The following is a 115,343-nucleotide window of genomic DNA, read 5'->3' as shown; positions in this document are numbered from 1 at the left end:
CCTGAAACATAGAATAGATACCTTTTTGCATATATACCGGATATGGAAGCGTTGTAAGCTAGAAGTTCATAGTCTGTGATTTCTTTACCGTATTCTATATCACACATATAGACGCAGCTTATACCGTTATCATCAAGGGCCTGGATCATTAGCTTGCCTCTTTGCAGAGCTTCCTGTATCTCTATAACTTCTCCAAAAGGAGATTTGTATATTTCTGAGGATCCAGTGTTATAATACTGAGTCTTGTCTTCTTCCTCATCATCAGGTTCATAGTAGTCAAAAAAAGTTACATATTCGGAATAAATATCTACATTTTCTGTCTCTCCGATGTCTGTTACAACACCGTTATCATAGGAGTACAGATGAAAGGTATAATCGTCAGTATGTTCACCTTTGGTTGCATAAGCGATATGTGTTATGTCATCTGTGATCGTTGTTGATACCAGATCAGTGACGTCTTCTGCAAGCTTTTCTGTCTTGATGCCTTCAGGTGTTATATCGCACATATACATATCTGCGCCTTCAGTCAGATAATTTTCGCCTTTTAGATATACCAATTTGTCATCTTTTCCTGTAGGGATCATAGCAACATCATCATCTATAAGTCGGAGTTTTTTGGTAGCAGTATCGTAATGGTATATCTCGTAGGTTGCGCCCATATATAAACCTGTTGATAATGTCACATTTTTAAGATTTCCTCGCTGTACTGTGATAAGATGAGAGCTTTCTGTGTTATAGAAGGTGTTGATGACGAGTATATCCTTACCATCCATAAGATATTCGTTACCATTATCTGAATAGATGTATATTTCATCACTTAAGGTGTCGTACAAAATAGAGTTGTCATCACCTGATGTTGTAAAGTATCCTTTTACTTCTTTGGATATAAGTGTAGATCTTTTTTTATTTTCATCAGGATCATTAGTTATATCTTTGGTGGCTATAGAGTACAAAGATCCGCAGATTGTAGTCTTCTTCTGTTCAAGGTCTGTTATGTAATATATCCTTGTAGTATCCGGGTTAAAAATAGACAGATAATAGAATTCGCAGTCTTTAACCAGCGCTTCATCCACTGTTGCCAGTTTAAGAGAAGGAGCATCATCCGTTACATCGGTATCTACATAGATAACACCTTTCTCGCAATAGGTTATACCATTTATATATTCTGGTATCGATTCATCTACTGTTTTATCCTTGGATATATAGTATCTGTAACCTATGATCCCTGCTACTAATGCTATTACTAATATCACTGATATAGCAAAGATTACTTTTGTTTTTTTATTACCGGATTCTGTATTACCGGTATCATTGATACCGGAATCTTTGATCTTGGTGACGTTAACCGGCGCCTCTTTTTCATCTACTGCTTCTGATCTACCATAGCTAAAAGGTACATTTTCAAATGTATTGTAATAAGTTGTGTTGTCTTCCTTATGTCTTATGAGTACCGGCTGACCACAGTAAGGGCAGAATTTAATGTTATCCGGTATATCTTTCTGGCAGTTAGTACATTGCATTTTAAACTTAACCTCATGTTGCGAGCAAAGAAAGAGGCTAATGGTTTTTAAGTTTGAAAATGGAACACTTTCAAACTTTATGCCTCACATTCCTTGTAAAATAAATTGTAAGCTTCTTTTATTTGCCTGTATTTGGCGTTTGAAGCATGCATAGTATAATATTTATTTTCAGTTTCCAGTATAATATCAAGAGTTTGTTCGTTGAAACCTCTTATCATACTCTTATTAACAAGTGCATCTCGTCTGCACCTGAATAGTATTGTACTATAAATCTTTTCCAATTCAGATAGGCTTATTTTACAGGGGTAGATTCCTCTTATGGTCTTTATCCATTGTATCTTTTTACCTGCAATGTTTTCAGATTCTATACTAATTATATCTTGTCCATTAATGAATGAGATTGTATCAGCATCAGATTTGATCCTAATGCATTTCTTCTGTTCCTGTAGTTCATCCGGTTGATTACGGTCAAGATAATCTTTAATATTATAAAGAGCCTCTCCTATCTGGGTGATGGTTCTTGTTTTTTCTTCATCTACATCGCCTGTTGTGATAAGCTCTTCCGGAAAAAGGCCGGGTCTGAAAAATAAGTTCTGATCAATTTTGGAATATGCACATAATAGGATCGGAAGATTTATATATTGTCTTTTTATAGCTGAATAAATATCTATATCACTTTCGTCCTGCATATGGAAGCAACAAAAATCAACCCTGTAATCTATTGATTCAAGGTTATCTTTTACGCTTCTTAGACTATCACATACTTCAAGCTTATATGTAGAATTATATCTGAATCTTATATATGGTAAAGCTATCTTTTCTAAAAAATTTATTAGCCTTTTATCACGATCGTACAGAAGAAATTTTTTACCCCTCATAACTTTCCCCCTAAAGTTACATATTCCTGTTTTACTGTTTTAATCATGATTTTGAATAATAATATGATGAATAAGGTAGGCCCAAGATGTATATATCTTTTGTCATATTGGTGTATTCAAAAACACTTAAAGAGCACAATATACGTTTTAAATACTTACTATTAGCCTTATGCTACCTGATAATTTGCGAATAAATTTAGAAAAACCAGATGATAGAAATGAAAATTATGACAGATAGAACTTTATGAATGTGTATATAAAAGTATTGCTAAATGTTCGGGAGGGGATTCGAACCCCCGACCTTCCGCTTAGGAGGCGGACGCTCTATCCAGCTGAGCTACCCAAACGTAGGAGTGCCTTCATTTGTAAAAGGCACTTTATCAATTTAACACAATAATAGAATTTTTTCAATCTATTATTTTTTTCTGGGAAAATAATATGCCCCTGTAACCATATGTTGCCTTTAAATCTTCGACCTACAGCAGGTTCTCCCAAAAGATCTTTCCTGTTTATAGCTATGTCTATGTCGATGTCAGAACATTTTACAGACAGTATGTATACAGGTTCTTTGGTATAGGTGTTTATAGTAAGCCTGTAATCAGTTATCTCACCCATCATTGAATACTGATCACATTCTACGCCGTAAGGCATAAAATAGTTGTCAACAAGAGTGTATACATCCTCTTTGAGGATTTTATCGGAGATAGTTGTATAGATGTTCATATCATCCAGAGTCAGCGATTCAATCGCATTCTCATCTCCATTTCTTGCTGAGCTTACAAGTTTTGTTCTTGCTTGTCTTTTCTTTTTAAGCAGTCTTTTCTGATTAGGAGTCTTGGCAATAGGGAGCATTATAGTTCCCTGTGTAGACAGTGCAGAAAGTGCTACGGATGTTCCGGTTGTTTTCTTCTGTCCGTTTTCAGATATCTTAAGATAATCCATCATATTCTGAAGATAGAATATCATAGTGATACCAACTCTTGGATCATCGCATACTCCTGCATAAGAATCTGTAGCAGCATGCTGTTCGACTGTTATGTCTTCTGACGATGAGATGCTTTCACTTTTTATATAAGGATAATAGTATTCATATATAAAGTGATTTCCACTCTTAAATTGGCCATAAACGACCACTCCCAGTCCCGGCGCGAATTCTTTGGTGAACTGTGCAAACACTTCGTCATCTTCATTTTTTATATATTCTCGCTCGTCTGCATGCTGGACGCAGTATTCCAGTAGCTTTTCGAGCGCGCCCCGGCCCTGCAAACCTGCAAGGCCGACAGCTCTCATAAATTTATGCATTATTTCTCCGGAATAAGTACTTCTTTTCCGCCCATGTATGGTCTTAAAGCTACAGGAATCTTAACTGATCCGTCAGCCTGAAGGTTGTTCTCAAGGAATGCGATAAGCATTCTAGGCGGAGCTACTACTGTGTTGTTTAGTGTATGTGCAAAATAGTTTCCATCTTTGCCCTTGATTCTGATCTTAAGACGTCTAGCCTGTGCATCTCCAAGGTTAGAGCAGCTACCAACTTCGAAGTATTTCTTCTGACGTGGTGACCATGCTTCTACATCGCAGCTCTTAACTTTAAGATCTGCAAGATCTCCTGAACAGCATTCAAGTGTTCTTACAGGAATATCAAGTGAACGGAAGAGATCTACTGTGTTCTTCCAGAGCTTGTTATACCAGGTCCATGCATCTTCAGGTTTGCAGACTACGATCATCTCCTGCTTCTCGAACTGATGGATTCTGTATACGCCTCTTTCCTCGATACCATGAGCACCTTTTTCCTTACGGAAACAAGGTGAATAAGAAGTAAGTGTATATGGCATCTCATCTTCAGGAAGAAGCTGATCGATGAACTTACCGATCATTGAGTGCTCAGATGTTCCGATGAGGTATAAGTCTTCACCTTCGATCTTGTACATCATGGCATCCATTTCAGGGAAGCTCATAACGCCTGATACAACATTGCCGTGGATCATGTACGGAGGTATTACATATGTGAATCCTCTGTCGATCATGAAGTCTCTTGCATATGCAAGAACAGCTGAGTGAAGTCTTGCGATATCACCCATGAGATAATAGAAACCATTACCTGCTACTCTTCTGGCAGCATCAAGATCGATTCCGTTGAATCTCTCCATTATATCTGTGTGATATGGAACTTCGAAATCCGGAACAACAGGCTCACCAAATTTCTCTATCTCTACGTTACATGAATCATCTTTACCGATCGGAACAGAAGGATCGATGATGTTAGGGATCTGGTACATGATATTAAGGATTTCTTCATCTACCTGCTTCTGCTTTTCTTCAAGCTGGGAAAGTCTCTCGGCATTCTTGGTAACCTGCTCCTTGACCTTTTCAGCTTCCTCTTTTTTACCTTCCTTCATAAGAGCACCAATCTGCTTGGAGATTGTATTTCTGCTGGCTCTAAGGTCATCAGATTCCTGCTTGATAGCGCGGCTTTCCTTATCAAGTTCAATAACTTTATCAACAAGTTCTATTTTCTGGTCCTGGAATTTCTTTTTGATGTTTTCCTTTACTACATCTGGGTTTTCTCTTAAAAATTTGATATCGATCATGACTGTCTCCGTTTCATTATAAAAAATAAAATTACAAATCCGTTTAAAAATATGTTATCTGCTCATAACAGCGTTTTCAAGGGCTTTTCTTTCTTCTATACCAAGTTCTATGTCACTTCTTCCATTCTTTATGACCTTGGTATATGAATAACAGCCTTCGTTGCCATGCACTGAGTTTATTATATATCCATTATCTTCTTCGTCAAGAAGTGCAAGCGCATAAGACAGCTGCCCGCCCATCTGATTGAGGGCGTCGTATTTGACGATTCCTACTTTCTGGAAGCAGTGTCTCATTCTCTTGTTAAGATCGATTATGTCATTTTTGTTCTTGTCAGATGCTGCTTTCATATACTGATTGTCTTCAAAAAGCTCTACAATCTGATCTTCTAAGCTTTCTGCATCTCTTCCTGACATGAACTTTGAGATCCTTCTCTTTAAGACTGATACTTCACGGCCTTGTCTAATAGTGCATATAAGTAAGATCACTACTAATAAAAGAAGAACTGCTATAGCTATTACATATATTCCGGGATCTATATTTGAAAGTCCCATATAATTTAATATATTACTGTTCATTTGCTTTTCCTTCTTTTGGTATTATTGGTCATACAATGTTTTATATAAGAAGCATACGTGTTATCTTTTCAAGATCGTCGTTGTTATAAAACTCAATCTCTATCTTGCCACCGCCATTGTTTCCCTTTGGTGTTATTGCAACCTTGGTTCCGGTCTTTTCTTTACACCTTTTTTCAAGATCTCTGTAGATATTCTCAAGGTTCTTGTCTATAACTACAGGTTGTTTTGGTGCCGGTTTTTCTTTGCCAAGATCTTTGACAAGTTTTTCAGCCTGACGTACACTGAGCTTTTCGTCAAATATCTTCTCTGCAAGCTCGAGCTGGAGCTTTTTGTCTTCTACTGATATAAGAGCTCTTGCATGTCCGCTTGTGAGTTTACCATCTATTATCATCTGCTGGACTTCATCTGAAAGTTTTAGAAGTCTCATAGAGTTTGTGATCGCAACTCTGGATTTGGAGACTCTTTCTGCTACTTCATCCTGCTTGAGATTGAATTCTGTGATGAGTCTGTGGAATGCCTTAGCTTCTTCAATTGGATTAAGGTTTTCTCTCTGGATGTTCTCAATCAGCTGTATCTCTACAATCTGCTGATCTGTAAGGTCATTCCTGATTACTACAGGAACTTCCTTGATACCTGCTGCTCTGGCTGCACGCCAACGTCTTTCACCTGCAATTATCTCAAAATGGTCATCCCTGTTTCTTACAAGCAATGGTTCAAGGATTCCGACCTGTTTTATTGATTCTGCAAGTTCCTGAAGAGCATCCTCATCGAACTGTTTTCTTGGCTGGTCGTGATTGGGCTCAACTTTTGTGATCTTGATCAGTTTTTTTGATTCATCGCTTTCTAATGCTTTTTCTTCTTTGACAAGTACAGTAGCTTTCTTTACTTCTTTTTTGGATTCTCCTGCCGGTATCAGACTGTCCAGACCTCTTCCAAGTCCTCGCTTTGTTTTAACTGCCATGTTTTCCTCCGTTCCTATCCTTTACCCTTGTTTAGCCTTCATTAGCAATTACTTCTTCTGCTAGTAATTTATAAGCTTCTGCTCCTGCAGATTTTGGTTCATATAAATTAATTGGAAGTCCGTAGCTTGGAGCCTCTGCAAGTCTTATATTTCTTGGAATTATTGTCTTGAATACATTTTCATCAATGTGATCTTTGACATTTTCTACTACCTGTAATGAAAGGTTTGTTCTGGCATCGAACATAGTGAATACAACGCCTTCCATTTCAAGCCTTGGATTAAGTCTTTCTTTTACAAGGTTGACTGTATGTACTAGCTGGCTCAGTCCTTCGAGTGCATAATATTCACACTGTATAGGCACCAGAACTTTATCAGCTGTTGTCATCGCATTAACAGTCAGCATGCTAAGTGATGGAGGACAGTCGATGATTATGAAGTCATAATTATCTTTGACCTTGTCTATCTCGTTTTTGAGGATATATTCCTTCTTATCTATGTCTATAAGCTCAATCTCTGCTGCTGACAGATTGATGTTAGAAGGTATTATGTCGATTCCCGGAAGATCCTCTACTATATCGTGTCTGATACATTCTGTTACAGAACATTCTCCTATCATAAGATGATAGATAGTTCTGTCTATTTCATTTTTGTCTAAACCGAATCCGCTTGTTGTATTGCCCTGGGGGTCTGCATCGATTACGAGAATTTTCTTGTTTTCTTCAGCAAGAGCTGCTGATAGATTGATAGAAGTTGTTGTTTTACCAACTCCTCCCTTTTGGTTCGCTACCGCTATGATTCTTCCCATATATCTCCCATTTCTGCGCCGATATTATGATTATGATTCCAAAATTCACGTATTATTTTGAGAATATTCCAATTTAAAACATGTTCCTGAATGAATCGAGAGTATTACTTACAATATTAGATTCCTGTTTTATTTTGGATTCCACTCTCACACTTGAATCAGCGGCGGATACGTCACTGATTCATTGAAAAACGTCATTTAACGTTAAAAAACAATCGCAAACGGCGCCTGCGATCATTTTGTTTGGATATGGTTTATGTCCTCTTTAAAACAAACATTACCAGTATCTTTGGTATTTACACTTTGTCTGAGTATAAAAGGTTGATCATTTAATGAATCAGTGGCCTTTTCATATACTCAGATTTTTTATGGGTGTTATTTGGAATTATTAGATTCCAATTTTTTCTTAATGACTTTATTGTCATTTTTTGAGCTTTTTCACCCATTTTTTACTGCTTTTACCTTGTTTCACGTTGTAATTAAACGTTATTTAACTATGTTTCACGGAAGATTATACTAAATATTGATTATTTTGTTTCACGTGAAACAAAGTTTTGTGCTTTTTTGGAATAACACAACTGTATTTTGGAATGTTTCACGTGAAACAAAGGTATAAATTTTTGCTTCACGTGTTTAACACTTATTTATTATAGTGGTTGTTTTGAAGGTAGTCCAGCTTTTCGGGGGTATAATTTTGGAGTTGTTTTTGATTTGTTAATTATTACAATAGATCTTTCTATATCAGAACCAGGTAAGAATGTATTATTGACAGAGCTTATAGTACCGCCAAGAGTTTTTATGGCTTTTTTAGACAACTCTATTTCTTCATTAATTTTGTTACTTTTATATGCAACAAAATGACCACCTACTTTTACATAAGGAAGTATATATTCAGAAAGAGTTGACATATTAGCAACTGCTCTTGCTGTTCCAATATCAAATTTTTCACGTAGAACACCGTTCTTGGAATTAGAATAATCTTCTGCTCTTCCATGAACAGTTTCTATAGATCCGCCATCTTCATTAAGGCCAAGTTCATTAATAACTTCATTGAGGAAGTTAAGTCTCTTATTGAGTGAGTCAAGAAGGGTAACTTTAAGATGAGGGAATGCTATCTTAAGAGGTATACCTGGGAATCCGGCACCTGTTCCAACATCTATTAAAGACAGTTCCTTCTTATTAAAATCAAAATATGGTACTGCCATAAGTGAATCAACAAAATGAAGCTGACATACATCATTGAACTCAGTAATAGCAGTCAGGTTCATTACTTCATTCCACTTAACAAGCAGATTATAATACTTGTCAAATTGTTCTATCTGATGATCAGTTAATTCAATATTTATAGATTTAAGATCACTGATCATCTTACTATAATTGTTCATAGTTAACCTCATGTCGCGAGCAAAGGAAGTGACACGAGGCTTAAATTGATGGAGCTCGCGACATCAATTTAGGGTTGAAAATGGAACATTTTCAACCTTACCTCATATTTTAAAAATGCCTTGCATTTACTTCTTATATACAGAATCAATATATACAAGTAGTACTGATACATCGGCTGGATTAACTCCGCTTATCCTACTGGCCTGTCCTATATTGATTGGCTTGAACTTCTTGAGTTTCTGTCTTGCTTCTATTCTAAGACTTGATACCTTATCATAATCAATATCAGCAGGAATGAGTTTGTTCTCAAGTTTCTTAAAGGCAGCAATCTGCGATTCCTGTCTTGTGATATATCCTTCGTATCTTATATTGATCTCAACCTGCTCTGTAACATCTTTGGTAAGCTGAGGTCTTTCAGGATCAATTTCACATAAAACATCATATGAAAGTTCAGGTCTGCAGATAAGTTCTGCAAGAGTGCATGCTGTCTTTAGAGTTGATGAATCATGCTCTGTCATAAACTTCTGTATATTGGCAGAGGCTCCTACTCTCGTATTTTTTAACCTTTGTATTTCACTTTCTATCTGCTGTTCTTTTAGAAGCAGATGATCATACTGCTCTTTGGTTATAAGACCTGCTTCGTAACCCTTTTTTCTAAGGCGAAGATCTGCATTGTCCTGTCTTAGGAACAGTCTGTACTCGGCACGTGATGTCATCATCCTGTAGGGTTCAAGATTGTCCTTGGTAACAAGATCATCCACAAGTACTCCTATATATCCTTCGCTTCTATCGATAGTTATATATGGCTTACCTGTTAGCTGTCTAGCTACATTGATACCTGCATAAAGGCCCTGGGCAGCGGCTTCTTCATAACCAGAGCTTCCATTGAACTGACCGGCGCTAAAACATCCTCTAATAGTTCTGATCTCAAGTACAGGAGAAAGCTGACCGGATGCAAGGCAGTCATATTCTATTGCATATGCATTCTTTACAATCTTACAATTCTCAAGACCAGGAACAGATCTGTACATCTGAAGCTGTACATCTTCAGGCATAGAAGAAGACATACCATCAACATATACTTCATTAGTGAAGGTTCCTTCCGGCTCTATAAATACCTGATGTCTGTCATGATCAGGGAACTTGACGACTTTATCTTCGATAGAAGGACAATATCTGGGTCCTATTCCTTCTATAACACCTGAATACATAGGAGATCTTCCAATATTCTCACGGATGATCCTATGTGTTTCTTCATTAGTATATGTAAGCCAGCATGAAACCTGAGGCTTCTGCACATCTTTAGGATCTGTTGAGAAGGAAAAAGGAACTACAGGATCATCACCAAACTGCTCTGTCATTTTGGAATAGTCAATGGTATTACCGTCCATTCTGGCAGGTGTTCCGGTTTTAAATCTTCTAAGTTCAATTCCGGCATTTATTAATGAAGCAGACAGATTGTTGGATGGCTGCATTCCATTTGGTCCTGTATAAGTAATGCTTTCACCACACAAGCATCTTGCTTTTAGATATGTTCCGGTACAAAGAATAACAGCTTTACAGTTATATATACCACCTGTAGCGATCTTAACACCTGTGATCCTATATTTATATCCTTCATGAGAAAGATTGGTTCCAAATTCATCCGTAGTATCTGAAGTGACTTCTTCAGTAATAAGTTCTACTACTTCAGTCTGTTTGATAGTAAGATGCTCCTGAGCCTCAAGCTTTTTCTTCATAAGAAGAGAATACTGAAGTTTGTCAGCCTGAGCACGAAGAGAATGTACGGCTGGTCCTTTGGATACATTGAGCATCTTGGACTGAAGGAAGGTTTTATCTATATTCTTGCCCATCTCACCGCCGAGTGCATCTATCTCTCTAACAAGATGTCCCTTGGATGATCCACCTATGTGTGGATTACAGGGCATAAAAGCAATATTGTCGGCACTAACAGTAAATACAACTGTTTCAAGCCCAAGACGTGCACAGGCAAGAGCTGCCTCACATCCGGCATGTCCGGCACCTATTACACATACATCAACATTATCAAAGTTAGAATTAATCATGTTCATACCTATAATATATTAAAATTCAAACTTCCCAACTTTTTGAAAAGTTTATATAATATTAGTTAAAATATTTTAATTATATTGATTATATATAAATAATCATATGAGGCAGGTTCTCAAAATCCCTATGCCTCTTACGTCATTATATGAAGTAGATGTCAAAAGTCCCTTTGTTCTTACAACATTATATGTAGTAAGTGATAAAAGATTATTTACCCTTAAGTTATCATATGAAATGAGTGCCAAAAGTTCATTTGCCACTTATGTCTTCACTTTATTTACCCATACAGAATTTGGAGAATATCTCTTCTACAAGGTCATCTCCTACTTCTTCACCTATTATGAGTCCAAGGCTTTCATATGCATCATGAAGATCTATGGTGTAGAAATCTTCACTAAGTCCCTGCTCTACAGAGTTTTTTACAAGGCATAGAGATCTGTAGGCTTTTTCAAGGAGATTCTTGTGACGAAGGTTCGTAACATAGATCTCATCTTCAGGGACAAGCTTACCATTGAAGAAAAGGTCACTTATCGCATTTTTAAGTTCATCAATTCCATTTCCAAGTATCATTGATGTGGTGATGACAGGGACATCAGATGATACACCTACAGTTTCTAAAAGCTTAGAGATATTATCTTTGGTTATTATGATCTCATCCTCTTTATCAGTCTTATTAAGAAGGACTATTATCTTTTTATCTTTGACAGAGTTAAGGATCTCTATATCTTCATCATTGATCTGTGAAGTAGAATCGATCATATATAAGATAAGCTCAGCTTCTCTTGCATATTTTCTTGCTTTCTCAACACCGATTGCTTCGATCTTATCAGCAGAATCTCTGATGCCGGCTGTATCAATTACATGTAGGAGTATATTGCCAAGCTTAACATCATGCTCTATTACATCTCTTGTGGTACCGGCGATATCAGTAACTATTGCAGTCTCCTCTCCTGTCAGGACATTAAGAAGAGATGATTTGCCGCTATTGGGCTTACCGATTATAACTGTGCTAAGACCGGTAGCTCTAACTCGGCCTTCATCGGCGCTTTTTATAAGCTTATCGCAATTTCGTATAATTTTGTCGCATATTGGCATGATCCGATCTTTATATCCTGTAAGATCATAATTCTCCGGATCATCCAGAGCAGATTCTATATAAGCCATCTCGTATATTATCTTGGAACGCATATCTTCGATAATATTACGCATGTCTCCTCTAAGCTGCTTCTCAGAATTGTTAAGAGCAAATTCTGACTTGGCTTCTATTATATCCATTACAGCTTCTGCTCTTGTAAGGTCTATACGTCCATTTAGAAAAGCTCTTTTTGTAAACTCTCCGGGTTCTGCAAGTCTGCATATGTTCTCATCAGATATAAGTTCATGGAGGATCTTCTGCATTACCATAGTTCCGCCATGAGTATTTACTTCAACCACATCTTCTTTGGTATAAGAATGTGGTGCTCTCATAACTGATACCATAACTTCATCTATAAGATCACCCTTAGTATCACAAAAATATCCAAAACGTATAGTACCGCTTTGGTGCGACTGTAAGTCAAATTCATGTTTTGCATTTTGATAAAAATGTGATACAGCTTCTATTGCTCTGGTACCACTAACTCTTATTATGCCAATTCCGGCATCACTGGCAGCGGTGGCTATAGCAGCAATGGTATCGTCATTTGAATGAATCATATGTACCTCTAAATCAATATCTACTGACTCTTGAATAAAAAACAAAAATGTATAAAATAGGCCAATTAAAAACCACAAAATACACCCCACTTATAAAAGCGGGGTGTATCAAAAAGTCTGAGTTATCTTCTATTTCATATCTATAGAAGAAACGCAACAATCCGGTCGTCATAAGGTATTAAAAGAAACCTTAATCCTGCCTTTATTATTTCTTAAATGTAACAACAACCCTGCGATATGGCTCCTCGCCTTCTGAATGTGTTGTAACATAACGGTCATTCTGAAGAGCGGAGTGTATGATTCTTCTTTCGTAAGGGTTCATAGGCTCAAGAGATACGTTTCTTCTGGTCTTTCTAACCTTATAAGCGATATTCTTGGCAAGGTTTTCAAGTGTAGCCTTGCGACGCTGACGATAATTCTCAGTGTCAACCTTTACATGAATGTACTCTTCCTGATCACGATTTATAACAAGTGATACAAGGTACTGAAGAGAATCAAGTGTCTGACCTCTCTTGCCGATAAGTACGCCCATGTCAGCACCCTTAAGGTCAATATTAAGAACTGTATTTACTTTGTCAAAAGAAATACCAAGTTCAACAGGCATATCCATTGCCTTGAATACGTCTTCAAGAAATACTTTTGCAGAATTTACAATAGCATCCTCGTCAAAAAAGACTACTTTTTTGGCTGTATCTTTAGCTTCATCTGCAACATCAACAGAATCTGAAGTATTGGCTACTGGAGCTTCAGAGCTTTTTTCTTCCTTGACATCAATATCATCAAAAGAGATTTCGGCTTTAATCTCCTGTTCCTTAATACGAGCTTTGATAATAGCAGGCTTTATTCCCATTCCGAGGAAACCTGTAGATCCTTCGCTGACAACCTGATAATCGAGTCTGTCAGATGTAACTGATAACTGCGCACAAGCTTCTGTTATAGCTTCGGAAACTGTCTTGGCAGCATATTCTTTATATTCACTCATCTTTAGTCTCCTAGTTTACAATTTTCAATTAGTGAGTTCTGTCGTATTCTTTGACCATATTGGCAGCATGTAAGAGCGAATCTTTACGTGCTTTACCAGAATCGTATAAAGCGCTAACCTGATCAAGTCTTTCAGAACGCTCAGTTTCAGAAACGGAACTTGTAGTAACCTCCTGGGCAAGTGTAGAAAGGTTTCTGTTAGAGAAATTAGCATAGTTTGAAAGATTAGGTGTAAGATCTTTTCTCTTCTCAAGTTTCTTCTGATACTTGGCCTGATTCTCTTCGATCATAGCATCGATATCGATCTTGTCGATACGGTGGTTGACGATGATAGCAAGGATCGTACGGATAACAGCAGCTGCAATCCAGTAGATACCCATACCTGCAGGAAGTGTAAAACAGATCCATGCAGAGAATATAGGCATTACTACGTTCATAGTCTTCATGGAATTCTGCATCTGGGCTGCAGGATCGTTAGGATCAAGCTTCTGTCCTGTCTGAGTCATAGATGTTGTAAGCTTAACTGACAGATACTGTGTAAGGAAAGCAAGTACAGGAACTATGACAGCAAGAATGATCGCTACAATAACACCTGCAGAAAATCCTGCAGAATTGAACTTCTCAATAGCCTCAGAGAACATGTACTGTGGTGAATTGGAAATTGTAAGTCCAAGGAAGCTGTTCATTGTCTCTACATTAGAAGAAGTTGTGTTTATTGTATTAACAAGATCTGTGTTGCCTGTAGAAGAAGCCCAATTTGAAAGATCTTGCCAGTTTGCTGTTGAGAACTTGTTAAGGAGCTGAGCATAATAATCGCTGGATGCTCCATTTTCAGCCATCTCTTTTACAATGGCTGCAGCACTTGTTGAACCTGATACAAGGCTTGTAACCTGCTCAGAAGCAGAATCGCCAAGCTCTACAAGAGCACTTCCAAGTTTTGAAAATACGTCATTAACAGCAGGAACGTATTTCGGAATATTGTAAATAACACGATACAGAGGAAGAAGGATAATCATCTGAAGAATCATCTGTACACAGCTACCTGACATTGATACGCCGTACTTGCCGTATACAGCCTGAATCTCCTGATTCATAGCCATCTGTGAATCTGTATCTTTCTTATTTTTGTACTTGTCCTGAATAGCTTTGATCTCAGGCTGCATCTTGGCCTGAAGCTTACTGAACTTCTGCTGTCTGTAAGTAAGAGGCAGCATAGCTACATAAATAATAAGTGTAAAAAGAATAATGGCAATACCGATATTGCCGACAGCAACGCTACCGTCGCTATTAGTAAATAACCCTGCAATTCCGGCCAGAACGATATAAATAACGTTCATGATATAACCGAGAATTACCGCAATCCATTCGAACATTTAAGCAGTCCTCCGCTTACCTTCCCCCTCAGGGAACCGGGTCATATCCGCCGCTTGAAAAAGGATTGCACCTTAATATCCTCCAAAGTGCAAGTAATCCACCTTTAAAAGCGCCGTATTTGGTAACCGCTTCAAGAGCATATTCTGAACATGTCGGTATATAAGGACATTTAGTGCTCTTAAAAGGCGATATGTATTTCCGGTAAAACCTGATAAGAAAAATAAATAGTTTTTTCATGTGCACCTCCCATAAGTCAAGGAATGTCACATATTTTCATAGTTACATGCAGTAAATACTACAATAAGTAGCATAATCCGAAAAGTAATATCTTCATATAAGAAGTAAACATAATATAATAACCACAATGTTCGCTTCTTTATATAAAAACACCTGCAACTACTTTCAGATCTGCTCATTATTTTGCATTAAATGAGCTTTTGCCATGAGCTTAAGGAATGAATCCTCCAGCGTGTGATAATCAGCATCTTTACTTGCTGATCTGGCAACGACTACGATGTTTAAACCACTATTAAACATCTGTTCATGTAGCCTCACGATCTCACGGATAAGTCTTGCAAAATGATGTCTTACAACACTATTTCCGATCTTTTTAGAGCAGGAGATACCAAGATAGCTATCTTCTGTCTGATTCTTCCACACATATACGACCAGATACCTATCTGCAATGGATCTTCCATTGTTATATACATTTTTGAATTCGTATGATTTTCTAAGTGATTTCATGTAATTAAAAAATAAGGCTACATTTATATTAAATGCAGCCTTTAAGTCAAGTATCCTTAAGCGGATAATCTCTTTCTACCTTTAAGTCTTCTGGCAGCCAGCACTTTTCTTCCACCTGGAGTACTCATTCTAGCTCTGAAACCATGTACTCTCTTGCGCTGAAGCTTATGCGGCTGAAATGTCATCTTTGCCATGTCTTATAACACCTCCTTTACCAAAATAATGCACGTCCAAGATCCGGTAATGATAAGGTCTTGGATCTGGAAATAAAATCTGTTTCCCTGACAGGAAAACAGATTCGATAGGTCTGTAATAATTCCTGTGTGGAAAAAATCGTTCTAATTATATATAAAATCATCTTTTTAGTCAAGTATGATTATACGCAAAAATGTCCGTATATTACGGATTTAAAAAATTTGAAAAAAGTTATCCACAAAATAATTATCAATATCTTGTATATAAATTAATTATCCACAGCTAAATATGGATTATGTGGATAACTTGTGTTTTATTTGTTTTTTATCATAAAAATCCACAAATTGTGGAAAAAATGTGGATAAAGTACTTTTTTCAGATGGTAAAAAGTGGTGATGAGTGATTTTATCCACCTTTTTATAGTTGATTTTGTTCTTAACACGGTCAGTGTATAACTTTATAATAAATTTTTTTATCAAAATTTAAAAAGTTATCCACAATCGTGCAAAATTGATGTTTAGGTTTTTTTACGATAAAATTAATTTATTCTACTATTATTAATGGGGGAATCTATGTTATCCGACGAAATCACATCTATCTTAAATGACAGCTGGGATCATATCAAAGATGCCGTTAGAGAAGAATCAGGTATAACAGACATATCTTATCATACCTGGATCGAGCCTTTATCTTTCTATGAATATAACGGCGGCGTTGTTTTTATTCTGATACCTTCTGATAATTCAATCGCCCACAATTACATAACTACGCATTATCAGAACTTCTTTAAGGTGGCTATCTCTGAGCTTATAGGAGAAGCTGTTGATGTTTCCTTCGTCCTTCAAAAGGATGTAAATATTAATAATGAAAAGACATCAACTCCTTCTGCGGAAAAAGAGTCTGTATCCGAGAGCCAGAGCTATGAGAATTCAAATCTTAATCCCAAATACAGATTTGATACTTTTGTAGTCGGATCTAATAACAAGTTCGCTCATTCAGCATCTCTTGCAGTTGCTGAATCTCCGGGAGAAAGCTACAATCCTCTTTTCCTATATGGAGGTCCCGGACTTGGTAAGACTCACCTTATGCATTCCATAGGTCATTTTATCATGGAGCATAATTCATCTGCCAAGGTTCTATATGTAACATCAGAGGCTTTTACCAACGAGGTTATCGAATCAATCCGTTCTGGTAAGCAGGAATCAATGTCCAAGCTTCGTGAGAAATACCGCACGGTTGATGTACTTATGGTAGATGATGTTCAGTTTATCATAGGTAAAGAATCTACGCAGGAGGAGTTCTTCCATACTTTTAATGAGCTCCATCAGGCCGGCAAACAGATAATCCTGTCATCTGACCGTCCCCCTAAGGAGATGGAGACTCTGGAAGAAAGGTTCAGATCCCGTTTTGAGATGGGCCTTATCGCTGATATCCAGGCACCTGACTACGAGACCAGAATGGCTATCCTTCGCAAGAATGCTGAGAATTTTGGCAATCATATAGATGATGAGATCCTTGAATATATAGCAACTAATATTAAGAGCAATATCAGAGAGCTTGAAGGTGCTTTTAATAAGATAATCGCATATTCGCGTCTTAATAATGTGGAGATCAATATTGATAATGTCAAAGAAGCTCTCAGAGATATCATATCTCCTGAAGAAAACAAGATCATAACTCCGCAGCTTATCGTCAATACTGTATGCGAGCAGTACGGCATAAGGATAGATGATGTGGTATCAAGAAAGCGTAACTCTGAGATAGTCCTTCCAAGACAGATCATCATGTATCTGTGCAGGGAGATGACTGATATCTCTTTGGAAGAGATCGGAAGGATCCTTGGCAAAAAAGACCATACTACAGTCATGTCAGGTATAAGCCGTATAAAAGGAAAGCTATCCACAGATGGGGATCTTGTTAAAAATGTGGATATAATCAAAAAGAAACTCGGACCCACATCATAAGATTAAAAAAATTATAGATTAATTGTGAAAAATATACGCTAAATTCACATTGATAAGTCTTATTATCAACAGTCTTTTCGTTGTAAAAAAGCAAGTAAAATTGTATAATAATAAAGGTTTTGCACTTATCAACATTCTATAATAATTAGAATATTATTTTATTCTTTTTCTTTTTATCTGCACCGGAATTCATTCCAAAAGATTTTTTAGGTGGATAAAATTAATACCTACACATATAAACTTTTTATAGACAGAAAGGAAGTATCGGAGCTATGAAATTTGTATGCTCGAAATCAAATCTTGTTAGTGGACTTCAGATTGTTTCCAAGGCAGTGCCTGCAAAGACAACAATGTCTATTCTACAGTGTATATTAATTGACACTACAGAAGGAGTTATAAAGTTCATAGCTAATGATATGGAGCTTGGAATAGAGACTATAGTAGATGGCAATATCCTCGACAGAGGTTATATCGCTATTGATGCCAAGATCTTTTTTGACATCATAAGAAAGCTCCCTGACAATGATGTAACTATCGAATCACAGAATACAGAAGGCAATATTAAAGTTACTATAAGCTGTGAGAAGGCAAAGTTCACTATCCTTGGAAGAAGTGGTGATGACTTCTCATATCTTCCTGCAATTGAGAGGATAGACGGAATCCAGATCTCACAGTATACACTTCGTAATATCATCCTTCAGACTATCTTTTCAATATCTGACAATGATACTAACAAGGTAATGGGTGGTGAGCTCTTCGAAGTAGACGGCAATATGCTCAAGATGGTATCTCTTGACGGACACAGAATCTCTATCAGAAGAGTTGAACTTGCAAGCAGCTATGGTTTTAAGAAAGTTATCGTACCTGGAAAAGCTCTTTCTGAAGTATCAAAGATCCTTACAGATTCTACAGAATCCATCGTAAGTATCTTCTTCACAGATAAGCATGTTCTGTTCGAGTTTGATAAGACTGTAGTTGTATCAAGACTTCTTGAGGGTGAATATTTCAATATCGATCAGATGCTCTCCTCTGATTATGAGACTAAGCTGACGATCAACAGAAGGGAATTCCTTGATTGTATAGATCGTGCTACTCTCCTTGTTAAGGAAGGTGATAAGAGACCTGTTATCATCTCAATTGAGGACGGATTCCTTGAGATGAAGATTAACTCTGCAGTAGGATCCATGGATGAAAAGGTTGATATCGAGAAGCAGGGTAAAGATCTTAAGATCGGTTTCAATCCAAAGTTCCTTATCGATGCTCTTCGTGCAATCGATGATGATAATGTGGATATATATCTGGTTAATCCTAAGGCTCCATGCTTTATCAAGGATGCAGATGCAAGCTACACATATCTGATCCTTCCGGTTAACTTTACAACGGTGGACTGACGTATATAGAAATACATCCATGTATTTCTATACATATACTGACTACATCCTGTAGTCGGTACATAGAAATGCATCCATGCATTTCTATACATGTACTGACTACATCCTGTAGTCGGTACATAGAAATACATCCATGTATTTCTGGACATATACTGACTACATCCTGAAGTCGGTATATAGAAATAAAAATAGAGGTTAGTAATGGATATAGTTAAGTTAAGAGAAACAGATGATTATATAAAGCTCGGACAGGCCCTTAAGAAGGCCGGTTATGAAGAATCAGGAGCTGATGCCAAGGAGGATATCCAGGCAGGTCTTGTAAAGGTCAACGGAGAAGTTGATACAAGACGCGGCAAGAAACTGGTTCCGGGAGATGTTGTTGAATACAGAGGCAGGAGTTTTAAGGTCGAAAGATGATTATTAAAAGGCTGGAGCTTTCAAACTTCAGAAACTACGAAGAACTTCATCTAGACTTTGATAAGGGTACCAATATCCTGTACGGCGACAACGCTCAGGGCAAGACCAATATACTCGAAGCAATATTCATGTCGGCAACGACCAAATCTCACAAGGGATCTAAAGACAGGGAAGTAATCAATTTCCAAAAAGATGAAGCTCATATCAGATCCATAATTGAAAGAGATCATGCAGAATACAGGCTTGATATGCATCTTAGAAAGAGTAAGTCCAAAGGCCTTGCAATAGATGGTCAGAAGCTTAAAAAGGCAGCTGATTATGTTGGAAAGCTGAATGCAGTTTTTTTCTCACCGGAGGATCTTGCAATAGTCAAGAACGGCCCTTCGGAGAGGCGCAGGTTTATAGATCTGGAGCTGTGTCAGCTTGATGAGACATATCTGTACAATCTTACGAGATTCAATAAGCTTCTGGTTCAGCGTAACAAGATGCTCAAAGATATGTATGATCATCCGGAATACAGACCACTTCTGGATGTGCAGGATGATCAGATGATCATGTACGGAACTCAGATAATAAAGGCAAGGCAGCAGTTCATAGAAGATCTGTGCAGCATAATAGAGCCCATACATGACAAGCTTACGGGAGGCCGTGAAAATCTTAAGATCTTCTATGAGCCCAATGTAGCTGCAGACGATTATGAAAGCAAGCTAAAGAAAGTCAAAGACAGAGATCTGTTCCTGAAGCAGACCAGTGTAGGACCGCAGAAGGACGATTTCTCTTTTATTGTTAAGGGAGCATCACAAAACGAAGCTATAGATATCAGGAAATTCGGGTCTCAAGGCCAGCAAAGGACCGCTTCTCTCTCACTAAAATTGTCAGAGATTGAGATCGTCAAAAAGGCTAAAAAGGAAAATCCTGTACTGCTCCTTGATGATGTGCTATCCGAACTCGATTCTAACAGGCAGAACTATCTGCTGGATACAATAGGTGATATACAGACCATAATCACCTGCACAGGTTATGACGAGTTCGTTAATCATAGATTTGAAATAAATAAGCTGTTTAAAGTAGTAAACGGAACTGTTACATCAGAGAACTGATTCCAAAATACAGCAGATAAAAAAAGAGGTTCATAAATGTCTAATAACGAAGAAGTACAGTACGGTGCGGATCAAATCCAGATTCTTGAAGGACTAGAAGCAGTTCGTAAAAGACCTGGTATGTACATTGGAACAACAGCCGCAAGAGGTCTTCATCATCTTGTATATGAGATTGTTGATAACTCAGTTGATGAGGCTCTGGCAGGTGCCTGCGACCATATTGAAGTTACAATAACACCCGGAAATACTATTATCGTAAAAGATAATGGACGTGGTATCCCTACAGGTATCAACCACAAGTCAGGACTTACAGGTGTTGAGGTAGTATTCACTATCCTGCATGCAGGTGGAAAGTTCGGTGGTGGAGGATACAAGGTATCAGGTGGTCTCCACGGCGTAGGCGCGTCAGTAGTAAATGCCCTTTCTGAATGGCTTGAAGTTAAAGTTAAACAGGGCGGCAAGATCTATATGCAGCGTTATGAAAGAGGTCATGTATGCTATCCACTTAAGGAGATAGGAACATGCGAACTTGAAGATACAGGAACATGTGTAGAGTTCAAGCCTGATGCAGAGATATTCAGAGAGACAACAGTATTTGATTACAATGTCCTAAGGCAGAGACTTCGTGAGATGGCTTTCCTTACAAGAGGACTTAAGATATCTCTTACAGATGAGAGAATCCCTGAAGATGCTGAGATCAAGGAGCCAAGAGTTGAGCACTTCCACTACGAAGGTGGTATAAGCGAGTTCGTAGCTTATCTTAATAAGTCCAAGACTCCACTGTATGATCAGATCATGTATTTTGAAGGCGACAAGAACGAAGTACATGTAGAAGTATCTGTTCAGCACAATGATGCCTATAACGAAAGTATCTATACTTTTGTAAACAATATCAATACACCTGAAGGCGGTACACATCTTGAAGGCTTCAAGATAGCTACTACCAAGATCTTCAATGATTATGCCAAGGCACAGAAGCTTGTAAAAGAGACAGACGAGAACCTTACAGGTGAGGATATTCGTGAAGGTATGACAGCTATCATCTCTGTTAAGATAGGTGATCCTCAGTTCGAAGGTCAGACCAAGCAAAAGCTCGGTAACTCCGAAGCAAGAGGAGCTGTAGCTAGTATCGTATCAGAGCAGCTTACATACTTCCTGGAGCAGAATCCTCAGATAGCTAAGACTATCATAGAAAAGGCTGTTCTGGCACAGCGTGCAAGAGATGCTGCCAGAAAGGCAAGAGATCTTACAAGACGTAAGACAGCACTTGACGGACTTGGACTTCCCGGCAAACTTGCAGACTGTTCTGACAAGAATCCTGAGAACTGCGAGATCTTCATCGTTGAGGGTAACTCCGCCGGCGGATCTGCCAAGAATGCAAGAAGCCGTGCAACACAGGCTATCCTTCCTCTTAGAGGAAAGATCCTTAACGTAGAAAAAGCAAGTGTTGACCGTATCTATGGTAATGCCGAGATCAAGACCATGATCACAGCTTTCGGAACAGGTATCCATGAAGATTTTGATATATCCAAGCTTCGCTATGGCAAGATCATCATCATGACTGATGCCGATGTAGACGGTGCTCATATCGCTACACTGATGCTGACATTCCTTTACAGATTCATGCCTGAACTTATCAAGCAGGGCCATGTATATCTGGCTCAGCCGCCGCTTTATAAGCTTGAGAGGAACAAGAAGACCTGGTATGCCTACTCTGATGAAGAGCTTAACAATATCATAGCTCAGGTAGGACGTGACCAGAACAATAAGATCCAGCGTTATAAGGGACTTGGTGAGATGGATGCCGAGCAGCTCTGGGAGACAACTATGAATCCCGAGACCAGAACTCTCCTTCGTGTCAATATGGACGATGATGCAGAGTCAGAACTTGATGTAACATTTACTACTCTTATGGGTGATAAGGTTGAGCCTAGAAGAGAGTTCATAGAAGCAAACGCTAAGTTCGTACAGAACCTGGATATATAAGATATCTGTGAAAATGCATTTGAACCTATGAATCAGAAATCTTGAAGATAATATATAAATTCATGGAATAGATTTATTTTTTCATGAAAAAAGAAAAGGAAAAAAAGAATGGCTGACAATGAAAATCAGAACGGAATAAACGCCGGAAATGATCTTCCAGATGATGTCTTTGATCAGACAGAAGCGACCAATACGACAGATATAACGGAAGTAGATTTAAAGAAGACAATGGAGACATCCTATATAGACTATGCGATGTCTGTTATAGCATCAAGAGCACTTCCTGACGTAAGAGACGGACTTAAGCCTGTTCAAAGGCGTGTGCTCTACTCCATGGTCGAACTCAATAACGGACCTGACAAGCCGCACCGTAAGTGTGCCCGTATCGTCGGTGATACAATGGGTAAATTCCACCCTCATGGCGATACATCCATATACGGAGCGCTGGTATATCTGGCCCAGCCCTGGAACATGAGATACTGTCTCGTAGACGGACACGGTAACTTTGGTTCAGTCGATGGCGACGGACCGGCTGCCATGCGATACACAGAGGCAAGACTTACCAAGATCTCCATGGAGATGGTAGCTGATATTAACAAGGATACAGTAGACTTCGTTCCTAACTTTGATGAAACAGAGAAAGAGCCTGCTGTACTTCCCAGCAGAATACCTAATCTTCTTGTAAACGGAACAACAGGTATTGCTGTAGGTATGGCTACTAATATCCCGCCCCATAACCTTAGAGAAGTTGTAAGAGCTATAAATCTTATGATCGATAATAAGGTCAATGAAGGCAGAGAGACAGAGATAGATGAGCTGCTTCCTATCATCAAGGCACCTGACTATCCTACAGGCGGTATAATCCTTGGAACAAGAGGTGCTGAGGAAGCTTACAGAACAGGACGAGGCAAGGTAATCTGCAGAGCCGTAACAGACATAGAGCCTATGAACGGCGGCAAGAACAGGATCGTCGTAACAGAGCTTCCATACCTTGTAAATAAGGCTAAACTTATCGAGAGAATCGCAGAACTTGTCAAGAACAAGAAGATTGACGGTATCACTGCTCTTCGCGATGAGTCTGATAAGGACGGTATGCGCATAGTTATAGAGCTGCGTCATGATGTTAATGCACAGGTTATGCTCAACAAGCTCTATAAGCATACAGATCTCCAGGCATCTTTTGGTGTTATCATGCTGGCTCTTGTTAATAATGAGCCCAAAATCTTATCACTTGATAAGATGCTCAGATATTATATCCTCCATCAGGAAGATGTAGTAACAAGAAGAACCAAATATGATCTTGGTAAGGCAGAAGAAAGAGATCATATCTTACAGGGTCTGCTTATAGCACTTGATAATATCGATGAAGTAATAAGGATCATCAGAGGAAGTGAAACAGTTCAGATCGCCAAAGAGCAGTTAATGGCTCGTTTCGGACTCTCTGAAGCACAGTCTCAGGCTATCGTAGATATGAGACTTCGTACTCTCACAGGTTTGGAAAGAGACAAGCTTCAGGCTGAGCACGAAGAACTCCTTAAGAAGATCGCTGAACTTAAGGCTATTCTTGCTGATCACAATCTCCTTCTTGGTGTTATCAAAAAAGAGATCACAGAGATTGCTGATAAATACGGCGATGACAGAAAGACACAGATCGGACATGATGAGGCTGAATTCGAAGATGAAGACCTCATCCCGAATGTAAATACAGTAATCGCTCTTACATCTCTTGGTTATATCAAGAGAATGGCTATTGATAACTTCAAAGCTCAGAACAGAGGCGGTCACGGAATCAAGGGTATCAGTACTATTGACGGAGACTATGTAACAGATCTTCTCATGACTACAACACACAACAATGTGATGTTCTTCACATCAACAGGTCGTGTGTATACTATGAAGACCTATAAGATTCCGGAAGCATCCAGAACATCCAGAGGAACAGCTATTGTCAATCTCCTGCAGCTGGGACCTGATGAGAAGATAACAGCTATCATCCCTGTTGGAAGCTTCGAAGAAGAAGACAAGCACCTGTTCATGGTTACTAAGAAAGGAACAGTCAAGAAGACTCCTATCAAGGATTTTGCCAATATCCGTAAGAACGGACTTAGATGCATAAACCTTGAAGAGGATGATGAGCTTATCGAAGTTAAGACTACCAGAAACAGCTCAGATATCTTCCTTGTAACAAAGAACGGAATGTGTATACGCTTTAAAGAGACAGATGTTCGTGCCATGGGCCGTGATGCAATGGGTGTACGTGGTATGATGCTGGACGATGATGATGAGATCATCGGAATGCAGATAGATACTCAGGGTTCTTCTCTTCTTGTAGTATCAGAGAAAGGATACGGTAAGCGTACTAAGCTTGAAGAGTTCAAGACTCAGTACAGAGGCGGTAAAGGACTTAAGTGCTACAGGATCATAGAAAAGACAGGTCGTCTTGTAGGTGTCAAGGCTGTTAACGATGAGCATGAAGTCATGATGATCACTGATCAGGGTACTATCATCCAGCTTAGAATGAGCGATGTATCTATATATAGCCGTATCACATCTGGTGTAAGGCTTATAAAGCTTGATGATGGTGCAAGTGTTGTAAGTATCGCCAAGGTTCGTGAGAAGGTATCAGACGGAAACGTTGAGTATGAAAATATGGACGATGCCATGGAAGATACAGGCGAAGAAGATGTAGTATCATCTGAGGATGATTTTGATGAAGAAGATATGATCGAAGATGAGGATAATATCGAAGAGAAATCAGATGAGGAGTACGGCGACGAATCTGAAGATGATTCAGACGATAACTTCTAAATAGATCATAATACTAAAACAGAGAGATAACTGATAAGTTTATCTCTCTGTTTTTTAGATTCGGAAAGTTTATATGTGATTACATCATGTTCTTCATATTCTTAAGGTTTATATCAGTCTCTTTGAGCATGTCTTCAAATCGTATAGAGCTGCTATACTCGAACTGATTGATAACGAACATAAGATGGATACTGTAAGGCTTATCTTGCTCTGCCATGAGCCTTGCATTTTGCTGTTGCATAGAAGCTCTTAAGTACTCGAGCTTATCTTTTCTATTAGTTATAAGAAGTACAGCAAATTCATTGCCCCTAAGTCTTCCAACAAGGGCTTGTTCACCAAATACGTTATGAAGGACAACAGCTGTTCTTTTTATTGCAAGATTGCCTTCCTGCCTGCCGTAGAGTTCATTGATACTTCTTAGAGTATCAAGATCAACATAAGAGATGATTGCATAGGTTCCCTCTACATAATCCCTTCTCATATAATCGTAGGCGTGAGTGAAGAATCCGCGCCTATTGTACTCACCGGTCATATAGTCTTTTTCACCGAGGCGGTCGAGAATAGAATCGCCCCTTTCGACTTCTACCTGAAGGGATACTATCTCTTCTGCCATATTCTGGAAGATGATATCTTTAAAGGCGCTGTTAATGGCAGAGTGAATGATCTCGAACATAATGTTTTCGAAATTAGGAACCATGAAATTACTATTGATCTTAATAGCCATAACACCATTTTGATTCTCATGGAAATACAGTGTTCTGGCAATCCATCCGCCCGGGTTCAAGGCTTCTTCTGTGGACTCGTCAAGAAGGTTCATGGTATCGACAATAGTTCCACTTGGCAGATCGATATTCTTACCATCATGAAGAAGTCCTTTGACTAGGATCTTCTCTGGCATGATCCAAGGCTCTTTAATAGTATTGGGTATACCATCTCCATACACAAGAATAAATGCATCCTTGATACCTCCAAGCGAAAGAAGTTCCATAATATTAGAATAAACAGGAGTACTGTCCGGAAGTCTGCGAAGAAGCTTTTCAGCTATGATAGACAGCTGTTTCATAGACTCTGCTTCCGAGATCTCTATAGCAGGAACATTGTGATCATTTGAAGGAACAGGAAGTTCACCTGCCGTGACATAATTCTCTATATCAAGGATGGCCTGGTATCCTTGATTTCTATCGTGTTTCATCCAGGGATTGTTGATGGTCTTATTGCCATTAAACTCTGATAAAAGAAGAAATGGAATTTTTTGATCAATAAAGTTTCCAAGAAATACATCCTTGGCATAGTCAGTAATATTAGTTCCAATGCTATCTAAATCTATGAGTAGTCCGTCAAAGTTATCTTCGCTGACATAGTCAAAGATAACAGTCTGCTGATAATCATAATTGTTGTTTTTTTCTTTCTGCTCATCTGAAAGAAAACTTCCGCCGGGCATAATGGTAAGAAGGATTTCTTCTTTTTCTGCGGCGCGGATGGCACCTACGCAGAAGTCACAGATATCTTCTTTTTAAAATCAGATATTAATAGACCTATTCTAAGCATGGCTATACTCCCTTTCTAAGAGCAATGTAACCTGACTGCTGATTAAGAAAAAAGGAACGTGTGGGATGCGACAACGTCCAAGCGCTAAGTATAAGTTTCATATATTTATCGGTTTAATTGGAGTAATACATTATAAGAAACGGTATATTAGAACTATCGAGAAATCATATAAAAGTATAATACGGAATATATAAATCCGTAGTAAACCAGTGTAACAAAAGCATTATAAAATTAATGTACGGTGTAGCGAATTTAATGTTTTTGAATATTATTATATTTTTGATTGACTTTTATTATCGCTGCACTTATACTTTAATTCATTAAAGCAAAACAAATTCAAAACATGACGTAAGAGTCGAAAGGCGCTTTTTGACATCTTACTCATAATATGAGTCAAACCGTTGAACAGGACGAGTACGTATGGCTGTTATTATCAGAGAGCTGCCGGTTGGTGTGAGGCAGTAGTAACGAAATACCGAATGGACCTGTGAGGGCAGCCTGAAAGGGATACCGAGTAGGAGCTGACGGGAACCTGAACCGTTATCAGCCAGGCAGATATGTTGGTCTAGTTGCGATCATAGTGCGATTTAGTGATGTGCAACGAGGATACAAAGTATTTGAAAGAGTGGGTGCGCGGCCGGAAGGTCACGGATCAAAATGGGTGGTACCGCAGAAGCTGTGAATGTAAATTCAAAGCCTTTGTCCCAGTTAAAGTAACTGAGGCAGAGGCTTTTTTTAATAGATAAAAAGAGACGTTTGGGCATGATATAAGGATATTTATATAGATATCATGAAAAGATACATCTCATGCAGCTACTAAAGAAAACCGATGCTTCAAGGATTTTAGTCTAAAATGGAGGATCTAATATGATCAAAGAAGCAATCGCACAGGTAGTAGCAGGTAAGGATCTTGACGCACAGACAGCTAAAGAGGCAATGAGCGAGATGTTTGATGGAACAGCAACTCAGGCTCAGATTGCAGCTTTCATCACAGGGCTTCGTATGAAGGGTGAGACTGTAACTGAGATAACAGCATGTGCCAATGTTATGAGAGAAAAGGGTATCAGAGTTCAGCCAAGTACTGATGTAATGGAGATCGTAGGTACAGGCGGAGATCTTGTTGGAACTTTTAATATATCTACAACTTCTGCATTCGTTATCGCGGCAGCAGGCGTACCTGTAGCTAAGCACGGTAACAGATCTGTGTCTTCCAAGTCAGGTGCTGCCGATGTTCTTGAGCAACTTGGAGCTACAATTACTCTTGAGCCTGATCAGATGATGAAGGTTTTGGATGAAACAGGAATTTGTTTCCTCTTCGCTCAGAAGTACCACTCTTCTATGAAATATGCAGCGCCTGTTCGTAAGGAGCTTGGAATAAGGACTATCTTCAATATCCTCGGACCTCTTACCAATCCGGCAGCAGCCAAGATGCAGGTAATGGGCGTATATGACCAGAAACTCGTAGAACCCCTTGCCCAGGTTCTGTCCAATCTTGGAGTTACAAGAGGCGTCGTAGTGTGTGGAAGCGATGGCATCGATGAAGTTACTCTTACAGGTCCTACAACAGTATGTGAGATAAGAGAAGGTAACCTTCACACCTATGAGCTCTCACCTGAAGTCTTCGGCTTAAAGCTCTGCAAGCTTGAAGACCTGATCGGAGGAACTCCGCAGGAGAACGCCCAGATCACAAGAGATATCCTCTCAGGCAAGGAACAGGGACCAAAGAGAGATGATGTAATCTTAAATGCAGCTCTTGCTATCTACCTCGGAATAGACGGAATATCAATGGCAGAAGCAGTTGTTAAGGCAAAAGAAACTATCGATTCAGGCAAAGCGATAGAAACTCTTGACAGATTCGTAGCTGCAACCAACAAATATGCAGAACTTAGCGCCTGATACAGATTGAAAAATACTCGTAACCTTCCTACTTGGATGGTGCAGTATCACCAAAGGTATTGCACTGTTTAAGTAGGAAGGTCGAGTAATAATAAACTCAGGAAGAAATATGTAATTACAGAAGTAAATCTGTGATTAATAAATCAGGGAAAAGAGATATATATGATACTTGATGATCTCGTGGCAGCTACTAAAAAGCGCCTAATTACAGAAAAAAACGATATACCTTTCGATAAGATGAAAGAGATGGCTCTTAATATAAGGAGCATGGAACTAAATGAATCAAGAGCTGATAAAACAAGAGCGGATAAAACAAGAGCTGATAAAACAAACGAAACGGAATTAAAAGAATCAGAAGCACCAGAAGTAAAAGCATCAAAATCTGTAGCATCAGATTATAGATTCACTAAAGCTCTTGAAGGTCCTGGAATCCACTTTATCTGCGAAGTTAAGAAAGCATCTCCTTCAAAAGGGATAATCGCAGACAACTTCCCTTATATAGATATTGCAAGGGAGTATGAGAATATAGGTGCAGACTGCATCTCAGTACTAACAGAACCTGACTATTTCAAAGGTAATATAAATTATCTAAAAGATATACAGAATGCAGGGGTTACTACTCCCCTACTTAGAAAAGACTTCACCATAGATGAGTACATGATATATCAGGCCAAGGTATACGGGGCATCAGCGATACTCCTTATATGCGCAATCCTTGATGATAAGAAGCTAAAGGAGTATCACGAGCTTGCAACATCACTTGGACTGTCAGTACTAGTTGAAGCGCACGACAAAGAGGAAGTTAGAAGGGCTCTTAACATAGATGCAAGGATCATCGGTGTCAATAACAGGAACCTGAAAGACTTCACAGTAGATCTTGGTAACAGCATAAGGCTTAGAGAGCTGGTCCCTGCTGACAAGATATTCGTAGCAGAAAGCGGCATCAAGACAGAGGCTGATATGATCAAGCTAAGAGATGCAGAAGTAAATGCTGTACTTATAGGCGAGACTATGATGAGAGCTGATGATAAAAGAGGCATGATAAAAAGGCTTAAGGGTATCTAATATCCAGATAAGAAATTACTTAAACAACAAAGATTGTAGAACCAATAATACCTACATCATATTTTTGATACAAATAAAATGGTTTTATTGGATAAGAACAGCAAATAATTATAAAGAGGAAATGGAAATGGTAAAGTTAAAGATCTGCGGTCTTATGACTAAGGAAGACTGCGTAATAATGAACGGATTCAAACCGGATTACTGCGGACTTGTTTTTGCAAACACAAGGCATCATCTTACGGATCAGATGGCAGGGGATATAAGGAATACTCTTGATATCTCAATTCCAACAGTTGGAGTATTTGTAGATGATGATATAGATCATATCGTAGAACTTTATAACAGCGCCATAATCCAGATAATCCAGCTCCACGGGCATGAAGATGCTGCATATATCCAAGAACTAAGAGACAGGATTGACAAGTCCAAGCCTGATAAGAAAAGGCATTATGATGAGTTTGGACCTGGAGCTCCTATCATGAAAGCGATAAGAGTTAAGGACGGATCTGAATTCAAGGATGCTGACAGTCTTCCTGTAGATATGCTGCTACTTGATAATTTTCAGGAGAACCTCCCGGGAGGAACAGGTAAGAGCTTCGAACTCTCCATGATCCCCAAACTTAATAAGCCTTACTTCCTTGCAGGTGGACTATCAGCTGATAACATAACATCAGCTCTTGCACAGTCAAGGCCATATGCCGTTGATGTCTCCTCTTCCATCGAAACAGACGGCCATAAAGACTGGAAAAAGGTTGAGAAACTCATGAGAGTTATAGAGCCTTACAGGCCACAATCACAACTCGTGTGAGTAAAAGGATAAGAAAAGATAATAAGAATATTAATACTAATTCAAACTTTCCACTTGTAGATACTGCATCGTCCGAGTGGGAAGTTTGAATCACCAATTAAAATGATGAAAGGAACAAACATACATGGAAACTAAAGGCAGGTTCGGACAATTTGGCGGCCAGTACATTCCGGAGACTCTCATGAATGCAGTCAAGGAACTGGAAGATGCCTATAACAAATATAAAGACGACCCGGATTTTAACAAGGAGCTGAATGATCTTCTTAATAACTACGCAGGTCGTCCATCACTACTGTATGAAGCCAAGAAGATGACACAGGACCTTGGAGGAGCCAAGATATACCTTAAGCGAGAAGACCTAAACCACACAGGCGCCCACAAGATCAATAACGTACTGGGACAGTGCCTTCTTGCAAAGCGCATGGGCAAGACCAGAGTCATAGCAGAGACAGGCGCAGGTCAGCACGGCGTAGCAACCGCCACTGTTGCTGCTCTCATGGGTCTTGAATGTGAGATCTTCATGGGCAAGCTGGATACAGAGAGGCAGGCCCTTAACGTATACAGGATGAAGCTACTTGGAGCTAAGGTCAATGCTGTAGAGTCAGGAACAGGCACACTCAAGGACGCTGTCAATGCAGCCATGAAAGAATGGAGTACCAGAGTATCAGATACTCACTACGTACTTGGATCAGTAATGGGACCGTATCCGTTCCCTACCATCGTTCGTGATTTTCAGGCAGTTATCTCCAAAGAGATCAAAGCTCAGATGCTGGAAAAAGAGGGAAGACTCCCCGATGCAGTTCTTGCCTGCGTAGGAGGAGGATCCAATGCTATAGGAGCATTCTATGACTTTATAGATGATACAGAAGTTGAGCTTATAGGATGCGAGGCAGCAGGTGAGGGAGCTGATACGCCAAGGACTGCTGCGACAATGGCTACCGGCAAGCTTGGAATCTTCCATGGTATGAAGTCACTCTTTTGCCAGAATGAGGATGGACAGATCGCACCGGTATATTCTATATCAGCGGGTCTCGACTATCCTGGCGTAGGACCTGAGCATGCATATCTTGCAGATATTGGAAGAGCTAAGTACGTACCTGTAACAGATGAGGAGGCTGTTAATGCCTTCGAATATCTCTCAAAGACAGAGGGTATAATTCCTGCAATAGAGAGTTCACACGCAGTTGCATATGCGATGAAGCTGGCTCCCAAGATGCGCAAGGATCAGATCATGGTCATTAACTTATCAGGGCGCGGAGACAAAGACGTTGCAGCAATAGCCCGCTACCGCGGCGAGAATCTTCAGGATTAAGGGAGGATTTAATAGATATGTCAGATATTAAGATTGCAGATGCCTTCAAAAACGGCAAGGCATTTATACCATTTATAACAGGCGGTGATCCCGACCTTGATACTACCAAAAAACTCATAATAGCTATGCAGGAAGCAGGCAGTGACCTCATCGAGATAGGTATACCTTTTTCAGACCCCATAGCAGAAGGCCCTGTGATTCAGGAAGCTGACGAGAGGGCTCTTAGCGCAGGAGTAACAACAGACAAGCTTTTTGATATGTTAAAAGAGTTGTATGAAGAAGGCGGGATTAAGGTTCCTATGGTATTCCTGACATACGCCAATGCTATTTTTGCCTATGGTAAAGAGAAGTTCATGAAAAGGTGTAAGGAAAGCGGAATGCTGGGCGTGATCGTACCGGATATCCCTTATGAGGAAAAAGAAGAATTCGAAGATGTCGCTGATGAGTATGGAATATCTATGATCTCAATGATCGCACCTACTTCCAAAGAGCGCATCAAGATGATTGCAGAAGACGCCAAGGGATTCCTCTATGTAGTATCATCTATGGGAGTTACAGGTATCAGAGAAGAGTTTTCATCCGACATAGAAGATATGATAAGCGCTGTAAGGGAAGTATCTGATATCCCGGCAGCAGTAGGCTTTGGAATATCCAATCCTGAGAAGGCCAGAGAGATGGCAGCAAAGTCAGACGGCGCTATAGTAGGATCAGCTATCGTCAAGATAGTAGGTCAGTACGGCAAGGACTGCGTACCTTATGTAAGCAAATTTGTCAAAGAACTTAAAGACGGAGTAAGGAAAGCAAACTGATTTTTTAATCTGGCAGATAGCAAATTTAAGAAAAATATTCTTTTTTTATAATTCGATGTCGTTCACGAATTAAAAATGTTAATTCGTCAAAAAAACCATACATTGACTTTTTCTATATGCTATAATTTCTGTAGCTAAGTCGTAAAGCTTTAACAAAAACATTGAAAGTATTATTTCAGGAGGAAGAACAACAATGGCAAATTTCTTTGAAAAACTTGGGGACAGCATTTCTAAGGGAGCAGCAACAGTTAACCAGAAGGCCAATGACCTTATGGAGACCAATAAACTCAATCAGGATATCAAGGCTGCACAGGCTCAGAAGGACGCTGATATCGTGAAGCTCGGTCAGCTGTTATACAACTTCAAGAAGAACCCTGACTCTGCAGAACCTGATTATGATGCAGTAATCGCTGATATGGACAGCATCGATGAGAAGATTGCTTCTCTTAAGAAGCAGCTTCAGGATCTTCGTAACGAGCAGATCTGCCCTAACTGTGGCAACGCAGTAGCTAAGGGAACAGCATTCTGCCCTCACTGCGGCAACAAAATGCCTGTACCTGAAGTTAAGCCTGTAAATCCATGCCCAAGCTGTGGCAAGGAGAATACACCTGGAGATAAGTTCTGCCAGTTCTGCGGAACACCTCTTAATCAGGAAGCACCTGCAGCACCTGCAGCAGAAGCACCAGCAGCAGAGGCACCTGTTCACATGTGCCCTCAGTGCGGAACACCTTATAACGAAGGCGACAAGTTCTGCCAGAACTGTGGACAGACACTGTAATCATTTTGAATATAAAGTGATAGCACAGGACGTACAGATATAGTATGACGTAAGGCATACCTGCCTTATGATATATTTGTAGATGAATATAGCCATGATGATCAGATTCATCATGGCTATTATTATTGGGTCTTTGTTTAGATTGATATATCTAAAAATCTCTTTTTCTTTAGAATGCTACGTCATATACGAACATATCGTTGTCTTCGTAGTACTTGACGTACTCATTTTCTATTTTATCAACATAATCATGCATGGACTTGAATATCTCATCCACGTTATCTTTAGTAACTCTGTCCTCTCCTGCCGCCATCTGCTGCTCCATATAGTGGTTGATATCAGATGTGAAGTGGAGGGTATCCATATAATTATCAAGATTGGTAGTTATCTCTTCATTGTTCTTGAAGTAATAAACTTCGACATTGTCATATTCTAAGAGAGCTTCTATGGCAGTTTTCTCATTATAGAGGTATGCATCAGAGTCGCCTCCTCTATAAGCGCTATCCCAAAACAACATAGAGTATGCAGGGAAAAAGAACTTAAAGTTTGTATCAGGGTGGTTTTCTACCTGATCAGTCAGAAGCTTTATATTGGCTGCAAGATTATCTGCGTACTCATCTTCTCTTTTCATAGGAGTGATGGTTGATGGTCTTGCATAGTGGCTTAGCATGGCAGCTTCTGAGAAGATCTTGCCCTCTTCCCAGTTATAGGAGAGGTTGTCGTCATAGTCTGCAAAAACGGACTGAACTATCATATAAGGAACCTTTTTGAAAAGGACATCCTTGTTCCAAAGGTATGTATAGTCATTGAATGGATTCTTGTCATAAAGGTATAGGGGCGAACCTGTAGTTGCGTAGGTAGGCTCTGGGGATGCCGAGAGAGATGTCGTATCTATTGAATAAAAGACATACTCAGGACTATGCTCTTCAAAGGCAACGTCCAGAAGATAGCACAGATCTGCTGTTGCGCCATAAGATCTTATAGCCTTAAGTACAGTATCGCAGCCAAAATCCTGTTCGTACCAGCTGTTGTTATTGTTCTCAGCAACAGAGGAACCCACTATAAGACCCTGATATTCGAAGTTTCTAAGAGTTCCTACGCACTGGTACTCCTTCTCAGTAAGAACGGGAGTCATGCCGGGCAAGGGTCCGTGGTAGTGATAGAAAGGGTCGAATATGACTACGACAAGGGCGCATATAACAAGGAGCGCCAGTATGCTTGTGAGTATTTTGATAATAAATTGTTTAGGTGTATTCATAAAAGGTTTTCTTATTTCATTCTTTATTCTGTAACAGGTTAGAATGTAAAGTATACAAAGGTCTGTACGTTGGACAGTGATAGTATTGACAGGCAGGCAAGTACCGAAAGCGCTACTATCTGCCATGTCTTAAAGGTAGTCTTTGCTGCTATCTCTCTGGCGTTTGGCCTTGTCATGAGAAATAGGGAAAATGCGATGACTATCATCATCAGTATGAAGTAGTAAATATTAAGCATATTCGGGGCAAAAAGCTGCACAGCTTCTTCAAGCACGTAGGTCTCAGAGAGAGTCAAGTTGGCAGCAGTCCTGTACAAAAATCCCGGATAAGTAAAAAATGAAAGCTTCCCTATCATAACTCCAGCTGTAGTAAGGTCACTTGCCTGGAAGATGATAACGCTGAATGAGAAGAAAAGGAAAGTCAGCACTTGTCTTATCTTAACCGGCAGCAGCTTACGTTTATGGAAGTGGTCGAATATTACAAGGATGCCGTTGACAAGCCCCCATACAACGTAGGTCCAGCCTGCTCCGTGCCATAATCCTGATATGAAGAAGATGATCAGGATATTGATAATAGTACGGGCCGCGCCCTTCCTGCTACCACCAAGAGGGAAGTATATGTATTTGGTCAGGAATCTGCTGAGAGTCATGTGCCAGCGCTGCCACAGCTCCTGAACAGTAGATGCCTTAAACGGTGAGTTGAAGTTCTGAGGAAGGGTTATTCCTAGCATCTGAGATATACCATCAGCCATGTCGCAGTAGCCCGAGAAGTCGAAATAGATATTGAGCGCAGTAGCAATGCCTGCCACGATGACGCACAGAGTATCAAGATAATAAGCCTGACTATAAGTATAAGTTACGATAAGAGCGATGGTATCAGCCAGCAGCACCTTCTTGGCAAGACCTATGATAAAAAGGATGATGCCACGTCCGAACCTGTCAGCATCAAAGCGAAGAGATTCTATATCCCTTGTCTGATCGATGATCTCTTTAGGGAATGCGATAGGACCCTGCATGATCTTGGGAAAATAGAGGATATAGAAAGCATAGCTTAAAAAGTCATAATGCGGTATCTCGCCTCTGTATCTGTCTATAACAAAAGCAATCTGGGAGAAGGTATAGAAGCTTATACCAACAGGCAAAAGGAATGCCGTAAAGGTGTAATCTGTTTTGAATATCGAATTGATATTATCTACCAAAAAGCCTGTGTACTTGAAGTATCCAAGGACTGCCACGTGGAACATAACGGCGGCAGCAGGGATAAGTGGTGATACTTTTTTTTCTATGATATAGGAAAAAAGGTATGTGACTGCCATGGAGATACCGATTATCACGAGGTACTTGTAGTTGAACATACCGTATAAAACGGCGCTCATTGCGGTAATAAAGAGTATAGCAAGTCGCCTGTAGCCAAAATGCAGCAACAGGTTATATCCTGCAAGTAGCAGGGGCATAAATATGAAAATAAACCCAAATGAATTAAAAACCATGAATATATACTATCACAAACATAAACGGTTTAAAAATGATTATTTTTGAGATAAATAAGGCAAAAAATGACTATATTTATAAGCTAAAGTATTTTAGAATAATCTCAACGTCACAATAATGCAGAAATGATCATGTTAAAACTGCGTATGATAAAAACTGATATTGTGTTTTCCCATAATAAGGGATACTTACAATACGTATGCAGACGTAATACCAGCAAACAAAATGACATTGAACTTAATAATATTAAACGGGAGGTTTAAATGAGCAAAGAAGTTAAAAAGGCGATACTCTATGTGGATAGAAACATAGAAGTTGGCGAAGTTGACAAGAGAATCTATGGTTCTTTTATCGAGCACCTGGGACGTGCAGTATATGAGGGAATCTATCAGCCGGGCAACAAGTTCGCAGACAAGGACGGACTTCGCGAAGATACTATAAAGCTTATCAAAGAGATCGGCGTTCCGATCGTAAGATATCCGGGCGGTAACTTCGTATCAGATTTCCACTGGGAAGACAGCGTAGGACCTGTAGATAAGCGTCCTCACCGTATCGAGCCTGCATGGGGAGTTATCGAGACCAACGAGTTCGGCCTTCACGAATTCATGGACTGGACCAAGAAGGCACAGACAGAGTGTATGTATGCCATAAACCTTGGTACACGCGGAATCGAAGATGCCAAGAACGTAATCGAGTACTGCAATATCGAGAAGAATACTCTCTATTCTGATATGCGTCGTGCAAATGGTGCTAAGGATCCATTCAACATCAAGTTATGGTGCCTTGGTAACGAGATGGATGGTCCATGGCAGATGGGTCACAAGACAGCTTATGAGTATGGACGTATTGCTAATGAAGCAGGTAAGCTCATGAAGTGGATCGATCCTTCTATCGAACTGGTTGCTTGCGGAAGCTCTAACATGGGCATGCCTACATTTGGTAAGTGGGAAGCTACAGTTCTTGAAGAGAGCTATGATACAATCGACTATCTCTCACTTCATACATATTATGGCAACCATGAGAACAACACACCTGACTTTTTAGCATCATCAGTTGATATGGACAAGTTCATCAGCGCTGTTGTATCTGTATGTGATTATGTGAAGGCTGTTAAGAAGTCCAATAAGAAGATCAATCTCTCTTTTGACGAATGGAATGTATGGTATCACTCCAACGAGCAGGACAAGAAACTTGAGAAGTGGATCGAGCATCCTCATCAGCTTGAAGATATCTACAACTTCGAAGATGCTCTCCTTGTAGGCAGCATGCTCATCACTCTCCTGCGCCACGCTGACAGAGTTAAGATCGCATGTCTGGCTCAGCTGGTTAATGTTATCGCACCTATCATGACATCTGACACAGGCGCTTGGAAGCAGACAATCTTCTATCCATATATGCATGCAAGCCAGTTCGGTAGAGGTACAGTTCTTACATCAGTTGTTAAGACTCCTACATATGAGTCCAAGCACGGCGATGCACCATATATCGACAGCGTAGTTGTTAAGGATGAAGAGAACGAGACTGTTACTATATTCGCAGTTAATAAAGACCTTGAGAATGACTTCGAGCTGTCTGCGGACCTGCGTCAGTTCGCTGATTATAAGGTTGTAGAGCACATCATGCTCACTCATGATGATCTTAAGGCAGTTAATACAGAAGAGAATCCTGACAACGTAGCACCTGTTAATTACAACGGTACTAAGTTCGACAACGGAGCTCTTACAAGCCTCCTTCCTGCAAGAAGCTGGAATGTAATAAGACTTGCTAAGTAAAGATATGAAGAGGTCATAAGAGTCGCATGACTATAACATGTCATGGATTCTTAGAACCATAGAAATCTCCTTTTTAGTATTTGGTTATTAGATATAGACAAGTATGGATGAAAATCCCCTGTAGCGCATATAAAGAAGCTACAGGGGATTTTGATAATATGTCTATCTGCCGTTTATCTTAAAGGGGCAACCGGGATAATAATAATCAATAGGAGCTTTTTTCTTTACACGGTTTTTCTGATTGGTATAGACGATACCACTATTAGACAGAGTATTGATATTACCTGAAAAGTCTCCCAGATTATTGGATCTGTCCAGCAGATAAGAAGTGATATATATTGACAGGCAGAGTCCCGTAACAATACTGAGTATGATACTTATAATAAGCATTTGAATTTCAACCTCCATTTTGTCTTTTACTAACGTAGCGTGTAAGACTTTTTTCTGACGTAAGTCTAATGGAACTAAGCACTTTTTTGAGCTTCTTAATTCCGGTTACTGATATTGCAATGATCGTAAATACCATTGAAATGATCATCTTACCTATACTACTACTTGATCTTCTCACAGATTCATAATCCAGAAATGATCCTATTATAGGCAGTGTTATAAGGCTTAGGATCACAGCCAGTATTGCAAAAACAACCCAGAAGCGCTTTTGATCCCATGGAATACCACCGATAACCTTGCCTGTCTGGCCGTTAACAAGTATTGTATAGGGCTTGTCATTGTATCTAAAGGTCAGAAACCAGGCAGGAAGCATGACCTTCATAGGTTCATCCTTGACAAGGTACTCAGGATTATGATTGATGATCTTCTTGTCAGATCCTCTAACGGATCCCAATAATGCATCAGTAAACAGATGTTCTGAGCGGTCAATAGCAGTTCGGCACGCTTCCTTGGGCGCAACATCAGATATATCAGAATAAAAACCAGTAAGATAATTGATATTAAAATCTCTAAGAACAGTCAGGTTGTAGGGTTCAAGCTTGACACTTAAACTATCACTTAGTCTTGTAGAAGCGTCTGTAGTCATATGATCGAATATGCAGTAACCACTTCTTAGAGAATAGGTTTTATGTCTGGTTTTGCCGGATCCAACTTCGGATTCTACAACAGCAGAGTCTCTGTAAGCTACGTTGGTAACATAGTAAGGAATATATATACCTCTGATCATCTCTGTATGGAAATTCTTGATCTCATTAGGAATAAAAAATCCGGAATTTATCTTATTACGGATAAGATGCTCTGCATGCTGCTTGGTAAGATAAAATGGGAGGATCTTCTGCGGCTTTTTGAGTCTTGCAACTCTTGAGAATATGACATTAGGGCTTCCGCAATATACGCAGAAGGTAGACGCCTCTACCCCGTTAACAGAAATCTCCGCACCACAGGCACTGCATCTGTATATCATGCATTCCATATTGTCGGAATTGATATCTCCGCCGTAGATCTTACTTTCATGTATGGGAGCCTCTTCCTTATAGTCATCCTTAATATTGTATTCACTTATGTCAAAAGAGCTGTCGCAGTATTCACACTGCAAGCGACCTGTTCCCGGATTATAAACTATTCTGGCACCGCAGTTCTTACAAGATAGAATCATGATAAGCCTCATCTTTCGTGGTATAAAGTAATATTGACATCCATTGTTATGGTGAGTATCCCGGAATCAATGATTCCGGGATCAGGAAGTGTGTAGTCACAGCTAGTGCACTACACTAGATATCATGATATATCGATTGGCGCAGAAAGTAATAATATCTTGATAGATAGCCGATTTTTGGGGATGAAATGCATATTTGAGAGCCTTGGAAGGTGAGACGTAAGCGGTAAATATAAAGCCCTCTAGTTGGTTGCTTACAAATAAAGTACAAAAAGAAAAGACTCAAGCTTCGTAGAAACTTGAGCCTTTTCTTTTTATTCCTCGCCCGTATATGTTCTAGTATAGTGTGCCATGCTTACTTTCTTGGTAATCCCCAGTATAAACAATGTTGCCATAATAGCAATTGCTGCTTCAAAACTGAAAAAGCTTACTACTATTGCAAATAATAATAGGAAAATAGCTGTAAACTTTACTGTAAACTTCCCAGATAGTGATTCGATATGACACATACGCTCATCATGCATTTCGTTATAGATTTGTGTAAGTTTCTTATCATCCTTAAGAGCATTTGAATACTTTACAAGATGATAAATACTTATGATGTCTAATACGATTACCATTCCTATTACAAATCCCTGCATGAAATCAGCATAATTAGATGTTGCATACCTTGCAGTTATAGTTGGTCTTTGTGACACAAAATACAATGCTGCACTAAATAGTATAATTCCAACATATGCAAAATTCTGTTTTTTAATTGATTCTCTCATCTGATTCATTTTTTTGTTATTCATTAGTCTTCTTCCTCCAAGCTCTCAAAATCAAATACTTCCTCAATGTTCATATTGAAGTGATGTGCAATCTTATACGCTAATATCAGAGACGCTGTGTATTTTCCTACCTCTATAGAGGTAATTGTCTGACGCGTAGTTCCAACAATATCAGCAAGTTCTGATTGCGAAAGTTTATTCACTTTCCTTAACTCCTTTATTTTGTTTTTCATGACAGCCTCCATACTCTTGCTAAGTTCGCTTTGCAAATTTAGTATAGTTTACTTTGCATATTATGTCAAGTTAACTTTGCATTATTTTTATCTTTTTTCAAAATCATCCGTAAGCATTAAATAGGAAGCCCACACAGAATACCATTTTGAAAAATCAAGATCTTGTTTATCAGAAAAAGTCATTACATTAACACCATACATGCTAGCGGTTTTTCGAAAATTTGCCAAATCAGTTTCAGTATAATTGGACTTGGCCAGTGTGCGTCCTACCTTGTATTGCATTTGTATTACATCAGATATATAATGTATTCAAGAAAAGGTCAATAGGAGGTATTCTACATGAACCAATCCACTATCAGCGTCAGATTAAACAGTGAAGATAAAAAACAGTTTGAAGAGTTCTGTGAACAAACTGGCATGAATATATCCGTTGCGATTAATATGTTTGTAAAGAACGTTATCCGTGAGCAAAAGCTCCCCTTTGAGGTTAAAGCTGACCCTTTTTACAGTGAAGAAAATATGGCTGCACTTAAGAGATCAATCAAACAGCTCGATTCCGGAAAAGGAAAAATGCATGATCTTATCGAGGTGGATGAGTGAACAAGATTTGGTCTGACTGCGCCTGGGATGATTATATTTATTGGCAGGGACAAGATAAAAAAACACTAAAGAAAATCAACGAGCTTCTAAAGGACATCAACAGGAACGGATACAAGTGCAAAGGAAAGCCTGAACCTCTCAAAGGTGATTTATCTGGATTCTGGAGCGTTCATATAGATGAAAAAAACAGACTTGTATTTAGGATATCTGAAGCTGGGCTAGAGATTGCCCAATGCAGAACCCATTATAAGGATAAGTAAGGGAGTGGTGGCATCACTCCCTTATAGATTTTGGTCTTAAAAAATGTATGTTAGGTTTACAATTTGGCCTTAAAAAATGTATGACAGGTTTACAATTAGGCCTTAAAAAATGTAAGTATTATATATCATTAAACTCATCCTTATGATCCAGAATATAACTTATAGCATTATCTGCCGTCATATCACTGACATTTTCACTTAGCCATTTAGTCACTTCCGCTTTAGGCTTGGTATAGCCCTCACTCCATTGATTTACATAACCCTTACACAATACAGCAACAGAATCATCTCCATCTGACAAGATAACGATCATATCTGCAACTCCATCGTCATCCACATCCCAGAATTCAACCTCTACCACATCGCTGTACTGCTCTATATTTATATCTTCAGAATCTTTAAATCGTGGATGAGCAACACAGGCAACAACATTATCCACAATGATCTCGATATCCGGTCCCTCGTCTGAATCTACAACTGCACATGTGATCGTACCAGTATTCTGGTATATCGTAGCATCTATTACCTTTACAGCATTTTCTTCCCACAATTCACGATTGGAAAAAAATCTGTATGGATTATCAGAATCTCCAGTTGCCTCTATTGTGAGACGCCTGTTATTGGTCTGGAATCCAACATGGAAAATGATCTGGAGCACATCTCCATTTCTTACTCCCGCCTCACACCTTACATCTTTCATATAACAATCACTTACTTGTGAAAAGAAAATGTCGTATTCTTCTACATATACATAATTCGATACTAATGAAGCATCAAAATCAGTTATGCCTGTTTTATCTTCCACAAATGCTCTGCTTATACATGCTGCTCAGTAGCATCTACTTGCTCTCTTAAAAACTAATCCACTTTCAAATACTCATTTTAGATTAATATTTAATAAAGTCTTTTATAAACGTAAAAACTTGCGCATTCACAAAATTAATAGATGTCCTCATGTTAAAATGATATCTAAGCCAACCTTGAGAAACTATATAAATTGGTCTTAATATCCAATCTCTATACTTTGCCGGGATATGGATTTCTATATGGTAAGTATCATATAAAATATTTGCCGTTGGTATCTGCATAACAATTTCAGTCAATATAGCTGCCATTCCTAGCCAGAGTTCTTGAACTTGCTTTTCGCTTTCTTCATCTTCGTCAGCTTCTCTATTCTCATATAAGATCTTATCTATCTTCATAAGGCGATCATATGTCCTGGGTTCATCCATTACATGATATTTTGCTTCATACTTTTCAAATAATTCTTCTCTATGCTCTTTGAACCATGCCTTTCTTTCGGGTGTTTCAAAAGAATCTGGCTTTTCTACAAGCATTTTATCAAGTTCCTCTAACCCATAATCCTTAAGAAACTGGGCGAAGAATTCCATAACTGATATAAACTCTTCATCTGAATCTGCCTTCCAGTATTCCTTGGATTTATATTCAGGAAGTATAGTACCTATTTCCTTCATACCATGACCTTTAGCTGATGTGTAGAGCATAATCTTATATTCCTGATCCACTATATTGTGCTGCTGAACATATACGTGCTGTTCTACATCATCAACCCGCCTTTTAAAATCATATATTATCTTTTTATCACGGCAATTATATACAAACCCTTTTTCTTTTATAACATTGCCTATTATTTCTTTAATTTTACTTGTTTTATTCATTAAACTTTCTGATATCTTTACATTTAATTTTTCAAGAAATCTGTAACAAATCGAAAAACGGATACTTTTACAAAATTTTTTGATGGGAATTCATCAAAATGATACCTAAGCCATCCCTGCACAACAATATCAACAGGGCGTATTATCCAGTCTCTATACTTGGCTGGGATATGAATTTCTATATGATAAGTATCATATAGAATAGTTGCCGTTGGTATCTGCAAAACAATTTCAGTTAAAATTGCGGCCATTCCAAGCCAAATTTCCTGAACTTGCTTTTCGCTTTCTTCATCTTCGTCAGCTTCTCGGTTCTCATATAAGATCTCATCTATCTTCATAAGACGATCATATGTCTTGGCTTCATCCATTACATGATATTTGGATTCATACTTTTCAAATAATTCTTCTCTATGCTCTTTGAACCATGCCTTTCTTTCGGGTGTTTCAAAAGAATCTGGCTTTTCTACAAGCATTTTATCAAGTTCTTCTAAACCATAATCCTTAAGAAATTTGGCGAAAAATTCCATAACTGATACAAAATCTTCATCTGAATCCGCTCTCCAATATTCCTTGGCTTCATATTCAGGAAGTATAGTCCCTATTTCCTTCATTCCATGACCTTTTGCCGTAGTATAAAGCATTATCTTATATTCTTGATCTACGATATTATGTTGTTGAACATATACATGCTGCTCAACATCATCAACCTGCCTTTTGAAATCATATATTATCTTCTTTTCACAGCGAATATATTCAAAATTTTTTTCTTTAATTACTCCACCAATAATTTCTTTGATTTTTCTCGTGTTATTCATTCTTATGCTCTTTTCAAACTATTATTCATGGTTTTTAATCTCCTACAATGATGTATCACACTCATTATTCAAAACGTCGTATCCAAATAGTGACAGGAAAAATATTGCTGCTCCGTCTGTACCTGTAATGTACATAGGTGAGCTAAGTTCATCATGAAGATAATAGTAGTTATCTCCTGCTTTTGATATGGATATTACATTTTTGTCGTTAATGAAATTTACTTTTTCTTAATGACGTGTAGTTGCTACTCTGAAGCCAAGGTCATTTCTTTGTTTTTTTCTGATATAATACCTGTGTTATAGTAGTAGCTATTTACAATGCAATATTTTTATAGTAGCGCTAGATTCAGATTTATAAACAACATTATCTTCATTATTATTTGCATCAAATACATGGATTAAATCTTTTCCGTTCTCATAAAACCAACCACTCTCATGTGAAGTATAAACTATTTTGTCTCCGTTATCCGAAATTGCCAAGCCATTTGATGATGTGTTACATTTTATCTTTGATTCGACCGTATTATTATTAAGATTAAGAACATATATGGTAAAATTCTCACTACCAGATTTCTGATAAACCAAGTGCATTCCGTCTTCAGACATAGTAAACTGGCAGGAATTATCTGCTAATAATTCTTCCGTTCCATCTGAAAGAATTTTTAATACTATATTGAAAGATGATTTTTCCTGCTTTAAATAAATTATCCGCTGCTCGTCTTCAGAAACATAGAATGAATCAAAAGAACTATTAGCTTTGATGTTGCAATCAGAAAGCTCTATCACATTAGATGAGGCAAGATCATACTTATATAGTTTAGAATAATCGACATAATAAAATGCATTGAGACCAGGATTATAAATTATCCTTGAATGAATTTCTTTGACATCCACCAATGGCTCGACGGTATTAGTAGAGATAGTTATTCGTACTATTTTATTTTGTGAACCATCACTTTTGTAGCCAATCAATGTATTATCATCAATGTAGAATGCAGGGTTTATATTCTGGATATTATAGCTTGTAACGGCATTATCATAGAATGAACAAATTCCTTTACTACTGTCATAGAAAGTAATTTTAATATCCACAGCTTTACCTCCACAACTAACAAGCCCTAAAGCAATAATCAACACAAAAATAGATATTTTTCTTTTCATTCCGTACACTCCATATATGCAATACCTAAATCAGATAAATTTCCATAAAGATATCCAGAATACTCTCCTTTTCTAATTTTATCATTCATGTTTAGGTATACCCAATTAGGCATTGTATCAATCCAATCAAATTCTTCTGTCGCAAATTGTTTTCCTCCTGCTGCTAGTATCATTTGTACGTTTTGATTACAATTGTTTGTAAATACATTGTAATGTGTGCCGTTTTGAATATAATCTTGACGTAACTCCATAGCTTTAGCATACATTGCCTCTCCTTCTTCATTGGTAATATGAATCCACAATTATTATATTTTTGCGAATCTTGACATAAGCTTCGTACATCATACATGCGTTTGGAGGCTTGTAAACTGATTTCTGACATATGCTTTTTGAAAGTATACGGCTTGAAGGCAACGAAAAAGTAGCTATCACCAGCCCTCCTTTTCATTGCTATTCTTGAAGAAGCGCGATCTAGTTATTTTTAGCAGACAGTTCTGCAATTCAATGTTTCTTGCGAAAAGCAATAGGACAAAGTAACCCTACAAGAGATATTAATAAACCAACTGTAAAGGTTAGGATAGTTTTGTATGTTATTTCATTCTCCGTTATTGCCAAATATTGTATATAAAATCCAAAAATCAAATAACAACAAACTAATAATATCATCAATATTCTTTCCCTAATACTTTGCTTTTTTCCCTTTTCGCTAGGTCGTTGTTGCGAATACGAATTTATTGAACTTTTGTATTGGTTAAGAATTCTCTTTTTGACCTTTGCAAATTCTTTAGGATAATTTGTTTTTACTTTAATGTCATTATTGATAATAAATATCAACAATGCCTCATAATTATCCCATTCCTTATCATTTATTCTGATAAAATGCTTTTGATCAAAACGTAAAGTAATAACATCCCCTCTAATATTACTAACAACTCGTTGACCACTCTCATATTCACAAATATTAATACTATCGAATGTTTTTTTCTATCATATTTTATGAATATTTTCCCATCACAAATCTTCACTTCTTTGTTTAATTCTTCTACAAAAATCATTATTAGTATGGCGGGACCAGATAAAAAGAACAGTAATGTTAGTATTAGAAATATACTGGGCATATATATCAACATATACACAAAGCAAGCTCCAACCATTATTTCTAACAAGGACCATATAAAAATAAAAAACAATATTCCTGTTCTTTTTCTTTTTATCGTTATCTCTTTCTTATTCATCTATTATTCCGTACATATCTGTTCTGCAACATTGGTTCCTAAAATAGTACTACCAGTTATGGTCTTTCCAACCCAACTATTTTCAACATATTCTTCTGCTGCTTTCAACGCTTGTCTTGTATATTTAGTTATTTGCTTAGTTCCCTGTCTTTTTTGGTTCGCTGTTCCATTCTCAGCCCATTTTTCCCATGTTTCCCATAATTCTCCTTTATTTTTGATCACATCATTAGTTGTATTTCTATTGACAATCTTTTTTGCTATTCCTTTAAAAGCACCTTCTAAAAATGAACCTCCCGTTTCAAGCAAACCATTTACGCCTCCTCGAACTATTATTTCTTCTGCATCGTAGTCATTTTCTTTATCATTATCTAATAAATTAACGACATCATTTGTAACAGATTGAGCAAATCCATAAATTCCAGTTATAGCACCTTCTATACCCAATTTCGCAACAGATTGACCTAACTTTGAAGTAGCCCATTGTGTAGCTTTATCTGTTATATTTTTAGCCCCTGCAGATAGTGTACCTGCAGTAAGAGCACCAAATACGCCTGACACAACCACCTCACTAACATCTATTTTACCTGAAGTCATCTCCTGAAAACCTGCATCAATAGCCGCAGAAGATACAGCTCCAAAAGCTGCCGCAGCGCCAACACTTAGTTCGAGTGGCGCAGCAGCAACTGCAATTCCCACACCCACAGCAGCAACTGCAGCACCTATTGCAACTTGTTTTGGATTTTCTTTTACGTAGTCAACCGCTTGTTTTGCTTTATCAACAACCCAATCTAAAAATTGTCCATTTCTGTCAACAAAACCAATTGGACAACCAAAACAATAGTTGTATTGATTTAATGTAAAAGGAATATTTGTAAATCCTTTTACTAAATCCTCTGACTGGAATCGTCCTGATTTTGCATTATAAAATCTAGCCTGAGCAAACTTAAGTCCAGATATGTCATCTTCCTGATAGCCTGTGAATGCAAATGGCTGGATGATGTTGCCCTCTGTGGTGTAAGCGTGCCTAGTATGCTGTTTATTGCCTGCCTCTTTGATCTTGCCTGTGAATGGATTAATACTACGTCCAAAGTCATCAAATGCATATGATGATACTGCTGCTCCGTCTGTACCTGTCATGTACATTGGTGAGCCAAGTTCATCCTGAAGATAATAGTAGTTATCGCCTGCTTTAGACATAGAGATTACGTTCTTGTCATAGATGAAGCTTTCTGTCTCGCCGTTGACTGTTCTTTCAAGCATGTTATAGCAGTCTCTTGAAAGGTCACAGAGGTATTCTATTCTTTCTTCAGGGCGTATGGATGCTACTCTGAAGCCAAGACCGTTGTACTGATTCTCGAGTTCTCCCTTTTCAGAATCAACCACTTTAGATAGCATGTTTGTGGCATCGAAAGTAAAGGTCTTGTTTAGAAGGCCGTCTACATACTCATTTGTCTGATTGCCACGCTTATCGTAATCGTAGGATCTTACTATAGCCTGAGTGTTATTTAATTCTTTTGCTTCTATAAGCCTGTCGAGAGCATCATATCTGTATGTTGTTTGAGCATCTCTTTCAGTAAGGCTGGTTCTGTTGCCAAAGGCATCGTACTCATAGGATGCTCTTAACTTTCCATTCAGGCTGGACCTTGTGAGTCTTCCTATCTCATCATACTGGTAATCATACTGACCTGATATTGCATCAAGATTTCTTCTTTCTCTGTTAATTCCAGAGATGAGGCCTGAATTGTCGTAGCTGTAGAAGTACTTATCAAGTATACCTTCTTTGTCAAAGCTTGTCATACTCTCGATGTTACCACCCGGAAGGTATGAGTAATCCTGTCTTACTCCGTTTGGAAGGAGCTTTTCAATAAGTCTTCCGAGATTGTCGTAGGAATAGGATGTATGCTCATTGGATTTTTCTTCTATACCCTTAGATGTTATGGATGAGAGCTTTCCTTCATCATCGTAGCTATAAAGAGCCTGTCTGCCATCAGGGTATGTGAGCTTTGTCTTTTCACCTATGGAGTTATACTCATAGCCCACTGTTCTATTTTGATAGTCTGTTACCTTTGAAAGACGTCCAAAGATATCGTTTTCAAGTGTAGTCTTTCCAAGCCAGTCGTTGATCTCGCTAAGGTGGTTCAGTTCATCATAGCTAAATGCTACACTTCTGCCATCAGCATATCCAACCTTGGTTACTGCGCCTAGATCATTATACTCATAGGTTGTATCGAAGCTGTCTCTGTCTGTCTTTGTGATAAGGCGGCCATACTGGTCGTATTCATATGTCTCTTCCTGGCCAAGGGCATCGGTTACTTAAGTCACAAAAAATACCAATTGCAATTACTCTAATCATGTTCGTTGCTGTTTTCTCTTATCTCAAGCACATCAAATTGCTCTAACATAAAAAAATGATATGCCTGAGTAAGTAGTTTAGATGGCCCCATAGTACCTATTCCGGTTTTTCCTATATATGTCATATGTAAAAGAGTATTATCACCAAATGATTCAATTTTAACATTGTAAGTATGACCATAATCTTTGTTACCACTCCCATTAGTAGCAATATTAAGAGCGCCAAAAACTAATTCCCCTTCAGTATTGGATTTTTTAGTAAAAGTCCAAGATTTTAAATACTTACTAGTAAAAGCTGAATCTAGTTTGTACATGACATAGGAACTATTATCCTTAATTAAATATGTAATTCCATCAATCGTTTTTATATCCTCATTCTCATTCTTGGGATTTCTAAGCTTTTGATTATTTATTTCAATAACGATATGTCTAATGATAAATATAATAATCAATAAATAAAATATAATCATTTATGCTCCTAAATAACTGGTGATTTAAAAATATAAAATATATGTAAAGACTTTTCCAACATGTCATAGTATAAATCACTGGATTAGATATTAGTACTTCAAAGGTTAATCTTCGCACTCTCCATTTATATTATTGGTTATCAACCTAGATTTTTCTTTTGCTTTCAAAACAGTAGCAGCAACATTTTGAAGACCTTTTAGTTTTGCCTTAGGCAATGATAATTCATTGTTTACTTCTTTATATGAATTTTCAATCACATATTTTGCACCATCATATAATGCTTGAAATGGATAAAACAAAGGCGATCCATATGTTTCAGTAACGTGTAACTCTGCAACTTGTCCTTCAACTCCTACCCCCAATGACAAATATCCTCCAAATTTATTTTTTTCACCCGTTGGATCAGCATCACCAGAGGCCCACATACCTGCACCATATACTATAACTTCACCTCCGCTAACTCCTACTTCTGTTCCATAGCCCTGAGCACAAGTTATATCATCCGCCCACATCATCCCAGCATAAAGTGACCCTTTTGCAGACGAACCCATTTGAACGCCAAGTCCACCTGCTAATTGAACACCAAAGCAATAAAGCGGATCTGTAAATATTTTAGTAGTATCTATCACAAGCTGAGCACCATAACTACCAACTCCTCCTGATCCTGCGGATCCCGATCCGCCTATTATAATAATAGGATGATCTTTTTCATCTAGTTTATCCATAAAACTATCTATGGAATTATCTACTGTCTCTATGGCATTTGACGTTTCTTCGACATGTTCTTTATAATCAACAAACTCATCATCAATAGGTTCTCTACCATTTAAGTCAACAAGTTTGATAGGCATATTATAACAATATAAATAATGATTTATACTGTCTGGACGAATCTTATGACCTCTAACCTTATCCTCACTTACAAAGCGTCCATTTCCTGCATTATAGAATCTTGCCTGAGCAAAGTAACTTTCTGTCATCTCGTCGGTCTGATACCCGGTGAATGCAAGTGGCTGAAGGATATTTCCCTGTTTTTGGTACTGAGGTTTTTCTTTTCCTGTGCAAGGATCCAGATTCCTTCCAAATTCATCGTAAGCATATGTGTCCGACACTGTTCCATCTGTTCCTGTCAGATACATGCCTGTACCCAGTTCGTCCAGCATATAGAAATAGTCATCACTGGCTTTAGACATTGACACAACGTTATTATCATATACATAGCTTTCTCTCTCACCATTTACACTACGCTCAAGCATATTATGGTAGTCTTTGGTGAGGTCTAGAAGGTATTCAATCTTTTCTTCAGGACGGGTTACAGCTACTCGCTTTCCAAAGCCGTTGTAGCTATATGTTGCTTCTCCTTTAACTTCGTCTGTTACCTTTGCAAGCATATTAGCTGCATCAAAAGTGAATGTCTTTGTTATTGTGCCATTCTCAATAATACTTGTCTGGTTACCGCGATTATCGTAATTATAGACTTTCCTTTCTGTATCGCTAACTGATTCAAGAAGTCTGTCCAGAGCATCATAATTATACTTAGTCGTAACGCCGTTTTCTACAAGTGTCCTTCTGTTTCCATAAGCATCATAGCTATAGTTTCTTAATGGATTACCATTAAGATTTACCTGCGTAAGCCTATTTACAAGATCGTATTCATATGAGTACATTCCTGATATGTCATCTAATTCTCTTCTTGATCTTTCAATCTGTGTTCTGTTCCCTTGTCCATCGTAACTATAGATATATTTATCCAATAGGCCTGCATTATCAAACATCTCAAGGCTCTTCAGATGTCCGCCCGGAAGGTAATCCATTACTTCTCTGTTATTATTAGGAAGAAGCTTTTCTATCAATCTACCATACTCATTATAAGAGTAGCTTGTAACATCTTCTCCGTTTACGAGTTTACTTAATCGAAGATTATCATCGTATAAGTAATCTACTTTCTTTCCGTCAGGATACGTAATAGATGTACGCTCTCCATTTCTTCCATAAGTATATGAAACAGTCTTGTCATTGTAATCGTTTACTGACAATGCTCTACCTAAAGCATCTCTTTCGATGGATGTGATGCCAAGCCAGTCTTTAAATTCACGCAGCTTACCTAGTTCATTGTATGAAAACTCTATGCTTCTTCCATCTGCATATCCTACCTTGGTTACTGCGCCAAGATCATTATACTCATAGGTTGTATCGAAGCTGTCTCGATTTTTAGGGTAACAGGCACTTACATAAAGTCATGTCCCACCATCCCTGATAGTGGTTTGAACCCTACGGGGCCGTTGGTACTGTCTAAAGAAGTTCTGGGTCTGGTAAACAATAGATTCAATCCAATTCTTAGCTTACCTGTATATGGATCTTTTCTGCTTCCAAAGAAATCATATGTTTAAACATCAACAATATGATCATCTGCCCCCGTAAGATATAATATATTTCCAAGTTCATCATGATGATAATAATTGCTATTGCCTCTATTCATACTTATGGGACTGCTCACACGTTAGACATTTAAAGCTATTGTACGTATAAATATGTATTCATATATCAAAGATATAATAATTACACTAATAATGATAAATATATTCTTTGTATCGTATGGCATAATAATCTTACTCAACAAATAAGCGCTGCCTGCAAAGGCTGAAGAGCCTATAGGTATTGCCGCATTCGAAATTTGATCGTCTTTCTCAAATGATTTCGCTCTTTTTCCCATAAAAAAACCTATTATACCAACAATAATTTGTATAACAATTGCAAATATACATAATACTCTTACATCAAATACATTTGAAAGATTAAAAATAACCCAATTAAACTCAGCAATCATAACTATCGTTGAGACAATCAATGTTACCTCTATTTTGGGGGAGACTCTAGATATCATCCACATAAACAGTAATACACATGCTCCAAACAAATGTATAAACAGGCTTAATTTGAAATCACAATTCTGAGAATATGACTCAAGTAAGTTAAGCGACCATATTAGTATTGCAAACAAAAAAGAGCCTTTATAAAACAAACTATTTAGCTTACTATCAAATTGAATTTTCATGCCCATCCAAATGTCTTATCAAGCCATCCTCCTATTTTTTTGCCCCTTCATAATATAAATCTTTAACTTCTTGCCTAATAGTTTTTCCATCAGGGAGTTTAACATCATCAACTACGTTTGATGCCAAATATACCGTTGCCACTCCAACTGCAGCTCCTACCAATACCGGTGCGGCTGCAGTTGTTGCAACTCCTAACGCTCCAGCTGTAATACTAGTCGCAATTGTTGTTGCTAATGATATGGATCGATGCCTCGTCCAAAGTCATCAAATGCATACGATGATACCGCTTCTCCGTCTGTACCTGTCATGTACATTGATGAGCCAAGTTCATCCTGGAGATAATAGTAGCTGTTTCCTGCTTTTGACATGGAGATCACGTTCTTATCGTAGATGAAGCTTTCTGTCTCACTGTTTACAGTGCGCTCAAGAAGGTTAAAGCAGTCTCTTGAAAGATCGCAGAGGTATTCTATTCTTTCTTCTGGTCTTGTTGATGCAACTCTGAAGCCAAGACCATTATACTAACCAATTACTAATCATAGAACTCAACGAATAAGTATTTCTACAAGTAACAACCTTTGTTCGATGTGGCCTAGTTACAGCAAAACTTATTGCTTGATCAGTAATATCCTGATTCAAAACAAATATTGTTTTATCGTAATCATTTGGAGTAATACTTTTAAGTTCCTTTTTTATTTTTTGTAGATCTACAATAGTGTCTGTATAAACACGCTTTATTAATATCCTAAAATCGTTTCCATTGATAATATAATCCGCTCCGCTCTTATCATTGCAAGATTCATCAATTGTTTTTCCACTTCTAGCAATTATTCTCTCCACATATTCTTTAAACTCCTCTTCTTTCATACGGACAGAACTATCTGTAAGATGTCCTTTATTTGAACACCATACAAACATGTTCTCTAATGCCTCTCCAGTATGATATCTTATCCAAGCCTGAGCCACATCGCGAATTGGCCGCGCAGATAAAAATCTATCTTCATAAGGGATTTGTACTTCTACAAAATATGTATCATACGTAATGGTTGAATTTTCTTCTTGAAGCATTATCTCACTTAAAATAGCTGCCATTCCAAGAATCAGTTCATAAACTTTCTCGACGGATTTATCGTCTTCTTCACTAAATCTATTTTTATACAACACCTCATCAATTTTACAAACTTGTTCAAAACTAGATCCTTCTGCAAGAATATGATATCTTTCTTCATATTTTGAAATCAGTTCTGATCTGTGTTCCTTAAACCACCTCTTCCTCTCTGGCGTTTCGAATGAATCCGGTTTTTCTTCAAGCATATCATCCAGAATACTAATTCCTTTATCCTTGATAAATTCTGCAAAGAAACACATTGTAGCTTCAAACTCTTTATCAGACTCTGCTTTCCAATATTCGTTTTCTTTATATTCCGGCAATATATTACCTATTTCTTTCCTTCCATTTCCCTTTGCCGTGGTAGAAAACATTAGCTTATATTCCAAAACGTCTCTTTTGTGCTGTTGAATTATTATATGCTCTTCAACATCATTTATAATTCTGCCAAATATCCATACGATCTTTTGATCGCAACGAATATATTCAAATCCATACTCTTTTATGGCATTCCCAATTATCTTCTTTATCACTGATGTTTTGTTCATATACTTGCTCCTTAAAAATCAAACACATAAGGTCTATGTTCATGTACTACTTTTGATGCATAGATGATAGCACAAGATATATCTATACCAAGATTAAATCCCTTATTAAGACCGTTTATAAGCTCGTTAGCTGAAAGGTTAATTGGTATCTCAATATCTATTTTTTCTCCGCTCACCAAATTGTGAAATATTACTATTATCTTTAGAGTACTTGTCATTATCTAAAGTGTATGAAATGTGAGAAAATGCTTTTTCTACGATCATTTTTCCTTCTGTAGCCACATATTTATATCCTGTGGCATACATGTCTCCCTGTCTGGTATCCGAATTTTATGGTAAAAAACCTATATTATTTTAATCTAATTTGCATTTCATCTATCTATCATCCGACGAAATGCATAAAGAATAGGATCGCCTGTTTGGGCAATCCTATTCTGCAAAATACTGATATTTTTTATGAAATACATAAAACGCTTGTCCTAGTGTCATTATCTGTGAGAGATGTTCTGTTGCCAAAGCATCATATACATAAGAACCCCTTAACTCTCCGTTAAGGCTGGAACGTGTGAGTCTTCCTATTTCGTTGTACTGGTAGTCATACTGTTCAGATACAGCGCCATCAAATTCATGCAACTTTAACTCACTTTTAATCACGCTTAGAACGCACAACACAATCCTTGATTAAGGAAGCACTACCGCACTACTTGACAGAAATTATGCGTTTAAATTAAGAATCTCATCTGCAATTATCAAACAATCACTCTGTTTAAGTAAAAAAACATCATCTCCAAACGATTTAATAAAAAGATCATAGATATACTTTGCTAGTTCTTTACGCTGAATACACTTGTTTGTATGTATATACTTGTATATTTCATATATTTCATATTCATATTCATCACTTGGTGCCATGGGAAATAACTCAATTGGATCCCATGAATTGATTATTTCTTTAATACTATTTATTTTATCTTCCATAATAACCTCTTCTATTCGCCACAAAGCCTTTCAACAATCTCTATCATGTTTGCATCAAAAGTATCTTTAGTCCAAGCAGTAATCAATCTCCCAGTGTTACTAACGACTGCTACTCCTTCTGTTGTTACATATGCAAATTTTGTTCCTGCTCCCTGCATCAAAACTTTTCCCTCTGAAATATAATACTCTATCATCTCTCGCGTAATTCCTCGTTCCATCATTCGTTCTGAACCATGAAATGCATATTGCTCCCAATCTACCAGTATATTAGGATTTTCTACGTATGTTCCCATCTTTCCAAATGTTTCACCATACGCAACTGTTTCTTGGGTTGAATAATTTGCCCAATAAGTAAGTGTTCCAGCTTCAGTTCCGGTTGCTCCGGCCGCAAGGCCTCCACCTAGCAGGTATGTAGCACCCATATAAAAGATGCTTGTAGCTGAAGCTGTGATTGCCATTCCTTCAGCAAATGCATCTCCCTTATCTCCATCACTACACGCGGCAAATACTCCGCCTCCGACAAGGCTTGCTCCTGCAACAAATAGTGCTGGTGCAGCGCCTCCAGTAGCGGCCGTGGCTGCTACTGCAACAGCTGTAACTGCAACTTCCATAGGATGTTCAGCAACAAAAGTACCTACCGTCTTAACTGCATCTACAGTATCTTTGGCAACATCGCTGACAACTTCACATGTTGTATCCCATGCATCACTCGTCGCATCACACACATCACCTGCAACATCACAAGCTGTATCCCATGCATCTTCCATCCATCCGGGCCACTTACCATTCTTATCTGAGAATCCAACCGGATTTCCAAAGCAGTATCCATAATGGTTTATGGTAAGAGGATTATTTATAAATCCCTTTCTTGGATCTTCAGACTGGAACCTTCCTGTGGTTGTATCATAGTATCTTGCCTGTGCAAACTTAAGACCTGATACTTCATCTTCCTGATAGCCTGTAAATGCAAATGGCTGGATGATGTTTCCTTCTGTGGTATAAGCATGCTTAGTGTGCTGTTTATTGCCTGCCTCTTTAATCTTGCCTGTGAATGGATCAATACTACGTCCAAAATCATCAAAGGCATATGATGATACTGCTGCTCCGTCTGTACCTGTCATGTACATTGGTGAGCCAAGTTCATCCTGGAGGTAATAGTAGCTGTTTCCTGCTTTTGACATTGATACTACATTGTTGTCATAGATGAAGCTTTCTGTCTCGCCATTTACAGTTCGCTCAAGAAGGTTGTAATAATCTCTTGAAAGGTCGCAGAGATACTCTATCTTCTCTTCAGGTCTTGTGGATGCTACTCTGAATCCAAGTCCGTTGTACTGGTTTTCAAGTTCTCCCTTATCTGTATCTACTACCTTTGACAGCATGTTTGTAGCATCAAAAGTAAAGGTCTTCTGTAGGAGTCCATCTACGAATTCTCTTGTCTGATTACCACGCTTATCGTAATCATATGTCTTTACGATTGCCTGCGCATTATTTAGTTCTCTTGCTTCTACAAGTCTGTCGAGAGCATCGTACTTATAGGTTGTCTGTGTTTCTCCTTCTATAAGGCTTGTTCTGTTACCAAATGCATCATATTCATATGCTGACTTAACCTGACCGTTAAGGCTTGACTGTAAAAGGCGTCCTATAGGATCGTAATTGTACTCATACTGACCTGATATATTCTCAAGATCTCTTCTTTCTCTATTGATTCCTGAAATCAGGCCTGCATTGTTGTAGCAATAGAAGTACTTATCAAGTATACCTTCCTTATCTATGCTTGTCATGCTCTCAATGTTTCCACCCGGAAGGTATGAATAGTCCTGCTTTACTCCGTTTGGAAGTAGTTTTTCTGACAGACGTCCAAGTTCATCATAGAAGTAACTTGTCTCTTCTCCGTTACCTGTGATAGATGATAGTTTTCCTTCTTCGTCGTAAATATATACAGCTTCTCTTCCATCAGGGTATGTAAGCTTAGTTTTTTCTCCTATGGAGTTGTATTCATAGCTTACTGTTCTGTTCTGATAATCAGTTATTTTTGTAAGGTGTCCGCGGATGTCGTTTTCAATAGTTGTTGTTCCGAGCCAGTCATTTATCTTACTCAGCTGATTAAGTTCATTATAGCTAAAGGCTACACTTCTGCCATCACCATAGCCAACTTTAGTTATAGCTCCAAGGTTATTGTATTCGTATGTTGTATCGTAGCTGTCTCTGTCAGTCTTAGTTATTAGACGGCCATACTGGTCATACTCATATGTTTCTTCCTGACCCAGAGCATCTGTTACCTTTGTGAGCTGACCTGCAAGGTTGTAGGAATAGAGGTTTACATGACCGTCTTCTCCTACTATTGGGAAGTCATCTGATGATTTTTCATCTTTTTCGATCATTCCTTCTACTCTGTGGATACTCTTAAGCTTATCAAGCGCATCATAAGTATATACTGTTTCATTTCCAAGAGCATCTACTACGCTCTTTAGCTTTCCTGTTGGTGTGTAGGTGTAAAGTGTAGTGCTACGTCCGTTAGATACTTTTGTAGCTCTTCCCATGGCATCGTATTCATATGATGCTGTGCGTCCGTCACTTCCTTCTACCTTTACTACTCTGTTAAGGGCATCATAAGAATAGCTGATAGTATAGCCATCAGCGAATGTTCTCTTTTCTACTCGGCCTGCATTGTCATAGATTAGTTCCTGGTCTTTTCTTCCGCAGAAATATATAGCATGAAGCTTTCCTGACTTTGTATATTCAAATCTTCTTACTCTTCCGGCAGGATCTGTTACAGTCTCTATGGCACCTGACTTTGTATAGGTATAAGAAGAGCCATGTCCAAGAGGGTCAGTCTGTCTTACTACTCTTCCAAGTTCGTTATACTCTCTTGTGTATCTGTTACCAAGTGTATCTGTTACAACTGTGATCTTGCCATTCTCATCGTACTCATAAGACTTCTCATGACCAAGGGCATCTGTTTCTTTGATCACCTGATTGAGGGCGTTGTACTTTCGGCTGTTTACCTTGATATCTCCAAGGTATCTTGTTAATACGTTGCCATTCTTATCGTAGTCATAGCCTGTGGTTCTTCCTTCAGGATCTGTGACTTTTTTGACACGCATGAGAGGATCATACTCGTAAAGTATTGTTCCGTTGTTAGGAAGGGTTATCTTCTCTTCCTTCCACATACTGTTATAGTCAACATTTGTTACTCTTCCTGCTTCATCTGTTACCTTGCATGGCTTTCCTATGATGTTGTATTCCCATGTTTTTGATGTTCCGTCAGGATTTGTTATCTTTGTTACTTTTCCGCTTTCGTTATACTCATATGATGTTCTGTTACCAAGGGCATCTGTTACGGATGTTATCCTGTCAGCATCATCATAGGTGTACTTTTTGGTGTTTCCTTCTATATCACTTGTTTCTATTACTCTTCCGAGGTTGTCGTATTTATAGAAGGTCTTTACTCCTTCCGGGTCTGTTATGCAGCTTACGTTTCCTTCTGCATCATAACTAAGAAGGGTTATGTTTCCTTCTTCGTCCTTAACCTTCTTAAGATATCTTCCTGTATAGTAGAAGCGCTTCTTATTGCCAAGAGGATCCTTAACTTCAAAGAGGTTACCTTGTATATCATATGTATACTTATAGCTGTTTCCTTTTGGATCCTTTAATGCCATGAGTCTTCCGTCCGCATTATAGGTCATGCAGGTCTTATGGCCCATGGGATCTATAATGCTTGTAAGGTGACCTCTGTTGTCATAGGTATATCTAGTTGTATATCCAAGCTTGTTGGTATGTGATATCTTCTGGTTACGCTTATTGTATGTGAAGCTTTCTTCGCCGTCATAATACTTTGTACCAGTATGGCGCATCTTGGCATCATGCTTATATACTACCTTGTTGCCGTTCTGCTCTGTTGCTGTTGTGGTGCGCTTCTTGTCATCATATGCATAAGTCATGACTCCGCCATCCGGGAACGATTGCTTTATGGTTCTTCCCTGACTGTCATAGATGTTGGTTATAGCTTTTATGCCGCGCTGATTAGTTACTTCTGAGATCTTGCCATCCTCTGAGTAATCATAAGAGGCTGTTGTGCCATCAGCATATGTAACTGATGCAAGAACCTGAACGGATTTAGAACGATTCTGTTTAGAAGAACCAATCTCAGTATGCGTGTTTTCTAAAGATGTAGCCTTAGAAAGATTCTCTAAAGACTCTGTACCTTGTTGTGAGTTTTCTGATGATCCGTTTACAGATGATTCGTCTAAACTATTTTCAACTGACACGTCCCTGGTTTTATAGGTATACTTAACAACCCTTCCGGTATGATCCTTAAGGGTTTCTATGTTACCGTATTCATTGTATGTAAAGAACAGTGCTGCGCTTCCCGGCGTTTTAACAGATGCAAGGCGTTTTACCTGAGATCTATCGTCTGCCTGACTATCAGCATCCTGGTCTTTGTTTTCAGCCACTTTCACATTAGTATATAAAAGCTCTGCAACTGTTCCATTATCATCACCCAGTTCCACAAGATATCCGTTTTCATCGAACTTCTTGTACTGGCCATTGTCCTGACGGAGGATATAGGTTTTCTTTTTTATTATCTCTTCGGCTGTTGATTCTGAGTCATCTTCTATCTCTGACAAAAGGCCTGGTTCGCCATGGATCTCTTCGTAGTACTTCTTACCTTTGATGATGCGCTCTTTATAAAGGCCTATACTTCCGTCTGCATAGGATATGCGGATTCCTTCTTCGTCTCTTGTAAGGTGCTCTGAATAGGTTGTGCTCCAGCCGTTTCCAAGGATGAAGTCTTCTTTGGATGATGGAAGAGCGTTATAGAATCTTTTGAATGTAAGAGGGTAGAGTCCGCCTATCTTGAGATCTTCATGCTCATTTATGTAGTTACCTGTACACATGTTTACAGGATCGTATTTATATACTTCACATCTTTCCTTATTACCATTAAGGTAATCGGCCATGTTCTGCATATAGGTGTCGTATTCCTGTTTGGTAGCTTCATCAAGTGATGAGGATGGATCTTTATACCAAGGAAGGAGGGTAGTATCTGAGTAGTTTAGAACAGTATCCTGCAACTGCTGTGATGTAAGTTCAAGGAATCCTTTTAAGTTTGATTCTATGTCTGCAAGGAATGAATCGATTTCTGATCCTGTTATCTCGTTTGCATGGGTATCATTGAAGCTGCAAAGGCAATTTTTGGTCTTAGGTACTCTTCCCTCAGTGCTGTTATTTCTTGTGATAAAACCAAAGTATGTCTTGGTATTGCCGGGCAGTGGCTGGGTGAATTCCACGCCTGCTATGGAGCATCCTGATACCAGTCCCTGATATACCTCTTCTATATCGTCGCTTACTGTTTCGAAATTGCTGATATAGGTCTCGAAGTCATTTATTATCTCTTCAAGACGTGATAGCTTCATTCTGGCGGTGTCATCTTCTGTAACTTCATCCTTGAAGTTTTCAAGAAGTTCATCCTGTTTAGTCATGAATTCCTGTATTACCCATACGAGGTCTTCTATCATCTTGATCTGATAGTCCTGTATGAAGGCCTTGGCTGCCTCTGCTTCAGGTCCTGTATGTGTATCGTCATCTACGAATGCTTTGAATTTCAGAATCAGTGTATCTGACATTGACAGGAAAGCATTATACTTTTCCTGACATGCTGTAAAATATTCGGCCAGCTCACGCCTGGTCCCATGTTATTTCCCCGTTATTTCCTGCCATAAAACTTTATCTCCTTTTGTCGTTCCTATGTTGCTTGTCTTGTTATTGTTATATTGTCTTAATTTATTATTGTTATTTTTCTTAACTTATGCCTGCGGTGTCTTGACCCTTGTGATCGAATTGCCTGCAATGCAGAAAGCATCGCCCAATACGCAAGGTTTCTTTGCAGCTTTGACTATCGCCATAGGGATAGTCAGTATCTTGATATCTCCTATGTTCTCGAACATGAGAAGGTTACCGCAATCTCTTACCTGACGATGGATAGGATTAGAGCCTACCGGTGAGATTGCCTTATTGTCCACGTTAGTAAACCATATGCAGATCCTGCACTTTTTGAAGGTATCTGTAAGCTCTTTATACTTATTGAATACATCTTCATTTGATGCAATTGTATCCATGGCTGTTTTAGAGTTGATCATAAGCATTATGAGAGGTTCACCTTCAAGTGCTCCTGCATCAGCTGTGAGTCTTTCGTGGCGGGTCTTAGCGATGTCATGGATCTGCTCGATGATATCGATTATCTCAGTATTACTTGTAGTATAGTTATCTGTTATGCCAAGTCCTTCTGCGAATGATAACTTCTCTTCAGTATCATCGATCAGGTACAGCTTAACCGGCGATGTCTTATTGCCATCTTCCATCTCATTTATGCAGTATTTAAGATAACCGATCCTTCCAAGGTCTTCTCGTCCAAGAATTCCCATAAGAGGTCTGCTTATAAGGTCTGTCTGTACAGCTCTTGTATCAGTGTAGGCAACACCTTCTATCATCTTGTACTTATCAAAGCCCTTAATTCCATACTGATTCTTAAGGAATGCATTTGTTACCTGAGCCGGAACAGAAGCGATTGTCTTTACTATACTTCCTTCATACTTTGTATTTACTTTTTCTATAAATTCATTTATCTTTGATATTCTTTCAACTTCTTTGCCCATAGAGAATGCCAGGTATGACTGGAATTCCTTGATCTCGTTGTCTATCGGGATGAGGCCTCGTCCCGGTACATCGTCCGGTCTTATACGACATCTGTCAAGGAGCGCTGTATACTGTGAGCGGTCATTACAGTTGAGCGCGATCTTAACTGCAAAATTAGTAAGAAGTTTGTATCCTATACCGGATGTCTGCTGGTTGGTTATTACTATAGATATACCTACAGCTACGCCGTCCCTGCATATCTTAAGGAAGTTATCTTCATGCTCAGCATAAGTTGATCTGAATACAGTATAGTTCTCCACAAAGAGGATTATCTGTGGCATGTCCTTATAGCCCGCCTCACGATATGCGCTGTATGAGCTAAGACCTATGTCTGCAAGCTTCTCTCTTCGCTCATCAATTGTGCTCAGCATGAACTTCATGAGATTCTTAAGCTTGTCATCTTCACTGATTGTAACTACAGCGCCCACATGATTCATCTTCTCAAAAGTGCGCATGATCATTGATGCAAAATCAATGATATATATGCTGACCTCTTCCGGTGAATACTTGGTCGCAAGACCATAGATCATACTCTGAAGAAGATATGACTTACCACTAAGTGATGAACCCAAGATAAAGATATGGTTTTGGGTAAAGTTCAGTTCAAGCTCATTCTGCGCTTGTCTTGCAGGATCATCATATATACCAATAGGAACAGTAATGTCTGTTCCTGATACCTTAAGATCAGATGGATAGGGTATGATCTCTCCAAGCGGCGGAAGGACTATGCTGGGAAGCTTATCTATATTCTGCTTATCACAGTAGTCGTGGATATATTGAGTAAGTGCTTCAAGCTGAGTTTCTGTTCCCTTGGTCTTTTCAGGCTTCTGACTGTATACAGGGATTCTTGCACCTGACAGAGTGACCGCATTTATCTCAAACTTTCGCTTGTTGTCTGTATTACCAAGGTGTGTTGGAGCCCCACTGTATGCTGACTGGAAGAGCTCAAACAGTTCGTTATTACCTACCTGAAGATAAGCTCTACCCGGCTCTCTTATTTCTGCAGCAAGTGGAGACTTTAATACTTCATTACTGTCGCTCTTACTCTGAACCTTAAGACAGAGCTTAAACTTGGAGTTACTCCAGATCTGGTCATTAACAACGCCGGCTGGTTTCTGAGTAGCAAGTATGAGATGTACACCAAGAGATCTACCTATACGTGCTGCAGATATAAGTTCCTTCATGAACTCAGGCTGGTCACTCTTAAGTTCGGCGAACTCATCTACGATCAGTATCAGGTGAGGAAGCGGTATATCTGTTTTGCCATCACGATACAGGCGGATATAGTTATCTATCTGGTTGACATCATACTTGGCAAACAATTCCTGACGACGCATTAGTTCAGCTTTGATAGACATAAGCGATCTGTCTATCTGCTTGCCATCGATGTTGGTGATGGCACCGTTAAGATGAGGCAGATCCCTGAACTGATTGGCCATACCACCACCTTTAAAGTCAATGATTATGAAGCTGACTTCATATGGATGGAAAAGAGTAGCAACAGACAGTATATATGTCTGCAAGAGCTCTGATTTACCGGAGCCGGTAGTTCCTGCAACAAGGCCGTGAGGTCCATGGAATTTCTCATGAAGGTCAAGGGCAAGGATCTCACCACCGCTCTTAACTCCAATAGGTGCTGCCATACTCTCATATACCTTGGAAGCATTCCATCTTGAATTAAGATCAAGATCAAAAGCATTCATGATGCCAAGAAGCTGATACATGGTGATATTCTTGGTAAGTGTGCTCTCAAGACTTACTTCATCTACGTACACGCTTCCAAGACGAAGCGCACACTTTTCTGCCACAATTCGCTCAACATGGTCATATACAAAGTTCTGAACTTCCTGTCCGTCCTTGGAATCCTGAATATAACCTCTGTTATCCTGAGGCTCTAAGTACACCTTAACATCACAGCCTGCATTTAACAGTTCTTCATATTCTTCAAAGAAAACAAAGGCAAAGCGAAGATCCTTGGCTTTGGATACATAGTTAAGCACAGGATGGTTCATTATCGCATCGCTTCTGTAGCAAAATACGACTATATATGGCAGGTTTTCTATTTCAGCAGCTTTAAGGTTTTCTCTTGCAGACAGTTCTCCATAAAGGTAGGCAAGGCCGCTTTTTCTGCTTCTGTCATCAAATATGAGATTACGCATGGCTGCGTTATCAGATGACATGTTTTTAAACCATCTGATCCATTCAAAGTCCTGCTTATCAATCTCATCCATTATCATGAACACTTTGACATCTTTATAAAAATGCTGACCACAGATTTCTATCAGCAGGTTTTTGGCCATCTGATACAGTTTTGACCGTACGCCAATAACACCTGTCGCGTTGCTGTCTGACAGGTGAAGCACAACCGGCATATCATCGATATATCTGTACTTATCATGTACTTTCTCAGGGTATTCCATCATTGGGTCTTCAATCTCAACAAACTGCTTCTCGTTGAATTCAACCTGGCACACAGATTCAACGCTGCCCATGCCAATACATATATCAAGAAAGTCAACATCGGAGGGTGCTTTTTCAAAAAGACTTGCATCGAACTTTTCGATGGAGCTTACAGTATCTTTCAGGCTCCGGTTTCTCTTTTTGAATATAGTCTTCTCATTCTCTCTTGCTTCTATGATCTCTTTTTCCTTATCATCGAGATATTCATTGTATTTCTCGACTCTGTGGATCATCTTCTGCTTATATTCTTTTTTCTCCTTAAAATAGTTGACGATGGACATGATTATTCCAACGCCCATGGAGATACCAAAGTACAGGACGTATGTTATATTCCTTCCACCCATAACACCTCTTAAGAGGATCATGGCCGCGAACATGGTAACAGATGGGATCAGTGTTATAAGAAGACCACGCTTTTGCTTCTCAGGGGCTTTCTCAGGAGGCAGTACCTTGATCTTGTAATCGGGATCCTTGTACTGCTGACGTACACTTCTAAAAAATCTTGGATAATTCAGATGATTTTCTGACAGCTCCACCAAAGACGAAGACAGATGCGAGGTTACCTTGCCGGAGTCTGTTGTATAGACAGTTCCTTTTTCCAGATAAAAGAAATAGCCGTTAATACATATGAAGTCGTTGTCATAGAGGCTGATCTTATCGCCTTTTTTATAGACTCCGTTAACCATTACGCCATATGAAAGGTTCGACGGGTCAAGTATATAGTTATCGCCATTATAGATAAGTCCTGCAGATTCACCGCCTGTAACAAGGTCATTGATGAAGATATCGCTTCCGCTGGCGCCGCCAACATATATCATGCGGCCAACAGGCATCAGGATAGCCAGGTTATAATTGTCCTGCACTATGCCAAAATCGGCCATGAAATCTATATACAGAACATCTGCGTCTGATGCTTTGTAGCGAACAGTTATGCTGTCGCCGGGTACAAGATCATGGATACTCTCATTAAAAGATGCCTCACTCTTTATATAGATACCCCCTTCACAGAAAAGGGTAAACTTGTCCTGATGCTTTTCTATAAGTATTTTGAAATCTTCAAAATAATCATTTCTTATAAGTGCAACATGGCACTCCTCTCCGGTACCGATGCTCAGCGTATTAAAACTATTATCACTTATCGTTACTTCCCTGTAGATACGTGAATTATATATAGTTACTCTATAATTCATTGTCTTTCCTGCCATACTCCATCAAAATATATGATCGTACCATTCCTAAGTCCGATCTCTTCAAGTGTTACTTCACCCCTTATTAAAGCTGTGGGATTCTTGGATCTTAAATAACATCTTGAAGGGTTGTCCATGTCTATTCCAAGGTCAAAGCCTTTGTTTAGTCCGTTTATAAGTTCCGTTGCTGAAAGGTTCAGGGGAATCTCAAGGTCTATGCTCTGGCCAGTGATCTGATTTTTAAATATGACTATTATCTTCTCTTCCATATATGCCCTCACACAACTGCTTCTGCAGTATCTCTAAGAAGCTTTCTTTCAAATATATCCTTCATAGTCAGCTCCTTATCAGCTTCAGGGATGTACTCTGCAATAGGGATGTCATCGTCAATGACAGGATCTTGCAGATAGTCAGGTCTATCCTTTATATATCTTCCACATACAATAAAACTCTGGCCGGAGTACTGACCGATGTTTTCAAGAAATCTTGTAAGGCGCTTTCTTGAATTGGCGCTCTGCGTAGCTGCTATTATCAGCCGATCTCCTGCAAGGATCTGCCTCATGATGGCGCCACTTATAACACCTGCTCCATGCTCTAGAACTATATAATCATAATCGCTGCTCTCTACCAGGATATTTACAAGTTCATAGTACCTGGATATCTCAACACCATAAGAAGCAGGTATTCCATGAAATGGTCTTATATAATCCATAAAATCTGCTTGAATAATGCTCTCAATGCTCTCTTTGGAACAATCTCTCATCGCAGATGCAAGCTTCCTGTCACAAGCCTCATCTCCGGTGCTGCATCCAAGGATCTGATCATAAGTCTGGAAATCCTCTGCATCCACATACAAGGTCTTATATCCTTGTCTTGAAAGCCAATACGCTGTTCCAAGGGCTGTCACTGTCTTACCGGCTCCTCCGCTTACGGATACGACATTTATAAGATGCGTCAGATGCGCCTGTTCATTAGTATCCTTTAAAAGATACATATCTCCAAGGGCCTGTACTATGCCTTGAGATCCTGCATACTTATTGATCTTCCCGCTACTCTCATCACCTTCTGACAGCTGATACACATGAGCCGGGTTCTGCTTTTGGCAGAATTCACCTGCAAGTTCTTCGTCGATGATAAGTGTGTCTATTCTGTGGGAAGATTTAAGATATTCCTCAAGATATGCCGTATCATCAATGGTTTCCAGCACATAATCCATGCCAAGTACGCTGGCAAGATCATATTCAACGCTGCTTATATATTCCTGGTCCATACATACAATAAGGACGATGTTATGCTTCATAATTAACCTCATGCTGATATTCTAACTTCAAAATCCATATTCGCTATTCTGAGAACACTCTGGTCTTCCAATAAAACTTTCTGATTCGAAGGAATAATCATCCTGTTAATGAAAGTATGATTACTACTGTTAAGATCAGTAACATATGCCTTATCGCCATCAATCTCAATAACAAGATGATATCTGCTGACAACCGGATTCATGGATAGAGCACCATCATTATCAGGCGCCTTGCCTATAGTAAAAGAATTTTTAGTTATATAAAAAGTAAATGTGCCGTAATCTCCATCGTAGTGAAGTTCAATCTCACTTATAGCTTTGTTATCTTTTTTCTTAAGTTCATCCTGGGAAGATTCTATATATCTCTTATCTTCCTGCTTAATATCAGCATCTGCTTCTATATCAAATTCACTAATAAGATATGTATAAAGATCTTCAAGTTCGCAGAGAATACCCGGATTATCATCTTTCATGCCACTAATACACAAGCACATATCATGCATGAAGCATAGCCTGCTGTCTTCATAAAGCTGCAGCTTATCAAGAACTGCACTGATAAAGTCATAATTCTTTTTAAGAAAAGATCTATGACCGCCAGAGTTATCATGCGTCATAACCGGTACGATGATAAACTTGACATCTCCGGTCTTAACATCAACAAAAACGCGATCAGTGTCAAGCTCAAGGAAATCTTTTTTCAGAAATGTCTGAGCTTCAATTCTGTTTAAAACATCCTTGTAAGAGCTAAGCACATGTATAGCCTGCTTCTCATCCATTTCCGAAGAAAGTAAAGATATCTGCGTCAGATCCCTTACAGAATACATAAAACGCTTTCTTCCGTTATTCATGGTTGTTACTGGCTTTATAATGTTGGGAGCCGCTGCACCTGATATCATCTTCAGTGCAAGCTTGGAATATTCATCATCTTCTAATGTGTAGGAGATGTGAGAAAATGATTTCTGGATAATCATAACTGCTTTATATCCTTGTACTATCTTTTACTTTATCTTTGTTTCGTTGTATTATTCATTTGCGTTTGTGGCGAATCTTGACAGATGCTTTGTACATTATACATGCGTTTAGAGTCTTGTAAACTGATTTCTGACGAAATGCATCTTTTGGACGACGAAATGCATTTTTGAGAGTATCGGACTTGGAGAAAATCACGGGAGGTTTTTGACTGTAAGCTAAAGCATCTGTTGTCCCACTGCATAGCAGGGGGTATTAAAAGATGTTTCACAAAAAATAGGATTGCCGGTTAAGGCAATCCTATTCTGTTGCAATGAACAATTCCCAAAAATAGAATCGCCGGTTAAGGCGATCCTATTCTGTCACAATGATTATTTCTTAAAATTAAAAACACCTATACAGCTGGGGGTTTTCACGCTTTTAAGATCATCTGTTAGAGGGTATTAAACTCCTACTTTTCTTCATTTGGAGGATACTTTTTATTAGTCTTCCTGATAAATTCATCTGATTTTCACTTGTTTCTGCAATGTTGTCATAGTCTTAGATTCTTATTTATGCACAATGAATACTCTTTAACCCATCATGTGCCCCATAAATATATGATTTTTTCAATCACATCTATCACACTTTAGATGTTGGAAGACTATAATATTTAATTCAATATTTCAATAAACTATACATTTTTTTATATTCCTCTTCTGTAAAATACTCCTTATCAGCAATAATCACTTGATAAACACTCCTGTTTTCTTCGTGATACACATATACAGCTACAATATTATCCTTTGCCTCATATATGACCCTATACTTTTGAAAACTACTCCTGTCTGTATGACCTTTTTTTATTACATTGCTATCCTCTATGTCAAAAACATCCTGAAGCTCATACTCGGATTCAATAATATTCATACTAGATAAAATATCATAAGAGAGTCCCATTTTATCCAGAATATCTGGTTCAATATAATTCACTGGATAGTCAATTATTATCATTTTGCATTCGCTTGTTTCTAAATAATAATAATCTTCCAGTCTTTTTCGCGTACTTGTATTGTAATAATCTATTGGAATGTACGCTATACCTTCTCCGACTTTCACAGCTTTATAATTTTTTTTTGTATCTATATTACCGGAATAGCAAACTGCAAAGATAATGATAAGAAATAAGCAATAAACAATTGTAGCCATTCTATCCTTCAAAGATTTTTTTATCATAATTCTTTTTCTCTAGCTCCTATATATAACTTACAATAACTAGTACAAATACTAAGTTCTAGCACTCTGTCTTAATTTTGCTTTTAGCTAAATCGATTTTTTCCTTAAGTGCTCCGAGCCACGAATCAGGTATTCCAGCCATCTTTTTTGCTGCTTTTACTGATGTGGATTAATAGAACCAGGTTCAATAAACTTAATAGTACTACCAGTTATAGTCTTACTAACCCAACTATTCTTAGCATAGTTTTCAGCAGTTTCTGCTGCTTGTCTTGCATATTTTGATAATTGTTTAAGCCCATGTCGCTTTTGATTTGATGTACCATTTTCAGCCCAATCTAGCCAGTTATCCCAAAGATTTCCTTTGTTAGTGAAAGGACATTGTTAGATATCTGATCTCTGTTAAGCTCTCAATAGCTAAGCGGTATTATTATCCTTATGATGAGAAGTCTGCAAATATTTCAATAATGCAACAAGTCATACATTTTCATATACTCTTCATCTGAAAAATACTCTTTTTCAGATGATATAATTTGAAACATGCTTCGATTATCCTTATGAAAGACGAATACGGAAATAATCATAGTATCTTTCTCATATACAAGCATATAACTTTGGAAACTTGGCTTATCTGTTGTGCCTATATGTAAGATATCTTCATTTTTAACACTAAATATGTCTTTTAGTTCAATTAGTAGTTAATATCAATAGCATCACTAACTTGTTTCAATGTAAAACTACTTAAGTTAACATTGTCTAGTAATTGTTGGACAATATCTGATCTCATATATTCAAAATAAAAATATGTCTTTCCTCCCAGCTCATATTCAATGATATCATTTGGCTTAACTCCATTAATTGTTAAACCATAGACTTCATCTTTGTTGTCCCACCCGAAAATATAAATACTATCTCCACTATCTGTTTGTATATCATATTGAGGTGAAGCAATCGACCATACAACAATCTGAGAAATATAATCATCAAAATCATATCGATATGGGGGCATCTTTTTCATATTTGAAACTGTCCCTGAATAATCATATGGTTGTGAATACATCCCATCTTTTATTTTCAATTTATACCAATAAATTGACTGCCCAGATACACTCCCATCTTTTTCGGCGCAAACAATATACGCTTCTTCATTTTCTAGTTGCATTATTTTTAAAATCGCTGACTCAGACACTTCTGCTGTTTTATCTAAAATTTCTTTATGGGATATAGCCTCTTCGATAGTGTTATAATACTTCAATTCCAAATCATTCTTATATTCGTAGTTACTTGATTCTTGATTATCAGAAAACGAATTTTGAATAATTGTTTTCTTGATAGAAATAGAACTCGTGACATTACTCACATCTCTCCCATGTATAGTAACAAAGATAAACAATCCAATAAAAAATGAAAAAAACATTCCGATTGCAATCAATAATAGTTTGAATAATTTAACCAAATCTTTCCTATCGCTCCTTTAACTTCATGCAAGTAGTTGCCTCTTGACATATGGCCGAAACATAAATCACAACTATGTATGCTTTGGGAATTGGTATATAATTTGAAACTTGTTATTATTCCTCAACTTATTCATTTACGCTTTTTAGGACTTGATAGAGCCTTTTTAAATATAAAAATGTACTGACAAATCGCGGTAGATATTAAAATGATACTAATTACTTTCATATCATATTTCCACAGTTGAAATGCGAGTATTAGTGTAAATATTGCTCCTATCATTACCTGCCCCATAGTAAGCAATAGCCTTTTTTATCCATAAATATAAATCCTTTTGTATAAAGCAAATCAATTTATAATTCCTTTAACTTTGCAATCTGATATTCTTTTAAAGGGAATGTATTAATGCTATTTTCTCCATTGCTAATAGTAAAGGAGTTATCACTATTTTGAACGAATGTATAAGGATGTGAATCATCACTAATCAGTAATGATTGCGAGAAAACATTATTAACACACAAATACTCCTTTCTAGAAGATAACATTATATTAAATGAAGATATGAATTCATAAATAATGGGAATGAAAAAGGATAAGAACAGTTCCACACGCCATATTACAATTCCAAAATTTACTCTATAAAATGCCTTAAGCAATAGATGGAGGATTAAAACGCCTAATACAGACAAATGTAAAAATAATAATAATTTCTTTGTCACAGGAAATCTGGCTATAACGATTCTGGAATAATTATCTGTTTCTGTAACAATAAAAGCCAGTACTTCTAATAACACGATACCTATAGAGCACCAAATATAAGTGTATTTGCTTTGATCATATTCGATAAAACTTAATAAGTTGTGATAAGTATACTGGTAAACACCTCCGCTTATTAAACAGTATGTGCATATAATCATGATGATCTTTCCAATAAAATTAGCCTGTTTCTTTTGGGAATTTTCAATATTATTGTTAGTATAAAATTGAAAAACTATATAAATAACCATACCCGGCCAATAAATCCATAAAAAAAACGAATACAAGTATCGTAAAATAATTTCCATATATTGTTTTAGACTCCCTTCTATCGGTCATTCATTCTGACTAGCTTCCTGTATAATTCAAAGTGTAGATGAAACAAGTAGTTCTGGATATTAAGAGATACCTCAGTTAAACTGTTTATTGCTGACCCGTCGAAGTTGGCAAAAACAGAAAAAGAGAGGTATCTACAAATGAATTCTACACAAAACAAAAAGATTAGACAAGTGACAGAAAAGACAATGATTGTCGGTATTGATGTTGGAAGCGTTAAGCACTATTTCAGGGCTTTTGATTGGAGAGGAATCGAACTCACCAGAAGACCTATCCCATTCACCAATTCAATGGAGGGATTCAACGCTTTCCATGATGTAGTAAATGACCTGATGGACAAGAACAACCTTGAGATTACCCTTGTAGGTCTGGAACCCACGGGGCACTACTGGTTTAACCTTGGGCAGTATATGAATGGCAAAAATATAAAGTTTGTCATGGTTAATCCTCATCATGTACATAAGTCCAAAGAGCTTGACGATAACAGTCCGTCAAAGAATGACTGTAAAGATCCTAAGGTCATTGCTAATCTCGTAAGAGATGGCCGCTACTTCTACACATATATGCCATCAGGAATATATGCGGAACTCAGAAATGCTTCAAACCGTAGATTTACATTGGTAGAGGAGCAGATACGTTGTAAGAACAGGATTCATAAATGGATCAGCGTATATTTCCCTGAATACAAAGGAATTTATACACATATAGATGCCAAGGGAGGCATACTCCTTTTAAAGAATGCACCTACTCCGGAAGATATAATAGAGATTGGTGTTGAAGGTATCATTAAGATATGGAAGGACGCAAAACTGCGTGGAAATGGTCATAAGAAGGCCATAACCATATTTAATAGGGCTTTGAACAGTATAGGCTTTAAGGAAGGTCTTACTGAGGCCAGAATCGAAATAAAGGATCTCATAGAGGATTATGAGACACAGACAAAACGGCTTGAACAGATCAATGATCTGATCAAGAACCTCACCCTTCAGATAAAGCATGTGGATAAGTTGCTTGAGATAAAGGGTGTAGGGATAATAACAGTAGCAGGTTTTATAGCGGAAGTTGGAGATATCACGCGCTTTGATAATTCCAAAGAACTTCAGAAACTTGCTGGATTGGAACTGGTAGAAGACAGTTCTGGAAAGCATAATGGCAAGACCAAGATAAGTAAAAGAGGGCGAAAGCGCTTGAGATATCTGCTCATTCAGGCAGCCATATCGGTTATCGGAAAGAATGCAGAATTCAAGCAGATCCATAATTATTACACTACCAGAAATGACAATCCGTTAAAGAAGATGCAGTCGGTAACAGCAGTAGCCTGTAAGCTGATAAGAGTATTCCATGTAGTCCTTGTAAAAGGAGTCAGCTACGATGCATCAAAGATGCTTGAGGACATCAAGTATCCGGGAGGAGCAAAGCTTATAGCTGCATAATCCCACAACTCACAGCTATTACAGGAAGCGTCCACCGCAAGGTGCTGTAATGCAAAGTGTTTTGGATCAGTAACAAACAAAGAGTGAGCTGGTAGCCAGCAGGAATTTTTTCCGGAGGGCTTTGACCCTGTTGATTAGCTGAGCTGGCACCCTGGTTATGGATAGGCAGAACGAAGGAAGTGAGGACTCCCCTTGCTGGGATGATCCTGTTGGACATGAGAGGTGAGCTGCCATATAGGGATGGGTATACATCGAGGCCATTTAAATCGTAATCATAAGACGTTTTATTTGGAGTACCCATTTATACCTATATATCTGTCATTTATAGACAAGGATTACTCCATAACCTAAGTTCTACTCATACTGAGGATAGAAAAAAACTTGAAATTACTGAAGAAAACACTTGATTATATGGAGAGGACATTCATTATCATTTGTTAAATTGTCAATTATATAGGATGCAGATTGACCTAACAAACTCTGATTTTTTAAATCATTTATTACATACCATGCTATTTGGCTACCAATATCAGGGTCAGTTGACTGTAAAGCATTACTGTATTCATCGCCCATTCCTCCAATTACTGCTTGTGCCATCCCATTTAGTAGAGATTTTGATGCGAGCCTACCAAAATTAGGATTACGATTTCCGTTTTCAACGTTAGTAATAAATTCACTAGTTGCTGTACCAGATACACCTCCCCAGAAATTTCCCCAGAATCCAGCCCTTGTGGCTGAAGTTACTTTACTATTTACATAAGTTGACCAAAAGCCAGAGCTAAATGAATTGCCTGTTGCTGTACTAATAAATCCACCTACTGTACTAGTAACAACATCTTTATTTTCCAATAATGCAGTACCTACAGTTTCAAGTGTTGCACCTCCAGATGCCATAACTGCTCCTGCGCCAGCAACTATAGTTCCTCCTATCATAGCACCAGCTGCAGCATTGTCCACTGCTTTTGTAAGATTAGCATGGCTATCATTTTTCCAATCAGATATTACAGAAGCATCATATGCCACCCCAGCGCCTACAACAGCGCCAGCAGCAATTAATGGAACAGAAACGGGAGCAGTCGCTGTAGCTAATGCTATACCTCCAACAACTGCAGCTGTAGTTGCAACTGCCATTCCGGCAGTTGCAAGTGCATCACTTACATTAAAATCTTTTAAGCTTAGCCATTGTCCATTTCTATCAACGAAAGAGTATGGGTTGTTAATACAATAACTAAACGAGTTAAGTGTATTAGGATATTCTATGATGCCCTTCCTTAAATCGACACCTATAAATCTACCTATATCTGCACTGTAGTATCTTGCCTGTGCAAACTTAAGTCCAGATACTTCATCTTCCTGATAGCCTGTGAATGCAAATGGCTGGATGATGTTGCCCTCTGTGGTATAAGCATGCTTAGTGTGCTGTTTATTGCCTGCCTCTTTGATCTTGCCTGTGAACGGATCAATGCCACGTCCAAAATCATCAAATGCATATGATGATACTGCTGCACCGTCTGTACCTGTCATGTACATTGGTGAGCCAAGTTCATCCTGAAGATAATAGTAGTTATCACCTGCTTTAGACATAGAGATTACGTTCTTGTCATAGATGAAGCTTTCTGTCTCGCCGTTGACTGTTCTTTCAAGCATGTTGTAGCAGTCTCTTGAAAGGTCGCAGAGGTATTCTATTCTTTCTTTATGGCGTATGGGGATGCTACTCTGAAGCCAAGGCCGTTGTACTGGTTCTCGAGCTCTCCCTTTTCAGAATCAACCACTTTAGACAGCATGTTTGTGGCATCGAAAGTAAAGGTCTTGTTTAGAAGGCCGTCTACATACTCATTTGTCTGATTGCCACGCTTATCGTAATCGTAGGATCTTACTATAGCCTGACAGTTATTTAATTCTTTTGCTTCTATAAGCCTGTCGAGAGCATCATATCTGTATGTTGTTTGAGCATCTCTTTCAGTAAGGCTGGTTCTGTTGCCAAAGGCATCGTACTCATAGGAAGCTCTTAACTCTCCATTCAGGCTGGATCTTGTGAGTCTTCCTATCTCATCATACTGGTAATCATACTGACCTGATATTGCATCAAGATCTCTTCTTTCTCTGTTAATTCCAGAGATGAGGCCTAAATTGTTGTAGCTGTAGAAGTACTTATCAAGTATACCTTCTTTATCAAAGCTTGTCATACTCTCGATGTTACCACCCGGAAGGTATGAGTAATCCTGTCTTACTCCGTTTGGAAGGAGCTTTTCGATAAGTCTTCCGAGATTGTCGTAGGAATAGGATGTATGCTCATTGGAGCTTTCTTCAAAGCCTTTTGACGTTATGGATGAGAGCTTTCCTTCATCATCGTAGCTATAAAGAGCCTGTCTGCCATCAGGGTATGTGAGCTTTGTCTTTTCACCTATGGAGTTATACTCATAGCCCACTGTTCTATTTTGATAGTCTGTTACCTTTGAAAGACGTCCAAAGATATCGTTTTCAAGTGTAGTCTTTCCAAGCCAGTCGTTGATCTCGCTAAGGTGGTTCAGTTCATCATAGCTAAATGCTACACTTCTGCCATCAGCATATCCAACCTTGGTTACTGCGCCTAGATCATTATACTCATAGGTTGTATCGAAGCTGTCTCTGTCTGTCTTTGTGATAAGGCGGCCATACTGGTCGTATTCATATGTCTCTTCCTGGCCAAGGGCATCGGTTACTTAAGTCACAAAAAAATACCAATTGCAATTACTCTAATCATGTTCGTTGCTGTTTTCTCTTATCTCAAGCACATCAAATTGCTCTAACATAAAAAAATGATATGCCTGAGTAAGTAGTTTAGATGGCCCCATAGTACCTATTCCGGTTTTTCCTATATATGTCATATGTAAAAGAGTATTATCACCAAATGATTCAATTTTAACATTGTAAGTATGACCATAATCTTTGTTACCACTCCCATTAGTAGCAATATTAAGAGCGCCAAAAACTAATTCCCCTTCAGTATTGGATTTTTAGTAAAAGTCCAAGATTTTAAATACTTACTAGTAAAAGCTGAATCTAGTTTGTACATGACATAGGAACTATTATCCTTAATTAAATATGTAATTCCATCAATCGTTTTTATATCCTCATTCTCATTCTTGGGATTTCTAAGCTTTTGATTATTTATTTCAATAACGATATGTCTAATGATAAATATAATAATCAATAAATAAAATATAATCATTTATGCTCCTAAATAACTGGTGATTTAAAAATATAAAATATATGTAAAGACTTTTCCAACATGTCATAGTATAAATCACTGGATTAGATATTAGTACTTCAAAGGTTAATCTTCGCACTCTCCATTTATATTATTGGTTATCAACCTAGATTTTTCTTTTGCTTTCAAAACAGTAGCAGCAACATTTTGAAGACCTTTTAGTTTTGCCTTAGGCAATGATAATTCATTGTTTACTTCTTTATATGAATTTTCAATCACATATTTTGCACCATCATATAATGCTTGAAATGGATAAAACAAAGGCGATCCATATGTTTCAGTAACGTGTAACTCTGCAACTTGTCCTTCAACTCCTACCCCCAATGACAAATATCCTCCAAATTTATTTTTTTCACCCGTTGGATCAGCATCACCAGAGGCCCACATACCTGCACCATATACTATAACTTCACCTCCGCTAACTCCTACTTCTGTTCCATAGCCCTGAGCACAAGTTATATCATCCGCCCACATCATCCCAGCATAAAGTGACCCTTTTGCAGACGAACCCATTTGAACGCCAAGTCCACCTGCTAATTGAACACCAAAGCAATAAAGCGGATCTGTAAATATTTTAGTAGTATCTATCACAAGCTGAGCACCATAACTACCAACTCCTCCTGATCCTGCGGATCCCGATCCGCCTATTATAATAATAGGATGATCTTTTTCATCTAGTTTATCCATAAAACTATCTATGGAATTATCTACTGTCTCTATGGCATTTGACGTTTCTTCGACATGTTCTTTATAATCAACAAACTCATCATCAATAGGTTCTCTACCATTTAAGTCAACAAGTTTGATAGGCATATTATAACAATATAAATAATGATTTATACTGTCTGGACGAATCTTATGACCTCTAACCTTATCCTCACTTACAAAGCGTCCATTTCCTGCATTATAGAATCTTGCCTGAGCAAAGTAACTTTCTGTCATCTCGTCGGTCTGATACCCGGTGAATGCAAGTGGCTGAAGGATATTTCCCTGTTTTTGGTACTGAGGTTTTTCTTTTCCTGTGCAAGGATCCAGATTCCTTCCAAATTCATCGTAAGCATATGTGTCCGACACTGTTCCATCTGTTCCTGTCAGATACATGCCTGTACCCAGTTCGTCCAGCATATAGAAATAGTCATCACTGGCTTTAGACATTGACACAACGTTATTATCATATACATAGCTTTCTCTCTCACCATTTACACTACGCTCAAGCATATTATGGTAGTCTTTGGTGAGGTCTAGAAGGTATTCAATCTTTTCTTCAGGACGGGTTACAGCTACTCGCTTTCCAAAGCCGTTGTAGCTATATGTTGCTTCTCCTTTGATTTGCTAAAATAGTATTTTCGCCATTTACTCCAAAAAAGCCTAGAATAAGCTACTAATTACTTCTGATTTTTATTATTTTTTTATCTGAGCGAACTCCATATAATAATATAAAAACTGACTAATAGGTAAGAGTATAAAAAATATACTTAATACTCTCTTCTCCATTTTCCAGCATATAAACGAAAGAACCAGAATCATAATTACATAAAATATACCCCCAACAATTTTATATATCATCTTTTTCTTATCTATCATACGTTTTATCCTTCTTTCACAAACTCAGTTCTTCCTGAAAATATTTCTGTAATGTCAATAAGTGTTCTTTATTTAATACAAAAGTATCTGCACTATCCTCACCATTGCTAATATAATATGAATTATCATCATTCTTCTTGAATTTCAAAGGATGAGAATCATCCATAACGAGCAAGACCTGAGTTAACCCGTTATTAATGCACATGTATTCTCTATCCGAAGATACCGTAAGGTTAAATGATGATATAATCACAAAGCTTATTAGTACGAATAGATTAATTACTAATTCAATACGCCAAACAACAGTTCCAATATCAATTATGCCTATGCCTTTTAAAAACAAATGTATTACAAGAACAATTACAGAAAGCATTTGAATTATCTTTAGTATTTGCTTTATCAAATCAAACCTAAAAATATATATTTTTTTTTCATTATCACTCATAAAACCTAGATAGGAAAAGCATTCCAAAAAAAGAATCCCTAAACTACATATAATAAAAATCCTTTTGCTTTGATAACGCTCTAGTATACATGACAAGAAAAGAAATGCATATTTATATACTCCATATCTTATGGATATATATAATATTGGAATGCTTATAAGTTTAGCAATAAAATTGCTTTCCCTTTCTACATCAAATTTTTTTCCTATAATATACTGTGTAATACAATACAGATTCACTGCCAAACTAAAATATAAAATCATAAAATGAATGATAATATATATAGCTGCCTCAAAATCCTGGTTCATATGTACATCCCCTTTAATTATTGTCACTAGGACACGCATTGTTGTTTGTTATCTCTTCTACAACAAACGATGCTGTCTCTCCTAACAAATTTTGATTCTTTAAATCATTTATGCCATACCATAACAGTTTGGTAGTTGTATCTGCGCCACATTCCTCAAGAACAGAACCATATGCATCTCCCATTCCTCCTAATACGCTCTGCACCAATCCAGTTGTCGCAGACTTTGCAAAAGCTTTTCCTACATGAAATGTCTTATCACCATTTTCTGAAAAATTAGTAAGCTCACTTGTTGCTGATCCAGCTATTCCTCCCACTAAATTGCCAAAGACTCCTCCATTAAATTTAGTAGTAACTTTGCTATTTACATATGTTGGCCAAAAACCTGAGCTAAATGAATCACCTTTAGCCATGCTTATAAGGCCGCCAAAGGTTCCAGTAACTACATCCTTGTGCTCTAACATTGCTGTACCAACTGTTTCAAGCGATGCGCCGCCTGCTGCTGTTACAGCACCTGCTCCTGCAACTAACGTTCCTCCTATCATTGCCCCTGCAGTAGCATTATCTACGGCTTTTTGCAAATTAGCATGTTCGTCATTTTTCCAATCAGAAATTACAGAAGCATCATATGCTACTCCCGCACCAACAACTGCTCCTGCAGCAATTAATGGAACCGAAACGGGAGCAGTAGCCGTTGCCAAAATAACTCCACCAGCAACTGCTGCAGTAGTTGCAACAGCCATTCCAGCAGTAGCAAGCGCATCACTTACATTGAAATCTTTTAGACTCAACCATTGGCCATTCTTGTCAACAAAGGTGTATGGGTCATTAATACAATAACTAAACTGGTTAAGTGTACTTGGAAACTCTATTATTCCCTTTTTTAAATCGACTCCGACAAATCTTCCATTATAAGCACTATAAAATCTTGCCTGTGCAAACTTAAGTCCTGATACTTCATCTTCCTGATAGCCTGTGAATGCAAATGGCTGGATGATGTTTCCTTCTGTGGTATAAGCATGCTTAGTGTGTTGTTTATTGCCTGCCTCTTTGATCTTGCCTGTGAATGGATTAATACTACGTCCAAAGTCATCAAATGCATATGATGATACTGCTGCTCCGTCTGTACCTGTCATGTACATTGGTGAGCCAAGTTCATCCTGAAGATAATAGTAGTTATCGCCTGCTTTAGACATAGAGATTACGTTCTTGTCATAGATGAAGCTTTCTGTCTCGCCGTTGACTGTTCTTTCAAGCATGTTATAGCAGTCTCTTGAAAGGTCGCAGAGGTATTCTATTCTTTCTTCAGGGCGTATGGATGCAACTCTGAAGCCAAGGCCGTTGTACTGATTCTCGAGCTCTCCCTTTTCAGAATCGATCACTTTAGACAGCATGTTTGTGGCATCGAAAGTAAAGGTCTTGTTTAGAAGGCCGTCTACATACTCATTTGTCTGATTGCCACGCTTATCGTAATCGTAGGATCTTACTATAGCCTGACTGTTATTTAATTCTTTTGCTTCCACAAGTCTGTCAAGAGCATCATACCTGTATGTAGTCTGAGTATCGCTTTCAATAAGGCTGGTTCTGTTGCCAAAGGCATCGTACTCATACGAGGCTTTTAACTCTCCATTTAGGCTAGACCTTGTTAGTCTTCCTATCTCATCATACTGGTAGTCATACTGACCTGATATTGCATCAAGATCTCTTCTTTCTCTGTTAATTCCAGAGATAAGACCGGTGTTGTTATAGCTGTAGAAATATCTATCAAGCTGACCTTTTTTGTCGAAGCTTGTCATACTCTCGATGTTACCACCCGGAAGGTATGAGTAATCCTGTCTTACTCCGTTTGGAAGGAGCTTTTCTATAAGTCTTCCGAGCTCGTCGTAGGAATAGGATGTATGCTCATTGGAGTTCTCTTCTATTACCTTGGCTGTGATAGATGAGAGCTTTCCTTCTTCATCGTAGTTATAAAGAGCCTGTCTTCCGTCAGGGTATGTGAGCTTTGTCTTTGCACCTAGTGCATTATACTCATATGCTACTGTTCTGATAGTCTGTTACCTTTGAAAGACGTCCGCACATTGGAGTCAGGCACTCAGATTCTGGCCCTCATCCATCCCCGAAACAAGCAAGGATATCTCAGTAAGGCCCTTTACAGAATGCATGAAGCGCTTTCTTCCGTTATTTCTGGTTGTTACTGGCTTTATTATGCTGGGAGAGACTGCACCTGATAGCATCTTCAGCGCAAGCTTAGAATACTCATCATCTTCCAATGTGTAGGAGATGTGAGAAAATGATTTCTGGATGATCATAAATACTTTATTTCCTTGTACTATCTCTTCTTAAGACTTTATGGTTATTTCGATATTTTAAAATATATGCCAATCCATGACATAAGACCGCCGATTGGGGCAATCTTATGTTATATTTATTCTTTATTTCCAGCTTTCAATTTCTTGGGTCAACATTGATACATTTTCTGTCATAAGATCAATATTTATTTCTTATACTTGATTTCAATCGCATCGCTTACTTGTTGCAATGTGTAACTTCCAAAATTTACTTTGTTAAATAATAGCTGTATGAAATCTGATCTCATATACTCGAAATAATAGTAGGTCTTTCCTCCAAGCTCATATTCTATGATATCATTTGGTTTAACACCATTGATTGTTAAACCATAGACTTCTTCCTTGTTGTCCCACCCGAAAATATAGATACTATCTCCACAATCTGTTTGTATAAGATATTGAGGAGAAACAATAGACCATACAACAATCTGAGAAATATAATCATCAAAATCATATCGATATGGGGGCATCTTTTTCATATTTGAAATTGTAAATGAATAATCATATGGTTGAGAATACTTTCCATCTGTTATTTTCAATTTATACCAATAAATAGCCTGTCCAGATACACACTCATCTTTTTCGGCGCAAACAATATATGCTTCTTCATTTTCCAATTGTAGTATTTTTAAAATCACAGACTCAGATGTTTCTGTTGTTTTCTCCAACATTTCTTTATTAGATATGGCCTCTTCAACAGTGTCATAATACGTTAATTTCATATCATTCTTATATTCATAGTTACTTGATTCTTGATCTTCAGATACCGAATCCTGAATAATTGTTTTATTGATAGAAATAGAACTAGTGACATCACTCACATCACTCCCACGTATGATAACAAAGATAATCATTCCAATAAAAAATGCAAAAAATAATCCAATTGCAATTAGTAATATTTTAAACAATTTAACTATGTCTTTCATATCTCTCCTTTTAATTCGTGCAAGCAGTGGCTGTTTGACATATTTTCTGAAGTATCTCTGGATACTGCTTCAAAACTTGAGCTAATTCTGGATAGTTTGCATTGATATACTTTATTACCATAGCTGCTGTTACTTCTTCATCCCCTAGAGCAAGATCCGCTACTGTAAATATTAACGCTGCAATTAGTGCTCCCAGTGCAACCTTTTTTTTGGCATCATCAAGTATATCCTTCCAGTTCTTAGTAATTCCTTTAATAGTCGTTTTTTCTGTAACAGTAAATGGTCCTTCAAAACCTTCAAGTTGAATAGTTTCTCCATATGATACCTCATTAATAACAGCAACACTTGATCCGTCAAGATCTATTATTCTACCCGCGGATATTTTTCCTGATCCCCCTTGGACAAATTCCGTTGTATTTCCAGCTGTTACCTCAAGTTTACTATCCGAAAAATTAGTCCCTAGTGTCAAAGAAAAGCACGCATCATTCCCATACACAGCTGGTGAATACAGATTGAAGGTAGCTCCAGCAAAAGTTGCACCATATCCATTCTGAGAAGTATAATTTAAAACTATGTTATCTCCTCCAGAGTGCGCTATAGTTTCAAATTCAACTACATTACCGTCTTTTATAATGGTATCATCTTTTAAAGTTACATCATAACCAACAATAGATTTACCTATTTCTTCAAAATCATTACATAAATCATTCCATGCATCTTCCATCCAGCCAGGCAACTTACCATTCTTATCTGAAAATCCTACCGGATTTCCAAAGCAGTAGCTATAATGATTCAATGTATATGGAGCATTCTTGAATCCTTTAATAATATCCTCTGACTGGAATCGTCCTGCTTTTGCATTATAAAATCTAGCCTGAGCAAACTTAAGTTCAGATACTTCATCTTCCTGATAGCCTGTAAATGCAAATGGTTGGATGATGTTTCCTTCTTTTGTGTAGTCTTTCTTATTGCCGGACTCTGCTATACCATTTGAATACATGTTTCTATGCTCTTTGAGCTTGCCTGTAAATGGATCAATGCCACGTCCAAAGTCATCAAAAGCATATGATGATACTGCTGCTCCATCTGTACCTGTCATGTACATTGGTGAGCCAAGTTCATCCTGAAGATAATAGTAGTTATCACCTGCTTTAGACATAGAGATTACATTCTTGTCATATATAAAGCTTTCTGTCTCGCCGTTGACTGTTCTTTCAAGCATGTTATAGCAGTCTCTTGAAAGGTCACAGAGGTATTCTATTCTTTCTTCAGGGCGTATGGATGCAACTCTGAAGCCAAGGCCGTTGTACTGGTTCTCAAGCTCTCCCTTTTCAGAATCGATCACTTTAGACAGCATGTTTGTGGCATCGAAAGTAAAGGTCTTGTTTAGAAGGCCGTCTACATACTCATTTGTCTGATTGCCACGCTTATCGTAATCGTAGGATCTTACTATAGCCTGACTGTTATTTAATTCTTTTGCTTCCACAAGTCTGTCAAGAGAATCATACCTGTATGTAGTCTGAGTATCGCTTTCAATAAGGCTGGTTCTGTTGCCAAAAGCATCGTACTCATAGGATGCTCTTAACTCTCCATTCAGGTTGGACCTTGTGAGTCTTCCAATCTCATCATACTGGTAGTCATACTGACCTGATATAGCATCAAGTTCACGTCTTTCTCTATTGATTCCAGAGATCAGACCCGAATTGTTGTAGCTGTAGAAGTACTTATCAAGTATACCTTCTCTATCAGTGCTTGTCATACTTTCAAGGTTACCGCCTGGAAGGTATGAATAATCCTGCTTTACTCCGTTTGGAAGAAGTTTTTCTATAAGTCTTCCTATTTCATCATAAGCATAGGATGTCTTCTCATCGAAGCCTGTATCTATTCCCTTTGAAGTTATAGATGAGAGCTTTCCTTCTTCATCATAGCTATAAAGAGCCTGTCTTCCATCAGGGTATGTAAGCTTTGTCTTTTCTCCAATGGAGTTGTATTCGTATGCTACTGTTCTGTCCTGATAGTCTGTTACTTTTGAAAGACGACCACGGATGTCGTTTTCAATAGTTGTTGTTCCAAGCCAGTCGTTTATCTTACTTAGCTTATTAAGCTCATTATAGCTAAAGGCCACGCTTCTGCCATCACTTTTCTAAATGAACTGCAAGCCCTATAGATTTACTTGTCTTAAAACTTTTACCTACTCAAAGACATTTTAAAAAAGGCATAAGATAGAGCAATAGTCCAAAAAACAAATATACAGATAAGTGCTACATTACCCTTCATGTTATGTCCTTGTCTTTTTTTTCTAGTACACACAAACACTTGTTCTATTATTATAGATATACAAGACAACAAGAATATACTAATAATATTAATAGCACCACTATATTTCCAATAATCTTTACTATTTGGCAAAAGAAAGCGACCTATAAATGATCCTAAAAGCAAAGCATTATTACAGATGCGTATTATTCCTGTTGATAATTTGATATCTTTATTTATTGACAAAGGATTTCCTAGAATTTTGACAAAATACGGCGATAAATAGTCATAGTTATCTCCTAGTTCACTATCTATACAACTAAAAAAATATATGGCGCCCCAAATTAGTATTACAAAAAAACAATTATTCATCACATTCACCATCTTCTACAATAATTTCCTCTGTTGGTTCAACATTGTTATCTTGATTCCCATTGAATAAACTTGTCAAAAATGACGTTACTGGACCACCTATAGCTGTTGTAAGTGCAGAGACACCCAATCCTTTAGTTAAATCGTATCCTATCTTCTGAAGTGCATTACTTGCGTAGCCATATATGTTTACATAACTAGATTGTCCAATTATCAATTGTCCTCCAGCTTTAAACATATACTGATGTTGTCCTGCCGAATATACCCCCTTGGTAGCACCTGAACCTCCCGCAAAGCCAGCAATCGCACCTGCTGCACCATTTATCGTAGCATCATATATTATTTTATCTAAACTCTCTCCTTTTTGTATGTCGTTTACAACAGATACTCCTATAGAATTAACACCATTTAATACTGATGCAGCAGCTCTTCAAACTCCTGAACCAGTAATCAGCCCGGCAATGGCGCCACCCACTCCAGAAACAGCTATTTGACCTAAATGAATATCATGATCTGGATTTGTAGCTATTTCTAATCCTGCTTCCATTGTTGCGCTCATCGTTCCACAAATAGCTGCTCCAGTAGACATTGCAGATGCAACAGCCGCCCCAGCTGTTCCTCCAACAACAGCCTCTGCAACTGCTGTTACTGCTCCAACTCCCGATCCTATTAGAGCTCCGGTACCCGCTCCTATAGCTCCATTCTTCACGACTTCGCCAATGTCAACTTTTTCACCTTTCACAATAGAAGATGCGACTGTAGCTCCTGCACCAATAACTGCTCCTATTCCAGCACCTATTGCAGCACTTAATAAAAATTTTCCGTTAGCATCTATAAATACATTTGGATTATTAACACAATACACAAAATGATTAAGAGTTTCTGGTAATTCAATAAATCCTCTAACCTGGTCCTCGCCAACAAATCTACCATTATCAGAGCTATAGAATCTAGCCTGTGCAAACTTAAGTTCTGAAACCTCATCTTCCTGATAGCCTGTAAATGCAAATGGCTGGATGATGTTGCCTTCTGTTGTATAGGCATGATTACCAGACTGCTTATTTCATGCTTTTTTCTCAGCTGTGTTTTGCTTTAGCTCTGTTATATAGTTCTCGAGCTATTATCTGCATTTCCTCATAATCATCATCTATATCTTTTATATTTACTATAGTTTCCAGTTCTTTTTCTAATTGCATAATATAACTGTCAGAAAAGTTTGATACTAAATATTTTAGAATCCATTCTGTCCATTCCCAATCTCTGCTCTTCAATATACTTTTTATGCATGGAATAGATATTTGCTCTCTCTTCTTTAGAATATTCATTAACGGTATAGCAATTGGCCAATTAATATCTTTGGTCCATTCAAACAATTCTTTTATAATTATCTGCATTTCCGAATCTGATAACCCATCGATTACATCGAGCTTACTATCATCGAATTTATTCTTAGGTACAAGACTTAATAAATCTCCTTTATTAATCACTTTATCATCCATATTATTATTCTCCACATTTCATTTTTACGCTAATAGATTGCAACATTACCGTTAAGTAATAAGGATCTGTATTTGCTGTATCACGTGATGCCATCCAATCATCTAATTGACTTATATCTCTAGGATAAACACTAACATGATTAGTACCATTTTGTTCAGCGACAAGAACTCCTGTCGCATTAACGGCCTCAATTGTCGTTACGGTATATTTTCCCGATGTTGGTGGTGTTAAAGAATATGATAAACCATCAACATCTGTTGAGCGTGGTGTCAAATTTGTGCCATTACCAGACCCCATCCTATAAATGTAGGTTACATCTTGATCGTCAGTCTTAGTATCTGCGACTTCCATAGGATGTTCAGCAACAAAAGTACCTACCGTCTTAACTGCATCTACAGTATCCTTAGCAACATCGCTGACAACTTCACATGTTGTATCCCATGCATCACTCGCAACATCACAAGCTACATCCCATGCATCTACTGTAACATCACAAGCTACATCCCATGCATCTACTGTAACATCACAAGCTGCATCCCATGCATCTTCCATCCATCCAGGTAACTTACCATTCTTATCTGAAAATCCAACCGGATTACCAAAACAGTATCCATAATGATTAATAGTAAGGGGTTTATTTATAAATCCCTTTCTTGGATCTTCTGACAGAAAACTTCCTGAAGCTGCATCATAAAATCTTGCCTGTGCAAACATAAGACCTGATACTTCATCTTCCTGATAGCCTGTGAATGCGAATGGTTGGATGATGTTTCCTTCTGTTGTATAGGCGTGATTGCCAGACTGCTTATTAGCTGATTTCTTGAGCTTTCCGGTGAACGGATCGACGCTTCTGCCAAAGTCATCAAATGCATATGATGATACAGGTGCTCCATTTGTTCCTGTCATGTACATTGGTGATCCCAGTTCATCCTGAAGGTAATAGTAGCTGTTTCCTGCTTTTGACATTGATACTACATTCTTATCATATACAAATGTTTCTGTCTCGCCATTAACAGTACGTTCAAGAAGGTTGTAATAATCTCTTGAAAGATCACAGAGATACTCTATCTTTTCTTCAGGTCTTGTGGATGCTACTCTGAATCCGAGTCCATTGTACTGATTCTCTAGTTCTCCCTTATCTGTATCCATTACCTTTGACAGCATGTTTGTAGCATCAAAAGTAAAGGTCTTCTGTAGGAGTCCATCTACGAATTCTCTTGTCTGATTACCACGCTTATCGTAATCATATGTCTTTACGATTGCCTGCGCATTATTAAGCTCTCTTGCTTCTACAAGTCTGTCGAGAGAGTCGTACTTGTATATAGTCTGAGTATCTTTCTATATAAGAGATGTTCTATTGCCAAATGCATCATACTCATAAGAAGCTCTAAGCTGTCCGTAAAGAATAGAGCTTGTAAGTCTTCCTATAGCATCATACTGGTATTCATACTGACCTGATATAGCATCAAGGTCTCTACGGCTTCTGTTGATACCACTGATAAGGCCGCTGTTATCATAGCTGTAGAAATACTTATCAAGTATACCTTCCTTATCAATGCTTGTCATACTCTCAAGGTTTCCACCCGGAAGGTATGAATAGTCCTGCTTTACTCCGTTTGGAAGAAGCTTTTCTATAAGTCTTCCGATTTCATCATAAGCATAAGAAGTTTTTGTAAATATAGAGATTTTCAAGCCATGCTCTGCGTCGTACCATGTCGTCATCATACTTGCGCAGAGCGCTGCACATCGCATGAAGATCACGGAGCCTCTTATCATCAAAATGATCCCCGTTTCCAAGAACAGTACTTATGAAGTTTTAATTCTTGTTAATAAACTCCTGATGACTGTCGCTATCTCCTTGCGACAATACAGGGACTATAATAAACCTAACTTCACCTTTGGCACTATCAATAAACACCCTCTCAGGATCAAGCTCTAGAAACTACTTTTTCAGAAATGTCTGAGCATCAATATCCTGCAGCACTTCCTTGTGGCACCCAAAAATACGGCAAATAAGCCCATCTTCCAGGGCAGAGCCCATGGATGAAAGCGATGTTAATTCCTTTACGGAATACATAAAACGCTTTGCACCATTGGCCTTGCTGGAGACAGGTTTTATGATGTTTATAGACGCTGAATTTGATAACATCTTCAGCGCAAGTTTTGAATACTCATCATCTTCTAATGTGTAGGAGATGTGAGAGAAGGATTTAAAAATGATCATAATTTTGATCCTTAATTAGTAGTAATCAAAATAGGATTGATATTTTAAACAACTAAACACAAATCATCATCTTAATAATATTTATGGCTTTTCTATCACTGCATATTTTGAATGCGGTAAATACGTAATATTCACAATATCTCCTTTAGTTATCCCTTCCTCTGCATACGCCACGTTAAATTCATAATCAGTTTTATCAATAGTAACAATTATAGTTTTAAATAAACCTAACAATCCTCCATCTGTAACTGCCTGAGATACTATGCCTTCTTGAACACAATACTCTCCTGAATCAATCACTGGTTTATCTCTAATTATCGGAATAGCTACAAACCATGTATATCCTATAACTAATATTGGTATTATTGATTTATAAAGTATTCTAAGTAATCGATCATCTCTTAAAAAATCAAATTTATCCCAATACGACTTATTTAATAGAAAATATATAGAAGCAAATATGCCAACAATATACAATATGATAAAAAAATAATATATCTTACAAAAATAGCATAATACATAATTATCACGTCTCCTAATTACCACAACTTTGAGCTTCATTTGTTAAATATGAATCTAAGAAATTAGCAATCATATTCGCACCCCCATTTAAACCCAAAGCCGCTCTGCCATAATCATCTATAATAGACCAAAAACTTCTTGTATTAAAGTTTTTGAAAACCCATAATGGATCATACACTGATGTTACTGCGGCTTTAATTAGTCCTGGTGAAAATTTATTCAGAAGTCCTATACCAGCATCAAATCCTGCACCAACAAAACCAGCGGCCATCGCATGCATTAACATTTTTGATCCGCTGACTTCTCCATCAGTTACGGAATTCGTAAGATAATCACTCATCAGAGAACTAGCTATTCCTCCCACTGTATTAGGCATAGGAATTTTTGAATTAGCTATAGCTCCTCCAAAAGCTGCTGCTGCATAAGCCTCTGGCGATGATATTTGCCCATTCTTTATGTCCACCACAACTTGTCCACCAACGCCTAAAATCGCACCGCCTGGATTGGCTGCAAAAGAAGCTAATGCGACCGATGTATCTGCCATACCTCTTGCAAAACCTTTCTCGAAGCCATCTTCGCTTGTTGCCCCCATGACTAACCCGCCACCAACACTCATCGCTCCAACTGCAAGAGCTGTTCCTGCTCCACAAGTGGCAACAGTCACAGTAACAGCAGCTGCTGTAATTACTGTTGCATTAATAATTTCCTTATGTTCTTCATAGATCTCACCTACTTTATCACATGTTTTATCTACTGCATTATCTACTGCATCGCCAACTGAATCACATACATCACATGCTTTATCCCACGCATCAGCAGCCCACTCAAATAATTTTCCGTTTCTATCAACAAATCCTACTGGTTTTCCAAAACAATAACTGTAATGATTCAAGGTGAATGGACTACTCGTAAATCCCTTTACGATATCTTCTGACTGAAATCTTCCAGTATCTGCATCGTAGAATCTAGCCTGTGCAAATTTAAGACCTGATACCTCATCTTCCTGATAGCCTGTGAATGCGAATGGCTGGATGATGTTACCATCTGTTGTATAAGCATGATTGTCTGACTGCTTATTTCCTGTTTTCTTGATCTTTCCAGTAAATGGATCAATGCCACGGCCAAAGTCATCGAATGCGTATGATGATACAGGTGCTCCGTCTGTACCTGTCATGTACATTGGTGAGCCGAGTTCATCCTGGAGGTAATAGTAGCTGTTTCCTGCTTTTGACATGGAGATCACGTTCTTATCGTAGATGAAGCTCTCTGTCTCACCGTTTACAGTGCGCTCAAGAAGGTTAAAGCAGTCTCTTGAAAGATCACAGAGGTATTCTATTCTTTCTTCTGGTCTTGTTGATTCAACTCTGAAGCCAAGGCCGTTGTACTGGTTCTCAAGTTCGCCTTTTTCGGAGTCTACTACTTTAGACAGCATGTTTGTAGCATCGAAAGTAAAGGTCTTGTTTAAAAGACCATCTACATACTCACTTGTCTGATTGCCACGCTTATCGTAATCGTAGGATCTTACTATCGCCTGACTGTTATTTAATTCCTTTGCTTCTATAAGTCTGTCAAGAGCATCATATCTGTATGTGGTCTTAGCATCGCTTTCAACAAGGCTTACTCTGTTTCCAAATGCATCGTACTCATAAGAAGCTCGTAACTGTCCGTTAAGGCTGGATCTTGTAAGTCTTCCTATTGCATCATACTGGTAGTCATACTGACCTGATATTGCATCCAGATCTCTTCTTTCTCTGCCTATTCCTGAGATAAGGCCTGAATTGTTGTAGCTGTAGAAGTACTTATCAAGTATACCTTCTTTATCAGTGCTTGTCATACTCTCAAGGTTACCACCTGGAAGGTATGAGTAAGCCTGTTTTACTCCATTTGGAAGGAGCTTTTCTATAAGTCTTCCTATTTCATCATAAGCATAGGATGTATGCTCATCGAAACCTGTGTCTATTCCTTTTGATGTTATAGATGAAAGCTTTCCTTCTTCATCATAGCTATAAAGAACCTGTCTTCCATCAGGGTATGTGAGCTTTGTCTTTTCTCCTATGGAGTTGTACTCATAGCCTACAGTTCTGTTTTGATAGTCTGTTACTTTTGAAAGGCGTCCGAAGATGTCGTTTTCAAGTGTGGTCTTTCCAAGCCAGTCGTTGATCTCACTCAGGTGGTTAAGCTCATCATAACTAAATGCTACACTTCTGCCATCTGCATATCCTACCTTGGTTACTGCGCCAAGATCATTGTATTCATAGGTTGTATCGAAGCTGTCTCTATCTGTCTTTGTGATAAGGCGGCCATACTGGTCGTATTCATATGTCTCTTCCTGACCAAGGGCATCGGTTACTTTTGTGAGCTGACCTGCAAGGTTGTAGGAGTAGAGGGTTACGTGGCCGTTTTCTCCAACTTTAGGAAATACATCACGCTTTATATCTACATTAGAAGGATCAATAGAGATTCCATTTACATTCTTGCTTGTGATATCATCTGTAATTCTGCCTTCTGCTCTATGGATACTCTTAAGGTTATCGAGTTCATCATAGGTGTATGCTGTCTCGTTGCCAAGAGCATCTACTACGCTCTTTAGCTTTCCTGTTGGTGTGTATGTGTAAAGAGTTGTGCTACGTCCGTTAGATACTTTTGTAGCTCTTCCCATGGCATCGTATTCATATGATGCTGTGCGTCCGTCACTTCCTTCTACCTTTACTACTCTGTTAAGGGCATCATAAGAATAGCTGATAGTATAGCCATCAGCGAATGTTCTCTTTTCTACTCGGCCTGCGTTGTCATAGATGAGTTCCTGGTCTTTTCTTCCGCAGAAATATATAGCATGAAGCTTTCCTGACTTGGTATACTCAAACTTTCTTACTCTTCCGGCTGGGTCTGTTACTGTCTCTATGGCACCTGACTTTGTGTAGGTATAAGAAGAGCCATGTCCAAGAGGGTCAGTCTGTCTTACTACTCTTCCAAGTTCGTTATACTCTCGTGTATATCTGTTACCAAGTGTATCTGTTAAAGCTGTGATCTTGCCATTCTCATCGTACTCATAAGACTTCTCATGTCCAAGGGCATCTGTTTCTTTGATCACTTGGTTAAGGGCGTTGTATTTACGGCTGTTTACCTTTATATCTCCAAGATACCTTGCTAATACATTGCCATTCTTATCATAGTCATAGCCGGTGGTCCTACCTTCAGGATCTGTGACTTTTTTGATACGCATGAGAGGATCATACTCGTAAAGAATTGTTCCACTATTAGGAAGGGTTATCTTCTCTTCCTTCCACATACTGTTATAGTCAACATTTGTTACTCTTCCTGCTTCATCTGTTACCTTGCAGGGCTTACCTATGATGTTGTATTCCCATGTCTTTGTAGTTCCGTCAGGATTTGTTATCTTTGTTACTTTTCCGCTCTCGTTGTACTCATATGATGTACGGTTACCAAGGGCATCTGTTACGGATGTTATCCTGTCAGCATCATCATATGTATATGTCCTGGATGATCCTTCTATATCGCTTGTCTTTATTACCCTTCCAAGGCTGTCATACTCATAGAAGGTCTTTACTCCTTCTGGGTCTGTTATGCAGCTTACGTTTCCTTCTGCATCATAACTAAGAAGGGTTATGTTTCCTTCTTCGTCCTTAACCTTCTTGAGGTATCTTCCTGTGTAGTAGAAGCGCTTCTTATTGCCAAGAGGATCCTTAACTTCAAAGAGGTTACCTTGTATATCATATGTATACTTATAGCTGTTTCCTTTGGGATCCTTTAAGGCCATGAGCCTTCCGTCAGCATTATAGGTCATGCAGGTCTTATGGCCCATGGGATCTATAATGCTTGTAAGGTGACCTCTGTTGTCATAGGTATATCTAGTTGTATATCCAAGCTTGTTGGTATGTGATATCTTCTGGTTGCGCTTATTGTATGTGAAGCTTTCTTCGCCGTCATAGTACTTAGTACCTGTATGGCGCATCTTGGCATCATGCTTATATACTACCTTGTTGCCATTTTGTTCTGTTGCTGTTGTGGTGCGCTTCTTGTCATCATATGCATAAGTCATGACTCCGCCATCTGGGAATGACTGCTTTATGGTTCTTCCCTGACTGTCATAGGTATTGGTTATAGCTTTTATGCCGCGCTGATTAGTTACTTCTGAGATCTTACCGTCTTTAGAATAATCGTAAGATGCTGTAGTTCCATCTGCATAGGTTACAGACTCAAGAACCTGAACTGATTTGGGATCATCAGGCTCAGAGACAGATTTATAGGTATACTTAACAACCCTTCCGGCATGGTCCTTAAGGGATGTTATATTTCCATATTCATTGTATGTAAAGAAAAGGGCTGCGATTCCCGGTGTCTTAACGGATGCTAGACGTTTTTCAGACTTTTCCTCAGATGTCTTTACGTTAGTATATAAAAGTTCTGCAACTGCTCCGTTATCATCACCCAGTTCTACAAGATATCCGTTTTCATCGAATTTCTTGTACTGGCCATTGTCCTGACGCAGGATATAGGTTTTCTTTTTTATTATCTCTTCGGCTGTTGATTCTGAGTCATCTTCTATCTCTGACAAAAGGCCTGGTTCGCCGTGAATCTCTTCGTAGTACTTCTTACCTTTGATGATGCGCTCTTTATAAAGGCCTATACTTCCGTCTGCATAGGATATGCGGATTCCTTCTTCGTCTCTTGTAAGGTGCTCTGAATAGGTTGTGCTCCAGCCGTTTCCAAGGATGAAGTCTTCTTTGGATGATGGAAGAGCGTTATAGAATCTCTTGAATGTAAGAGGATAGAGTCCGCCTATCTTGAGATCTTCATGCTCATTTATATAGTTACCTGTACACATGTTTACAGGATCGTATTTATATACTTCACATCGTTCCTTATTACCATTAAGGTAATCGGCCATGTTCTGCATATAGGTGTCGTATTCCTGTTTGGTAGCTTCATCAAGTGATGAGGATGGATCTTTATACCAAGGAAGGAGGGTAGTATCTGAGTAGTTTAGAACAGTATCCTGCAGCTGCTGTGATGTAAGTTCAAGGAATCCTTTTAAGTTTGATTCTATGTCTGCAAGAAATGAATCGATTTCTGATCCTGTTATCTCGTTTGCATGGGTATCATTGAAACTGCAAAGGTAATTTTTGGTCTTGGGTACTCTTCCCTCAGTGCTGCCATTTCTTGTAATAAAACCAAAGTATGTCTTGGTATTACCAGGTAGTGGCTGGGTGAATTCGACTCCTGCTATGGAACATCCTGATACCAGCCCTTGATATACCTCTTCTATATCGTCACTTACTGTTTCGAAATTGCTGATATAGGTCTCGAAGTCATTTATTATCTCTTCAAGGCGAGAGAGCTTCATTCTGGCGGTGTCATCTTCTGTAACTTCATCCTTGAAGTTTTCAAGAAGTTCATCCTGCTTAGTCATGAATTCCTGTATTACCCATACGAGGTCTTCTATCATCTTGATCTGATAGTCCTGTATGAAGGCCTTGGCTGCCTCTGCTTCAGGTCCTGTATGTGTATCGTCATCCACGAATGCTTTGAATTTCAGAATCAGTGTATCTGACATTGACAGGAAAGTATTGTACTTTTCCTGACATGCTGTAAAATATTCGGCCAGCTTCGCCTGGTCCCATGTGAGTTCCCCGTTATCTCCTGCCATTTATAATTACTCCTATAAAACTGTTTCTTGTATATGCTTCTTTAGTTTGTTGTCAATGAATTCATATCCTTTTATTCAGATATATTCAGATATGATCATTCTCCGTCTGATGCTGAGCCGGATGTCAGATCATCGTGTGCTTGCGTAAGCTCTTTATCGGCGTCTGCATCTGTCTCTAAATATTCATCCTTAATATCAGTCATAAGTGATGTCAGCTGTGCTACTTCTGTCTCAAGGTCTTTGAGCACAGCTATGATCCTTTCATCATATGCCTGGTAATCCGGTACTACGCTATTACCCGCAGCATATGCATCAGGTTCTTCTGTATCTGCTGTCTCATCTATGATCTCTTTGCCTTGCTCTTCTATACCACTTACGACTGTTTCGTATGTGTCTACGTCTATCTTTATTGGATCTGTTCCTTCCGGCATTACTTATATCCTCCTAGTATCATTATTTTTTTCACTCTGTTCCTTCTGATGTACCTGGATTTTCTGTCCAATTGTCCAGTTCTTCCCGCAATTGTGCAAGTCTTTCATTCTCTTCTTCTATCATGGTATTGATAATCTCGATAGCCTCTGCTATCTGGCCTTCAAGCTTTGTGATATCGTTATCATAACTTGTCATGCACAGGCTAAGTGTCTCTCTGATAGTTTCTGCGGCGCCTTCATTTTTACCAAGCCAGTCATCATTTTCTGCAAAGTCATATTCATCAACAGGTGTCTTTACATTATCTGTATAATCAGTATGGTCCTCTGAGAGTCTGGTCTGATATTCTGTAAGGAGCTCCAACACTGCCTCTAACTCCGCTATCTTATCACTACAACTTTTGATGTCCGCCTCTATAGCTGCTTTACTTCTTGACATACCTTCCTCCTCTTTTTTCATAATTTATCCAAATTGATTTTTGTAATAGTCCCGAAACCGGCTGTGACACCGGACTCGGGTAGCCTTTGCATTATAGATCTTGCTATAGCGCAAGTTCCATGATGTTTTTATTGATATGTAAGTGCTCCGGATGCAGTGCTGTCAATCATCTCCATGTTACTTGCGGATGTCTGGACATTGCTTCCGAGTGTTTCAAGATCTGTTACATACTTGGCAAGATCGTTGTAGAGATCGTAGAATGTCTCATCAAGTGTAGTTTTTGCTGCACCTTCTGTATCTTCAACGATTGTATCTACTACTGACTTGGCAGTGTCTATATATCCCTGCAGATTCTCTGCAAATGTTGATAACTGACTTCCTGTGCTGGAAACCTCTTCTGTCTGAGCAGAAATTGTGCCATCTGAATAACCCATAATTGTTTTCTCCTTTATCTTATAATTTGATCTGCATAACTTTGACGGGTGTTACAGCTGTTAAGCTTCGCCGCCGTATGCCTGTGCACCCTGCGCGGCAACTTCTTCGTAGCCTTCTTTGGTTGTTGTAACCCATGAAGCAATTGCTCTGAGGTTCTCTGACATATCTGCCATCTTTGTAGCAAGGGTATTGAGGTAATCTGTAGCTGCTGTTGCTTCTATACCTTTCCAGTTCTCTTCGAGCGGAGCCTGAAGTCCTGCTACACTTGTTACAAGTTCATCCATATTGTCTGCAACTGTACCAAGAAGTGTTACTTGAGTGTCAACGTCTGTGACGTCCATTCCAACGAATCCGGTTGTTTCTGCCATTGTTTTTGTTCCTCCTATAAACTTTTGTTTTATTGTTTTTGATATATGCACTTTATGACTATGCCACTATTGCTATATATCTTTTATATAAATGCCTTAATCATTGGCAGTTATATCTTTATCTTCGATAGCCAAATTCCTCATCTGCTATAAGGATCGTATCTCCATAATGGAGCTCATTGGCCTGACCCTGTGCAAGGCGCTTTCCATTCAGGAATGTTCCGTTGGTAGAGCCAAGGTCAGTTATGTACATGGCGCCGTCTTTGGCTTCCACTACTGCATGCTGTCTGCTTATTGCACAGTTATCCTTGATACACAGATCTACATGCAGACTGTCTTTACCGATCGTATATTTGGTCTTATCTATTACATGGTTCTCCCCGTTCTTGCGTCTTAAGAGATTGCCATAATAGGTCATACGCTTACTTTGCGGTGTTGCGCTTCCAAGTACTACTGTGGCACCACTGTCACCGCCTCCAAGGATTGATGTGTCTGAGGAGCCTGTCATGCCTTGAGATTGAGCACCGGAAGATCCTTTTACTATCTGATCGGCTTCAGGGATCACTGCTTTCTTTTTCTCAGGGAGGTTATCATATCTTCCTGCTCCATCAGGAATCTTATCTGCTGATTTTTTAGATTTCTTTTTCCTGGGCTGTCCGGGACTTTTTTCTTTATGCCTCGTAATGATCATTATCACCATGACGACTACGACTATCAGGAAGCCTATCCCAAGTGCGATCAGAACTATATATATCCATTTAGGGATCTCATTGTTTACTACAACTTCCTGTGTGTGATTTTGTTTTTCTGCAGCAAGTCTGGATGCTTCAGCATCAGCCTTTGCTTTCTCTTCAGCTGCTGCTTCTTCAAGTGCAGCTGTCATTGCTTCTTCCTGTTCTATAAGATCAGTTGTTGTGAGCTTGCTATATTTGATGCCAAGTGCATCCAGTATCCTTACCAGTTCTGAACTATCAACCGAGCAGTAATATCTTCCGTCCTTCTTCTGTTCATTTATGCCTATTACATAGCCGTTCTCGTTAAGAAGAGGACCACCACAGTTATTGCCGGTTATAAGACAGTCGTGTTCTATTACCTGTATATCTTTATAGGTTTTGTTGTTGGCAATACTTCCTGATGACATGGTTACATCATCCTGATCGTACATTACAGTGTTGCGGTCATATCTTACGGCAAAGGGGAAGCCAAGAGCATATACTGCTTCTGTTGCTTTATAGGGCTTGGCACTTGTGATGTCATCTGATGTTAGTATGGTAAGTGGTGTCCTGTTGTATAGGGGCTGAGATAGCTTTAATACTGCTATATTAAGTTCCGGACTTCTGGTGACTACTGTTGCCTCTATCGTGACATCGCCTTCTACTACTACCTGAGCTTTTAGATCTATCTTGTCCCATTCGTCCTCTTCTTCATCTACTCCAATAGTTGCAAATGCATCATCTCGTGTAGGCTTTGTTGGCGCTACAACACTATTGGTAGTGATGACATATTCGCCGTCGTCTGTATTACCGATGAGGAATCCCGTGCATCCTAGGATGATGTATTCCTTGCCGGAATCATCTGTATAGATGCTGTTAACTTGTACAATTCCCTTGGTTGCATCAGATACATTCTGTGTCATTGGAGCTAAGAGGTCTTCTTCAGAGTCTTCTATACTACTCCCTGTATCAGCATCGTCACTGGAATCTTCGGATGCATCTGATGATGTGGCACCAGTAGATGTAAGAGACTGCTCAGCGGAAGTATCTTGCGTAGCTGCTTCGTTGTCATCGGAATTAGATTCAGCTATAGATGAATTTGCAATAGGAGCCTGACTTTCTTCTGATATATCAGAGGTGTCAGCTGTATTTAAGGATTGAGCATTGGATACATGCACTGGCACACTTGCCAGTGTGGTTAATGCTAAGGTGGTGATGACACCAGCCAAATACTTTTTATAAAAGTGCTTGTTCATAATATTCCTTCCTGAATATAGGATCAGTAGATATTGGATATCTGAAGTAATACATTCTTTATGAAATCAAACCATTTTTATGTAGCGTCTGGGTAAGAGAAATAAGGGAATGGATTGCTTCTGTTTTGTAATGTTTCCCCATTATAAACGGGCCAAAACGGATATTCAACAGATTCTGACAGAACGTAAGATTTACACGACGAACGACATCACTAGCGTTATAACGATTACAAAGACACTATAAAGCGAATTATTTTGTCGCGTGAAAATACTGCTAATCCCTGATTCTACAAGGGATTGTAAGTTTTTGGATTTTTTTGATGAGTGATCCGACGAATGACATTCGTCAGCAGGGGATATTGTAAATGGAGGATAAATAAATGGCAGTATATTTAAATAAAACGGAAAAACGATAAGGATACAAAATCTCAATGTCCCGAAAAAATGAAAAGTAAAACAAATATGGGTAATTATGAATGTGAGTTTGAAGCAAGAAAAGATAAACGAATAAACGATAGTTTCCATAAAGGTATTGACGAAAAAGTATCAACAATATATCATATTTAAAGTATTTTAATAAGCAATTTATAGGCAAACGCTTTCCGGTGACGGGCGGACGCAAAGCTGTAAATCTTGGTAAGTAATCAAAGTTTTTTAGGATTTGGGATAGATCCACATTAGTAACGGGTATTACAAATATAATGCAAGATGGTTTAGCTGCAAAGATTATTCTTTGCAGCTTTTTTTGTGTCAAAAACACGTAGGGGTTACAACTTATAGGTGTAAGAACGGATGCTTATAGAAGAGGTTATTCAAGGAGGGACACAAGGTGTTTAGTAGTAAGAAAGGTAACTTGTTTATAAGAGTTACATCGCTTCTGACAGCATGCTTTTTGTTTATTGGCATGAGCGGTATTCAGACCTTGGCTGAAAGTGGAAACGGATCAGGTTCTGAACAGACAGAAGATCAGGCAACAGCAGGTAGTTCAGATAGCTCGGCAGGATATTCTGTGGACGATGACAGCGAAGGTGACGACGCTACGATTGGAGGATCATCAGAAGCAAGTGATGAATTAGCAGATGCTGCATCTGCAGCTTCTATTGAAGAGGATGAAGATGATACATCAGATGATTCTGCGCAGGAAGGCTCATCAGATGCTTCAAGTGAGGGTTCATCAGATGCAGCTACAGAGGGAAGTTCTGATAGTGCAGATGATTCTATACGTGAGTCTAAGTTGAGAACATCAAGGAATTTCACAACTTCATTGCTACTACCTGACGAACATGCCCCTGTTATATCCAATGGTTGTATTACTTTTGAAGATGATGACCATAGATGGGAATCTGATAATGTTCTTAGATCCAGCAAGGCAGTTACCATTAATGTAGATGTCAAAGATCCGAATCCAAATCCTGATTCGGGATCCGGTGAAAATGAGTCACCAGTTTCCGGAACGGCAGGATCAGCTTCTCTACTGGATGACGGGGAAGAAGTTACCGGTATCAAAAAAGTTACTATCAAGTATACAAATATTGAGACCGGACATACTACAACTGCTACTATGAGCGGACATGGGGATGGAACTTATACATATACATTCCCGCAGGATGTAGCTGCCTATCAGGTAGAGTCAATAACTGCAGTAGATGGCAATAAGAATTCTACAGTATATGATTCTAGTGATGCTGCAGATGCCAAAAATGAGAACAATATTTTTTCCAAGATATCTATAGAAGGTGATCAGTATAATGATGGTAGAGAAGATAGCCATTATACAAACTGTATTACGGATCTAAACAGGATACTTACAGCAGGTAATAACACATCATCTGCAGAAGAAGACAATGACTGGATCTCTCTTCAGGGTGAAGATAATGCAGATATATCATTGAAGGTATCGTTTAGATCATATATCTCTATATTCACTGATACTGACGATGTCAAGATATCGTTGGTTCCTGTTGATGAGTATGGCAACAAGATAGAGGGTGCTGAAGCTGTTGAAGGCAAGATGAATATCAGCTGGAGTTTCCCAAAGTCTAGATTTGAAGTAACTTTCGATCTTCCTGATGACAAGGATCAATATGTAGTCTATAAGCTTGAATCAAGCGGAGATTGTTTTATAAATAGTGCAGTCAGAAGCTTCAATAAAAAAGGATATTTGTACGTAAAGCTTGATAGCACAAGCCCTGTAGCCCAGGATATTGCTGTTACCTATACTGAAGATGGTAATGGCGTATCAGGAACCTATAACCTTGGTCAGGGCGAAGAGAGAATTGTATATTCAAAGAATGATCTGACTCTTACAGTTGATACTTCTAAGAGCTATGATCCGCTTATATCCGGAAGTGATACTAAGGAGACGGAAGATGATGTTCCTGCATCCGGAATTGTTAAGCTTTCATATGTCCTTTACAATGATGATTATCCTACATCCGGCAAGGGTGAGTATCATGAGATAGAGATAGAGGATCTGGAAATCGACGAGTGCGGTGATATCAGGATCGAACTTCCCGGTGTTAGTGAAGGCCAGGGCCCTGTATATATAGGTGATGTAAGACTTTATGATCTTGCAGGCAATGAGACTCTTATCTATGAAGGCAAAGTAGAGCCGGTAAGCTATGTTATTGATAGCGTAAGCCCTGTTATCGAATTTACAGATCTTAACGGAGAGGGACTTTCCGAAGGATATCCTACAGATCTTGCATCAACAACATATTTCTACAATCATGATGTTACAGGTAAGCTCTTAGTAACAGAGAGATATATCAAGGAAGTAAAGCTTTCAGAGAAGTCAGGTCTTATGAAAGCAGAACTATCTATTCCTGAAAGTACAAGTACTGAACTTGGAGCACAGACTGAATATACATTTAGTACAGTAGGTGACGGAGACTATTTCTTTGCAGCAGATGCTACAGATATGAGCGGCAATACAGCTGATACTGTAGATAGTCCGTATTTTGTAATAGATAGTATAGCTCCTGTTATCACAGTCACATATACATCAGGTGGAGAGACAGTAACTCCTGCAGGCAAGGATACAAGCTATTACAAAGACAGTGTAGTTGTAACTCTTGTGATTGAAGACAAACACCTGCTTCAGGAGGGCATAGAAGCTGTTATTACAGGTACCAAGGCTGATGGCACTAGTGTCAATATTCCTGTATCAGAGTGGACTTACAACGAGGGATCATATACATGGACTGCCAAGGTAGAGCTTACAGATGATGGTGAGTATGCTCTAAGCGCCAAGGCAACAGATAGAGCACAGAATGTATCTGATACTTATACAGGCGCAGGATTCACTATAGACCGTACAGTTCCTGTTGTTACTATTACTTTTGATAATAATTCACCACAGAACGAGATCTATTACAACGCTTCAAGAACTGCTACTATCACTGTTAAGGATTATACTTTTGACAGCAGTAAGTCTGAGCTTGTTATAAATGCTCCTGACAATGCTCCTTCTCAGAGCGATTGGGCAGGTGTATCCGATCAGACATATAGTAAGACGGTTACATTCAATCTTGACGGAAGGTATGACTTCACCTTCAAGACAACTGACAAGGCTGGCAATGAGTCTGAGACTCAGACTATAAGTCTTTTTATCATAGACATGACAGCTCCTGTTGTTACAGTTAGTTATGATAACAACGATGTAAGGAACGGATTCTATTACAATGCTAAGAGGACAGCAACTGTTAAGGTTGATGAGAAGTCTTTTGACAATAGTCTTGTTGTTATAAACTCGCAGGCATCAGATGATGCAGAGCCTATGGCTGCGCTTCCTAAGGCAGCAGCATTTAGTGGTAATGCTGATGTAGGTACATATACTACTACGATGTCTTTTAATGCAGATGGTAGATATGGATATACTATTAAGGTAACAGACCTTGCGGGTAATGAGTCAGAAGTATATACAAGTGATATATTCGTTATAGATATGACAGCTCCTGATATTACATTCAGCGGAGTTGAGAACTACTCTGCCAACAATGGTCAGGTGGCTCCGGTCCTTATATACAAGGATCTTAACATTGATTTTGAGAACTCTAGTGTTACTATGACAGGAGCCAATCACGGCGAGGTAACTCCTGAATCTAAGACGACACAAGTTGTAGATACTGTGACTGTATCATATAGCGACTTCGCTCATACCAAGGAGACGGACGATCTGTATACTCTTAGAGTCAGCATTACAGATATGGCCGGCAATGTGACAGAGGATGAACTGGTATTCTCTGTAAACAGATTCGGTTCTGTATACGTCGTAGGAGACAGCACCAAGGAGCTGACAGACAGATATTATACCAATGAGCCTGAAGATGTTACTATCACTGAGATCAATGTTGACAGTCTTACTTATAAAGAGGTATCTGTTGACAGAGACGGCGACAGTGAGGTTCTTAAAGAGGGCAGAGATTATACAGTATCTGTTCAGGGCGATGACAAGTCATGGAAGTCCATGACATATACTGTCAATGCCGACAATTTCAATAAGGACGGCAACTACTCTGTAATGGTATACTCCAGAGACAGAGCGACCAATACTCAGGACAACCGTTCAGAAGGCAAGGAGATCGAGTTCGCTGTTGATGGTACAGCTCCTTCTATTGTAACTTCTGAGATCAAGGAAAAAGGTGTTTATGAGGAAGAGGGGCACGACTTCATCATAAATGTTACTGATAACATGGGATTTGAAAGTCTTGTGGTATATACAGGTCAGAATGAGCTTACAGAGCTGGTATCTTATACAGCAGAAGATATCGAAGCTGCCGGAGGTACACTAACTGTTAATCTTCCTGAAATGGATGCTTATCAGAACGTTATGATACTGGCAACCGATGTTGCAGGCAATCAGTCTGAGCGTGATTACAACAATGTTCTTGTATCACGTAATGCCAAGAAACTGATCGAAGATGATGAGATTGCGTTAAATGATGAGATCAAGCCTTTGGTCGATCCTGACAAGGATCCTTCTGCATTCTTCATCTGGGCAGCAGTTGCAGGTGGATTCGTAGTGGTATCAGGCGGCGCAGGCGCAGCTTATTATATCCTTCGTGTAAAGAAGCTTAAGGTTAATAAATAAAGCTTAAGGAATATAAAACTTATGATCTGGTGGGCTAACCATTAAATATGACTCAAGCGGTATGAAATAATAGATATAATAAAAGATCGCATGGATTTTCCAAAATGGATCCATGCGATCTTTTTTACTTACTGAATCTAAAGCTCTTCATGTCGAAGTTACTGCCGGGGAGGAATACGAAGGTTATAGTTCCGCTTCCTTCAATGTTACTGATATCAAAGGTGTGATCAGTGATATCATCTGTAGCTTCCACTTCCAGTATCTCTCTGACACTGCCCTTATCTGTATCGAAGAGTATGTGTATGGTGTTCTTCTCTCCTACTGCTCTTCCGCTTATAGTGACATGCGATGGCTTCTCATCTCCAAAATTCATGTCTTTATAAACAAGGGATACGTTATTGCCAATGCCTGATACCATGCCGTCTTTGATGGTGTAGGTATCGCCATAGATCTCATCTGCATCTACGGCAAGGCTTTCGGCATAGGCTCTTCTATTTCTCTTAAATACAAATCCCTTAAGGTGGAGCTTGTCCCAGGTTTCGAAGCTAAGATCACATACGCCGGTTAGCGGCTTATCAAGCTTCCAGGTAACTTCCTGATATACATTCCAGATAGGCGGCTTGTCATAGATCTTATCAAGGATCACTTCATCTCCCGACAGGATCCTGATCCTGTTAGCACCTCCGTCCAGTGAGAAAACAGGTATAGTGATCTCGTCAGAGGTATCTCTGCCAAAATCCAGTCTGTCGTAGGTTACAAGTGTCCTTTGGCCTCTTGCGGTTGCTACTCCTTTGTCATTGCCATTGCCAACTTCTCCTTCATATCCTGAGTAGAGGCTTCCTGCTACGAAGCTGTACGGATCGAAGAATGCTGCGCCCATACCCTGAACTTCAAAGTCCATATAGGAGATGATCCTTGGCTTATCTCCTCCGTTACAGGACAAGGCTCTAAGATAGAATCTTCCATCGCCCTTGGCAGTGATCATGGCAGTATTGCCTTCTGCACGAAAGTCAGCGATATTGGACTTAACACCAAACTCTGTGACAACCTGGAAGGTGATATCCTTGTAGGTTGCATTGGCCGGATAGACCTTGGCAGATACTCTTACTTCATTACAGCCTTTGGTTAATACGCTGTTTCCGCTTTCGTTTACAAGCTCTATCTTCCTGATAGGGATCTCATCTTGTGATCCAAGCCTATTGGCATCATTATGACAGATATCTATAACTTCTAAAGGTTCGTAACAGTGGACTTCGTTATGAGCCGTATCTTTAGGATCTAATAACCTGATATCATCAGATGGCTCATGTGATTCACCTCTTACGATATAGTTGGTTGCGTCAGACTTATTTTTAATGCTCTTAAGAGTGTATGTGGCGCTTTCAAGTCCGTTACTTGTAGCAGTTACTACTATCTCGCCTTCTGCATCAGTTGCCTGAATGATCGCAAGGAGCTTACCACCAAAGAGCCTTCTGCTTGTAGCTTTATAGCTATCCAGATCTGAGCTGTCACCATTATCAAGACCTACAAGGCGGCCGGGGCCTGTGACAGTTACAGATACTCTGTTTTGTGCATTAGAAACTTCGGTTCCATCTGTATCAAGAGCAGATATCTCTATGAAGGCAAGGTCTCTGGTATTAGAACATAGTATGTCATTTGAATAGATACTATTATTATTGGTATCCATATCTACTGAATCATTATAATTACTATAAGTAGACTCAGATCCAAAGTTCTTACAATCCTTTGTATTGGTATACTCATCAAGGGCGTTACGAAGGACCAGTTTAACAGGATCTGTAAAGCTTCTTATAACATCAGTTGCTACTACTCTTCCATCCTCATCATAAGCTCTTGCTTCTACATATCCCTTAGAATATGGTACCTGAAGGTTCCATTCTATCTTGCTGCCGGATCCCGGCTTATTAGAGAAATCGCAGCATCCTTTGTCTTTTCCATTTATAAACAGCTGCGCCCTTGGTGCATTGGTTACTATCTTAAGGTCTATGGTCTGACCTTCATTGAAGTCCCAGAATGAGGGGCATATATGAATCATTGGCGCCTTCTTATGATCAGTCCAGGCTGCCTTCCATTCATAATATGCATCCTTTGGGAAGCCTGCCGTATCTATCTGCCCGAAATAGGAGTTCTTGGTATGATAAGGCGTAGGCTCTCCGATATAGTCGAATCCTGTCCATAAGAACTGACCCATAGAGAATGGAGTATCTCTGTCAACTCGTATGCAGTTCTCTATGCTCTTTGCACCCCAGCTTGTCTGGCTGTTACCAAGGCTTGAACACTGCTCATCATCATCTGACAATACACTGGCAGATGCCGGGAAGTGGTAGATACCTCTACTTTGAACTATAGAGGATGTCTCGCTTCCATAGATGATCCAGTCAGGGTGCTCTTTGTGATGCTCTTCATAATACTTCTCTGCGTAGTTGTAGCCGGCAACTTTAAGTATATCGGCGCACTTTCTGGCATTCTCCCAGGGCATGTAGTTAGAGCCTATAGTAGGCCTTGCATTGCCGTTATAGTCGTATTGTCGCACAAGGTCTGACAGCTCTTTGGTGATCCGCTGTCCGTCCTCATCTGCATGGGTGTCGTAGATCTCATTCCCTATACTCCAGAAGGATACACACACATGGTTTCGGTCCCTTCTAACCCAGCTTGCCACATCTCTTTCATGCCATGAGTCAAAAAATCTGGCGTAGTCATAGGTAGTCTTAGGCTTCCTCCACATATCGAAGGCTTCGGATATGAAGATAAAACCCATCTCATCCATAAGGTCAAGTACGCCCGGAGCTACCATGTTGTGGGTTCCTCTTATGGCATTGACGCCCATGGATTTAAGAGTGAGAAACTTCCTCTTCATGGCAGCTTTGTTAAAAGCACTTCCAAGAGCGCCAAGATCATGATGTTCACAGACTCCGTTTAGCTTAATATTCTGACCATTAATGATAAATCCCTTGTCAGGGTCTAGTACTACATGCTTAAAACCAAGCCTTGTCCTATACTCATCTACTGCTCTTCCACCTGCAGTGAGAGTGACTGTAATATTGTAAAGGTTAGGATTAGAAGGATCCCACTTTAGAGGGGACTTCACAAGGTATTCCTGAATATATCTGTATCTGACCTGACCTGACTCAAGATCCTTGTAATCGCAGGCAGGTGCAGAAACCTTTGCAGGTCCGGGATGGTCTGTAACAGGCAGTTGTTCATAGGCAATATTCTCACAAGCGCTGATACCGGTACTAGTACGACTAATACTAGCACTAATACCTGCTTCACCTGCCATATCTCCGCAGACTTCTGCTTCTACCCTAAGGATATAGTCATCCCCCTTAGGGCGCGTAGACAGGTAGACTCCATCAATTGCAAGGTATGTACTATCAGTTATCGTAAGCCACACATCTCTGTATATACCGGCTCCCGAGTACCATCTGGTATTAGGACTCTGATGCCTTATAAATACGGAGATATTGTTGATACCCTGATGCAGATAATCTGTCATCTCGAAGGAAAAAGATGAATAGCCATATTTCCATTCAAAGGCGCACTTGTCATTAACATAGATAGTGCAGTCCATATAGACACCTTCGAAAGTAATAAAGCATCTATGACCGGAACCCGGACTGTATTCGAAATCCTTGCTATACCATCCTGTAGCATCTTTATATAAGTTATCCGAGTCATGGATCAGGAAGTCATGGGGGATCTCAACCTTGTTAAAAGAGCCTTCGAATTCATCCTTTCTCCTTAGTAAGTCATCGTAGTGTACGTCAAGGCCTGTCTCTAAGAACCTCCAGCCTCCGTCAAATAAGTATCGCATGTGTGTGCCTTTCAGATAATTGATTTTTTTAAGTAAAAGATTGAAAGTGTTCCATTTTCAAATCCAAATTGATGACACAAACACCATCAATTTGAACCATAAGCCATTTGCTGTGCTCGCGACATCCGAGGTATATGATAATGATTTCTGATCATTTGACCGGTACGCAGTGTTTATCGTTGATCTCTTTGACCTTCAGGACTCTGCGGCGGTATTTTTCCTCAGTAAGAGGATCTGTGTTAAGCCATGCCTTGACGATCTCCATGGCGATCATCTCACCGATTATCTTAGCTCCAAGACACAGTACGTTGGAATCAGTATGCCAGCGTGATAGCTGAGCGCAGAAGGTATCCTGACAGACAGCTGCATAGATGCCATTTATCTTATTGGCAATAAGCGCTGATCCGTAACCCACGCCATCTACAAATATCCCTTTGTCGCACTCGCCCTTGGCAACTGCAAGAGCAGCCGGATATACGAAATCCGAAAGATCGCAGGACTCCTCATCATAGGTTCCAAAATCCACTACTTCATATCCTTCTTTTTCCAGATAAGCTTTGATCTCATTCTTGAGCCTTGTTCCTGCATGATCATTGGCCATTGCAATCTTCATAATGCGCTCCTTTCAGAACAATCAAAAATATTTATGGGTTAAGTAAAACAAATACTATCTCAAATTTAGCAACAATTCGGGCATAAAGCAATGATTATATATATTTATTGTATTTTTTACTGGTTTGATTTATAGAAAAAATGCTAGAAGTGGAATTATAAATGCAGTTCGTCGGATGAAATGTGTATTCTGTCGGAAAATTGAGACAAGCTATTTTTTTCATTGTATAGTGAATGTGCAGTCGGCACTTAGAAGGACTGAAAACGTGCAGACTTGCTACCTTAAGTAATGTCAGATGATTTTTTTACATCCTTAGGTATGGAAAAAAGAGGGGATGAGCATTTGGGGAAATGCTCGAGTCAGAAGTTATGCTATAAAGATAGCAACAGGGTCCCGGGTAGACACATCTGGGACCCTGTTTGTTTTGTCTACAGAACATGTAGTTAACAGGGTAAGATCCGATCTGTATTCAATGACAGAAGAAGTCTGGGAGATATATCTGAGTGACTTGAAAAAATTATAATCAATCGCGTATTCCATCAAAATGATGATATAAATTGTTACTTTATTCATCATTTTGATGGATTTTCTATTTTTTAAATAGATATGAATATTTTCTCTTTTGCTCTATGATAATATCCTTAACTCTTTTCTTGATATCGTCAGAGTATATATCTGCTTTGATAAGGATATTATCAATATCTTTATCAGTAAAATTAAAATACAGATTATTGCCGTATAGAGTTTCGGACAATTCTAATTGCTCATCAAAACTATCAGAAAAAGTTTTGGGCTTAACATTTTTTATCTCATCATATATGTCTGTGTTAAGAGGATAATCCATTTTTATATCAGATAATAGCGATGCTCCATTGTCATATATAGGGCACAAACTATATCTCCCATCCCTTATCATAACTGAGATATTATGCGTATGCCTGTCTTCGTTCAGAAACAGGGCATCTATAGTCAGTAATTTATTCATATATATACCAAAGTCTTTGATTCCGGTAACCCTTTCAACTTGGTCTACTATGAATTCAAGTCTATTTTTGTGATCAGCAATTGAATAAATTCCTTTATTCAGTCCATCGCCAAATTGGTTTTTGAAAAGCCTTTCTAATGTGGTGATCTGACAACCATTTGTAAAGTCCTTGCTTTTACATCCGGTATATGCTATCGATTTATATTTTATGTTTATAGGTTCATAGATAACGTATTCATCAGGCTTTAATGTTGATTTTATCAATAAGTTTGACACAACATATTCAACGAGACCTTCATATCCAAGATAATCTGCTTTATACCAGATGCCATTATTTTTCCATTTTAATTGATTTCCTTTGGATGAATTTCTGCCATCATCTTGCAGATTATATTCAAATAATTCCACTGAGTTATTTACCTGTCTATCTTTATCCAAAACTCATCCTCCGCCATCCGGCCTTCTGTCTTTTCGATGATTAAAATAGGATCATAAAATGGGATATCCAAGCGCTTTAGTTCTAGTTTCATTTTGTCTCTGCTCCTTGGAAAACACCTGGATTCAATGAATTCCTCATATTCCTCAAAATTCGGCTCGGTATTTACTCCAAACGCTCGCATCTGCGGATTATCAATGTAATTTTTTATTTTTACTTTACGGTTAGTTTCATCAATGTCGATGATAGTGCAAACCGTTGATCTGTACATGTAATACAGGCGCAGTTTCAACCTATCCTCTGGAATTTCCAGTTTCTTCGGAATTGTAAGATCTCTTTTAATAAGCTCCAGTAATGTTATCACCGGACCTGAGATTTTAGACTTTCCTTCCTCCCACCTTTCGATGGTAGGTCTGGAGCATCCCAAAAAAGAAGCAAACTCTGCCTGGGTCATAGATAGTTTGAGTCTGATATCTTTAAATTCTTCCGGGGCTAAATTGGTAGGAGTAATATATTCTCTCTTCATAAAACACCTCCTATTGGAATAATACCATCAAAATGATGGATAATCAATCATATTTATCAATCATTATGATGGATTCTTCTGTTTTTTAATCATATCACGAAGGCTGGCTCTTTTTTGATTTATTACTCCCCAAATGCATTTCGTCGGATGAAATGTGCATTCTGTCGGAAAATTGAGACAGGCTATTTTTTTCATTGTATAGTGAACGTGCAGTCGGCACTTGGATGGACCGAAAAGTAATGACATTATAGCTTTGTGCCTGCTGCAAGTAAGTGAAACGTAATAGTAAATCACCCAAGAAATTTATTATTAGCGGTTCATAGGAGTAGCCTTCATAAGAGGCTGCTCCGAAAACTGACAGACTTACTACCTTAAGTAATGTCAGACGAATTAGGTTACATCCGTTGGTATGGAAAAAGAGGGGATGAGCATTTGGGGAAATGCTCGAGTCAGAAGTTTTGCTATAAAGATAGCAGCAGGGTCCCGGGTAAATATATTCTGGGACCCTGTCCTTTTTTGAGACATTTTTTTGTAGACGATGATGGCAAAGAGGTATCCTTCGATGTTGGCTATCCTTCCAAATCAGATTCCATGGACAGCGACAGATATGTGTACAATGCCTGCGATTTTGAAGCTGAGTACATAGATGTTACCTTTGATGGAGAAAAAGACATAGTAATATCCCTAGGACATGCTGGCGTAATAGGAGATACGGTCCACTGTGCATATGCTGATGAATGGGAAGAATGCTATTATGAAGGCGAAGTTGCTGTGACCAAGTGGCTTAGCGAGATCGTTGACGATATGACAGCTGATGATGTCATAAGGTATATCCTTGATCATCAGGACGAATATGAAAGCATATAAGATAGAGCCTTCAAAGGCTGGTATTGAATTAATCGCACAGGAATGACATAATATCATATCTAAATCATTGTTTTTTAGGAATAATTCTTTTCTGGCAGTTAACTGCCAAAAAAGATAAGAGGTTTTTATGTTACAGATCGGATCACTTATTGATGGAAAATACAAGATACTGAGTATAATCGGACAGGGAGGTATGAGCACTGTCTATCTTGCGATCAATGAAAGAGCCAATAAACCCTGGGCTATCAAGGAAGTCAGGAAAAACGGAGTCAAAAATTATGAAGTAGTCAAACAGAGCCTTGTCATGGAGACTGACATGCTCAAACAGCTCTCACACCCGTATCTTCCCAGTATTGTCGATGTTATAGACACAGATGAATGCTTCCTCATAGTTATGGACTATATAGAAGGCAACACCCTTTACAGAACCCTTGCTGAGTACGGTGCTCAGCCTCAGGACAAGGTAATAGAGTGGGCCAAGGAGCTGTGCAATGTTCTGTCTTATCTACATACAAGGACGCAGCCGATCATCTACAGAGATCTAAAACCCGCCAACATAATGTTAAAACCTGACGGAACCATCACCCTGATCGACTTTGGAACAGCCAGAACCTACAAACAGGACAGTATAGAAGATACCACATGCCTTGGTACAAGAGGCTACGCCGCACCGGAGCAGTTTGGCGGAAGAGGCCAGACTGACGAAAGGACGGATATCTATAACCTTGGAGCAACATTGTATCATCTGGTCACAGGTCATAATCCCTGTGAAGCGCCCTATGAGATGTATCCCATAAGACAGTGGAATCCGTCTCTTTCGGCAGGTCTTGAGAAGATCATACTTAAATGCACCCAGCTCAATCCCAAAGACAGATACCAGTCAAGTGCCGAGGTTATGTATGATCTCGAACACTATAGCGAGCTTGATAAGAATTATAGAAAAAGAGCCAGGCTAAGAGTCGCTATGTTTGGCATCACATCTTTTATTACAGTTTTCAGCGCTGCTGCAGCGGCATATTTTATGACATCTGCAGGCAAGATCAGAAATGAAAGCTACGATTCATATCTTGAAGAAGCAAGAAGCAGGCCTGAAGTCTCCCAGCAGATCGAGAAATACGAAGAAGCTATCTCATTAGATCCTACCGATGGTACTGCATTTATAGAGCTTCTGAATCAGTCTTATCTTATGGATGATGTATTTACTCCTGAGGAAGAAGAGCAGCTAAGAAAGCTTCTTATTACCAAGTACGATGATAAGAGAACCTATGAGCAGATGCTCTCTACCAATCCGGAAGCATATGATGAGTTTGCATACAGGCTTGCGCTTGCGTATTTTTACTGCTATGACGGAGCCGGCAACAAGCCTATGTCAACCAAGTGGTTCAATATAGCCATGGCATCTGAGACACTTGACGAGGTCAAGGTAGGAAGGGCCCAAAGACTAGGCAAGATAGCTTCATACTATTCGGATATCGGAAGGACACGTCCAAGCGGCGATGAAGTTGTAAGTTATGCCCAGTACTGGGAAGATATGGTGGAGATAACTACGGGAGATATAGCAACGCAGGACAACACCACAACAGCACTCATGGTCTATAAAGAGATGGTAGCCCAGATCAACAAGCATGCTACCAAATTCAAAAAGGCCGGTATCACATATGAAGAGATGATGGCTCAGCTTGATAATATAAGTAACAGACTCGAAACAGATATTATAGCTACAGCTGAGGATGAAGACAGGATCAATCCTCTCAAACAGAATCTGTACAAGAATCTTGATCTTGCATATAAAGCTGTTGAAGGAGCTTTTAGTAAAGAGTGAAAATAGATAAAGGATTAAGTTTGTTATGAATATCAATAATTTATATGTTCTGTTTACCGGCGATGCGAGCGTTGAGACGATTAGTAAAACCTCCATGATGTATCACAGGACAGCCTATATTTTACTGGGCGTGACAGCAGTGTTTTTCGTAATTTCGGTTTTCCTGTGGTTCAAAATGCATATAAGGCACGAAATAATAGTTCTTACAGGAATCGGTGTTAAAAAAGAAGTGGCCAGAATAGAGAAAATGGCCAAAAGAGAAACAGAAGAAGGCCTGTCTGATGGATCCAATGTCGCTCCCGGAGCGCGAGTATTGCAAAATGCCGGCTTTATGGATTCCAACATAACTCAGAATATAGGACAGATGCAGACAATGCCCATGAAGCAATCAGACTATAATGCAGATCCTTCTCAAAACGAAAGAAAACATGAAACAATGCCAATCGGTCTTATGGGCAGCGAAGAAACTGTACTACTTGAAGCGGAAGGTTCTAAGTCTTTTGATAATAATGGTTCATTCGTTGTTGAGAAGGACGAGGTGTATATTACTAACAATAAATAAAGAAAGAGCTAATAAATGTTTTTTACAACCGGACTAGTAACAGATAAAGGGACAGTAAAAGAAATAAATCAGGACGCAATGATGCTAAAAGTAGCCATGACCAAAGAACATGGACGTATCGCTTTTGGCCTTATATGCGACGGCTGCGGTGGTCTGTCTTTTGGAGAGATCGCCAGTGCTTCATATGTCAGGAGGATGGAAGACTGGTTTTATAATGAGCTTCCCGGTATCCTTACCAATGAAGATGATACCAGAAAACTGGATGAATCCAGTGATAACAGATATGATCCCATCGAGCTTATCAAAGGCAACTGGACCTATATCTCTACCCAGATGAATGAAAGGCTCATGGAATACGGAATCCAGAAGCGCGCAAGTGTAGGAACCACTGTATGTATGATCATCATCATCGGAAGAGAATACCTTGCCATGAACATAGGTGATTCCAGAATATATAAGTATACCAATAAAAAGGTTTCCTGTATCACTCATGACCATTCCTATGTCCAGAAACAGATGGACGAAGGGCGTATGACACTTAAGGAAGCACAGATAAGCCCTATGAAAAGTGTCCTCCTCCAGTGCATAGGAGCTGTAGGGACGCTTGATCCATATTTTTCCAGAGGGATCATAGGAAGGGACGAGTCATTCCTTCTGTGCTGCGACGGATTCTGGCGCAAGACTACTCCAAATGATATGGTCAGGATCATGAACGTATCAGGTTATGATAAGAATTCCGATTTAAGCTCTGGTAAAGATTTGGACAATAAAATAGAAAGCGTATTAAAGGACCATATTGAAAAGCTCAAATACGAAGGTGAAAAAGATAATATATCCGCAATTCTAATAAGAGCCCGGGATGCAATTTGACAGTAAATAAGATATACTGATGATTATAGAGAAAACTTCATGATTCGTAATGAATAATACTTAAGGAAGAGGATATATATGAGTAAAAAGACAGGTTTCGTACTTCTTAGTGTAATATCAGGTATTTTATTTGGGGGTGCTTTTGCAGGCAATAAACTCTATGACTATGCGATAAAGCCAAGGCAGCGTACAGATGAAGATCCCGATTCATCAGAACTTGTAACAAGAGGTCGTAGATGGGTCAGGAATCATGAATCCAAAAGAGACATATATATCAGTTCTATAGATTCTCTTCGTCTTCATGCAAGCTATATTCCGGGCAATGATGGCGAGCACCACTACGTAGTCCTTATCCACGGCATCTGGGACAGTTCAGAAGGAATGGGAATTTATGCCCAGGAATATGCAGGGAAAGGCTGGAACATACTCCTTCCTGACCTTAGAGGTTTCGGACAGAGCGAGGGCGATTATATAGGATATGGCCACGATGACCGTTATGACATAATAGAGTGGATATACTGGATCATCAAAAGAGACAAGGATGCCAGGATACTCCTTCATGGAACATCCATGGGCGCAGCTACAACACTCCTTGTAACAGGAGAGTCTCTTCCGGAGAACGTCATATGTGCGATATCAGACAGCTCCTATACAAGTGTTAAGGACGAGTTCGAAGAAGTCTATGAAGGTCTTGATAAGAAGATAGCAGCTATTCCAAGATGGCTTGCAATCCCGCTTCTTCGCTTTGAAGTCAAGGTTCGTGCAGGATACGATATCTATAAGATAAGACCTATAGATGCTGTCAAAAATTCCAAGACTCCAACTCTTTTCCTTCATGGAGATGCTGATGAATTCGTTAAGCCTCACATGTGCCGTGAGCTCTTCGATGCAGCAGCATGCAAGAAGGAGTTCTGTATGACTCTGGGAGCAAAGCACATAGAAGGAGTCTGGATAGATTCCAAGAAATACTGGAAGAAGGTCGATGACTTCCTTTCACACAATAATTTCTGATAATTAAAAGCAAATAAATAATAACAAATACAGGATACATAAATTATAATGAAATAGGTGTCAGAAGATATATAAGGCTTTAACCAGTGTGATGATTCGTTCATGTATGAGCAAATATGAATAGGGCGGTACACCAGGACTTAGATATATCTTTTGACACCTATAATTGAAAACGGACAACTTAAATATATTATTATGAGGTTATATAATATGGGGACTTTTGATTATTCTAAACTAACAGATCCGGGATACTTCGCAGACGGGCGTCTCCCGGCTCATTCAGATCACATCATTTGCAAAAATGTTCAGGAAGCATGGGATGAGGTAAGCTCATACCGCATGTCTTTGAACGGAAGCTGGAAATTCAGATATTCCGCTAATCTAAATGACCTTCCCAAAGATTTTGAAGATCCAAAGGTAGACTGCCATGGATGGGCTGATATAAGAGTGCCTGCGCATATGCAGCTGGAAGGCTATGGCGTAGCGCAGTATGTCAATGTTCAGTATCCATGGGACGGACATGAGGACATCGACCCTCCGATGATCCCAACCAAGGACCATCCTGTAGGCAATTATGTTAAGTACTTTACAATTCCAAAGGGCTTTATAAACCATGGCCTTTACATAAGATTTGACGGTGTAGAGAGCGCTTTTGCACTGTGGCTTAACGGAGTATATGTTGGATATAGCTCCAGCTCTTTTGACGCCAAGGAATTCGATCTTACAGATTGCATGAAGGAAGATGGTGAGAACAAGCTCGCCGTGCAGGTATTTAAGTACAATGCAGGAAGCTGGATGGAGGATCAGGATATGTTCAGATTCTCCGGTATATTCAG

The 115,343-nt window shown here is 38.7% G+C and carries 92 protein-coding genes, 1 tRNA gene and 1 other annotated feature (2 of these 94 cut by a window edge); of the genes, 23 read left to right on the top strand and 70 right to left on the bottom strand.

Annotation, left to right across the window (positions count from 1 at the left end; all coding sequences use genetic code 11):
* The 16 genes from I7804_RS03285 to rpmH form a co-directional block, all read right to left on the bottom strand.
* Window positions 1-1,520: the 5' portion of a zinc-ribbon domain-containing protein gene (locus tag I7804_RS03285; RefSeq protein WP_248404930.1), read on the bottom strand. Its footprint begins 400 nt before the window's first position; only the first 1,520 of its 1,920 coding nucleotides appear in the window; its start codon is at window positions 1,518-1,520; its stop codon lies beyond the left edge, outside the window.
* A 77-nt stretch (window positions 1,521-1,597) separates the two neighbouring features.
* Window positions 1,598-2,398 carry a LytTR family DNA-binding domain-containing protein gene (locus I7804_RS03280; protein ID WP_248404928.1) on the bottom strand — a complete coding sequence of 267 codons (801 nt, stop codon included), beginning with the start codon at window positions 2,396-2,398 and terminating at the stop codon, window positions 1,598-1,600.
* A gap of 273 nt (window positions 2,399-2,671) precedes the next feature.
* Window positions 2,672-2,745: transfer RNA gene (locus I7804_RS03275), tRNA-Arg, on the bottom strand.
* Window positions 2,723-3,700 (bottom strand): DUF3881 family protein, encoded by a 978-nt coding sequence (locus I7804_RS03270; RefSeq protein WP_248404926.1) that lies wholly within the window; start codon window positions 3,698-3,700, stop codon window positions 2,723-2,725. Before I7804_RS03270 ends, I7804_RS03275 begins: the two co-directional genes overlap by 23 nt.
* Window positions 3,700-4,986, bottom strand: a complete 1,287-nt coding sequence (serS, locus tag I7804_RS03265; protein ID WP_248404924.1) for a serine--tRNA ligase — start codon at window positions 4,984-4,986, stop codon at window positions 3,700-3,702. The genes I7804_RS03270 and serS overlap by 1 nt, the downstream gene beginning before the upstream one ends.
* 54 nt (window positions 4,987-5,040) lie before the next feature.
* Window positions 5,041-5,562 (bottom strand): DUF4446 family protein, encoded by a 522-nt coding sequence (locus tag I7804_RS03260; protein WP_248404923.1) that lies wholly within the window; start codon window positions 5,560-5,562, stop codon window positions 5,041-5,043.
* A gap of 40 nt (window positions 5,563-5,602) precedes the next feature.
* On the bottom strand, window positions 5,603-6,523 hold the full coding sequence (locus I7804_RS03255) for a ParB/RepB/Spo0J family partition protein (protein ID WP_092045941.1): 921 nt from the start codon (window positions 6,521-6,523) through the stop codon (window positions 5,603-5,605).
* Window positions 6,524-6,554: 31 nt separating this feature from the next.
* Window positions 6,555-7,328 carry a ParA family protein gene (locus I7804_RS03250; RefSeq protein WP_022753307.1) on the bottom strand — a complete coding sequence of 258 codons (774 nt, stop codon included), beginning with the start codon at window positions 7,326-7,328 and terminating at the stop codon, window positions 6,555-6,557.
* 647 nt (window positions 7,329-7,975) lie between these two features.
* Window positions 7,976-8,713, bottom strand: a complete 738-nt coding sequence (rsmG, locus tag I7804_RS03245; RefSeq protein ID WP_248404922.1) for a 16S rRNA (guanine(527)-N(7))-methyltransferase RsmG — start codon at window positions 8,711-8,713, stop codon at window positions 7,976-7,978.
* 126 nt (window positions 8,714-8,839) lie between these two features.
* Window positions 8,840-10,786: a tRNA uridine-5-carboxymethylaminomethyl(34) synthesis enzyme MnmG gene (mnmG, locus tag I7804_RS03240; RefSeq protein ID WP_282570475.1), complete on the bottom strand. Its 1,947-nt coding sequence runs from the start codon at window positions 10,784-10,786 to the stop codon at window positions 8,840-8,842.
* Window positions 10,787-11,057: 271 nt separating this feature from the next.
* Window positions 11,058-12,479: a tRNA uridine-5-carboxymethylaminomethyl(34) synthesis GTPase MnmE gene (gene mnmE / locus I7804_RS03235; protein WP_248404921.1), complete on the bottom strand. Its 1,422-nt coding sequence runs from the start codon at window positions 12,477-12,479 to the stop codon at window positions 11,058-11,060.
* A gap of 205 nt (window positions 12,480-12,684) precedes the next feature.
* Window positions 12,685-13,461 carry an RNA-binding cell elongation regulator Jag/EloR gene (gene jag, locus I7804_RS03230; RefSeq protein WP_248404920.1) on the bottom strand — a complete coding sequence of 259 codons (777 nt, stop codon included), beginning with the start codon at window positions 13,459-13,461 and terminating at the stop codon, window positions 12,685-12,687.
* A gap of 28 nt (window positions 13,462-13,489) precedes the next feature.
* Window positions 13,490-14,833 carry a YidC/Oxa1 family membrane protein insertase gene (locus I7804_RS03225; protein WP_248404919.1) on the bottom strand — a complete coding sequence of 448 codons (1,344 nt, stop codon included), beginning with the start codon at window positions 14,831-14,833 and terminating at the stop codon, window positions 13,490-13,492.
* Between the two features lie 28 nt (window positions 14,834-14,861).
* Complete coding sequence (yidD, locus tag I7804_RS03220) at window positions 14,862-15,071, bottom strand: membrane protein insertion efficiency factor YidD (protein WP_022753301.1); 210 nt, start codon at window positions 15,069-15,071, stop codon at window positions 14,862-14,864.
* A 165-nt stretch (window positions 15,072-15,236) separates the two neighbouring features.
* Window positions 15,237-15,578, bottom strand: a complete 342-nt coding sequence (rnpA, locus tag I7804_RS03215; RefSeq protein WP_022753300.1) for a ribonuclease P protein component — start codon at window positions 15,576-15,578, stop codon at window positions 15,237-15,239.
* Between the two features lie 56 nt (window positions 15,579-15,634).
* Entirely contained in the window at window positions 15,635-15,772 is a 138-nt protein-coding gene (gene rpmH, locus I7804_RS03210) for a 50S ribosomal protein L34 (protein WP_022753299.1), read from the bottom strand.
* A 573-nt stretch (window positions 15,773-16,345) separates the two neighbouring features.
* Here rpmH and dnaA point away from each other — a divergent pair.
* From dnaA to gyrA, 6 genes are all read left to right on the top strand, one after another.
* Window positions 16,346-17,737, top strand: coding sequence for a chromosomal replication initiator protein DnaA (gene dnaA / locus I7804_RS03205; protein WP_248404918.1), 1,392 nt, complete (start codon window positions 16,346-16,348; stop codon window positions 17,735-17,737).
* Between the two features lie 272 nt (window positions 17,738-18,009).
* The gene (gene dnaN, locus I7804_RS03200; protein WP_022753297.1) at window positions 18,010-19,128 is read left to right on the top strand and encodes a DNA polymerase III subunit beta; all 1,119 of its coding nucleotides are present in this window, start codon (window positions 18,010-18,012) and stop codon (window positions 19,126-19,128) included.
* Between the two features lie 201 nt (window positions 19,129-19,329).
* Window positions 19,330-19,545 carry an RNA-binding S4 domain-containing protein gene (locus tag I7804_RS03195; protein WP_022753296.1) on the top strand — a complete coding sequence of 72 codons (216 nt, stop codon included), beginning with the start codon at window positions 19,330-19,332 and terminating at the stop codon, window positions 19,543-19,545.
* A complete protein-coding gene (gene recF / locus I7804_RS03190) occupies window positions 19,542-20,645 on the top strand; it encodes a DNA replication/repair protein RecF (RefSeq protein ID WP_022753295.1) in 1,104 nt (367 codons plus the stop codon). Before I7804_RS03195 ends, recF begins: the two co-directional genes overlap by 4 nt.
* 36 nt (window positions 20,646-20,681) lie before the next feature.
* Complete coding sequence (gene gyrB / locus I7804_RS03185) at window positions 20,682-22,631, top strand: DNA topoisomerase (ATP-hydrolyzing) subunit B (RefSeq protein WP_022753294.1); 1,950 nt, start codon at window positions 20,682-20,684, stop codon at window positions 22,629-22,631.
* Between the two features lie 108 nt (window positions 22,632-22,739).
* A complete protein-coding gene (gene gyrA, locus I7804_RS03180; protein ID WP_282570473.1) occupies window positions 22,740-25,439 on the top strand; it encodes a DNA gyrase subunit A in 2,700 nt (899 codons plus the stop codon).
* A gap of 79 nt (window positions 25,440-25,518) precedes the next feature.
* Here the strand turns inward: gyrA and I7804_RS03175 are convergent, their stop codons facing one another.
* Entirely contained in the window at window positions 25,519-26,880 is a 1,362-nt protein-coding gene (locus I7804_RS03175; protein ID WP_248404917.1) for a GGDEF domain-containing protein, read from the bottom strand.
* A gap of 499 nt (window positions 26,881-27,379) precedes the next feature.
* Window positions 27,380-27,697: a binding site (T-box leader), on the top strand.
* Window positions 27,698-27,854: 157 nt separating this feature from the next.
* Here I7804_RS03175 and trpD point away from each other — a divergent pair.
* From trpD to I7804_RS03145, 6 genes are all read left to right on the top strand, one after another.
* Window positions 27,855-28,883 (top strand): anthranilate phosphoribosyltransferase, encoded by a 1,029-nt coding sequence (gene trpD / locus I7804_RS03170; RefSeq protein WP_248404915.1) that lies wholly within the window; start codon window positions 27,855-27,857, stop codon window positions 28,881-28,883.
* 162 nt (window positions 28,884-29,045) lie between these two features.
* Complete coding sequence (gene trpC, locus I7804_RS03165) at window positions 29,046-29,948, top strand: indole-3-glycerol phosphate synthase TrpC (protein ID WP_248404914.1); 903 nt, start codon at window positions 29,046-29,048, stop codon at window positions 29,946-29,948.
* A 127-nt stretch (window positions 29,949-30,075) separates the two neighbouring features.
* Window positions 30,076-30,756 carry a phosphoribosylanthranilate isomerase gene (locus I7804_RS03160; RefSeq protein WP_248404913.1) on the top strand — a complete coding sequence of 227 codons (681 nt, stop codon included), beginning with the start codon at window positions 30,076-30,078 and terminating at the stop codon, window positions 30,754-30,756.
* A 124-nt stretch (window positions 30,757-30,880) separates the two neighbouring features.
* Complete coding sequence (gene trpB, locus I7804_RS03155) at window positions 30,881-32,068, top strand: tryptophan synthase subunit beta (protein WP_248404912.1); 1,188 nt, start codon at window positions 30,881-30,883, stop codon at window positions 32,066-32,068.
* 17 nt (window positions 32,069-32,085) lie between these two features.
* Complete coding sequence (gene trpA, locus I7804_RS03150; protein ID WP_248404910.1) at window positions 32,086-32,877, top strand: tryptophan synthase subunit alpha; 792 nt, start codon at window positions 32,086-32,088, stop codon at window positions 32,875-32,877.
* Window positions 32,878-33,070: 193 nt separating this feature from the next.
* Window positions 33,071-33,655, top strand: coding sequence for a zinc ribbon domain-containing protein (locus I7804_RS03145; RefSeq protein ID WP_248404908.1), 585 nt, complete (start codon window positions 33,071-33,073; stop codon window positions 33,653-33,655).
* A gap of 169 nt (window positions 33,656-33,824) precedes the next feature.
* Here the strand turns inward: I7804_RS03145 and I7804_RS03140 are convergent, their stop codons facing one another.
* Window positions 33,825-34,913 carry an SGNH/GDSL hydrolase family protein gene (locus I7804_RS03140; protein WP_248404906.1) on the bottom strand — a complete coding sequence of 363 codons (1,089 nt, stop codon included), beginning with the start codon at window positions 34,911-34,913 and terminating at the stop codon, window positions 33,825-33,827.
* Window positions 34,914-34,951: 38 nt separating this feature from the next.
* Complete coding sequence (locus I7804_RS03135; RefSeq protein WP_248404904.1) at window positions 34,952-36,286, bottom strand: MBOAT family O-acyltransferase; 1,335 nt, start codon at window positions 36,284-36,286, stop codon at window positions 34,952-34,954.
* 378 nt (window positions 36,287-36,664) lie between these two features.
* On the opposite strand from I7804_RS03135, the gene I7804_RS03130 reads away from it, so the two are divergent.
* The gene (locus I7804_RS03130) at window positions 36,665-38,173 is read left to right on the top strand and encodes an alpha-N-arabinofuranosidase (protein WP_248404903.1); all 1,509 of its coding nucleotides are present in this window, start codon (window positions 36,665-36,667) and stop codon (window positions 38,171-38,173) included.
* A 162-nt stretch (window positions 38,174-38,335) separates the two neighbouring features.
* Here the strand turns inward: I7804_RS03130 and I7804_RS03125 are convergent, their stop codons facing one another.
* The 4 genes from I7804_RS03125 to I7804_RS03110 form a co-directional block, all read right to left on the bottom strand.
* Complete coding sequence (locus tag I7804_RS03125) at window positions 38,336-38,563, bottom strand: hypothetical protein (RefSeq protein ID WP_022753281.1); 228 nt, start codon at window positions 38,561-38,563, stop codon at window positions 38,336-38,338.
* A 7-nt stretch (window positions 38,564-38,570) separates the two neighbouring features.
* Window positions 38,571-39,779 carry a zinc ribbon domain-containing protein gene (locus I7804_RS03120; RefSeq protein ID WP_248404901.1) on the bottom strand — a complete coding sequence of 403 codons (1,209 nt, stop codon included), beginning with the start codon at window positions 39,777-39,779 and terminating at the stop codon, window positions 38,571-38,573.
* Between the two features lie 314 nt (window positions 39,780-40,093).
* Window positions 40,094-40,573: a hypothetical protein gene (locus I7804_RS03115; RefSeq protein WP_248404899.1), complete on the bottom strand. Its 480-nt coding sequence runs from the start codon at window positions 40,571-40,573 to the stop codon at window positions 40,094-40,096.
* Entirely contained in the window at window positions 40,573-40,782 is a 210-nt protein-coding gene (locus I7804_RS03110) for a helix-turn-helix transcriptional regulator (protein ID WP_026490098.1), read from the bottom strand. The genes I7804_RS03115 and I7804_RS03110 overlap by 1 nt, the downstream gene beginning before the upstream one ends.
* A 339-nt stretch (window positions 40,783-41,121) precedes the next feature.
* On the opposite strand from I7804_RS03110, the gene I7804_RS03105 reads away from it, so the two are divergent.
* Window positions 41,122-41,382 carry a type II toxin-antitoxin system RelB/DinJ family antitoxin gene (locus tag I7804_RS03105; RefSeq protein ID WP_248404897.1) on the top strand — a complete coding sequence of 87 codons (261 nt, stop codon included), beginning with the start codon at window positions 41,122-41,124 and terminating at the stop codon, window positions 41,380-41,382.
* Complete coding sequence (locus I7804_RS03100; protein WP_248404895.1) at window positions 41,379-41,642, top strand: Txe/YoeB family addiction module toxin; 264 nt, start codon at window positions 41,379-41,381, stop codon at window positions 41,640-41,642. The genes I7804_RS03105 and I7804_RS03100 overlap by 4 nt, the downstream gene beginning before the upstream one ends.
* A gap of 118 nt (window positions 41,643-41,760) precedes the next feature.
* Here I7804_RS03100 and I7804_RS03095 read toward each other — a convergent pair whose 3' ends face one another.
* From I7804_RS03095 to I7804_RS02995, 22 genes are all read right to left on the bottom strand, one after another.
* Entirely contained in the window at window positions 41,761-42,447 is a 687-nt protein-coding gene (locus I7804_RS03095) for a hypothetical protein (protein WP_248404893.1), read from the bottom strand.
* Window positions 42,448-42,529: 82 nt separating this feature from the next.
* Window positions 42,530-43,321 (bottom strand): hypothetical protein, encoded by a 792-nt coding sequence (locus tag I7804_RS03090; protein ID WP_248404891.1) that lies wholly within the window; start codon window positions 43,319-43,321, stop codon window positions 42,530-42,532.
* A 23-nt stretch (window positions 43,322-43,344) separates the two neighbouring features.
* The gene (locus I7804_RS03085) at window positions 43,345-44,136 is read right to left on the bottom strand and encodes a hypothetical protein (RefSeq protein ID WP_248404889.1); all 792 of its coding nucleotides are present in this window, start codon (window positions 44,134-44,136) and stop codon (window positions 43,345-43,347) included.
* A gap of 309 nt (window positions 44,137-44,445) precedes the next feature.
* Window positions 44,446-45,297 carry a TolB family protein gene (locus I7804_RS03080; protein WP_248404887.1) on the bottom strand — a complete coding sequence of 284 codons (852 nt, stop codon included), beginning with the start codon at window positions 45,295-45,297 and terminating at the stop codon, window positions 44,446-44,448.
* Entirely contained in the window at window positions 45,294-45,563 is a 270-nt protein-coding gene (locus tag I7804_RS03075) for a hypothetical protein (RefSeq protein WP_248404886.1), read from the bottom strand. The genes I7804_RS03080 and I7804_RS03075 overlap by 4 nt, the downstream gene beginning before the upstream one ends.
* 972 nt (window positions 45,564-46,535) lie before the next feature.
* The gene (locus tag I7804_RS03070; protein ID WP_248404884.1) at window positions 46,536-48,572 is read right to left on the bottom strand and encodes an RHS repeat-associated core domain-containing protein; all 2,037 of its coding nucleotides are present in this window, start codon (window positions 48,570-48,572) and stop codon (window positions 46,536-46,538) included.
* A gap of 305 nt (window positions 48,573-48,877) precedes the next feature.
* Entirely contained in the window at window positions 48,878-49,354 is a 477-nt protein-coding gene (locus I7804_RS03065) for a hypothetical protein (protein WP_248404882.1), read from the bottom strand.
* A gap of 105 nt (window positions 49,355-49,459) precedes the next feature.
* Entirely contained in the window at window positions 49,460-51,391 is a 1,932-nt protein-coding gene (locus tag I7804_RS03060) for an RHS repeat-associated core domain-containing protein (protein ID WP_248404880.1), read from the bottom strand.
* Between the two features lie 464 nt (window positions 51,392-51,855).
* Window positions 51,856-52,410, bottom strand: coding sequence for a hypothetical protein (locus I7804_RS03055; RefSeq protein WP_248404878.1), 555 nt, complete (start codon window positions 52,408-52,410; stop codon window positions 51,856-51,858).
* Window positions 52,411-52,441: 31 nt separating this feature from the next.
* On the bottom strand, window positions 52,442-52,573 hold the full coding sequence (locus I7804_RS18915; protein WP_282570469.1) for a hypothetical protein: 132 nt from the start codon (window positions 52,571-52,573) through the stop codon (window positions 52,442-52,444).
* 68 nt (window positions 52,574-52,641) lie between these two features.
* A complete protein-coding gene (locus I7804_RS03050) occupies window positions 52,642-52,779 on the bottom strand; it encodes a hypothetical protein (RefSeq protein ID WP_248404876.1) in 138 nt (45 codons plus the stop codon).
* Between the two features lie 145 nt (window positions 52,780-52,924).
* On the bottom strand, window positions 52,925-54,064 hold the full coding sequence (locus I7804_RS03045) for a restriction endonuclease (protein WP_248404874.1): 1,140 nt from the start codon (window positions 54,062-54,064) through the stop codon (window positions 52,925-52,927).
* An 11-nt stretch (window positions 54,065-54,075) separates the two neighbouring features.
* Complete coding sequence (locus I7804_RS03040) at window positions 54,076-54,240, bottom strand: hypothetical protein (RefSeq protein ID WP_248404873.1); 165 nt, start codon at window positions 54,238-54,240, stop codon at window positions 54,076-54,078.
* Between the two features lie 253 nt (window positions 54,241-54,493).
* Window positions 54,494-54,697: a hypothetical protein gene (locus I7804_RS03035; protein WP_248404871.1), complete on the bottom strand. Its 204-nt coding sequence runs from the start codon at window positions 54,695-54,697 to the stop codon at window positions 54,494-54,496.
* Window positions 54,698-54,778: 81 nt separating this feature from the next.
* Entirely contained in the window at window positions 54,779-55,042 is a 264-nt protein-coding gene (locus I7804_RS03030) for a DUF1871 family protein (protein WP_248404869.1), read from the bottom strand.
* 11 nt (window positions 55,043-55,053) lie between these two features.
* Entirely contained in the window at window positions 55,054-60,669 is a 5,616-nt protein-coding gene (locus tag I7804_RS03025; protein WP_248404867.1) for a DUF6531 domain-containing protein, read from the bottom strand.
* Between the two features lie 180 nt (window positions 60,670-60,849).
* On the bottom strand, window positions 60,850-65,388 hold the full coding sequence (gene essC, locus I7804_RS03020) for a type VII secretion protein EssC (protein WP_248404865.1): 4,539 nt from the start codon (window positions 65,386-65,388) through the stop codon (window positions 60,850-60,852).
* Window positions 65,385-65,654 carry an EsaB/YukD family protein gene (locus I7804_RS03015; RefSeq protein WP_022756129.1) on the bottom strand — a complete coding sequence of 90 codons (270 nt, stop codon included), beginning with the start codon at window positions 65,652-65,654 and terminating at the stop codon, window positions 65,385-65,387. Before I7804_RS03015 ends, essC begins: the two co-directional genes overlap by 4 nt.
* Before the next feature lie 8 nt (window positions 65,655-65,662).
* Window positions 65,663-66,685 (bottom strand): AAA family ATPase, encoded by a 1,023-nt coding sequence (locus tag I7804_RS03010; RefSeq protein WP_248404863.1) that lies wholly within the window; start codon window positions 66,683-66,685, stop codon window positions 65,663-65,665.
* An 8-nt stretch (window positions 66,686-66,693) separates the two neighbouring features.
* Window positions 66,694-67,656 carry an FHA domain-containing protein gene (locus I7804_RS03005; protein WP_248404862.1) on the bottom strand — a complete coding sequence of 321 codons (963 nt, stop codon included), beginning with the start codon at window positions 67,654-67,656 and terminating at the stop codon, window positions 66,694-66,696.
* 655 nt (window positions 67,657-68,311) lie between these two features.
* On the bottom strand, window positions 68,312-68,842 hold the full coding sequence (locus tag I7804_RS03000; protein WP_248404861.1) for a hypothetical protein: 531 nt from the start codon (window positions 68,840-68,842) through the stop codon (window positions 68,312-68,314).
* Between the two features lie 715 nt (window positions 68,843-69,557).
* Complete coding sequence (locus tag I7804_RS02995; RefSeq protein WP_248404860.1) at window positions 69,558-70,298, bottom strand: hypothetical protein; 741 nt, start codon at window positions 70,296-70,298, stop codon at window positions 69,558-69,560.
* A gap of 1,255 nt (window positions 70,299-71,553) precedes the next feature.
* Here I7804_RS02995 and I7804_RS02990 point away from each other — a divergent pair.
* Complete coding sequence (locus I7804_RS02990; protein ID WP_248404858.1) at window positions 71,554-72,846, top strand: IS110 family transposase; 1,293 nt, start codon at window positions 71,554-71,556, stop codon at window positions 72,844-72,846.
* 387 nt (window positions 72,847-73,233) lie between these two features.
* Here the strand turns inward: I7804_RS02990 and I7804_RS02985 are convergent, their stop codons facing one another.
* The 21 genes from I7804_RS02985 to I7804_RS02885 form a co-directional block, all read right to left on the bottom strand.
* Complete coding sequence (locus I7804_RS02985) at window positions 73,234-74,493, bottom strand: RHS repeat-associated core domain-containing protein (protein WP_248404856.1); 1,260 nt, start codon at window positions 74,491-74,493, stop codon at window positions 73,234-73,236.
* A 35-nt stretch (window positions 74,494-74,528) separates the two neighbouring features.
* Window positions 74,529-75,275, bottom strand: coding sequence for a hypothetical protein (locus I7804_RS02980; protein WP_248404855.1), 747 nt, complete (start codon window positions 75,273-75,275; stop codon window positions 74,529-74,531).
* Window positions 75,276-76,162: 887 nt separating this feature from the next.
* The gene (locus tag I7804_RS02975) at window positions 76,163-77,251 is read right to left on the bottom strand and encodes an RHS repeat domain-containing protein (RefSeq protein ID WP_248404853.1); all 1,089 of its coding nucleotides are present in this window, start codon (window positions 77,249-77,251) and stop codon (window positions 76,163-76,165) included.
* A gap of 445 nt (window positions 77,252-77,696) precedes the next feature.
* Window positions 77,697-78,125 carry a hypothetical protein gene (locus I7804_RS02970; RefSeq protein WP_248404851.1) on the bottom strand — a complete coding sequence of 143 codons (429 nt, stop codon included), beginning with the start codon at window positions 78,123-78,125 and terminating at the stop codon, window positions 77,697-77,699.
* A gap of 322 nt (window positions 78,126-78,447) precedes the next feature.
* Window positions 78,448-80,229 (bottom strand): RHS repeat domain-containing protein, encoded by a 1,782-nt coding sequence (locus tag I7804_RS02965; protein WP_248404849.1) that lies wholly within the window; start codon window positions 80,227-80,229, stop codon window positions 78,448-78,450.
* Window positions 80,230-80,517: 288 nt separating this feature from the next.
* Entirely contained in the window at window positions 80,518-80,742 is a 225-nt protein-coding gene (locus tag I7804_RS02960) for a hypothetical protein (RefSeq protein WP_248404847.1), read from the bottom strand.
* A gap of 185 nt (window positions 80,743-80,927) precedes the next feature.
* Entirely contained in the window at window positions 80,928-81,707 is a 780-nt protein-coding gene (locus I7804_RS02955) for a hypothetical protein (RefSeq protein WP_248404845.1), read from the bottom strand.
* Between the two features lie 10 nt (window positions 81,708-81,717).
* The gene (locus tag I7804_RS02950) at window positions 81,718-83,832 is read right to left on the bottom strand and encodes an RHS repeat domain-containing protein (RefSeq protein WP_248404843.1); all 2,115 of its coding nucleotides are present in this window, start codon (window positions 83,830-83,832) and stop codon (window positions 81,718-81,720) included.
* Window positions 83,833-84,327: 495 nt separating this feature from the next.
* Complete coding sequence (locus tag I7804_RS02945) at window positions 84,328-84,573, bottom strand: hypothetical protein (protein WP_248404841.1); 246 nt, start codon at window positions 84,571-84,573, stop codon at window positions 84,328-84,330.
* 192 nt (window positions 84,574-84,765) lie between these two features.
* Window positions 84,766-85,353, bottom strand: a complete 588-nt coding sequence (locus I7804_RS02940) for an RHS repeat-associated core domain-containing protein (RefSeq protein ID WP_282570512.1) — start codon at window positions 85,351-85,353, stop codon at window positions 84,766-84,768.
* 58 nt (window positions 85,354-85,411) lie between these two features.
* Entirely contained in the window at window positions 85,412-85,834 is a 423-nt protein-coding gene (locus I7804_RS02935; RefSeq protein WP_248404839.1) for a DUF5071 domain-containing protein, read from the bottom strand.
* 4 nt (window positions 85,835-85,838) lie between these two features.
* A complete protein-coding gene (locus I7804_RS02930; protein ID WP_248404838.1) occupies window positions 85,839-86,984 on the bottom strand; it encodes an RHS repeat-associated core domain-containing protein in 1,146 nt (381 codons plus the stop codon).
* 189 nt (window positions 86,985-87,173) lie between these two features.
* Window positions 87,174-87,587 (bottom strand): RHS repeat domain-containing protein, encoded by a 414-nt coding sequence (locus I7804_RS02925; RefSeq protein WP_248404837.1) that lies wholly within the window; start codon window positions 87,585-87,587, stop codon window positions 87,174-87,176.
* 190 nt (window positions 87,588-87,777) lie between these two features.
* Window positions 87,778-88,059: a hypothetical protein gene (locus tag I7804_RS02920; RefSeq protein ID WP_248404836.1), complete on the bottom strand. Its 282-nt coding sequence runs from the start codon at window positions 88,057-88,059 to the stop codon at window positions 87,778-87,780.
* Window positions 88,060-88,140: 81 nt separating this feature from the next.
* Window positions 88,141-88,536: a hypothetical protein gene (locus tag I7804_RS02915; RefSeq protein ID WP_248404835.1), complete on the bottom strand. Its 396-nt coding sequence runs from the start codon at window positions 88,534-88,536 to the stop codon at window positions 88,141-88,143.
* 58 nt (window positions 88,537-88,594) lie between these two features.
* Window positions 88,595-94,249 carry a DUF6531 domain-containing protein gene (locus tag I7804_RS02910; protein ID WP_248404834.1) on the bottom strand — a complete coding sequence of 1,885 codons (5,655 nt, stop codon included), beginning with the start codon at window positions 94,247-94,249 and terminating at the stop codon, window positions 88,595-88,597.
* 95 nt (window positions 94,250-94,344) lie between these two features.
* Window positions 94,345-94,680 (bottom strand): hypothetical protein, encoded by a 336-nt coding sequence (locus I7804_RS02905; RefSeq protein ID WP_110074560.1) that lies wholly within the window; start codon window positions 94,678-94,680, stop codon window positions 94,345-94,347.
* Window positions 94,681-94,711: 31 nt separating this feature from the next.
* Entirely contained in the window at window positions 94,712-95,116 is a 405-nt protein-coding gene (locus tag I7804_RS02900) for a hypothetical protein (RefSeq protein WP_248404833.1), read from the bottom strand.
* A gap of 128 nt (window positions 95,117-95,244) precedes the next feature.
* Window positions 95,245-95,550, bottom strand: a complete 306-nt coding sequence (locus I7804_RS02895) for a WXG100 family type VII secretion target (protein ID WP_110074562.1) — start codon at window positions 95,548-95,550, stop codon at window positions 95,245-95,247.
* A gap of 60 nt (window positions 95,551-95,610) precedes the next feature.
* Window positions 95,611-95,919, bottom strand: coding sequence for a WXG100 family type VII secretion target (locus I7804_RS02890; protein ID WP_110074563.1), 309 nt, complete (start codon window positions 95,917-95,919; stop codon window positions 95,611-95,613).
* 118 nt (window positions 95,920-96,037) lie between these two features.
* Window positions 96,038-97,888 carry a trypsin-like peptidase domain-containing protein gene (locus I7804_RS02885; RefSeq protein WP_248404832.1) on the bottom strand — a complete coding sequence of 617 codons (1,851 nt, stop codon included), beginning with the start codon at window positions 97,886-97,888 and terminating at the stop codon, window positions 96,038-96,040.
* A gap of 829 nt (window positions 97,889-98,717) precedes the next feature.
* Here I7804_RS02885 and I7804_RS02880 point away from each other — a divergent pair.
* Entirely contained in the window at window positions 98,718-102,980 is a 4,263-nt protein-coding gene (locus I7804_RS02880) for an Ig-like domain repeat protein (protein ID WP_248404831.1), read from the top strand.
* A gap of 124 nt (window positions 102,981-103,104) precedes the next feature.
* On the opposite strand, the gene I7804_RS02875 is transcribed toward I7804_RS02880, so the two are convergent.
* The 4 genes from I7804_RS02875 to I7804_RS02860 form a co-directional block, all read right to left on the bottom strand.
* Complete coding sequence (locus tag I7804_RS02875) at window positions 103,105-106,815, bottom strand: glycoside hydrolase family 2 TIM barrel-domain containing protein (protein ID WP_248404830.1); 3,711 nt, start codon at window positions 106,813-106,815, stop codon at window positions 103,105-103,107.
* A gap of 151 nt (window positions 106,816-106,966) precedes the next feature.
* Window positions 106,967-107,428: an RpiB/LacA/LacB family sugar-phosphate isomerase gene (locus tag I7804_RS02870; protein WP_022756020.1), complete on the bottom strand. Its 462-nt coding sequence runs from the start codon at window positions 107,426-107,428 to the stop codon at window positions 106,967-106,969.
* A gap of 589 nt (window positions 107,429-108,017) precedes the next feature.
* Window positions 108,018-108,851: a hypothetical protein gene (locus tag I7804_RS02865; protein WP_248404829.1), complete on the bottom strand. Its 834-nt coding sequence runs from the start codon at window positions 108,849-108,851 to the stop codon at window positions 108,018-108,020.
* On the bottom strand, window positions 108,830-109,375 hold the full coding sequence (locus I7804_RS02860) for a helix-turn-helix domain-containing protein (protein ID WP_022755991.1): 546 nt from the start codon (window positions 109,373-109,375) through the stop codon (window positions 108,830-108,832). The genes I7804_RS02865 and I7804_RS02860 overlap by 22 nt, the downstream gene beginning before the upstream one ends.
* A 516-nt stretch (window positions 109,376-109,891) precedes the next feature.
* Between I7804_RS02860 and I7804_RS02855 the strand changes: the two genes are divergently transcribed.
* The 6 genes from I7804_RS02855 to I7804_RS02830 form a co-directional block, all read left to right on the top strand.
* The gene (locus I7804_RS02855; protein WP_248404827.1) at window positions 109,892-110,242 is read left to right on the top strand and encodes a hypothetical protein; all 351 of its coding nucleotides are present in this window, start codon (window positions 109,892-109,894) and stop codon (window positions 110,240-110,242) included.
* A 127-nt stretch (window positions 110,243-110,369) separates the two neighbouring features.
* Window positions 110,370-112,064: a serine/threonine protein kinase gene (locus I7804_RS02850; protein ID WP_248404825.1), complete on the top strand. Its 1,695-nt coding sequence runs from the start codon at window positions 110,370-110,372 to the stop codon at window positions 112,062-112,064.
* A gap of 25 nt (window positions 112,065-112,089) precedes the next feature.
* A complete protein-coding gene (locus I7804_RS02845; RefSeq protein ID WP_248404824.1) occupies window positions 112,090-112,626 on the top strand; it encodes a hypothetical protein in 537 nt (178 codons plus the stop codon).
* A 15-nt stretch (window positions 112,627-112,641) separates the two neighbouring features.
* A complete protein-coding gene (locus I7804_RS02840) occupies window positions 112,642-113,496 on the top strand; it encodes a PP2C family protein-serine/threonine phosphatase (protein ID WP_248404822.1) in 855 nt (284 codons plus the stop codon).
* A 78-nt stretch (window positions 113,497-113,574) separates the two neighbouring features.
* Window positions 113,575-114,507, top strand: coding sequence for an alpha/beta hydrolase (locus tag I7804_RS02835; protein WP_051199599.1), 933 nt, complete (start codon window positions 113,575-113,577; stop codon window positions 114,505-114,507).
* A gap of 195 nt (window positions 114,508-114,702) precedes the next feature.
* Window positions 114,703-115,343, top strand: partial view of a glycoside hydrolase family 2 TIM barrel-domain containing protein gene (locus I7804_RS02830; RefSeq protein WP_248404820.1) — the 5' portion only. It continues 2,806 nt past the right edge of the window; the window shows 641 of its 3,447 coding nt (coding positions 1-641); the start codon lies at window positions 114,703-114,705; its stop codon lies beyond the right edge, outside the window.

The organism is Butyrivibrio fibrisolvens (assembly GCF_023206215.1).
Lineage (GTDB): Bacteria > Bacillota > Clostridia > Lachnospirales > Lachnospiraceae > Butyrivibrio > Butyrivibrio fibrisolvens_C.
This window is presented reverse-complemented; position numbering and strand designations above follow the sequence as displayed.

Bases quoted from the DNA above. Each gene is read 5' to 3' on its own strand.
- I7804_RS03015 (WP_022756129.1), bottom strand. From the start codon at position 65,654: ATGGAAGAGAAGATAATAGTCATATTTAAAAATCAGATCACTGGCCAG.
- I7804_RS02895 (WP_110074562.1), bottom strand. From the start codon at position 95,550: ATGGGTTATTCAGATGGCACAATTTCTGCTCAGACAGAAGAGGTTTCC.
- I7804_RS03080 (WP_248404887.1), bottom strand. From the start codon at position 45,297: ATGAAAAGAAAAATATCTATTTTTGTGTTGATTATTGCTTTAGGGCTT.
- I7804_RS02860 (WP_022755991.1), bottom strand. From the start codon at position 109,375: ATGAAGAGAGAATATATTACTCCTACCAATTTAGCCCCGGAAGAATTT.
- mnmG (WP_282570475.1), bottom strand. From the start codon at position 10,786: ATGAACATGATTAATTCTAACTTTGATAATGTTGATGTATGTGTAATA.
- rnpA (WP_022753300.1), bottom strand. From the start codon at position 15,578: ATGAAATCACTTAGAAAATCATACGAATTCAAAAATGTATATAACAAT.
- I7804_RS03270 (WP_248404926.1), bottom strand. From the start codon at position 3,700: ATGCATAAATTTATGAGAGCTGTCGGCCTTGCAGGTTTGCAGGGCCGG.
- I7804_RS02925 (WP_248404837.1), bottom strand. From the start codon at position 87,587: ATGCGATGTGCAGCGCTCTGCGCAAGTATGATGACGACATGGTACGAC.
- essC (WP_248404865.1), bottom strand. From the start codon at position 65,388: ATGAATTATAGAGTAACTATATATAATTCACGTATCTACAGGGAAGTA.
- I7804_RS03085 (WP_248404889.1), bottom strand. From the start codon at position 44,136: ATGAATAACACGAGAAAAATCAAAGAAATTATTGGTGGAGTAATTAAA.
- gyrB (WP_022753294.1), top strand. From the start codon at position 20,682: ATGTCTAATAACGAAGAAGTACAGTACGGTGCGGATCAAATCCAGATT.
- rsmG (WP_248404922.1), bottom strand. From the start codon at position 8,713: ATGAACAATTATAGTAAGATGATCAGTGATCTTAAATCTATAAATATT.
- I7804_RS03140 (WP_248404906.1), bottom strand. From the start codon at position 34,913: ATGAATACACCTAAACAATTTATTATCAAAATACTCACAAGCATACTG.
- I7804_RS03045 (WP_248404874.1), bottom strand. From the start codon at position 54,064: ATGAACAAAACATCAGTGATAAAGAAGATAATTGGGAATGCCATAAAA.
- dnaA (WP_248404918.1), top strand. From the start codon at position 16,346: ATGTTATCCGACGAAATCACATCTATCTTAAATGACAGCTGGGATCAT.
- jag (WP_248404920.1), bottom strand. From the start codon at position 13,461: ATGAGTGAATATAAAGAATATGCTGCCAAGACAGTTTCCGAAGCTATA.
- I7804_RS03075 (WP_248404886.1), bottom strand. From the start codon at position 45,563: ATGTATGCTAAAGCTATGGAGTTACGTCAAGATTATATTCAAAACGGC.
- I7804_RS02900 (WP_248404833.1), bottom strand. From the start codon at position 95,116: ATGTCAAGAAGTAAAGCAGCTATAGAGGCGGACATCAAAAGTTGTAGT.
- I7804_RS02845 (WP_248404824.1), top strand. From the start codon at position 112,090: ATGAATATCAATAATTTATATGTTCTGTTTACCGGCGATGCGAGCGTT.
- I7804_RS03110 (WP_026490098.1), bottom strand. From the start codon at position 40,782: ATGAAAAACAAAATAAAGGAGTTAAGGAAAGTGAATAAACTTTCGCAA.
- I7804_RS02835 (WP_051199599.1), top strand. From the start codon at position 113,575: ATGAGTAAAAAGACAGGTTTCGTACTTCTTAGTGTAATATCAGGTATT.
- I7804_RS02955 (WP_248404845.1), bottom strand. From the start codon at position 81,707: ATGAAAGACATAGTTAAATTGTTTAAAATATTACTAATTGCAATTGGA.
- recF (WP_022753295.1), top strand. From the start codon at position 19,542: ATGATTATTAAAAGGCTGGAGCTTTCAAACTTCAGAAACTACGAAGAA.
- I7804_RS03090 (WP_248404891.1), bottom strand. From the start codon at position 43,321: ATGAATAAAACAAGTAAAATTAAAGAAATAATAGGCAATGTTATAAAA.
- I7804_RS03120 (WP_248404901.1), bottom strand. From the start codon at position 39,779: ATGATTCTATCTTGTAAGAACTGCGGTGCCAGAATAGTTTATAATCCG.
- I7804_RS03225 (WP_248404919.1), bottom strand. From the start codon at position 14,833: ATGTTCGAATGGATTGCGGTAATTCTCGGTTATATCATGAACGTTATT.
- trpA (WP_248404910.1), top strand. From the start codon at position 32,086: ATGTCAGATATTAAGATTGCAGATGCCTTCAAAAACGGCAAGGCATTT.
- I7804_RS02890 (WP_110074563.1), bottom strand. From the start codon at position 95,919: ATGGCAGAAACAACCGGATTCGTTGGAATGGACGTCACAGACGTTGAC.
- serS (WP_248404924.1), bottom strand. From the start codon at position 4,986: ATGATCGATATCAAATTTTTAAGAGAAAACCCAGATGTAGTAAAGGAA.
- I7804_RS03175 (WP_248404917.1), bottom strand. From the start codon at position 26,880: ATGCCCGGCGGAAGTTTTCTTTCAGATGAGCAGAAAGAAAAAAACAAC.
- I7804_RS02960 (WP_248404847.1), bottom strand. From the start codon at position 80,742: ATGATCATCCAGAAATCATTTTCTCACATCTCCTACACATTGGAAGAT.
- I7804_RS03055 (WP_248404878.1), bottom strand. From the start codon at position 52,410: ATGAAAATTCAATTTGATAGTAAGCTAAATAGTTTGTTTTATAAAGGC.
- I7804_RS03130 (WP_248404903.1), top strand. From the start codon at position 36,665: ATGAGCAAAGAAGTTAAAAAGGCGATACTCTATGTGGATAGAAACATA.
- trpB (WP_248404912.1), top strand. From the start codon at position 30,881: ATGGAAACTAAAGGCAGGTTCGGACAATTTGGCGGCCAGTACATTCCG.
- I7804_RS03030 (WP_248404869.1), bottom strand. From the start codon at position 55,042: ATGGAAGATAAAATAAATAGTATTAAAGAAATAATCAATTCATGGGAT.
- I7804_RS03195 (WP_022753296.1), top strand. From the start codon at position 19,330: ATGGATATAGTTAAGTTAAGAGAAACAGATGATTATATAAAGCTCGGA.
- I7804_RS03005 (WP_248404862.1), bottom strand. From the start codon at position 67,656: ATGATTATCCAGAAATCATTTTCTCACATCTCCTACACATTAGAAGAT.
- I7804_RS03250 (WP_022753307.1), bottom strand. From the start codon at position 7,328: ATGGGAAGAATCATAGCGGTAGCGAACCAAAAGGGAGGAGTTGGTAAA.
- I7804_RS03025 (WP_248404867.1), bottom strand. From the start codon at position 60,669: ATGTCAGATACACTGATTCTGAAATTCAAAGCATTCGTAGATGACGAT.
- I7804_RS02970 (WP_248404851.1), bottom strand. From the start codon at position 78,125: ATGAGTGATAATGAAAAAAAAATATATATTTTTAGGTTTGATTTGATA.
- I7804_RS02920 (WP_248404836.1), bottom strand. From the start codon at position 88,059: ATGATCATTTTTAAATCCTTCTCTCACATCTCCTACACATTAGAAGAT.
- yidD (WP_022753301.1), bottom strand. From the start codon at position 15,071: ATGAAAAAACTATTTATTTTTCTTATCAGGTTTTACCGGAAATACATA.
- I7804_RS03280 (WP_248404928.1), bottom strand. From the start codon at position 2,398: ATGAGGGGTAAAAAATTTCTTCTGTACGATCGTGATAAAAGGCTAATA.
- I7804_RS02910 (WP_248404834.1), bottom strand. From the start codon at position 94,249: ATGGCAGGAGATAACGGGGAACTCACATGGGACCAGGCGAAGCTGGCC.
- I7804_RS02885 (WP_248404832.1), bottom strand. From the start codon at position 97,888: ATGAACAAGCACTTTTATAAAAAGTATTTGGCTGGTGTCATCACCACC.
- I7804_RS02850 (WP_248404825.1), top strand. From the start codon at position 110,370: ATGTTACAGATCGGATCACTTATTGATGGAAAATACAAGATACTGAGT.
- I7804_RS03260 (WP_248404923.1), bottom strand. From the start codon at position 5,562: ATGAACAGTAATATATTAAATTATATGGGACTTTCAAATATAGATCCC.
- I7804_RS02965 (WP_248404849.1), bottom strand. From the start codon at position 80,229: ATGACAAGCTTCGACAAAAAAGGTCAGCTTGATAGATATTTCTACAGC.
- I7804_RS03010 (WP_248404863.1), bottom strand. From the start codon at position 66,685: ATGAAGCATAACATCGTCCTTATTGTATGTATGGACCAGGAATATATA.
- dnaN (WP_022753297.1), top strand. From the start codon at position 18,010: ATGAAATTTGTATGCTCGAAATCAAATCTTGTTAGTGGACTTCAGATT.
- I7804_RS03145 (WP_248404908.1), top strand. From the start codon at position 33,071: ATGGCAAATTTCTTTGAAAAACTTGGGGACAGCATTTCTAAGGGAGCA.
- I7804_RS02935 (WP_248404839.1), bottom strand. From the start codon at position 85,834: ATGGATGATAAAGTGATTAATAAAGGAGATTTATTAAGTCTTGTACCT.
- I7804_RS02990 (WP_248404858.1), top strand. From the start codon at position 71,554: ATGAATTCTACACAAAACAAAAAGATTAGACAAGTGACAGAAAAGACA.
- I7804_RS03135 (WP_248404904.1), bottom strand. From the start codon at position 36,286: ATGAGCGCCGTTTTATACGGTATGTTCAACTACAAGTACCTCGTGATA.
- I7804_RS03115 (WP_248404899.1), bottom strand. From the start codon at position 40,573: ATGAATAACAAAAAAATGAATCAGATGAGAGAATCAATTAAAAAACAG.
- I7804_RS02930 (WP_248404838.1), bottom strand. From the start codon at position 86,984: ATGGATACAGATAAGGGAGAACTAGAGAATCAGTACAATGGACTCGGA.
- gyrA (WP_282570473.1), top strand. From the start codon at position 22,740: ATGGCTGACAATGAAAATCAGAACGGAATAAACGCCGGAAATGATCTT.
- I7804_RS03160 (WP_248404913.1), top strand. From the start codon at position 30,076: ATGGTAAAGTTAAAGATCTGCGGTCTTATGACTAAGGAAGACTGCGTA.
- I7804_RS03255 (WP_092045941.1), bottom strand. From the start codon at position 6,523: ATGGCAGTTAAAACAAAGCGAGGACTTGGAAGAGGTCTGGACAGTCTG.
- I7804_RS02840 (WP_248404822.1), top strand. From the start codon at position 112,642: ATGTTTTTTACAACCGGACTAGTAACAGATAAAGGGACAGTAAAAGAA.
- I7804_RS02975 (WP_248404853.1), bottom strand. From the start codon at position 77,251: ATGTCTAAAGCCAGTGATGACTATTTCTATATGCTGGACGAACTGGGT.
- I7804_RS02985 (WP_248404856.1), bottom strand. From the start codon at position 74,493: ATGCTTGAAAGAACAGTCAACGGCGAGACAGAAAGCTTCATCTATGAC.
- I7804_RS03105 (WP_248404897.1), top strand. From the start codon at position 41,122: ATGAACCAATCCACTATCAGCGTCAGATTAAACAGTGAAGATAAAAAA.
- trpD (WP_248404915.1), top strand. From the start codon at position 27,855: ATGATCAAAGAAGCAATCGCACAGGTAGTAGCAGGTAAGGATCTTGAC.
- rpmH (WP_022753299.1), bottom strand. From the start codon at position 15,772: ATGGCAAAGATGACATTTCAGCCGCATAAGCTTCAGCGCAAGAGAGTA.
- I7804_RS02905 (WP_110074560.1), bottom strand. From the start codon at position 94,680: ATGCCGGAAGGAACAGATCCAATAAAGATAGACGTAGACACATACGAA.
- mnmE (WP_248404921.1), bottom strand. From the start codon at position 12,479: ATGATTCATTCAAATGACGATACCATTGCTGCTATAGCCACCGCTGCC.
- I7804_RS03125 (WP_022753281.1), bottom strand. From the start codon at position 38,563: ATGCTTATTATAAGTATCATACTCAGTATTGTTACGGGACTCTGCCTG.
- I7804_RS02945 (WP_248404841.1), bottom strand. From the start codon at position 84,573: ATGTTTAAAGCTGGAGGACAATTGATAATTGGACAATCTAGTTATGTA.
- I7804_RS02870 (WP_022756020.1), bottom strand. From the start codon at position 107,428: ATGAAGATTGCAATGGCCAATGATCATGCAGGAACAAGGCTCAAGAAT.
- I7804_RS03065 (WP_248404882.1), bottom strand. From the start codon at position 49,354: ATGATTATATTTTATTTATTGATTATTATATTTATCATTAGACATATC.
- I7804_RS03000 (WP_248404861.1), bottom strand. From the start codon at position 68,842: ATGGCTACAATTGTTTATTGCTTATTTCTTATCATTATCTTTGCAGTT.
- I7804_RS02875 (WP_248404830.1), bottom strand. From the start codon at position 106,815: ATGCGATACTTATTTGACGGAGGCTGGAGGTTCTTAGAGACAGGCCTT.
- I7804_RS03050 (WP_248404876.1), bottom strand. From the start codon at position 52,779: ATGTCAAAAGCAGGAAACAGCTACTATTATCTCCAGGATGAACTTGGC.
- trpC (WP_248404914.1), top strand. From the start codon at position 29,046: ATGATACTTGATGATCTCGTGGCAGCTACTAAAAAGCGCCTAATTACA.